This is a genomic window from Weissella halotolerans DSM 20190, assembly GCF_000420365.1.
Lineage (GTDB): Bacteria > Bacillota > Bacilli > Lactobacillales > Lactobacillaceae > Weissella > Weissella halotolerans.
Window position 1 is genome coordinate 1 of record NZ_ATUU01000001.1, and the last position, 115,343, is coordinate 115,343.

115 protein-coding genes, 1 tRNA gene and 1 rRNA gene (1 of these 117 running past the window's edge) are annotated in these 115,343 nt (G+C 43.5%); 105 read left to right on the forward strand and 12 right to left on the reverse strand.

The genetic code is table 11. The features are described from left to right. Positions 1-122: 122 nt before the first annotated feature. The 20 genes from rrf (at position 123) to rpsT (ending at position 16,795) form a co-directional block, all read left to right on the forward strand. Positions 123-239 (forward strand): 5S ribosomal RNA (gene rrf / locus G414_RS0100005). A 5-nt stretch (positions 240-244) separates the two neighbouring features. After that, positions 245-317 (forward strand) — tRNA-Val (locus tag G414_RS0100010). Between the two features lie 169 nt (positions 318-486). Further along, positions 487-1,635 (forward strand): tRNA guanosine(34) transglycosylase Tgt, encoded by a 1,149-nt coding sequence (tgt, locus tag G414_RS0100015; RefSeq protein WP_022790806.1) that lies wholly within the window; start codon positions 487-489, stop codon positions 1,633-1,635. Between the two features lie 46 nt (positions 1,636-1,681). After that, positions 1,682-2,032, forward strand: a complete 351-nt coding sequence (gene yajC / locus G414_RS0100020) for a preprotein translocase subunit YajC (RefSeq protein ID WP_022790807.1) — start codon at positions 1,682-1,684, stop codon at positions 2,030-2,032. Positions 2,033-2,113: 81 nt separating this feature from the next. Next, the gene (gene dinB, locus G414_RS0100025; protein ID WP_169558480.1) at positions 2,114-3,223 is read left to right on the forward strand and encodes a DNA polymerase IV; all 1,110 of its coding nucleotides are present in this window, start codon (positions 2,114-2,116) and stop codon (positions 3,221-3,223) included. Between the two features lie 195 nt (positions 3,224-3,418). Continuing rightward, complete coding sequence (locus G414_RS0100030) at positions 3,419-4,363, forward strand: DHH family phosphoesterase (RefSeq protein WP_022790809.1); 945 nt, start codon at positions 3,419-3,421, stop codon at positions 4,361-4,363. Then, a complete protein-coding gene (locus G414_RS0100035) occupies positions 4,363-5,712 on the forward strand; it encodes a DEAD/DEAH box helicase (protein WP_022790810.1) in 1,350 nt (449 codons plus the stop codon). The genes G414_RS0100030 and G414_RS0100035 overlap by 1 nt, the downstream gene beginning before the upstream one ends. A gap of 26 nt (positions 5,713-5,738) precedes the next feature. After that, entirely contained in the window at positions 5,739-6,293 is a 555-nt protein-coding gene (locus G414_RS06950; RefSeq protein ID WP_022790811.1) for a sugar O-acetyltransferase, read from the forward strand. A 211-nt stretch (positions 6,294-6,504) separates the two neighbouring features. Then, a complete protein-coding gene (locus G414_RS0100045) occupies positions 6,505-7,731 on the forward strand; it encodes an MFS transporter (protein WP_022790812.1) in 1,227 nt (408 codons plus the stop codon). 315 nt (positions 7,732-8,046) lie between these two features. Further along, positions 8,047-10,698: an alanine--tRNA ligase gene (alaS, locus tag G414_RS0100050; protein ID WP_022790813.1), complete on the forward strand. Its 2,652-nt coding sequence runs from the start codon at positions 8,047-8,049 to the stop codon at positions 10,696-10,698. A 24-nt stretch (positions 10,699-10,722) separates the two neighbouring features. Then, positions 10,723-10,974, forward strand: coding sequence for an IreB family regulatory phosphoprotein (locus G414_RS0100055; RefSeq protein WP_022790814.1), 252 nt, complete (start codon positions 10,723-10,725; stop codon positions 10,972-10,974). Continuing rightward, positions 10,974-11,411, forward strand: coding sequence for a Holliday junction resolvase RuvX (gene ruvX, locus G414_RS0100060; protein ID WP_022790815.1), 438 nt, complete (start codon positions 10,974-10,976; stop codon positions 11,409-11,411). Before G414_RS0100055 ends, ruvX begins: the two co-directional genes overlap by 1 nt. Before the next feature lie 12 nt (positions 11,412-11,423). Continuing rightward, positions 11,424-11,717, forward strand: coding sequence for a DUF1292 domain-containing protein (locus G414_RS0100065; RefSeq protein WP_022790816.1), 294 nt, complete (start codon positions 11,424-11,426; stop codon positions 11,715-11,717). A gap of 11 nt (positions 11,718-11,728) precedes the next feature. Next, positions 11,729-12,013 (forward strand): DUF1292 domain-containing protein, encoded by a 285-nt coding sequence (locus tag G414_RS0100070; protein ID WP_022790817.1) that lies wholly within the window; start codon positions 11,729-11,731, stop codon positions 12,011-12,013. A 74-nt stretch (positions 12,014-12,087) separates the two neighbouring features. Beyond that, positions 12,088-12,765 carry a helix-hairpin-helix domain-containing protein gene (locus tag G414_RS0100075; RefSeq protein ID WP_022790818.1) on the forward strand — a complete coding sequence of 226 codons (678 nt, stop codon included), beginning with the start codon at positions 12,088-12,090 and terminating at the stop codon, positions 12,763-12,765. Further along, entirely contained in the window at positions 12,762-14,195 is a 1,434-nt protein-coding gene (locus G414_RS0100080; RefSeq protein WP_022790819.1) for a ComEC/Rec2 family competence protein, read from the forward strand. Before G414_RS0100075 ends, G414_RS0100080 begins: the two co-directional genes overlap by 4 nt. A gap of 75 nt (positions 14,196-14,270) precedes the next feature. Further along, on the forward strand, positions 14,271-14,978 hold the full coding sequence (locus G414_RS0100085) for a ComEC/Rec2 family competence protein (RefSeq protein ID WP_022790820.1): 708 nt from the start codon (positions 14,271-14,273) through the stop codon (positions 14,976-14,978). Between the two features lie 81 nt (positions 14,979-15,059). Next, on the forward strand, positions 15,060-16,085 hold the full coding sequence (gene holA / locus G414_RS0100090) for a DNA polymerase III subunit delta (RefSeq protein ID WP_040761382.1): 1,026 nt from the start codon (positions 15,060-15,062) through the stop codon (positions 16,083-16,085). Between the two features lie 134 nt (positions 16,086-16,219). After that, positions 16,220-16,489, forward strand: a complete 270-nt coding sequence (rpsO, locus tag G414_RS0100095) for a 30S ribosomal protein S15 (RefSeq protein ID WP_022790822.1) — start codon at positions 16,220-16,222, stop codon at positions 16,487-16,489. Positions 16,490-16,537: 48 nt separating this feature from the next. Further along, positions 16,538-16,795, forward strand: a complete 258-nt coding sequence (rpsT, locus tag G414_RS0100100) for a 30S ribosomal protein S20 (protein ID WP_022790823.1) — start codon at positions 16,538-16,540, stop codon at positions 16,793-16,795. 73 nt (positions 16,796-16,868) lie between these two features. Here the strand turns inward: rpsT and G414_RS06955 are convergent, their stop codons facing one another. Next, positions 16,869-18,026 carry a DUF998 domain-containing protein gene (locus G414_RS06955; RefSeq protein ID WP_022790824.1) on the reverse strand — a complete coding sequence of 386 codons (1,158 nt, stop codon included), beginning with the start codon at positions 18,024-18,026 and terminating at the stop codon, positions 16,869-16,871. A gap of 304 nt (positions 18,027-18,330) precedes the next feature. Between G414_RS06955 and G414_RS0100110 the strand changes: the two genes are divergently transcribed. The 38 genes from G414_RS0100110 to G414_RS0100295 all read left to right on the forward strand — a co-directional run bounded on the left by G414_RS0100110 (position 18,331) and on the right by G414_RS0100295 (position 55,692). After that, on the forward strand, positions 18,331-20,163 hold the full coding sequence (locus tag G414_RS0100110) for a ribonuclease J (protein ID WP_022790825.1): 1,833 nt from the start codon (positions 18,331-18,333) through the stop codon (positions 20,161-20,163). Positions 20,164-20,276: 113 nt separating this feature from the next. Continuing rightward, complete coding sequence (locus G414_RS0100115; RefSeq protein ID WP_022790826.1) at positions 20,277-21,191, forward strand: hypothetical protein; 915 nt, start codon at positions 20,277-20,279, stop codon at positions 21,189-21,191. 185 nt (positions 21,192-21,376) lie between these two features. After that, positions 21,377-22,564, forward strand: coding sequence for an elongation factor Tu (gene tuf / locus G414_RS0100120; protein ID WP_022790827.1), 1,188 nt, complete (start codon positions 21,377-21,379; stop codon positions 22,562-22,564). Between the two features lie 104 nt (positions 22,565-22,668). After that, the gene (locus G414_RS0100125) at positions 22,669-23,109 is read left to right on the forward strand and encodes a nucleoside 2-deoxyribosyltransferase (RefSeq protein ID WP_022790828.1); all 441 of its coding nucleotides are present in this window, start codon (positions 22,669-22,671) and stop codon (positions 23,107-23,109) included. 112 nt (positions 23,110-23,221) lie between these two features. After that, the gene (gene tig, locus G414_RS0100130; protein WP_022790829.1) at positions 23,222-24,511 is read left to right on the forward strand and encodes a trigger factor; all 1,290 of its coding nucleotides are present in this window, start codon (positions 23,222-23,224) and stop codon (positions 24,509-24,511) included. A 165-nt stretch (positions 24,512-24,676) separates the two neighbouring features. Beyond that, on the forward strand, positions 24,677-25,924 hold the full coding sequence (clpX, locus tag G414_RS0100135; RefSeq protein ID WP_022790830.1) for an ATP-dependent Clp protease ATP-binding subunit ClpX: 1,248 nt from the start codon (positions 24,677-24,679) through the stop codon (positions 25,922-25,924). Positions 25,925-25,943: 19 nt separating this feature from the next. Then, positions 25,944-26,546, forward strand: coding sequence for a ribosome biogenesis GTP-binding protein YihA/YsxC (yihA, locus tag G414_RS0100140; RefSeq protein ID WP_022790831.1), 603 nt, complete (start codon positions 25,944-25,946; stop codon positions 26,544-26,546). Between the two features lie 57 nt (positions 26,547-26,603). Beyond that, positions 26,604-26,831, forward strand: a complete 228-nt coding sequence (zapA, locus tag G414_RS0100145) for a cell division protein ZapA (protein WP_022790832.1) — start codon at positions 26,604-26,606, stop codon at positions 26,829-26,831. A gap of 7 nt (positions 26,832-26,838) precedes the next feature. Then, a complete protein-coding gene (locus tag G414_RS0100150) occupies positions 26,839-27,384 on the forward strand; it encodes a CvpA family protein (RefSeq protein WP_022790833.1) in 546 nt (181 codons plus the stop codon). Between the two features lie 20 nt (positions 27,385-27,404). Further along, complete coding sequence (locus G414_RS0100155; RefSeq protein WP_022790834.1) at positions 27,405-29,795, forward strand: endonuclease MutS2; 2,391 nt, start codon at positions 27,405-27,407, stop codon at positions 29,793-29,795. Positions 29,796-29,854: 59 nt separating this feature from the next. Then, positions 29,855-30,169 carry a thioredoxin gene (trxA, locus tag G414_RS0100160; protein ID WP_022790835.1) on the forward strand — a complete coding sequence of 105 codons (315 nt, stop codon included), beginning with the start codon at positions 29,855-29,857 and terminating at the stop codon, positions 30,167-30,169. A 193-nt stretch (positions 30,170-30,362) separates the two neighbouring features. Next, positions 30,363-30,986, forward strand: coding sequence for an HAD family hydrolase (locus G414_RS0100165; RefSeq protein ID WP_022790836.1), 624 nt, complete (start codon positions 30,363-30,365; stop codon positions 30,984-30,986). A 15-nt stretch (positions 30,987-31,001) separates the two neighbouring features. Beyond that, the gene (murI, locus tag G414_RS0100170; RefSeq protein WP_022790837.1) at positions 31,002-31,826 is read left to right on the forward strand and encodes a glutamate racemase; all 825 of its coding nucleotides are present in this window, start codon (positions 31,002-31,004) and stop codon (positions 31,824-31,826) included. A gap of 10 nt (positions 31,827-31,836) precedes the next feature. Then, positions 31,837-32,433 carry an XTP/dITP diphosphatase gene (locus G414_RS0100175; protein WP_022790838.1) on the forward strand — a complete coding sequence of 199 codons (597 nt, stop codon included), beginning with the start codon at positions 31,837-31,839 and terminating at the stop codon, positions 32,431-32,433. A gap of 3 nt (positions 32,434-32,436) precedes the next feature. Next, positions 32,437-32,967, forward strand: a complete 531-nt coding sequence (locus G414_RS0100180; protein WP_022790839.1) for a YfcE family phosphodiesterase — start codon at positions 32,437-32,439, stop codon at positions 32,965-32,967. 110 nt (positions 32,968-33,077) lie between these two features. Further along, positions 33,078-33,692 (forward strand): GTP pyrophosphokinase, encoded by a 615-nt coding sequence (locus tag G414_RS0100185; protein WP_022790840.1) that lies wholly within the window; start codon positions 33,078-33,080, stop codon positions 33,690-33,692. A 27-nt stretch (positions 33,693-33,719) separates the two neighbouring features. Beyond that, positions 33,720-34,532 (forward strand): NAD kinase, encoded by an 813-nt coding sequence (locus G414_RS0100190; protein ID WP_022790841.1) that lies wholly within the window; start codon positions 33,720-33,722, stop codon positions 34,530-34,532. Then, complete coding sequence (locus G414_RS0100195; protein ID WP_022790842.1) at positions 34,532-35,431, forward strand: RluA family pseudouridine synthase; 900 nt, start codon at positions 34,532-34,534, stop codon at positions 35,429-35,431. Before G414_RS0100190 ends, G414_RS0100195 begins: the two co-directional genes overlap by 1 nt. Before the next feature lie 26 nt (positions 35,432-35,457). After that, on the forward strand, positions 35,458-36,864 hold the full coding sequence (gene mgtE, locus G414_RS0100200; protein WP_022790843.1) for a magnesium transporter: 1,407 nt from the start codon (positions 35,458-35,460) through the stop codon (positions 36,862-36,864). 180 nt (positions 36,865-37,044) lie between these two features. Further along, positions 37,045-37,737: a ribosome maturation factor RimP gene (locus G414_RS0100205; protein ID WP_022790844.1), complete on the forward strand. Its 693-nt coding sequence runs from the start codon at positions 37,045-37,047 to the stop codon at positions 37,735-37,737. A gap of 14 nt (positions 37,738-37,751) precedes the next feature. Continuing rightward, positions 37,752-38,879 carry a transcription termination factor NusA gene (gene nusA, locus G414_RS06960; protein ID WP_022790845.1) on the forward strand — a complete coding sequence of 376 codons (1,128 nt, stop codon included), beginning with the start codon at positions 37,752-37,754 and terminating at the stop codon, positions 38,877-38,879. 9 nt (positions 38,880-38,888) lie between these two features. Continuing rightward, positions 38,889-39,188: an RNase P modulator RnpM gene (gene rnpM, locus G414_RS0100215; protein WP_022790846.1), complete on the forward strand. Its 300-nt coding sequence runs from the start codon at positions 38,889-38,891 to the stop codon at positions 39,186-39,188. Continuing rightward, positions 39,178-39,501 (forward strand): YlxQ-related RNA-binding protein, encoded by a 324-nt coding sequence (locus G414_RS0100220; protein WP_022790847.1) that lies wholly within the window; start codon positions 39,178-39,180, stop codon positions 39,499-39,501. Before rnpM ends, G414_RS0100220 begins: the two co-directional genes overlap by 11 nt. Beyond that, a complete protein-coding gene (gene infB, locus G414_RS0100225) occupies positions 39,498-41,783 on the forward strand; it encodes a translation initiation factor IF-2 (protein ID WP_022790848.1) in 2,286 nt (761 codons plus the stop codon). The genes G414_RS0100220 and infB overlap by 4 nt, the downstream gene beginning before the upstream one ends. A 38-nt stretch (positions 41,784-41,821) precedes the next feature. Then, positions 41,822-42,181: a 30S ribosome-binding factor RbfA gene (gene rbfA, locus G414_RS0100230; protein WP_022790849.1), complete on the forward strand. Its 360-nt coding sequence runs from the start codon at positions 41,822-41,824 to the stop codon at positions 42,179-42,181. Positions 42,182-42,528: 347 nt separating this feature from the next. Beyond that, positions 42,529-43,440, forward strand: a complete 912-nt coding sequence (gene truB, locus G414_RS0100235; RefSeq protein WP_022790850.1) for a tRNA pseudouridine(55) synthase TruB — start codon at positions 42,529-42,531, stop codon at positions 43,438-43,440. Positions 43,441-43,504: 64 nt separating this feature from the next. Continuing rightward, positions 43,505-44,464, forward strand: coding sequence for a riboflavin biosynthesis protein RibF (ribF, locus tag G414_RS0100240; protein ID WP_022790851.1), 960 nt, complete (start codon positions 43,505-43,507; stop codon positions 44,462-44,464). Further along, positions 44,464-46,176 (forward strand): NFACT family protein, encoded by a 1,713-nt coding sequence (locus G414_RS0100245; RefSeq protein WP_022790852.1) that lies wholly within the window; start codon positions 44,464-44,466, stop codon positions 46,174-46,176. The genes ribF and G414_RS0100245 overlap by 1 nt, the downstream gene beginning before the upstream one ends. A gap of 153 nt (positions 46,177-46,329) precedes the next feature. Continuing rightward, positions 46,330-46,749, forward strand: a complete 420-nt coding sequence (locus tag G414_RS0100250; protein WP_022790853.1) for a MarR family winged helix-turn-helix transcriptional regulator — start codon at positions 46,330-46,332, stop codon at positions 46,747-46,749. A 103-nt stretch (positions 46,750-46,852) separates the two neighbouring features. Further along, complete coding sequence (locus G414_RS0100255) at positions 46,853-47,719, forward strand: DegV family protein (protein ID WP_022790854.1); 867 nt, start codon at positions 46,853-46,855, stop codon at positions 47,717-47,719. Positions 47,720-47,837: 118 nt separating this feature from the next. Beyond that, positions 47,838-48,695, forward strand: coding sequence for a DegV family protein (locus tag G414_RS0100260; RefSeq protein ID WP_022790855.1), 858 nt, complete (start codon positions 47,838-47,840; stop codon positions 48,693-48,695). Between the two features lie 79 nt (positions 48,696-48,774). Then, positions 48,775-48,996: a YozE family protein gene (locus G414_RS0100265; protein ID WP_022790856.1), complete on the forward strand. Its 222-nt coding sequence runs from the start codon at positions 48,775-48,777 to the stop codon at positions 48,994-48,996. Positions 48,997-49,023: 27 nt separating this feature from the next. Continuing rightward, entirely contained in the window at positions 49,024-49,902 is an 879-nt protein-coding gene (gene ylqF, locus G414_RS0100270) for a ribosome biogenesis GTPase YlqF (RefSeq protein WP_022790857.1), read from the forward strand. After that, on the forward strand, positions 49,892-50,650 hold the full coding sequence (locus tag G414_RS0100275; RefSeq protein WP_022790858.1) for a ribonuclease HII: 759 nt from the start codon (positions 49,892-49,894) through the stop codon (positions 50,648-50,650). The genes ylqF and G414_RS0100275 overlap by 11 nt, the downstream gene beginning before the upstream one ends. A 45-nt stretch (positions 50,651-50,695) precedes the next feature. Continuing rightward, complete coding sequence (gene dprA, locus G414_RS0100280; protein WP_022790859.1) at positions 50,696-51,574, forward strand: DNA-processing protein DprA; 879 nt, start codon at positions 50,696-50,698, stop codon at positions 51,572-51,574. Positions 51,575-51,658: 84 nt separating this feature from the next. Further along, positions 51,659-53,743: a type I DNA topoisomerase gene (topA, locus tag G414_RS0100285; protein WP_022790860.1), complete on the forward strand. Its 2,085-nt coding sequence runs from the start codon at positions 51,659-51,661 to the stop codon at positions 53,741-53,743. A 48-nt stretch (positions 53,744-53,791) separates the two neighbouring features. After that, positions 53,792-54,712, forward strand: coding sequence for a tyrosine recombinase XerC (gene xerC, locus G414_RS0100290; protein ID WP_022790861.1), 921 nt, complete (start codon positions 53,792-53,794; stop codon positions 54,710-54,712). A gap of 107 nt (positions 54,713-54,819) precedes the next feature. After that, a complete protein-coding gene (locus G414_RS0100295; RefSeq protein ID WP_022790862.1) occupies positions 54,820-55,692 on the forward strand; it encodes an aldose 1-epimerase family protein in 873 nt (290 codons plus the stop codon). 56 nt (positions 55,693-55,748) lie between these two features. Here the strand turns inward: G414_RS0100295 and plsY are convergent, their stop codons facing one another. Next, positions 55,749-56,378 (reverse strand): glycerol-3-phosphate 1-O-acyltransferase PlsY, encoded by a 630-nt coding sequence (gene plsY, locus G414_RS0100300; protein WP_022790863.1) that lies wholly within the window; start codon positions 56,376-56,378, stop codon positions 55,749-55,751. Between the two features lie 215 nt (positions 56,379-56,593). On the opposite strand from plsY, the gene parE reads away from it, so the two are divergent. The 4 genes from parE to G414_RS0100320 all read left to right on the forward strand — a co-directional run bounded on the left by parE (position 56,594) and on the right by G414_RS0100320 (position 63,188). Next, entirely contained in the window at positions 56,594-58,621 is a 2,028-nt protein-coding gene (gene parE, locus G414_RS0100305; protein ID WP_022790864.1) for a DNA topoisomerase IV subunit B, read from the forward strand. Next, positions 58,611-61,082: a DNA topoisomerase IV subunit A gene (gene parC / locus G414_RS0100310; RefSeq protein ID WP_027694451.1), complete on the forward strand. Its 2,472-nt coding sequence runs from the start codon at positions 58,611-58,613 to the stop codon at positions 61,080-61,082. Before parE ends, parC begins: the two co-directional genes overlap by 11 nt. Before the next feature lie 141 nt (positions 61,083-61,223). Further along, positions 61,224-62,123 carry an ROK family protein gene (locus G414_RS0100315; protein ID WP_022790866.1) on the forward strand — a complete coding sequence of 300 codons (900 nt, stop codon included), beginning with the start codon at positions 61,224-61,226 and terminating at the stop codon, positions 62,121-62,123. 138 nt (positions 62,124-62,261) lie between these two features. Beyond that, complete coding sequence (locus G414_RS0100320) at positions 62,262-63,188, forward strand: manganese-dependent inorganic pyrophosphatase (protein ID WP_022790867.1); 927 nt, start codon at positions 62,262-62,264, stop codon at positions 63,186-63,188. A 57-nt stretch (positions 63,189-63,245) separates the two neighbouring features. On the opposite strand, the gene G414_RS06965 is transcribed toward G414_RS0100320, so the two are convergent. After that, positions 63,246-63,905 carry a GntR family transcriptional regulator gene (locus G414_RS06965; RefSeq protein WP_022790868.1) on the reverse strand — a complete coding sequence of 220 codons (660 nt, stop codon included), beginning with the start codon at positions 63,903-63,905 and terminating at the stop codon, positions 63,246-63,248. 206 nt (positions 63,906-64,111) lie between these two features. On the opposite strand from G414_RS06965, the gene G414_RS0100330 reads away from it, so the two are divergent. From G414_RS0100330 to msrA, 3 genes are all read left to right on the forward strand, one after another. Further along, a complete protein-coding gene (locus G414_RS0100330) occupies positions 64,112-65,314 on the forward strand; it encodes a quaternary amine ABC transporter ATP-binding protein (RefSeq protein ID WP_022790869.1) in 1,203 nt (400 codons plus the stop codon). A gap of 3 nt (positions 65,315-65,317) precedes the next feature. Further along, positions 65,318-67,036, forward strand: coding sequence for an ABC transporter permease/substrate binding protein (locus G414_RS0100335; RefSeq protein ID WP_022790870.1), 1,719 nt, complete (start codon positions 65,318-65,320; stop codon positions 67,034-67,036). Positions 67,037-67,241: 205 nt separating this feature from the next. Beyond that, positions 67,242-67,769 carry a peptide-methionine (S)-S-oxide reductase MsrA gene (gene msrA, locus G414_RS0100340; protein ID WP_022790871.1) on the forward strand — a complete coding sequence of 176 codons (528 nt, stop codon included), beginning with the start codon at positions 67,242-67,244 and terminating at the stop codon, positions 67,767-67,769. A gap of 52 nt (positions 67,770-67,821) precedes the next feature. Here msrA and G414_RS07720 read toward each other — a convergent pair whose 3' ends face one another. Continuing rightward, positions 67,822-67,956: a hypothetical protein gene (locus G414_RS07720; RefSeq protein ID WP_022790872.1), complete on the reverse strand. Its 135-nt coding sequence runs from the start codon at positions 67,954-67,956 to the stop codon at positions 67,822-67,824. Positions 67,957-68,271: 315 nt separating this feature from the next. Beyond that, a complete protein-coding gene (locus tag G414_RS07445; RefSeq protein ID WP_022790873.1) occupies positions 68,272-69,222 on the reverse strand; it encodes a type II toxin-antitoxin system PemK/MazF family toxin in 951 nt (316 codons plus the stop codon). Between the two features lie 234 nt (positions 69,223-69,456). Here G414_RS07445 and G414_RS07605 point away from each other — a divergent pair, with 234 nt between their 5' ends. Both G414_RS07605 and G414_RS0100360 read left to right on the forward strand, forming a co-directional pair. Beyond that, complete coding sequence (locus G414_RS07605) at positions 69,457-69,615, forward strand: hypothetical protein (protein ID WP_022790874.1); 159 nt, start codon at positions 69,457-69,459, stop codon at positions 69,613-69,615. 171 nt (positions 69,616-69,786) lie between these two features. Further along, positions 69,787-70,485: a YjjG family noncanonical pyrimidine nucleotidase gene (locus G414_RS0100360; protein ID WP_022790875.1), complete on the forward strand. Its 699-nt coding sequence runs from the start codon at positions 69,787-69,789 to the stop codon at positions 70,483-70,485. Positions 70,486-70,566: 81 nt separating this feature from the next. Here the strand turns inward: G414_RS0100360 and rnjA are convergent, their stop codons facing one another. Further along, a complete protein-coding gene (gene rnjA / locus G414_RS0100365; protein ID WP_022790876.1) occupies positions 70,567-72,249 on the reverse strand; it encodes a ribonuclease J1 in 1,683 nt (560 codons plus the stop codon). A gap of 3 nt (positions 72,250-72,252) precedes the next feature. Beyond that, positions 72,253-72,465: a DNA-directed RNA polymerase subunit epsilon gene (locus G414_RS0100370; RefSeq protein ID WP_022790877.1), complete on the reverse strand. Its 213-nt coding sequence runs from the start codon at positions 72,463-72,465 to the stop codon at positions 72,253-72,255. Between the two features lie 371 nt (positions 72,466-72,836). Here G414_RS0100370 and G414_RS0100375 point away from each other — a divergent pair, with 371 nt between their 5' ends. The 23 genes from G414_RS0100375 to polA all read left to right on the forward strand — a co-directional run bounded on the left by G414_RS0100375 (position 72,837) and on the right by polA (position 96,305). Beyond that, positions 72,837-73,433 (forward strand): hypothetical protein, encoded by a 597-nt coding sequence (locus G414_RS0100375; RefSeq protein ID WP_022790878.1) that lies wholly within the window; start codon positions 72,837-72,839, stop codon positions 73,431-73,433. A 47-nt stretch (positions 73,434-73,480) separates the two neighbouring features. Continuing rightward, positions 73,481-73,969 (forward strand): hypothetical protein, encoded by a 489-nt coding sequence (locus tag G414_RS0100380; protein WP_022790879.1) that lies wholly within the window; start codon positions 73,481-73,483, stop codon positions 73,967-73,969. A gap of 64 nt (positions 73,970-74,033) precedes the next feature. After that, on the forward strand, positions 74,034-74,609 hold the full coding sequence (gene def / locus G414_RS0100385; protein WP_027694452.1) for a peptide deformylase: 576 nt from the start codon (positions 74,034-74,036) through the stop codon (positions 74,607-74,609). 6 nt (positions 74,610-74,615) lie between these two features. Then, the gene (locus tag G414_RS0100390; protein ID WP_022790881.1) at positions 74,616-74,894 is read left to right on the forward strand and encodes a UPF0223 family protein; all 279 of its coding nucleotides are present in this window, start codon (positions 74,616-74,618) and stop codon (positions 74,892-74,894) included. Positions 74,895-74,898: 4 nt separating this feature from the next. Continuing rightward, complete coding sequence (locus G414_RS0100395) at positions 74,899-75,681, forward strand: inositol monophosphatase family protein (RefSeq protein ID WP_022790882.1); 783 nt, start codon at positions 74,899-74,901, stop codon at positions 75,679-75,681. 147 nt (positions 75,682-75,828) lie between these two features. Next, positions 75,829-77,673, forward strand: a complete 1,845-nt coding sequence (gene typA, locus G414_RS0100400; protein WP_022790883.1) for a translational GTPase TypA — start codon at positions 75,829-75,831, stop codon at positions 77,671-77,673. Between the two features lie 141 nt (positions 77,674-77,814). Then, positions 77,815-79,053 (forward strand): FtsW/RodA/SpoVE family cell cycle protein, encoded by a 1,239-nt coding sequence (locus G414_RS0100405; protein ID WP_022790884.1) that lies wholly within the window; start codon positions 77,815-77,817, stop codon positions 79,051-79,053. Further along, entirely contained in the window at positions 79,043-79,357 is a 315-nt protein-coding gene (locus tag G414_RS0100410) for a YlbG family protein (protein ID WP_022790885.1), read from the forward strand. The genes G414_RS0100405 and G414_RS0100410 overlap by 11 nt, the downstream gene beginning before the upstream one ends. A gap of 1 nt (position 79,358) precedes the next feature. Further along, positions 79,359-79,910: a 16S rRNA (guanine(966)-N(2))-methyltransferase RsmD gene (gene rsmD, locus G414_RS0100415; RefSeq protein WP_022790886.1), complete on the forward strand. Its 552-nt coding sequence runs from the start codon at positions 79,359-79,361 to the stop codon at positions 79,908-79,910. A 5-nt stretch (positions 79,911-79,915) separates the two neighbouring features. After that, positions 79,916-80,410 carry a pantetheine-phosphate adenylyltransferase gene (gene coaD / locus G414_RS0100420; protein WP_022790887.1) on the forward strand — a complete coding sequence of 165 codons (495 nt, stop codon included), beginning with the start codon at positions 79,916-79,918 and terminating at the stop codon, positions 80,408-80,410. Next, complete coding sequence (locus tag G414_RS0100425; protein WP_022790888.1) at positions 80,398-81,465, forward strand: SepM family pheromone-processing serine protease; 1,068 nt, start codon at positions 80,398-80,400, stop codon at positions 81,463-81,465. Before coaD ends, G414_RS0100425 begins: the two co-directional genes overlap by 13 nt. A 157-nt stretch (positions 81,466-81,622) precedes the next feature. After that, positions 81,623-82,975: an MDR family MFS transporter gene (locus tag G414_RS0100430; RefSeq protein ID WP_022790889.1), complete on the forward strand. Its 1,353-nt coding sequence runs from the start codon at positions 81,623-81,625 to the stop codon at positions 82,973-82,975. A 56-nt stretch (positions 82,976-83,031) separates the two neighbouring features. Beyond that, on the forward strand, positions 83,032-84,897 hold the full coding sequence (gene dnaG / locus G414_RS0100435; protein ID WP_022790890.1) for a DNA primase: 1,866 nt from the start codon (positions 83,032-83,034) through the stop codon (positions 84,895-84,897). 22 nt (positions 84,898-84,919) lie between these two features. Then, on the forward strand, positions 84,920-86,056 hold the full coding sequence (gene rpoD / locus G414_RS0100440; RefSeq protein ID WP_022790891.1) for an RNA polymerase sigma factor RpoD: 1,137 nt from the start codon (positions 84,920-84,922) through the stop codon (positions 86,054-86,056). 74 nt (positions 86,057-86,130) lie between these two features. Continuing rightward, positions 86,131-87,366, forward strand: a complete 1,236-nt coding sequence (locus tag G414_RS0100445) for an MFS transporter (RefSeq protein ID WP_022790892.1) — start codon at positions 86,131-86,133, stop codon at positions 87,364-87,366. Positions 87,367-87,442: 76 nt separating this feature from the next. Next, on the forward strand, positions 87,443-88,180 hold the full coding sequence (locus tag G414_RS0100450; RefSeq protein ID WP_022790893.1) for a response regulator transcription factor: 738 nt from the start codon (positions 87,443-87,445) through the stop codon (positions 88,178-88,180). Then, positions 88,167-89,579: a sensor histidine kinase gene (locus G414_RS06975; protein WP_081634541.1), complete on the forward strand. Its 1,413-nt coding sequence runs from the start codon at positions 88,167-88,169 to the stop codon at positions 89,577-89,579. The genes G414_RS0100450 and G414_RS06975 overlap by 14 nt, the downstream gene beginning before the upstream one ends. Positions 89,580-89,586: 7 nt before the next feature. After that, on the forward strand, positions 89,587-90,216 hold the full coding sequence (gene udk, locus G414_RS0100460) for a uridine kinase (protein WP_040761394.1): 630 nt from the start codon (positions 89,587-89,589) through the stop codon (positions 90,214-90,216). Between the two features lie 13 nt (positions 90,217-90,229). Then, entirely contained in the window at positions 90,230-90,880 is a 651-nt protein-coding gene (gene ytpR, locus G414_RS0100465) for a YtpR family tRNA-binding protein (RefSeq protein WP_022790896.1), read from the forward strand. Positions 90,881-90,898: 18 nt separating this feature from the next. Further along, positions 90,899-91,276, forward strand: a complete 378-nt coding sequence (locus G414_RS0100470; RefSeq protein ID WP_022790897.1) for a hypothetical protein — start codon at positions 90,899-90,901, stop codon at positions 91,274-91,276. A 57-nt stretch (positions 91,277-91,333) separates the two neighbouring features. Continuing rightward, entirely contained in the window at positions 91,334-92,674 is a 1,341-nt protein-coding gene (gene murC / locus G414_RS0100475; RefSeq protein ID WP_022790898.1) for a UDP-N-acetylmuramate--L-alanine ligase, read from the forward strand. Positions 92,675-92,765: 91 nt separating this feature from the next. Beyond that, positions 92,766-93,497, forward strand: coding sequence for a Bax inhibitor-1/YccA family protein (locus G414_RS0100480; RefSeq protein ID WP_022790899.1), 732 nt, complete (start codon positions 92,766-92,768; stop codon positions 93,495-93,497). Positions 93,498-93,602: 105 nt separating this feature from the next. Then, entirely contained in the window at positions 93,603-96,305 is a 2,703-nt protein-coding gene (polA, locus tag G414_RS0100485; protein WP_022790900.1) for a DNA polymerase I, read from the forward strand. Between the two features lie 54 nt (positions 96,306-96,359). Here polA and proC read toward each other — a convergent pair whose 3' ends face one another. Then, on the reverse strand, positions 96,360-97,133 hold the full coding sequence (proC, locus tag G414_RS0100490; protein ID WP_022790901.1) for a pyrroline-5-carboxylate reductase: 774 nt from the start codon (positions 97,131-97,133) through the stop codon (positions 96,360-96,362). A gap of 191 nt (positions 97,134-97,324) precedes the next feature. Here proC and G414_RS0100495 point away from each other — a divergent pair, with 191 nt between their 5' ends. The 15 genes from G414_RS0100495 (at position 97,325) to G414_RS0100565 (ending at position 112,369) form a co-directional block, all read left to right on the forward strand. After that, the gene (locus G414_RS0100495; protein ID WP_022790902.1) at positions 97,325-97,552 is read left to right on the forward strand and encodes a hypothetical protein; all 228 of its coding nucleotides are present in this window, start codon (positions 97,325-97,327) and stop codon (positions 97,550-97,552) included. 98 nt (positions 97,553-97,650) lie between these two features. Continuing rightward, positions 97,651-98,112, forward strand: coding sequence for a TspO/MBR family protein (locus G414_RS0100500; RefSeq protein ID WP_022790903.1), 462 nt, complete (start codon positions 97,651-97,653; stop codon positions 98,110-98,112). Between the two features lie 251 nt (positions 98,113-98,363). Beyond that, complete coding sequence (mutM, locus tag G414_RS0100505; RefSeq protein ID WP_022790904.1) at positions 98,364-99,200, forward strand: bifunctional DNA-formamidopyrimidine glycosylase/DNA-(apurinic or apyrimidinic site) lyase; 837 nt, start codon at positions 98,364-98,366, stop codon at positions 99,198-99,200. Next, on the forward strand, positions 99,200-99,793 hold the full coding sequence (coaE, locus tag G414_RS0100510; RefSeq protein ID WP_022790905.1) for a dephospho-CoA kinase: 594 nt from the start codon (positions 99,200-99,202) through the stop codon (positions 99,791-99,793). The genes mutM and coaE overlap by 1 nt, the downstream gene beginning before the upstream one ends. 17 nt (positions 99,794-99,810) lie before the next feature. Continuing rightward, entirely contained in the window at positions 99,811-101,160 is a 1,350-nt protein-coding gene (locus tag G414_RS0100515; RefSeq protein WP_022790906.1) for a DnaD domain protein, read from the forward strand. A gap of 11 nt (positions 101,161-101,171) precedes the next feature. Next, on the forward strand, positions 101,172-102,140 hold the full coding sequence (gene dnaI / locus G414_RS0100520) for a primosomal protein DnaI (protein ID WP_022790907.1): 969 nt from the start codon (positions 101,172-101,174) through the stop codon (positions 102,138-102,140). After that, complete coding sequence (locus tag G414_RS0100525) at positions 102,137-103,252, forward strand: YibE/F family protein (RefSeq protein WP_022790908.1); 1,116 nt, start codon at positions 102,137-102,139, stop codon at positions 103,250-103,252. Before dnaI ends, G414_RS0100525 begins: the two co-directional genes overlap by 4 nt. A gap of 1 nt (position 103,253) precedes the next feature. Next, positions 103,254-104,015 carry a YibE/F family protein gene (locus tag G414_RS0100530; RefSeq protein ID WP_022790909.1) on the forward strand — a complete coding sequence of 254 codons (762 nt, stop codon included), beginning with the start codon at positions 103,254-103,256 and terminating at the stop codon, positions 104,013-104,015. 117 nt (positions 104,016-104,132) lie between these two features. After that, positions 104,133-104,822 (forward strand): response regulator transcription factor, encoded by a 690-nt coding sequence (locus tag G414_RS0100535; RefSeq protein WP_022790910.1) that lies wholly within the window; start codon positions 104,133-104,135, stop codon positions 104,820-104,822. 15 nt (positions 104,823-104,837) lie between these two features. Beyond that, positions 104,838-106,319, forward strand: coding sequence for a sensor histidine kinase (locus G414_RS0100540; protein WP_022790911.1), 1,482 nt, complete (start codon positions 104,838-104,840; stop codon positions 106,317-106,319). A gap of 174 nt (positions 106,320-106,493) precedes the next feature. Beyond that, entirely contained in the window at positions 106,494-107,858 is a 1,365-nt protein-coding gene (locus G414_RS0100545; protein ID WP_027694459.1) for a cytosine permease, read from the forward strand. Between the two features lie 4 nt (positions 107,859-107,862). After that, entirely contained in the window at positions 107,863-109,107 is a 1,245-nt protein-coding gene (codA, locus tag G414_RS0100550; protein ID WP_027694460.1) for a cytosine deaminase, read from the forward strand. 254 nt (positions 109,108-109,361) lie between these two features. Next, positions 109,362-110,849: a glutamate/gamma-aminobutyrate family transporter YjeM gene (gene yjeM, locus G414_RS0100555; protein WP_022790913.1), complete on the forward strand. Its 1,488-nt coding sequence runs from the start codon at positions 109,362-109,364 to the stop codon at positions 110,847-110,849. A 141-nt stretch (positions 110,850-110,990) separates the two neighbouring features. Further along, positions 110,991-111,938 carry a membrane protein insertase YidC gene (gene yidC, locus G414_RS0100560; protein WP_022790914.1) on the forward strand — a complete coding sequence of 316 codons (948 nt, stop codon included), beginning with the start codon at positions 110,991-110,993 and terminating at the stop codon, positions 111,936-111,938. 95 nt (positions 111,939-112,033) lie between these two features. Next, positions 112,034-112,369, forward strand: a complete 336-nt coding sequence (locus G414_RS0100565; RefSeq protein WP_022790915.1) for a thioredoxin family protein — start codon at positions 112,034-112,036, stop codon at positions 112,367-112,369. Between the two features lie 122 nt (positions 112,370-112,491). Here G414_RS0100565 and G414_RS0100570 read toward each other — a convergent pair whose 3' ends face one another. The 4 genes from G414_RS0100570 to G414_RS06980 all read right to left on the reverse strand — a co-directional run. Beyond that, a complete protein-coding gene (locus G414_RS0100570; protein WP_022790916.1) occupies positions 112,492-113,385 on the reverse strand; it encodes a YitT family protein in 894 nt (297 codons plus the stop codon). Positions 113,386-113,438: 53 nt separating this feature from the next. Beyond that, entirely contained in the window at positions 113,439-114,068 is a 630-nt protein-coding gene (locus G414_RS0100575; protein WP_022790917.1) for a TetR/AcrR family transcriptional regulator, read from the reverse strand. A gap of 80 nt (positions 114,069-114,148) precedes the next feature. Further along, positions 114,149-115,201 carry a type 2 isopentenyl-diphosphate Delta-isomerase gene (gene fni, locus G414_RS0100580; protein WP_022790918.1) on the reverse strand — a complete coding sequence of 351 codons (1,053 nt, stop codon included), beginning with the start codon at positions 115,199-115,201 and terminating at the stop codon, positions 114,149-114,151. Further along, positions 115,191-115,343, reverse strand: the 3' end of a protein-coding gene (locus tag G414_RS06980; protein ID WP_022790919.1) for a phosphomevalonate kinase. It continues 948 nt past the right edge of the window; only the last 153 of its 1,101 coding nucleotides appear in the window; its start codon lies beyond the right edge, outside the window — the gene reads right to left on this strand; its stop codon occupies positions 115,191-115,193. Before G414_RS06980 ends, fni begins: the two co-directional genes overlap by 11 nt.

Sequence of the window (115,343 nt, forward strand, 5' to 3'; positions counted from 1 at the left end):
AAGCGGACTAGTACTAATGGTTCGAGGACTTAACCAAGTTGAACAAACGGTGTTAAGGCTCAAGGATAAATGAAGGCAAAAGCAAGCAATAAGATTCAGTTTTGAGAGACGTAAGTCTCACGTGTTGTGATGATGGCATTGAGGTCACACCTGTTCCCATACCGAACACAGAAGTTAAGCTCAATCGCGCCGAAAGTAGTTGGGGGATCGCTCCCTGCGAGGATAGGGCGTCGCAACGCATCTTGGACGTTTAGCTCAGCTGGGAGAGCACCTGCCTTACAAGCAGGGGGTCACAGGTTCGATCCCTGTAACGTCCATCTCAATATGTGCAGTTTTAACTAGGTACTTACTCCCGATAGTCGGTGGAGTAAGTACCTATTTATATATAAGAAAGTTAAATGTGTTACTAGGCCAGCCAAAAGAGATGATAATTTGGTATACTAGTATTTATGAACGGTTTAAAACCTTATGTGAAAGGGGAGCATTATGGCGCAAACGAGCGCAATAAAATACGAACTACTACATGTTGAAAAACACACAGGTGCTCGCTTGGGTAAGATTACGACACCACATGGTGAGGTGATGACCCCCATGTTTATGCCAGTGGGGACACAGGCCAGTGTAAAAAATATTTCGCCACGTGAATTAAAGGAAATTCATTCACAATTTATTTTAGCGAATACGTATCATTTATGGTTACGTCCGGGTGATGATTTGATTGCCCAGGCAGGCGGCTTGCATAAATTCATGGATTGGGATGGCCCAATTTTAACCGACTCAGGTGGCTTTCAAGTGTGGTCATTATCTGACCATAATCAGATTAGTGAAGAAGGGGTAACCTTTAGAAACCACTTAGATGGACGTAAAATGTTTTTGTCGCCAGAAGTGGCGATGCGCATTCAAAATAACCTAGGCTCTGACATTATGATGCAGCTAGATGAAGCCATCCCATATTTTGAAAGTTATGACTATGTAAAAAATTCAGTTGAACGAACAACGCGGTGGGCTGAACGTGCCTTAAAGGCGCACAAGCGTCCAGATGATCAAGCCTTATTTGGGATAGTCCAAGGGGCCGGGTTCAAAGATTTGCGTAAGGCTTCAGCCGATTCCTTAGTCGCACTAGATTTACCGGGTTATGCAGTTGGTGGCCTTTCGGTTGGGGAATCAAAGCCAGAAATGAACCGTGTCCTTGATTTTACAGTTCCTTGGTTACCCGAGGACAAGCCCCGTTACTTGATGGGGGTGGCGGCACCTGATTCTTTGGTTGATGGTGTGATTCGCGGTATTGATATGTTTGATTGCGTTTTGCCAACACGTATTGGGCGTAATGGAACCTTGATGACGAAGCATGGACGAATTGTAATTACTAATGCTAAATATAAAAATGACTTTTCACCTATTGATCCTGACTTAGATGATTATGCTTCAACTCATTTTACAAAAGCCTACTTACACCATCTAATTAAAGCTAATGAACTGCTTGGTCAAAACCTAGCAAGTTTGCATAATTTACGTTATCTCTTAAAGTTAATGGAGGATATGCGGCAAGCCATTGCTGAAGATCGGCTACTTGATTTTAGGGCGGAATTGATGGAAAATTATGGGTACAATAAGCCTAATGCTAGATTATTCTAGGGTTGGGATAATACTTAAGTTAACTAACGGAGGATAGAAACTAACGATGCAACAAATGATTATGATTGTGGCGTTCATCGCCTTGATGTATTTTTTAATGATACGCCCACAGCAAAAGCAACAGCAAAAGCAGCGTAATATGCTAAGTAATTTGAAACCTGGTCAACAAGTAGTTACAATTGGCGGTCTACACGCCACCGTCAGTTCTATTAGTGCTGATCGTAAAACAGTGGCTTTAGATGCAGATGGTATTTTGTTGACCTTTGAAATCGCTGCTATTCGGACAGTGAAGGACGATGTAAAGGTAGATGCGCCTGCAGAGATTGAAAACGTGGGTGCTAAAGAAGAGACTGATTCGACAGATAAAGCTGACAGTGATGTCTCAAGCGAGAAGTAAGGACGATATTGAGTGGGTCTAGGTTTCCATATTCTATAAGGAAACCTAGACTTTTTATTAGGTATCTTGGTGAAGGAGGAAGTGATGGCAGACCTACTGGAATTTCCTACCAAGTTGCACGCTGATCGTAAAATTATTCATGTCGATATGGATGCTTTTTATGCTCAAATTGAAATGCGTGATCATCCAGAGTATCAAAATGTCCCAATCATCTTAGCACGTGATCCCCGTAAGACGGGCGGCCATGGGGTGGTTGCAACGGCGAATTATATGGCGCGTAAACAAGGAGTTCATTCAGCCATGAGTGCTGCCGAGGCGCTAAAACTGGCGCCAGAGGCTACTTTTGTGCCACCCAACTTTTCATTATATCGTGAGGTATCAACGCAGGTTCATCAGGTTTTTCATCAACTTACTGATAAAATAGAACCAATTGCCTTTGACGAGGCCTATTTAGACCTATCTGACTATGAACAAGATCCGGTGATGTTGGCCCATTGGTTACAACAAACGATTTATCAGCAGTTAACCTTAACTAGTTCGGTAGGCATTTCCTTTAATAAGTTTTTAGCGAAGCTGGCTTCTGAGCATAATAAGCCAGCTGGATTGACTGTCGTCAGACCAGAAGATATTCGTGACTTTTTAGATCCATTACCAATTGAAGCTATTCGAGGCGTTGGCCAAAAAACGGCCGTTAAAATGCATGATTTATCAATTAATACGGCCAGGGATTTATATAAGCAAAGTTTAGCCACGCTGGAAGAACATTTTGGTCGCTTAGGATTTACCCTGTTTAAGCGAATTAGAGGTGTTGATGAACGACCAGTTCAATGGCAGCGGCAACGCAAGTCGATTGGTAAGGAGCATACATTCACACACTTTATTGACGGAGATCAAGCAGTCCTAACTGAGTTAAGAAGCCTTGCTCACGAGTTAGTTTTAACGTTGCAAAGAAAAGACCAGCATGGAAAGACCCTTGTTTTGAAAGTGCGTGATGATCGATTTGAAACACGGACCCATCGGCGCACAGGGCCAGACTTTATCCGTAATGATGAACGTATGATTCAACAATTAGCCCAGGATATCTGGGAAGACATGGGTGGCTATGAACGCCCCATTCGACTGCTAGGGCTTACGATGACGAACTTGCAACCAGTGACGTTTACCGAGATGCCCTTAAACCTCTATGAGTGAGATGAAAGGCAGAAAGTTTGGTCAATCAACTAACCATTCAGTTTGCATAAGAACTTATAAACGAAGCAAGTTATATTTATCGGAAGTGAAAAATACAGATTATTTAGGACCAGGACTAAGGGTGTATAATAGTACGATAGTTGAGTACACCTTTATTAAGTAAGAAAAGAAATTAAGTAAGAAAAGAGACAGATTATGACAGCGCAAACACAAATTTTGGCGCAAATAAAAGCCGCAAATACGATCATTATTCATCGCCATCAAAGGCCAGATCCAGATGCAATTGGGTCACAAATGGGCTTAGCCGAATTAATTCGTACGTCCTTTCCAAGTAAACATGTTTATGTAGTTGGTAAACAAGCACCTAGTATGCAATGGATGGGGCAGATGGATGAAATCTCAGATGACCTCTATGATGATGCCCTGGTCATTGTGACTGATACTGCTAATTCTCCACGTATTGATGATCAACGTTACGATTATGGAAAGGTAGTGGTTAAAATTGATCATCATCCAAATGATGAACCATACGGGGATTTCAAGTGGGTGGTCGAAGGCATTTCGTCTTCATCGGAGTTGATTTTTCAGTTTTATCAAGAGTTCTCTGATCAACTGACCCTATCAAACGCAGGAGCTGCTTATCTCTATGCGGGAATCGTTGGCGATACGGGTCGCTTCCTTTATGGAACTGACGCAAAAACGATGGCCGCCGTTTCTGGCTTAATGACCTTTGATTTTGATTGGTTTAAGATTAATCAGCATATGGAAACAATTACGCCTGCAGCAGCTAAAGCCTCAGGCTATGTCTTTGACCATATGACCTTAACGCCGGAAGGGTTTAATTATATTATTCTTGATCAGGAAACTGTTGAAAGTTTCCAATTAGATGATTTTGGGACCGCCTTTATTGTGCCCTTACTAGGCAAAATTGATGTCGCCAAGGCTTGGGCTGTTTTTGAACAACAGGCAGAAGGGTTCTACCGTGTTCGCTTGCGTTCTCGTAATACAGCGATTAATGGCATTGCCAAACGCCATGGCGGCGGTGGACATCCGTTTGCTTCTGGAGCGATCGCCAAAGATCGGACTGAAATAAAAACAATTATTGAAGAAGCAAATCAAGTACTGAAGGAGCAAGCTTAATGGCAAAATTTACAGATTATCATCTGCGAGAAGGAATTTATCGTGCCTTAACTAAGATGCGTTTTACCCAACCGACCCCCGTGCAAGAACGGTTAATTCCAGTTATTTTGCAGGGCAAGTCAGTCGTTGGCCAATCACAAACCGGTTCTGGGAAAACACATACCTTTTTGATTCCTATTTTTGAAAAATTGGACGCTAACCAGCACAAGGTACAAACAATTATTACGACGCCTTCCCGTGAGTTAGCTCAACAGATTTATCAAGCTGCCCAAACCATGACCGCCAGTTTTCCCGAGACTGAGCAACCTAAGATAGGGCTCTTTGTTGGTGGTTCCGATAAGCAACGGCAAATTCATCAATTACAGCATGAACAGCCACAATTAGTTATTGGAACGCCAGGGAGACTACGTGATCTCTATCAATCAGGGGCGTTGGCCTTGCATACGGCACAGACATTGGTTGTTGATGAAGCTGATATGGTATTAGACCTGGGGTTCTTACCTGACGTTGATGCGATAGCGGGGGCCTTACCAGCTGATTTGCAAATGTTAGTATTTTCTGCAACCATTCCACAAAAATTACGGCCTTTTTTGAAAAAGTATATGAATCAACCAGTAATTGAAGAAATTCCAACAGCTACGGTGATTGCCCCTACCATTAAGAATATTCTTCTAGAGACGAAGGGGCGTTCTAAGGATGACCTAATTTATCAACTTTTGACAATGGGGAATCCGTATTTGGCCTTGGTTTTTGCTAATACTAAGGAGCGTGCACGGGAGATTGCCCGAGACCTTCGTGAACGTGGGTTAAAGGTGGCTGAGATTCATGGTGATATTCAGCCACGTGAACGTAAGCGAACGATGCAGCGAATTCAACATTTGGATTATCAATATGTTGTAGCAACGGATTTGGCCTCGCGGGGTATTGATATTCCCGGAGTCTCACTGATTATAAATGATGGTATTCCAAATGATTTAGAATTCTTTGTTCATCGTGTGGGTCGAACTGGCCGGAACGGGATGGAAGGGACAGCAATTACCCTGTATGATCCAGAAGAAGAAAATAAGGTGGCGCAAGTCGAGCAATTAGGCGTTGTCTTTGAACCGATGACGTTATCTAAGGGGGAGTTGAAACCTGGAATTGATCGCCGTCGCCGTAGACAACGTTCTAAAACACAGACAAAGTTAGATCCTACCATGATTGGGATGGTTAAGAAACAAAAGAAGCAGGTTAAGCCCGGGTATAAGCGGCGCATTAAAAAGAATATTGAACGGGATACACAGTTCAAAAAACGAACAGCAAAACGTCAGGCCCAACGAAGTCAGCGTAAGGCCCATAAAAGTAATTAAAGAAAGCGAGCAAAACAAGATCAATCATGGATACGCCAAGTGATAATGCAAAAGATGTGCCTCTTGAAACATTAGCGGTTACAACAGACCGTTTAACGGCACGCAATAAATGTTTTCAGTATAATCAGATGTTACCGGTTCAAGATGAAGCCCGGATGTCCTTACTGGAAGATTTTTTTGGTGCGGTTGGGTCTAAGACACAAATTTTGGCCCCCTTTCAATGTGACTTTGGGTTTAATATCTATATTGGTCATAACTTTTATGCGGGCTATAACCTGGTAATTGCCGATATGGCAAAGGTTACGATTGGCGATAATGTTAAAGTAGGTGCTAATTGTACCTTGCAAACCTCTGTTTATTCGTTAAACCCCAAAGCTCGTGCGCGGGGATTACGCCATGCCAAGCCAATTGTGATTGATGATGATGTTTGGATTCAGGCTAATGCTGTAATTTTGCCGGGGGTGACCATTGGGGCCCGATCAATCGTCCAAGCAGGGACTGTTGTTGCCACTGACATACCAGCCGATACAGTCGTAGCGGGTAATCCGATGCAAGTTTTGCAGCAGGCTGAGAAAAACTAAATCGCATTTTATTCTCTTTAAGAAAATGTCTTCCAACGTGCTTGGAAGGCTTTTTTTGTTAGTCAATGTAAATGGAAAAGCCTGAAGTTTTCTAGGAACCAAGAGTAATTAAATAACGGTCAATTGGGACTTGCCAAAGGCGTTAGCTACCGGTATAGTTAATAACTAATTAACCTGAACCAGTGAGTTCAAAATTAAGGAGATGATGCAAATGCAAAAAACAAGCATAATGACACTAACAAGGCAGCAAAAGTGGGTGGTCGGGTCAACGGCGGCTGGCTTTATGCTAGAAAATATGGATATGATGTTTGTCTCCTTTGCTTTAAGTTCAATGATGATTGATTTGCATTTGACCGGTGGTCAAGCAGGGTTAATCTCGTCCATTACGAATTTAGGGATGTTGATTGGTGGTATCATTTTTGGCCTATTAGCTGATCGGATTGGGCGAATCAAAACCTTCAATTGGACCATTTTTATTTTTGCCTTTGGGACTGCATTGATGTACTTTGTTAAGGATATTCAGCAAGTCTACTGGTTACGGTTTCTAACCGGTCTAGGGGCTGGTGGAGAGTACGGGGTCGCGATGGCCCTGATTGCCGAAAATTTTCCACCAAATAAAGTTGGTCGGATGACCTCTATTGGGGCAATTGGTGGGCAAATGGGTGCCATCTTAGCTGCGTTGTTAGCTGCCTTAGTTTTAGCTCAGGCAAGTTGGCATGTGCTCTTCCTGTTTGGTCTATTACCGGTTGGGCTAACTTTCTTCGTACGACGCCATGTTAAAGAAAGTGCACGATTTGCGCAGCCTAAGGCAGCTTTCAAAACAGCTAATATATCATTAAAACCCTTGTTCAGTACGGCTAAGGTCACTTATCAAACACTAGCCTTGATGCTGATGGCCATTGTACAAATTGCGGGTTATTTTGGCTTAATGAACTGGTTGCCTACGATGATGCAAAAGCGACTTGGCCTGACAGTTGCTGGCTCATCTCTTTGGATGGTCGCGACTATTCTGGGAATGTCACTTGGCATGTTGGTCTTTGGGACTATATTAGACCGCCTTGGGCCTAGGTTGGCTTTTGGAGCTTTTTTGATTGGTTCAGCCTTAATGGTCTTTGCACTCACCTTAGCCGATAATATGGTAACCTTGACGTTAGCTGGGGCAGCCGTTGGTTTCTTTTCCAATGGTATGTTTGGCGGTTACGGAGCAGTCATCTCACGGTTGTATCCCCTTGAAATTCGGGCCACTGCTAATAATGTAATTGTGAATGTAGGCCGGGCTATAGGTGGCTTTTCATCTGTCGTGATTGGTTTACTAATGGCTAAGCATTCTATCTTTTTTGTGATGGCTTGTTTATCTGCTATGTATATGTTGAGCCTGTTTGTTATGCTAACAGTTCCCGGGATACGGGGACTAACACCTGGAAAGATTAAAGATTAGTGACGAAGTTTTGTCAAGCAGGTTACGAAAGCTGTTCTCAGCTAATAGTGTGGTACAATAAATAGCGAGGATGAGGGCTACGACTTGTGAGCTGAAGAGACATCACGGTTGGTGAAAGTGATGCCAGGTGTGGCTTATGCTACCTAAGGTGGAGTGTTTGTGAAAGCAAACCGTTAGTCGGCGTTAACGACACATTAAAGAGGTAATGATTGACAGACAGTCATTGCAAGCAAAGTGGTACCGCGTTTGGGCGTCTTTGTTTATGCAATGGGGGTCTGTTTTTTTGATAAAAAAATAAAGGTGGGAAAGTAGAGAATGAAAGAATTATCTTCAGCTGAAACACGGGCAATGTTTTTACGTTTCTTTGAGAGTAAAGGGCATAGTATTGAACCATCTCAGTCATTGATTCCAAAAGATGATCCTAGTTTACTGTGGATTAACTCAGGAGTTGCTACCCTTAAGAAATATTTTGATGGGAGTGTGACGCCTAAAAATCGACGCATTACAAATGCTCAAAAGGCTATTCGAACAAATGACATTGAAAATGTGGGCCACACGGCCCGTCACCAAACATTGTTTGAAATGTTGGGGAACTTTTCGATTGGAGATTACTTTAAGGCCGAAGTTATCCCGTGGGCTTGGGAATTGTTGACGAGTCCTGATTGGTATGCGATTGACCCAGAAAAGCTCTATGTGACCGTGTATCCTGACGATCAAGAGACAAAGGATATTTGGTTAAATGTTGTTGGCCTTCCTGCTGATCACATATATGAAGAAGTGGATAACTTTTGGGATATTGGTGAGGGACCTTCTGGACCTGACACAGAAATTTTTTATGATCGTGGCGCGCGATTTGACGCAGCTGATCCGAAAGAGAACCATCCCGGCGGCGAAAATGAACGGTATCTAGAAATTTGGAATATCGTTTTTTCTCAATTTAATCATTTACCAGGATTAACGAATAATCAGGATTATCCCGAATTACCTCATAAAAATATTGATACGGGGATGGGGCTAGAGCGGTTAGTATCCGTATTCCAACATACAGATACCAATTTTGAAACTGATCTCTTTTGGCCTATTATTCAACAAGTTGAGACGATTTCAGGTAAACATTATGGTGAAAATGCAGAGCGCGATGTGTCATTCAAAGTGATTGCTGACCATATCCGGGCAGTTACCTTTGCAATTGGCGATGGGGCATTGCCATCTAATGAAGGCCGTGGTTACATTATCCGCCGTCTCTTACGGCGGGCAGTAGTTCATGGTCGTAAATTAGGTATTCAAAAAGAGTTTTTGCAGCAATTAGTGCCTACAGTTGGCAAGATTATGGCATCTTATTATCCAGAGGTGTTAGCCAATGCGGATTATATTGCATCCGTGGTTCAAAGTGAGGAAACACGCTTTAATAAGACCTTATCAGATGGCTTGCATTTATTGGCAGACGTTATGAATGATGCCAAACAGAACCAGGGTGAAATTGCCGGTGATATTGCCTTTAAGTTATATGACACGTATGGTTTTCCTTATGAGTTAACGGTTGAGTCTGCTGCAGAGGCGGGGCTCACAGTAGATCAAGCTGGATTTGATGCTGCCATGAAAGCACAACAAGAGCGTGCTCGAGCTGCCCGTGGTAACAAGGTATCGATGGGAGTTCAGAATGCTTTGTTGACCGACCTTAAGATTCCATCAACGTATGTAGGATGGTCACAGTTGGTGGTTGAGGATACGACATTGTCTGCCCTAATTGTTGATAATCAATTGGTTGACCAGTTTGAGCCTGGCAAGCAAGCCGTCCTTGCCATTTTTGACCAAACACCATTTTATGCCGAAATGGGCGGACAAGTTGCCGATCGGGGTGTAGTGTTAAATCAAGCCGGAGAAGTGGTGGCTAAGGTTGAAGATGTGCAAAAAGCGCCTAACGGTCAACACTTGCACACCCTATCACTTGTAAAACCATTAACAGTAGGCGATCACTACCGATTGGAAGTTGATCAAGCCTATCATGCAGCAGTATCAAAGAATCACACGGCAACACATATGCTTGATCAGGCTATCCGTAATGTTTTGGGTAGTCATTCTACACAGGCTGGTTCTTTGGTCACGGCTGAAGGATTGCGCTATGACTTTAGCTATAATGGTGCTGTACCTGCTGACAAGTTACAGGCAATTGAAGATTTAGTAAATGAAAAAATCATTGCTAATCTGCCTGTTTCATGGGTAGAAACGGATATTGAATCGGCTAAAAAAATGGGTGCCGTGGCTGAGTTTGCCGATAAATATGGCGATCAAGTACGGGTAGTGTCAATTGGTGATTTTAATGCCGAGTTTGATGGCGGTACGCACGCAAAATCTACAGCTGAATTAGGCATGTTCAAGATTGTCAGTGAACAGGGAACCGGAGCCGGTGTACGACGAATCGAGGCTGTTACTGGTCAGGGGGCAATGGACTTGTTTAAGCAACATGATGCCTGGCTACAGGCCGTGGCTCAGACGGTCAAAGCACCACAATTAAGTGATGTACCAACTAAGGTTGCCGGAGTGCAAAAAGCCCTTAAGGATGCCCAGAGTCAGGTGGTTAGTTTGGAACAAAAGCTTGCCCAACAGAGTGCTCAGGCAGCCTTTAACCAGGTAACAACTGCTGGGGATTACCGCTTAATTACAGCAGAGATAGCAGCCACTTCAATGGATGCCTTACGGGCAACTGCTGATCAATGGAAACAAGCAGCTTTGTCGGATGTGTTGGTGGTGGCTGCTAAAGTTAATGATAAGGCTAACTTGCTAGTTGCCGTCAGTCAGCAAGCAGTAAAGAACGGTATCAAGGCGGGCGACCTCATCAAGGCAATCGCGCCAGCTATTGGCGGCGGCGGTGGTGGTCGTCCTGATATGGCACAAGCTGGTGGTAAGAACCCTGCTGGAATTCAAGAAGCCTTTGGCAAGGCGCAAGAATGGTTAAGTGAGCATTAGTCACTACAGTGAAAGGACAGTAATATGACATCATTAGATCATACAACCGTATTTAGTTTAAATCGTAACGAGGATCACGACGTTCGCAAGATGTTAGAGACCGTCTATGCTGCGCTGGAAGAAAAGGGATATAACCCAATCGATCAGATTGTCGGTTACTTGATTTCAAATGACCCAGCCTATATTCCACGGGTTAATGATGCACGTAATTTAATCCGCAAGTTTGAGCGGGACGAAATTATTGAAGCTTTAGTTAAATACTATTTGGGTAAGTGATGGGACGATTAATTGGTTTAGACGTAGGCTCAAAGACGGTTGGGGTGGCTGTATCAGATTTATTGGGGTGGACGGCGCAAGGCGTTGAAATTGTTCCGATTGATGAAGAAACAAAAACCTTTAATCTAGAGCGAATGGCAGAACTAGTGGCTCAGTATCAACCTAGTGGCTTTGTACTAGGCTTGCCTAAAAATATGAATAATACTTCAGGTCCACGCGTTGAGGCAGCTGAACATTATGGGGCACTATTAAAGGAAGCCTTTGATTTGCCTGTAGATTATCAAGATGAGCGTTTGACGACGGTGGAAGCGGAACGGATGCTAGTTGAAGAAGCAGACACCTCACGTAAAAAACGTAAAAAAGTGATTGATAAATTAGCAGCCGCTTTAATTTTACAAAATTATTTAGACCGCCAAGGACCACTCACAAAAGGATAAGGAGGTTCATTAATGAACGACGAACAAGATATTATTACACTTTATGATGAAAATGGTGACGAAGAGTTATTTGAGGTTTTGTTTACCTTTCATAATGATGACTATAATAGAGACTATATCATTGTCTACCCAGCCGGTGCTGACCCTGATGAAGGAACGGTTGATATGTACCCCTTCATTTTTAATGCTCCTAAAGAGGATGATGGGACTGAAGGAACCTTTGATGAAATTGAAGATGATGCAGAATTTGCCATGGTAGAAGCAGCATTGAACCAGTATTTGGACGAAATGGATGCAAAGGACTAGGAGGCCAATCAATGAAGTCAGAATCAACGCCACCAGAAGTCTTCATGCTGACCGACGACCAAGGCCAAGAGCATGCTTTTACAGAACTCTTTTCCTTTAAGGTTGATCAAACAGGAAAATCGTATATCGCATTAGCAGCTGATGACGTAAATGAAGATGGTGAAAGTGACGTACTTGCTTTTATTTATGACCCTGAAAAAGATGATGGTCTCTTGCTACCCATTGAGTCAGATGACGAATATGCAATGGTTGAAGATGTATTAGCCACATTAATGGATGAAGGACAACTGGACTAAGACGATTTGAATTAAAAGTAGAAATAGTAACTCTGAGAACGTCTCTCTTCAATAAAAAGAAGGGGGGCGTTTTTATGTGGTTAGATATGTATCAGCATTTGGGCCAAAAATGGCAGCAAAAAAAGTGGTGGTCTTTGGGAATTCTCGCCGCACTAACGTTGGGATTCATCATAGGCTGGGGGGTTAAACCGATGGCAGTTAAGCAATCATCGACTGGTCCCCAACGGATAATGGCGACCGCTACTAGTCGCTCAATCAATTCACCAAGTAAAGGAAAGCAGCGGTCTGCGCAGGCCGCGTTGATTGTAGATGTCAAAGGGGCGGTTAAACAACCGGGTGTGTATACTTGTCCGCCGGCGAGTCGTCTTCAAAAGGCCCTGCAACAAGCTGGTGGCGCAACCGACCAAGCTGATTTAAGTAAGTTAAATCTTGCCCAACCGCTTAAAGATGGTCTCTTGGTATATGTGCCAATGAAAGGTGAACAGGTGGTAACGTCCGCCAGTCCGCCCACCGATCAAAGTACAAGTGATCGGTTACCGTTAAGAGAGGGTGACAACGAGAAAATTAATCTAAATACGGCTGATGAACACATGCTCCAACAGATAGCTGGAATTGGGCAAAAAAGAGCAGAAGAAATTGTTACCTATCGACAAGAACATGGTCCTTTCACTGATATTATGCAGTTAAAGGCAATTAGTGGAATTGGAGAAAAAACAGTGGCTAAACTAGTGGACAAGGTAGTAGTGGAGTGAGCGGCTATGGTTTTTGGCTAGGTGTGTGGTTAGCCAGCCTGAACATAGCCCTAGTAGGCCATGAGTGGTGGGTATTGGTGATATTCGTCTATGTTGGCGGTATTATCTGGTTTAATTATCAATCTCATTGGTGGTTGACCATCCTGCTGGCTGGTGGGTGCTTTCTTTACTGGCAAAACCGGGAAATACAGCTACATACCGCTGAATTAGCCTGGCAGTCGCAAGCGCAACGTCATGTTCAACTGATTACCTATCAAACCGATTGTCATGTTGAACAAGGCCAAGTCTATGGGGTAGGCAAGTTAGCTTCTGGAGAAAAGGTATGCTTTCGTTATCGAGGTCAGCATGGAGACAGCCTAAGGAAATCCTCAGTTGAAAAGATGATGCTAACAGGATTAGCAAAGGCATCACCACTGGAAAAACGGTGTAACCTTTATGGTTTCAATCAACAGCAGTACTGGCTTTCCAAAGGTGTGGTGGTGCAATTGACTTTAAATGCAGTTAGTACGGAGTTTGCTGCAATGTCAGATGATGGGTTTGCACTGATCAAACGATTACAACGCCTAAGTATAGACTGGTTTACACAATTTCCTGAAGGAATTCGTGATTTTGGGACTGCGCTCTTATTGGGACAAGTGAGGGAGCATTTTTACCAGGACTACGAGGGTCTAATTCCTTTAGGCCTGATTCACCTTTTTAGCATTTCAGGGTTTCAAGTGGTGTTTTATTGGCGTTTATGGCAATGGGTTGGACGTTGCCTGGGCCTTTATCAGGAGGTAACCTGGCTGAGTTGGGTGTTTGGTTTAGGCTTTATTTGGGTATTTGCTAATCAGGTAGCAAGCTTATTACGCCCAATTTTAGCTAGCCTGGCTGAGGTATGGCAAAGGATTGGTTGGTCTCGTTGGTCTCCCTTAGACCGCTATGGTTATGTGTTGATAGTAAGTTTAGGCTGCCTACCGGGGGTGTTATTGACAATTGCTGGTCAACTATCCTTTTTGTTAGCCCTAGGGCTAATGCTTTTAAAAAGCAGCCCTGCTATTTGGCAAACCCTCTTTTTAAATTTACTCATTGCGCCTTTATTGGTGTGGCATACCTATGGTTGGCATCCGGGGGCAATCTTGGTGAACCTGTTGGCAATTCCTTTTTTTAGTGCTGTGTTAATTCCGGGACTTCTAGGTGCACTTATAACCTGGCCGCTTGGAATCACCGTCGTGGCCAATGGCATGAATAGCGTGATTAAAGGCATCCAATATGGGACCAATATGCTAGCTCAGTTACCGGGAGAGCTAGTATTTGGGCGTCCCCCTAAGGTCATCATTATTGGACTTACCATGTTCATGTTAGCTGCCTGTCTTGTCCAAAAACTACGCTGGCTCTGGGCGTTACCGATAGTAGGATTGGCACTCATGCTAGCCAGACCAATTTGGTAGACGCCTTTTTTAGCTTTTTTAGATGTTGGTCAAGGGGATGCAATTGTTTGGCGTGAACCATCGGGAAAGGTTTATATGAACGATGTGGGCGGACAGATATGGACTGGTGATCGTCAGGTCCACCAGGACACAGCTAAAATGAAAACAGTTTGGCAATTTTGTAGGGGCAAAGGAATTACTGAACTTGAGTGGCTTATTTTGTCTCATCGTGATTGGGACCATATTGGTAACTTTAAAGCAGTTAGTCTTCAGCTGCGAATTAAGCATTTAGGGTTACCAGCAGGAATGGAAAAAACGGCCACATATCGACGTTGGCTAAAACCACATTTAAAAGACACGCAAGTACATCCGCTTAAGGCAGGCGACCGCCTAACAGCAAATTGCCAGGTTCTGCATCCTTTTGTTGAAGGTAAGGGGGAGAATAAAGACTCAGTCGCTTTGTATCTATATCATCAGGGGGTAGGCATCATGTTAACTGGTGATTTAGATCAGGAGGGTGAAAAAACAATTATCAAAGCAATGCGATTACCACAGGTAGATATTTTGAAATTTGGTCATCATGGCTCAAAAACAAGTACTAGTTCACAGTTATTGGAAACAGTACGTCCAAGCTATGGTATTGTTAGTGCCGGAAGAGATAACCGGTTTGGGCATCCGCACCCACAAGTACTAGCTAAAGCAGCGCATAACAAGATCCAGGTGCTAAGTACAGCCCAGGAAGGCCTTTTACTTTTAAAGGGAACGAAACCGGTTCGATGGCAAACAGAGTGTGGTTTTGATTAGTCACTTGTTTTTCTAGTTGTGTTAGGGGGTTGATTGTGGCAACATTAATCTAGACATGTGCAAGGAAAGGACTATGAGATTATGCCACTATCAGTCGCCCAACTTGAAGAACAACTCCAGCAACATCAGTTGGCACCCGTGTATCTAATTCAGGGGCAAGATCATTATTTATTGAAGCAGGTGCGGCAGGCGTTTTTGAGTTTGATTGATCCAGCGGATCGGACCTTGAATTTTGCACAGTACGACATGCGCGAGGCACCTTTAGCAACTGCATTGGATGATGCACGCAATGTCCCTTTTTTTGGCACTTATCGCCTAGTGATGATTGATGATGCCTATTTTTTGACAGGAGAGACGCAACATAGTAAGCCTAACCATGATCTATCTCAATTATTAGAGTATCTTAGTCATCCTGAGCCTCAAACTCTTTTGGTTTTATTTGCCCCTTATGAGAAGTTGGATAGTCGTAAGAAGGTGACCAAACAATTAAAAGAACGGGCAGTTTATGTACCTTTTGGTAAACTAACTGAACGGGATTTGCGTCAATTTGTGCAGGCACGATTGGATAAGCAAGGGTATAACATGAGTATGGAGGCGCAGACTGCGCTGTTAAATTTAACAAACTTTTCCCTCACGCAAATTATGGCTGAATTAACCAAACTTATGCTTTATGCAGAGCAGTCACATACTATTGACCTGCAGACAGTTAGGGACTTAGTTACAAAAACCCTGAGTCAAAACGTGTTTGATTTGATTGATCAGCTCTTAAAACAGCATTTGCGGCAGGCTGTTGAACTTTACCATGAGTTACTTATCAACGGTGAGGAGCCCTTACGCATCCAAGCAGCAATTTTGTCTCAATTCAGATTATTAGTACAAGTAAAGGCTTCTACCTTAAGTGAACAGGGATTGGCCAAGGCGTTAAAGGTGCATCCTTATCGGATTAAGTTAGCAAAACAAACGGTTCGTCGTTATCGGTATGCAACTTTGGGACGAGCTTACTTAGGCCTAATTCGGCTTGAGGAGCAACTTAAATCAACCCAACGTGACCCGGAATTGTTATTTGAATTATTTATTTTGCGTTACCAAGCGACAGTGAGAGAATAAAGCCTTGCAATCTAAGGGTGACTTGTGTATGATAATTAGGTGCACATGCATACGACCTTTTACGATGTTTAACGGTTCACCGTCGTTTTACGTTGTCTGGGGCGACTATTTTATATGAAAGGTGGAAGTCCAAAATGGCTATTTCTGCAGAACGCAAGAATGAAATCATCAAGGAATTCGCACGTCACGAAGGTGATACTGGTTCAGTTGAGGTTCAAGTGGCAGTTTTAACAGCTGACATTAATGAATTGAATGCTCACATGGCAGAACACAAGCATGATTATCATTCACAACGTGGTTTAATGAAGAAGATCGGTCACCGTCGTAACTTGTTACGTTACTTGCGTGAGAACGATGTTCAACGTTATCGTGAATTGATCCAAAAGCTTGGATTGCGTCGTTAATTTAATTAATGTCGTACGTTTTGACAATTATCATCGGAGGAGAAAGCGATGCCAATTATTGAGTCATCAATCCAACGTGCCCGTTTGAATAAGGTACAACGCGAGCGAAACGTTCACCAATTAAGTACTTACCGTACTAGTGTGAAAAAGTTCCGTAAGGCTGTTGCTACTGGTGCTGACAACTTGGATGAGTTGTTTGCTGCAGCAACTTCAGCTATTGATCGCGCTGCCTCAAAGGGTTTGATTTCTAAAAACAAGGCTGCTCGTGACAAGTCACGTTTGGCTGCTTTGTTGAATGATAAGTAATCAAAGTGCGTTGATAAATAAAAAACACGTTTCCTATTAGGAAGCGTGTTTTTTATTTACCATTTTTTTATAATCAGTCGATGATTTCGGTTTTAAAAGTTGTATCTGGCAGGACAATGTGGCGCAAATGAATGAGTAAAAGAATCAGCCAAAGTAAGACCAGTCCGCAGGCGACAATTTCCCAACCAGTCAAAGATAGATAATGCCAGCGTTGAAAGGAAATATCCGCAAAAATTAGCAGACCACCAATCAGATAGGACATAATGACAAAGTCGTGACTGGCTTTGGGTAGTAACCATTTAATGGAAATAATCATAATTAATACCCAGGTAACCAGCAGTTGAGCAATATGATCGTGGACAATATGGGTCCAACCAGGATTATTAGGGAACAAGCCAACGCCAGCCAAGGTGATAGCTAAGAGTGAAAATAAAATACGTAAGAAAAACAAGGGGCGGTTATGATGGAAATCGGCCTGTAAAGCTGTAAAAAGATAGTCAACTAAGGTCAGCATAATCAGTCCGGAAAAAATCAACGTAAAATTAAAGTAGATTGCATTTTTAACATGGTCGGTGCCTAAATAACTAAAGTTGTATTGCCACCAGTTGGGGTGACCGTTGGTTACCATTGAAAAAAGGATACCGCCAAATAAGGTAGCAATTAGAACAAAGGTAATCGTTGAGAAATTAATATTATTAGCGGCGGCCACCAAACTGTAGGTTGTTAGTCCCACAATGAAACCAATTAAACCGGCGGTCGTATATAAGTCTAGTCGTAAGCCAATGAATGCAGTGGAGAAAAATTTAAAGAAAAGGGCTAAGAGGGCAAAGGTCATTAAGCCATAAGAGATGGTTAGTGTGATAATATTACGCCAATGTAGATGACTTGCGCCATGTAATTTGAGTCGAACCGCAACGGTAAAAAAGGATATAATACCAAAGAAAAGGCTTAGGTAGATGGCAAGTTGGGTCATGGAATTAGCCCCCGTTAAAGCTACCGTCGGCGTATCCTGAACGAAAAAATTGATGAGTGCAATGACTGCACTGAGTAGGGCAGCGAATAAGAAATAGCGAATACCATCAACTTCATAAGTGTTTTGTTCTGCGGGTCGAATAGTTAAGTTGCCTGCATTATGGGTGATAGTCAGAGGCAGACCAGGCGCAAACTCTCCTTTAGCGATGTCTTTTGGAATCGCAATAAAATGGTAATCTGACTTTTTAAATTCAGTCATGTTGAATACTCCTCACAAGTTGTTTAAAGAATAACGTAAACGACGCCTTCGTTAGCAAACAAATTTTTTATGTCACCTATAAAAGGCAGATAACCTTTATTGTACTGCATATAAATGGTCAAGGGCAATGCTGACTAGGCAGGTTGAACAGAAGATTAAGGTGGGCCTATTGGTTGCCATGGCAATCTGTGCTATATTAATAGGTAACAATGTTGAAGTTGGGCGCTAAGCCCGTGAAATGCAAAATCACCCTCGTAAACAAAGGTGGTTGCCTTGAATAAATTTAATAAGTAAGGAATGAACTATGAACAAAACAGTAAGTATTATGCCACTAGGTGGCATGCGTGAAAACGGCAAAAATATGTATACGGTCACCGTTGGTGAGGATATCTACGTTTTAGATGCTGGTTTGAAGTATCCAGAGTCGGATATGCTAGGTGTTGACGTTGTGATTCCAGACTTCTCCTATTTAATTGATCATGCTGACCATGTGCGGGGCATCTTTTTAACCCATGGGCATGCAGATGCTATTGGAGCCCTACCTTATTTGCTGAGTCAGTTGAATGCACCAGTATTTGGGTCAGAATTAACGATTGAATTGGCTAAGTTAGCCATTCAAGATGATCCAACAAGCAAGGATTTTGATGATTACCACGTGATTAACGCTAATAGCTCGGTTGATATGGGGGATGTTGCGGTTTCATTCTTTAAAACAACCCATAGCATTCCCGAATCACTAGGAATTGTGTTAGAAACGCCAAGTGGACAGATTGTTTACACCGGTGATTTCAAGTTTGATACGACGGCCTTACCCTATTACCGGACTGATTTAGCCCGGCTCACGGAAATTGGCAGTCAAAAGGTGCTGGCTCTGTTAGCTGATGCGGCAGGTACAGCCAATGTGGCTCCAAATGACCATGAGCAAGATTTGTCAGCTTACATTCTAGAGAATTTTCGCGCACATAAGGCAGAACGTATCGTGGTGGCTGCTACGGCTTCGAATATTCAGCGAATTCAACAAGTTATTAATGCAGCTTATCAAACGGGACGAAAAGTTGTGCTGTCTGGTAATGACTTAGAAAAGATTGTACGTACAGCTTTGCGCCTAAAAAAGTTGCATTTACCCCTGCCTGAAAATGAATTGTTTGTATCACTTAAAAATATGAGCAAATTGGCGCCGGAGGAGACCGTTCTCCTTGAAACTGGTAAAATGGGTGAACCAATTCGTCATTTGCGCCGCATGGCTAATGGTGATGAACGGCATATCAAATTGGGAACAGGGGACTTTGTCCTAATTGCTACGACGCCGGCGGTGGCCATGGATGGTTTTGTTGCACGAACACGTGACATTCTAGCCCGTTCGGGCGCCACAGTTGCACAGATTTCAACTGATAAGCGATCATCTGGGCATGCAAGCCAGGATGATTTCCAGTTACTATTGAATTTAATCAAACCCGATAACGTGATTCCTGTGCAAGGAGAGTATCGAGTGCTAACGACGGCGGCTCAAGCGGCCTATGCGGTTGGTTATGATCATGAACATGTCTTTATTTTAAAGAACGGCGATCGCTTAAATGATGATGGTCAGCAGTTGACCTTAGGTAACTCACTACAAGTAACTTCAACGATGATTGACGGTTCAGGTATCGGTGATATTGGGTCAATTGTGTTAAATGATCGACGCATTTTGTCTGAGGATGGCGTCTTTATTACAGTAGTGACGATTGATCGTAAGAAGAAAAAGGTTATTGCTAAGCCAAAGTTGGATTCCCGTGGGTTTGTTTATGTCAAAGCGTCTCGTGATTTGATGCAGGAGGCTAGTGCCTTGGTTGAAAAGACGGTCACTGATGGCATTCAAAATACTAAGGAATTTGATTGGTCTAAGTTAAAGAACGCGGTCCGTGATGCTCTCGGAAAGTTCTTGTACGAGCAAACACAACGGAAGCCCGTTATTTTACCCGTTATTATGGAGGCGAACCAAAATGGTCGCCGTCGTCGAACGAATGGGAATAAAGGGAACCATGAGGGACAACACAAGGCAGCTGCGAAAGTAGGGCAGGCAAAGAAACGCTCCCGTCGCTGCAAAAACCCTAATAAGCAGGCTAAGCAAACAGAGGCGGTAAAGCCAAAGGCATAATGGGGCAAAGAGGTTGGTTATTGGCAAGGGCTAATAGCGACCTCTTTTTTTGAATACTAGGCGGGAACCTCTTACTTAAACATGCCCTATTTGATGATAGAAAGGACGAAACGATGAAGGATGACCTGGCAAAGCTATTAACAAGCGGGGAGTTGAACCAACAAGCAGGCGACCTACGTGCAGCAATTGAAGACTACAAAGCGGCCTATGCTTTAGAACAAACGCTGACAATCAACCATCAACTAGTCGCCGCGTTAACGTTGGACCAGCAGTATCAACAAGCCTATCGTTACTTGCAAGAGGCATTACCATCCTACCTAGACCAAACGCAATGGTGGGCCTTAGTGTTAGAGGTGATGTTGAAGACTCATCATTTTATTGATGCTCGTCTGTTTATCAAGCACTTACCTATGACAGTTAATGCGCAGTATCGCCAACAAATTGAGCGGGCAGAGACTGAGGCTATCAAGACAGAAGAAAAGCAGATTCAAAGCTTAACTAAAACGGTTTATCACCTAAGTGATGTTAGCCTCCCAGAACAAAAAAAAATATTGGCTCAGGCCCAGACTTTACCCTACGCATCCTATCTTTTTGTGAGTAAGTATATTTTGGTAGATCCCTTTGCCTTACCTATTACGCGGGTTACTGTTTTAGATGAATTGCGCCAGTTAGGCGTAGAAGAAGTAGTGCCCTTTCAAACCGTGTTAGGCACACAGATTATGGTTCAGCCCAGTGAATTGTTAGCGTTAAGTCAGGAACGCAATTACCAAGCGGTGCAAGGCTTGCTAACAGAAAGTGAACAAAATCTAGATCCAGGATTAGCGACTTTACTGCGGGGACAAGTTAATTTGATGCTGGTCTTGCTGTATCCTTGCCTAACAGAAGCAATTCAAGATCCTAAAAGTTGGGTTCAACAAGTCCAGGCGTTTTTATTGACCGGTCACGAATTAGATCTTCCTGAATCAAAAGAGCAAATTAAGTGGCGAAAAGCAGCGTTAAACGCATTACAAGAACTACAAGACCAGTAAATACCTACCTAAAGCTATTTACAAAACCCGGATGGTTGTATATAATAGTCACAGTTTCTCATGGGGCTTGTAACACAAATTATTCATGGTTTGTGGTTTTCATCCTGTGCAGAATGTTGTATAATAATAAGCAAGCAAATAAAGTCAGTGCTAAAACTGACTTGCGAAATTAGGAGGATAAGCTTTTGGCTAAGGAAACTTATGAGCGCACTAAGCCGCACGTAAATATTGGAACAATTGGTCACGTTGACCATGGTAAGACTACTTTGACTGCCGCTATCTCAAAGGTATTGGCTGATAAGGGATTGGCAAAGCAAGAAGACTTTGCCTCAATCGATGCTGCCCCTGAAGAGCGTGAGCGTGGTATCACGATCAACACTGCTCACATCGAGTATGAGACGGAAAACCGTCACTATGCCCACATCGATGCCCCAGGACACGCGGACTACGTTAAGAACATGATCACTGGTGCTGCCCAAATGGATGGTGCTATCTTGGTTGTTGCCGCAACTGATGGTCCTATGCCACAAACACGTGAGCACATCTTGTTGGCTCGCCAAGTTGGTGTTGAGCACTTGGTTGTCTTCTTGAACAAGACTGATCTTGTTGATGATGACGAGTTGGTTGACTTGGTTGAGATGGAAGTTCGTGAATTGTTGTCAGAGTACGATTTCCCTGGTGATGATATTCCTGTTATTCGCGGTTCAGCCTTGAAGGCTTTGGAAGGTGATCCAGAGCAAGTTAAGGTTATCGAAGAATTGATGGATACAGTAGATAGCTACATCCCAACTCCAGAGCGTGACACTGACAAGCCATTCTTGATGCCTGTCGAAGATGTCTTCACTATCACTGGTCGTGGTACTGTTGCATCTGGTCGTGTTGACCGTGGAACAATCAACTTGAACGACGATGTTGAAATCGTTGGTTTGAAGGATGATGTTAAGAAGACCGTTGTTACTGGTATTGAAATGTTCCACAAGTCAATGGAACAAGGTCAAGCTGGTGATAACATCGGTGCTTTGCTACGTGGTGTTGACCGTTCAGAAATCGAGCGTGGTCAAGTTTTGGCTAAGCCAGGTTCAATCAAGACGCACAAGAAGTTCTTGGGTGAAGTTTATGTCTTGACCAAGGAAGAAGGAGGCCGTCACACGCCATTCTTCACAAACTACCGTCCACAATTCTACTTCCACACTACTGATGTTACTGGTGTCGTAGAATTGCCAGAAGGTGTTGAAATGGTTATGCCTGGTGATAACGTTACCTTTGACGTTGAATTGATTGCACCAGTTGCCCTTGAAAAGGGATTGAAGTTTACTGTTCGTGAAGGTGGCCGTACTGTCGGTGCCGGAACTGTTTCAGAAGTCTTGGACTAAACTGAATAGCAGTAAAGTGCATAACAAATGACTACAAAAACGACGTTGCGTAAGTGACGTCGTTTTTTGTTTAATAACGATGTTAATTAGCATAAGGAATGGTAATGATGAAAATTTATTTAGCAGCTCCATTTTTTAGTCCTGAGCAAATTGATCGACTTGAACGCGTTGAAGAAGCGTTGGCAAAAAATCCAACTGTAACGCAAGTTTATTCACCGCGTCAGCATCAAGAAAGCCAAGCAGAACAATTTACACCTGCCTGGGCCGCTGAAATTTTTAAACGCGACGTCGGACAGGTATTGGATGCAGATGCATTAGTTGTCGTTGCTGACTTTCATGATAATGATGCCGATTCCGGGACAGCTTTTGAGCAGGGTTTAGCGTGGGCAACAAAAAAGCCAATCGTCTTGTTTGAAGAGACGGATTATCCAACTAACTTAATGTTGACTGAGTCGCTAACTGCCTTTATGAAGACAAGTGATGCCTTGATGAACTATGATTTTAGTCAGTGTCCGGCTTTGCCTTACGATGGGAAGATCATGTAGGTTAATTAAGTTGGATGACTTTGAAATGTTAGTTAGGTCTGGTATACTAAACGGGTATGTACTAGTGTAGGTACACCGTGAGAGATATAGAATATGATGTGGAGGAACAATCATGACAAATGCAGTATTCACTAAGGGTGAAGGCAACCAAGGAACGTTAACTTTTGACGTTCCAGTTGCAGTTTACCAAAAAGGGATTGATCAAGCTTTTGATGAGGTAAAGAAAGACGTTACCGCACCAGGTTTCCGTAAGGGTAAGATGCCTAAGCAAATCTTTATGCAGATGTATGGTGAAGAATCACTTTACAATGATGGTTTAAACAAGGTTTTGCCAGAAGTCTTTGATGATGCCTTGGCTCAAACTGGTGTTCAAATGGTTGGTCAACCAAATATTTCCGTTGTATCAATGGAAAAGGGTAAGGATTGGAAGTTATCAGCTGAAATTGAAATTGCGCCTGAAATTGAATTAGGTCAATACAAGGGCATTGAAGTTCCAGCTGCTGATACAACAGTTACTGATGAAGAAGTCGATGCTGAATTGGCCCGCTTACAAAAAGAGCAAGCCGAATTGGTCTTAGTTGATCGCCCTGCTGAAGATGGTGATACGGTAGTGATTGACTTTGACGGTTCAGTCGATGGTGATCACTTTGATGGTGGTAAGGCTGAGAATTATAGCCTAGAATTAGGATCAGGTTCATTTATTCCTGGCTTTGAAGAGCAATTAATTGGGGCTAAGGCTGATGACCAGGTTGACGTTAAAGTTACCTTCCCAGAAAATTATCAGGCTAAGGATTTAGCTGGTAAGGAAGCCTTGTTTGAAGTAACGGTCCATGAAGTAAAGGCTAAGGAAGTCCCTGCACTTGACGATGAATTTGCTAAGGACGTTGATGAAAACGTTGATTCATTAACCGAATTAAAGACTAAGTTGCGTGACCAAATGCAGGATAAGAAGGATGAAGAGGCTAAGGCCGCCAAGGAAGACAACGCCGTTAATGGGGCTGTAGATAATGCGAAGATTGTTGGTGATAAGCTTCCTGAAGCCATGATTAAAGAAGACGTTGATCGTCAATTGAATCAATTCTTTGCTTCTATTCAACAACAGGGTATTACACCTGATTTGTACTTCCAAATCACAGGTCAAAATGCTGAAGGATTGCGTCAACAATATGCTGAAGGTGCTGACCGACGGGTTAAGACTGGTTTAGTTTTGGACGCTATTGCTAAGGCTGAAGACATTCAACCAAGTGAGCAAGAGATTGCTAAGGAAGTTAAGGCATTGGCTGAGCAATACAACATGGAAGAAGATGCGGTACGTAATGCATTGACTGACGACATGTTGGCCCATGACATTGCAGTTAAGCAAGTGGTTGACTTAATTGTTGATTCCGCCATTGTTAAATAAGTTCAGTTATAACTAGACTAACAAGTCTGGTGGTTAACCCCGAAAGTTTATAAACTTTCGGGGTTTTCTTATGTACCTTGACTTGCATTTTAATTCTTAGCAGAGGTCTGCTATAATAGGTGTTATTATTATTTAGCGTTATCTATAAAAACAGGAGGTGGAAGCGTGTTTAATTCTACCGATAATACGGAAGGAAAGGCTTATTGCTCATTTTGTGGTAAGTCCTCAGACGAAGTTAAAAAGTTAATTGCCGGACCGGGTGTGTATATTTGTAATGAATGTGTTGCCCTGGCCCAGGATATTATCAATGAAGATTTAGAACAAGACGCTCTTGATCGGACTTTACAGTTAAAGACGCCACAAGAAATTGTGGATACACTGAATCAGTATGTCATTGGTCAAGATGAGGCAGAACGGACATTAGCGGTAGCCGTCTATAATCACTATAAACGGGTTAATGCAATGTTAACGCATACGGTGGAGACGGATGGGGTCGAGTTACAAAAGTCCAATATTGCGATGATTGGTCCTACTGGCTCTGGTAAGACCTATATTGCCCAAAGCTTAGCAAAGATTTTGAACGTACCCTTTGCAATTGCTGATGCCACGACCCTGACAGAAGCAGGCTACGTGGGAGAAGATGTGGAGAACATCTTGCTGAAACTCTTGCAGGCTGCTGATTATGATGTTGAACGGGCCCAGATGGGGATTATTTATATCGACGAAATCGATAAAATCGCTAAAAAGGCTGAGAACGTGTCTATTACCCGTGATGTGTCGGGTGAAGGTGTTCAGCAGGCCTTGTTGAAGATGTTGGAAGGAACGATTGCAAATGTACCGCCTCAAGGAGGCCGTAAGCACCCAAATCAACAGTTTATTCAAGTTGATACGACGAATATTTTGTTTATTGTTGGTGGTGCTTTTGCGGGGATTGAGTCCATTGTTAAGGAACGGCTAGGGGCTAAGGTGATTGGTTTTGGCACTGATTCTAAGCGGGATACGCAACATTTAAGTGATCAGTCCATTATGAAACATGTTCTGCCAGAAGATTTAATGAGTTTTGGTCTGATACCAGAATTTATCGGCCGCTTGCCTATTTTAACGGCACTTGACCAGCTTACCGAAGCTGATTTAGTTCGAATTTTGACTGAACCTAAAAACGCCTTAGTTAAACAGTACCAAGAGTTATTAAAACTCGATGGGGTTGATTTGACCTTCACGCCAGCTGCCTTACAAGCAATGGCTCATTTGGCAATTGAACGAGAAACCGGCGCACGGGGACTTCGTTCAATTATTGAAGAAGTCATGCGGGATATTATGTTTGACCTGCCTTCACAGTCAGATGTTAAAAAAGTGATCATCAATGCTGAGACAGTAAACGAACATGCTGAACCAGAGTTGATTCGCGCTTAATTTAAAGGGGGATAACCGAATGGATGTCCATAATGTAGCCTTAACTATTTCCGCTGTGCGGCCAGCTCAATATCCTAGTGATGCCTTACCCGAAATTGCACTGGTGGGGCGCTCTAATGTGGGTAAATCGTCGTTGACTAATACCTTAATTCAGCGTAAGGCTTATGCTAGAACGTCAGCCCAGCCAGGAAAGACACAGACGTTAAACTTTTATAAAGTAGAGGATGCTTTGTACTTTGTTGATGTTCCTGGGTATGGCTATGCTAAGGTTTCACAACGAGAACGTGAAAAATGGGGACAGATGATTGAAACTTATCTCACCCAGCGAGAAACCTTACGGGGAGTTATTCAATTGGTTGATGCACGTCATGCGCCTTCTGAAGATGATATAACCATGTACAATTGGTTACAGTACTTTGATATTCCGGTCTTAGTGGTGGCCACCAAAGCAGATAAGATTGCGCGTGGTAAGTGGAACCAAGCAGAAGCGCTAATTAAGCGTGAGCTTGAATTTAATCCAGGTAGTTCAAGCTTTTCAATGTTTTCATCAATGACCAAGGCTGGCAAGGACCAGGTTTGGCAGTGGATAGAAGCACACATTGGTGCAAAAACGGAACAATAGAACGGTTGAGCACCTAAGAATTTTTCTTGGGTGCTTTTATTGAAAGGGACGCATAAAATGAAAAAAAATAGATTTCAAGGGACGTTGCTTGGCCAATCTGTCGTTGTGACGTCAACGAAAGATCAGGCCCATATGGAAGCAGTTTTTGACTTAGCTAATCAACAAGTAGCAGACTTACAAAAGCTAGATCCTCATTTAACTGATCAACAATGTCTAATGTTGCTGGCAATTAACGCTTTGTCAGACCAACTAACAATGCAAATCAAACAGGATAAAGGAGTTTAAAAGCTAGATGAATAGCTTATCAGTGATTATTGTAGGGTGTTTGCTGGCGGCCTTATACCATGGCTATCAGATTGGTTTCGTGCGGAGCCTAATTCGGCTAGTTGGACGGTTGGCTGTTTTTATGTTAGCGACTGTCTTTGCTCGGCCCTTGGGTGTTTGGCTTGCGCAACATGTTATCGGTGAGGTGACAACCAAGTGGGTTCCCTCAGGGACATCGACCTGGTTAGATGGTCACTGGGGCCAGTTTTTTGCGACTGGGATTGTCTTTTCAGTAGTAGTCGCCTTAGGTCTGGCCATTGTGCGTTCACTTGAACGTTCCATGCGCTTTATCAACCGTATTCCCCTCTTAGGGCTCGTTAATCGCTTAGCTGGGGTCTTCGTTTACGGGCTTTTAGTTTATATCGAACTCTTTTTAGTTTTGTTTATTACTCAGGCTTTGCCGATCCCCTGGTATCATCAGGCATTAGTTTCATCTAATTTGGCGCAATGGATGCTTGATCAAACCCCCTATTTATCACAGCAACTTTATCAGTACTGGCTCTTACAACATTAAGAGAAAGGTAATGAGAAACGATGAATCAAAAAATATTAACGACGCTTGAGTATCAAGCAGTTAAGGATCAACTTAGGCCGTATTTAACAACGGCGGCTGGTCAATATGAATTAAAACAATTGGAACCGACGACCAACGCACAAACTATGCAGGATTGGTTAGCCGAAACTGCTGACGCCAGCAAGATTTTACGCTGGGAGGGTGGCTTGACGATTCCTAAACTGGCGGATATTCGTCCTCATATGCAGCGAATTAAGATTGAGGCAGCTCTAAGTGGAACCGAACTGGCCCAGGTTGGGCGGGTTTTATTTTCGACCGGACAAATTCGGTCATTTTTAGAAAATATGATTATCGATCGCGGCGATCCTCTGGTAGCCCTGCAGCCTTATGTGCAACGATTGGTTTTGTTACCAGAATTGACCAAAAAATTGCAACGGGCACTGGATGGGGATGGACGACTAACAGATGAGGCCTCTCCTGCTTTGCACCGGATTCGTCAGGCAATCGATAGTACAGAAAATGCAATTCGTCAAAGAATGCAAGACTATACACGGGGTAAATATGGTAAATATTTATCTGACCCGATTGTTACCATGCGAAATGAACGCTATGTATTACCGGTTAAGGCTGGCGAACGAAGTAAGTTCGGCGGGGTAGTACATGACCAGTCACAAACTGGACAAACCCTCTACATTGAACCAGCTGATGTCGTGGCGATGAATAATCGACTACGTGAACATTATTTAAAAGCGCGGGATGAAGAGGTTCGTATCCTGCAGGAACTTTCTGCTCAACTGACACCGGTTGCTGATGATATTTTAGAAAATGCTACTATCTTAGGCCATTTAGACTTTGTTAATGCCAAGGCACGTTACGCAGTCGACTTAAAAGCGACTGAACCCAGTTATAGTGATCAAAACCAGATTCGCCTGCGCCAGGCACGACATCCCCTTTTAAATCAAGAAAAGGTTGTTGCAAATGATATTATTTTGGGTGAAGACTATCAGTCTATTATTATTACCGGTCCTAATACTGGAGGAAAGACGCTGACGTTAAAGACCCTGGGCTTGTTACAGTTGATGGCTCAGTCAGGACTCTTTTTGCCTGCAGCCGAACATAGTACGGTCGGGGTCTTTACCGAAATTTTTGCTGACATCGGAGATGAGCAATCGATTGAGCAATCATTATCGACTTTCAGTTCCCATATGGTGAACATTGTAGAGATCTTAAAACACTTGAATCAGCAAACCTTAGTTTTATTTGATGAATTAGGGGCCGGAACAGATCCACAAGAAGGAGCTGCCTTGGCAATGGCTATTTTAGATGCGGTTGGACAAACCGGGGCCTATTCGGTAGCTACCACACATTATCCAGAGCTGAAAGTTTATGGCTTTAACCGGGCCGATACAATCAATGCATCGATGGAATTTGATATTGAAACCCTGCGGCCAACCTATAAGTTGTTATTGGGTGTCCCAGGTCGTTCTAATGCGCTTGATATTTCCAAGCGGCTTGGCTTGCCACAGCCCATTATTGATGCGGCAGCAAGCATGGCAGATGACGATTCTCAAGCCTTAAATGATATGATTCAGGATTTGGTTAGCCGACGTAACGCTGTTTTGGATCAACAGGTAGCCTTATCTCAGCAAATAATTGAAAACCGCCAATTAAAGTCTGATTATGAAGCACGCTTGGATAAGCTTAAAGATCAGCAGAGCAAGGCGTTAGCCAAGGCGCAACAAGAGGCCAACCACTTAGTAGCAGATGCAAAGCAAAAGGCGGACCGTATTATTGCTGATCTGCGAAAAATGCAACGTAATGGGGCACAAATTAAGGAAAATGAACTTATCGATGCTAAAGGTCAGTTAAACCATTTAGTAAAGACGCCAACGGCAGCCAACAATCGCGTCTTAAGGCGTGCTAAAGCCAAAAAGCGTGAGGCGATTGCAGTCAATGATACGGTCTTGGTGAAAGAATATGGTCAACAAGGGGTTGTTTTGCGGAAACTAAAGGATGACCAATATGAAATCCAAATGGGCATTTTAAAAATGGTCGTTAGCGATGATGAAATTGAAAAACAGACGCCTAAGCCGGCTAGCAAGCCCAGAAAGACGCGGTCTAACAATAAGGGACATCAAGGGCAAGTTAGTACTAATCAAGCCCGCAATCGGGCGACTGCGGCAGCCACGCTAGATTTACGGGGACACCGCTATGACGCAGCTATGCATGAACTTGATCGGTTCATTGACCAAGCAATGTTAAATAATTTATCTTCAGTCGAAATTATTCACGGTAAAGGAACTGGTGCTATTCGGCAGGGAGTAACGGAGTATTTGCGGTCTAACCGTGGCATTTTAGAATTTCACTTTACTGGCCCAGACCAGGGTGCGACTTATGCCAAGCTAGCATAGGCGGCCAAGCAAACCTGTGTTATACTAAATAAAAGTAAGAAAAACGGAGGGTACATGAGATGGCAGTTAAAGAAATTACTGATCAAGATTTCGCTAATGAGACCGCTACAGGTGTTACATTGACTGATTTTTGGGCGCCTTGGTGTGGTCCATGTCGGATGCAGTCACCAGTCGTTGAACAATTAGCAAGTGAGCGGACAGATGTCACCTTTTTGAAGATGGATGTGGACCAAAATCCAGCTACTGCGCAAGAGTTGAAAATTATGGCGATTCCTACGCTTTTAATTAAGAAGGATGGCCAGGTCGTTGAACGGCTAACAGGCTACACGCCAGCAGCAGAATTAAATAAACTATTAGATACATTTACGGCCTAGGATGAGCTAAGTAAGAACTAAGTTGCTACTTACTTATCACGGCATGATAAAAAGATTGGTAAGTGGATGTAAGTCCTTACCGGTCTTTTTTTGTGTGGTGGCTGAATGAGAAGCTTAATTATTAGGTTAAGCTAAAAAAAGGGTGAGTGAGCATGGTATAATGGGCACATTGATGTCGACAGGGGAGTTAAATATGCAGGCAATTTTATTTGATGTGGATGGAACCTTATTGGATACGGAACACATGTACATGTTAGCTTTGCAGGCCGTGTTAGCGGATGCTGGTTATCAGGTTAGTTATGAGCAGGTTTATGCCACTTTTGGGTTACCTTCAGTTGAAGCCTTAGCTTATCTAGGGTTTACTAAGCGGCCAGACCTAGTACAGGCCTGGCAGGAACGATGCCAAAACTATCAAGCAAGGGTGCAACCTTTTCCAGGGATTCGAACGATGTTGACAACGCTAGGGCAACATTATCAATTAGGATTAGTCACCTCAAATCAAGCGGCCGAATTCTTGGAACATGATCGTCCCTTTAATTTGAGCACCTTCTTTCCAGTACAGGTTTTTGCCGGGCAAACTAAGCGTAGGAAGCCTGCTCCTGATCCGATTAATCTAGCCTTAAAACAGTTAGCTTGTCCACCGGGACAAGCCCTCTATATCGGTGATTCACTGCATGATATGCAAGCGGCACATGCTGCCCAGGCTAACTTTGGTTTAGCCGGTTGGGGGACAACGGTGCGCCAACCATTTCTTGGCCAAGCCGATGCTATTTTTGAGGAGCCAGCTGCGGTAAGTGAGCAAGTGGGACGTCTATAGAAGGAGGATGCATAAATGGATAACCGTCCGATTGGTTATATGGATTCAGGAATTGGTGGCTTAACAGTGGTAAAACAAGCCCTTTATGAATTACCAAACGAGGCGATTCGTTATTTAGGGGATACTGCCCGGATGCCGTATGGACCGCGACCGGCAAGTGAAGTCGTCCAGTTTGCAAAAGAGGTAGCCACCTTTCTTTATCATGAAGATATCAAACTATTAGTAGTTGCATGTAATACTGCCACCGCTCAAGCATTGCCACAACTACAAGCAGCCTTACCAATTCCCGTGGTTGGTGTTATTCAGCCGGGTGTACAAGCAGCTTTACGTGAAACGACGACCAATCATATTGGGGTGATTGCCACTGAAGGAACGGTTAAGGCGAATGCTTACTATGATAGTCTATTGGCGTTGAATCCACTGGCCCAGGTCGTTCAATTAGCGACCCAACCCTTAGTGGAAGTGGCGGAACATGAAAATCCAGGTTCTGCTAAGGTTCAGCACATCGTCAATGAACAGCTAGCTCCGTTACGTAAAGAGCCGATTGATACGCTGGTTTTAGGTTGCACACATTTCCCCTTGTTAGCACAAGCCATTCAAAATGCAGTTGGACCAGATGTGACTTTAGTAAATGCTGGAGCTGAAGCAGTTGCCACAGTTAGTGCCATTTTAAAAAAGCAGGATGCCTTACATGGCTTAATGCCTATGGTGGACCACCAGGATGATGACTACTACACTACCGGCAATCCAGAGATTTTTAGTGGGATTGCCAGTCGTTGGTTGGGCGTCCCTGTGGAGGCTAAGCATCTCCAAATTGGGAAACAGGGCCTGCAAAAATAGGAGAAAAACTATGCAAGAAATATTATTTGCCTCCAGGAATGAGGGAAAAATTAAGGAATTTCAACGCTTTTTAGCACCGTTTGGAATCAAGGTCAGGGCGCTTCCTGAGTTGAAGGATGTTCCATCAATTCAAGAAGATGGGGCTACCTTTTTAGAAAATGCACGCATTAAAGCGCAGACGATTATGGACTATTACCACTTACCCGTCGTTGCCGAAGATGGTGGTCTAATGGTTAAAGCCTTGGCTGGAGCCCCTGGGGTGCACTCAGCGCGTTATGCAGGTGATCATGATGATGTAGCGAACAATGCTAAACTATTGAGCGCCTTGTCGGGACTGCCAACGAGTGAGCGCACAGCAGCTTTCTATGCAGTGATTGTGGCTTTGAAGCCCAATGGCGATGAATTAATTGCAGATGGCCAGGTAGATGGTCGAATCTTAACTCAACCACAGGGAGAAGATGGATTTGGATATGATCCTTTATTTTTCTACCCACCCTTTGATAAGACGATGGCTGAAATGACCTTGGATGAAAAAAACGCCATTTCGCATCGCGGACGGGCGCTAACAAACTTTATGCAACAGTTGCCAACCTGGCTGGAGGATTAGGTGATGACTCAGTATGTGGTGGTTTCAGATGCGCATGGGGATGCGGCCATTCTTAATCGTATTAGGCAAGCCTATCAGGGACGGGTAGATCAACTATTTTATCTGGGGGATGCCGAATTAAAGAGCACTGATCCTAGTTTACAGGCCTACCAAGTTGTAGCTGGTAATATGGACACTGATCCCGCTTTTCCTAAGGAACGTGTATATCAAGATCCCACTGCCCGTTTGTATTTAAGCCATGGCCACCTGTATCATAGCCAACGGGACCCACTAGCATTATTACTAGCTGGAAAAGAGCAGCATGCCGATATCATTTTAACTGGGCATACACATCGGTTGGGGGTAGAGCTGGTTGATTGTTGTTTAATGCTTAATCCGGGCTCTATTGCCTTACCTCGAGGACCATATGCTAATATTGGGGGTATCTACGCTATCTTAACCGTGACGGCAAATACGTTTGGGGTGGCCTTTTATAATCGTCAGCTAGAGAAAGTACCCACTTTAAGTGTACAGATTGCGCGGCCAAAGAACTGATTTAGGGGCGGATTGTGTAAACAATCCGCTTTTTGTCTGTCTTGAGCCGACATAAAGTAGGGCTTTCTGATACAATAGGAAAGTAAATGCTTTGTTCGAGAGGAAGAAAGATGACAGACGAAGAATGGCTAGTTCGTTTGCAGCCTTACCAGCAAACGGTAGATGAATTAAAGGTTAAATTTCGTGGCATGCGGCGAGAATTCGCTTTGGCGGGGATTCAAACGCCAGTTGAATTTGTAACGGGCCGGGTTAAAACGGTGGCGGCAATTAAGGAAAAGTTAGTGCGCCGGCATATTACCATGGAACGGTTAGAGCAAGATATGGAAGACCTAGCCGGGGTAAGAATCATGACCCAGTTTACAGATGATATATATAAGGTGGTTGATTTGATTCGGCAACGCAAGGACATGGTGATTTTAGAGGAACGTGATTACGTAACAAATGCTAAACCATCAGGGTATCGGTCTTATCATATTGTCATGGAATATCCCTTACAAGCCATTTCAGGAGAACGCAAGGTTTTGGCCGAAATTCAAATTAGAACTATGCAAATGAATGTTTGGGCTACAATTGAGCATGCCATTAATTATAAATATCAAGGTGCTTATCCAGCTGACATGGCTGATAAACTTAAGCAAGCAGCGGAAGTATCCAATCAGTTAGATGGTTTATTTGCGACCATGCATCATGATTTAGAACAAGCACAAGCACAGCAACACGAGTAAGCGCACATGTAGAGATGGAGACTGACAATGAAAGTGGCAATTTATAACAACAATGTTTCCCGCTCAGTGGCAGTGGCTAAACAGATTCGTAGCCTTTTAAAACAGAAATCAGCTGGCCAGATTACTTTTGATGCTGATTATCCAGATATTGTCTTATCCATTGGGGGTGATGGAACCCTATTATCTGCATTCCATCATTATCGTAAGCAGTTAGCATCCATTCGCTTCATTGGGATTCATACGGGCCACTTAGGATTTTATGCTGACTGGCAACATACTGAAATTCCTGCGCTGGTGGATAGTCTACTGGCTGATAATGGCGAAGAAGTGGATTATCCTTTATTAGCTGGGCGAATTCATTTTCGTGATGGGCGTGAAAAACGAGTTTTAGCCTTAAATGAAGCCGTCATTAAGCGTCAACTAGGAACCTTATCGGCAGCGGTCTATATCAATGGTCAATTATTTGAGCGCTTTCGTGGTGATGGTCTGGTTGTCTCTACGCCAACTGGTTCTACGGCCTACAATAAGTCTGTGGGTGGTGCCGTCGTGCACCCGACCTTAGAAACCATGCAGATGGCCGAGATTGCGTCCATCAATAATCGTGTCTTTCGTACCTTAGGGTCACCGATTGTGTTGAGTAAGGATGATACGGTACGCGTAGTGAACGATTCCAGAGCACGTGATGTGAGTTTTCATTACGATAATTTGAATATTCTATCGCATGATATTGCTTGGATGGAATTTAAGGTGGCCCCACAAAAGATTCAATTTGCCCAGTATCGGCATATGAATTTTTGGAAACGTATTGAGATGAGTTTTATAGGTCCGGAGGGAAATTAATGGCGAGCTTTAGTTGGATTAATGAGGGAGAAGAGGCGGTTAAGATTAAGACCTTTCTGGCCCAAAAGGGAGTGTCACACCGGATGTTTGCTATTATTAAACGGGGCGGCGGACAAGTTCTTTTGGCAAAAAAGCCAGTTTTAACACTGGATACTGTTCAACCCGGACAAGAAGTGACAATTACGTTACCTCCAGAAAAGGGCAACGATGTGGTTGCCACCTCATTTTTACCCTTACCAATTTTATTTGAGGATGACAATTGGTTAATTGTGGATAAACCAGCAGGGTTAACCTCGGTGCCCGGCAAGGCTGATCAAGAGACAACGATGGTTAATCGCGTTAAAGGTTACTTGGTAGAGAGTGGCGCCACTGACTTGGTGCCACATGTTGTTACCCGCTTAGATCGCTTTACCTCTGGGGTAGCCCTCTTGGCCAAGCATCGTTTTGCCCACGGCCTGTTAGACAAGCAGTTGCAAACACATAGTGTTGACAAGCGTTACTATGCTTTAGTTGATGGCCAATTGGAGCAGGACCATGGGCTCATTGATGCACCGATTGGTCGTTTAGAGGGGGATTTTATTCGGCGCACAGTACGCCCAGATGGACGCCCCTCTAAAACGGAATATTGGGTCAAGGAGCGCTATGCTAATCAGACCTTGGTCCAGGTCCAATTACATACAGGGCGGACCCACCAAATCCGTGTTCATTTCGCCCATATAGGCCATCCTTTGGTTGGTGATGACCTATATGGGGGACCCATGGATCGAGGCATTGACCGCCAGGCCTTGCATGCTTTTTCAATAGCCTTTTATGACCCCTTTTTACAAAGTACAAGGCAGGTACATAGTCCCATCCCTGATGATTTAAAAGCTGTTTTGGCGAACACACCAGGCAAGTAGTCTGTCAAAAGAAAGGAGGAACTTGTATGACAGAAGAAATGCATCATTCACATGATTCAGATGAAGTAGTTGAAGAATTGCGGGATGAATTATCGCAACAGGCCAAGAAATTAGTTTCAGATTTGGAACATGGTCATGCTGACGCTTTTCGACAAGGCTTTGCAGAGCTGCACGGCTTTGATCAAGGCCAATTTTATATCCATCTACCTAGTCAGCTTAGGCGCCAGGTGATTGATTGGTTAACACCTAATGAAATGGCCGATGTCTTTGATGAGTTAGAACCTGATGAGGTCGATATGGCAGCCCTCTTGGAGGAGATGTCGCCTAAGTATGCGGCAGCTATGATTGATGACATGTATTCTGATAATTCAGTTGACCTGTTGTCCTCCTTAAAAGATTCACATCAACTGTCTATGTACCTAGCCTTGATGCCTAAGCAAGATGCAGTAGGTATTCAAAAGTTATTGAAATATGAGGCTAAGACGGCCGGTTCGCTAATGGGTCATGATTACGTTGCAGTGCAAGACACGTTGACGATTCAAGAGGCGATGTTGGCTGTTAAACGCGCTGCGGAAGAGGCGGAACAAATCACTTATATTTACGTAGTTAACCAAGCTAACAAATTAGTGGGGGTAGTATCCTTACGAACGTTGATGTTAAAACCTGATACGGCACGGTTGGTTGACGTTATGGATACCAACCTCATTACGGTGGCCCCAGATACTGATCAAGAAGAAGTTGCTCATATCATGGCCGATTATAACTTTTCGTCCTTGCCAGTGGTATTAGATGATGAGTTATTAGGGATTATCATGGTGGATGATATCGTGGATGTTATCGATGAAGAAGCAGCTGAAGATTATTCACACTTAGCCGGTGTTGATGTCGCCAAATTAGACGAACGGCCACTAACGGCAGCTGGTAAACGGTTGCCTTGGTTAATTGGTCTAATCTTTTTGGGTATGGGAACAGCTTCCGTTATTGATGGCTTTAACAGCATGGTTAAAGTTGCACCAATTTTAGCCGTCTTTATTTCGCTAATTACAGGCACCGCTGGAAATGCGGGGACCCAATCATTAGCGGTCGCTGTGCGGCGGTTAGCGTTAAATGAGTCATCGACCTTTGTCCGGATGCTCTTTACTGAAATTTTTATTGGCTTATTGATTGGTGTGGTAGCTGGCTTAACTATCTTTGGGGTGGTTTGGTTTTGGAAAAGTGATTTATTGTTGGGTGTGGCAGTTGGATTAGCCATGATGATGGCCATTTTGGTGGCCAATGTGGCGGGGGCCTTTATTCCCCTGTTAATGGACCTGATTGGCGTCGATCCAGCTGTCGCTTCGGGCCCTTTTATCTCAACATTGTCTGATTTAACCTCAGTGTTGATTTATTTTAATATTGCCGGTTGGTTTATTAAAATCTTTGGGGTAGTTTAGGTTTTGACATCCCCAGGGGGCAGAGCCTTGTCAGGAAAATGTTTTCGTGGTAATATGGGTTTGTTGATGAATAGACTCTTAATTGAGTGGCCGAGTAGTAGCTCGGCCGCTCATTTTTTTCGAACAGATGTACCTAAAAAAGAATTTTTATATAAGCCAGACGAAAGGAGGTTGTGATAAATGGAAAATAACGTAATACAACAGGTTAGGCAGGCTTTGGCTGACCCCCTCCAGGAAAAAGGGTTTGATTTATGGGCAGTCCACTATCAGCCTCAGGATGATGAGATGGTGCTTCAGATTTTGGTTGACCGCTTAGACGGTGATATTACAATGGATGATTTGGTCATGCTAACTGAAGAGATTGGTGATTTGGTTGATCAGATTCAGCCTGACCCGTTCCCAGAAGCGTACGTGATGGATATCTCATCACCAGGGGCCCAACGACCCTTAGAAAATGAGCACGATTATCAGTGGGCATTAGGAAGGGTTATCAATGTAACCTTGCATGCTGATCCGGATACAATCCTGACTGGCGTGTTAGAAGCAAGTGAACCAGGATACTTGGTGCTTTCCGTACCGGGAAAGGGACACCGTGTCACCAAGGAGCTTCCCTTGGCTGAGCTTGACCAAGTTCAGCTAGCCTTAAATCAGGATCGGGTACTAAAGACCGCTGAAGATTTTGCCTGGGCCTTACACAAATATGTGCAAGTGTCGACCTACCAAAAATTGGATGGCGTCAAGTTATTTGCTGGTGAACTTGTGGCGGCTGACCAGGATCGCTTAGTTATCGGAACCGATGCGGATGACCCAGCCATGGTAGTGACGATACCAAGAAATATGGTGGCCAGTGCTAAGCAAACAAATATGTTTTAAGTTGGAGAGTGAAAATGAGTAAGGATTTAATCAAAGCGTTTGATGCACTAGAAGCAGAAAAGGGCATTAAAGCCGATGTATTAGTAGCAGCCGTTGAAGAAGCCCTTAAGAAGGCCTATGAGAAAAATTATAATAAGGCTGAAAACGTAGAAGTTGATTTTAACCAAAAGACAGGCAATATCAAGGTATTTGCTGTTAAAACAGTGGTTGAAGAAGTTGAGAATCCCTATGAAGAAATGTCATTGGCTGATGCAAAAGAACGGCATCGCGGCTATGATTTAGGGGACCAAATTAAGATTGAAGTGACCCCTTCAAACTTTGGTCGTTTAGCGGCTCAAGCTGCTCGCGGCATTATCATGCAAAAGATTCGTGAGGCTGAACGCCAAGTCGTCTACGATAACTTCAGTCAATATGAAGGTGAAGTGTTAACAGGCGAGGTTGAACGGGAAGATTCTCGTTACCTTTATATTATCTTACCTGGTGATCAAGAAGCAGCCATGGCGCAAAGTGACCGGATGCCTAATGAGCACTACGTCTTGGGTGACAAGATTAAGGTAGTGGTTTCTGAAGTTAAAAGTGAAGCTAAAGGGCCTCAAATTTTTGTATCGCGGACACGACCAGAATTGGTTAAACGCTTGTTTGAAGCAGAAGTACCTGAAGTTTATGATGGAACGGTTGAAATCAAATCAGTTGCGCGTGAAGCTGGTGATCGTTCAAAGATAGCCGTCTATTCGCATAATGAAAACTTAGATGCTGTGGGGACAATGGTAGGTCAGCGTGGTAGTCGTGTTCAGGCCGTGGTAAATGAATTAGCCGGTGAGAACATGGACATCGTAGAATGGGAAGAGGATCCAGCCGCTTTTATTAAGAATGCCCTGAACCCGGCTGAAGTTGTTGAAGTGCTTTTTGATCCGCGTGACGAGCGAGCTGTGACAGTATTGGTACCGGATTATCAATTGTCGTTGGCAATTGGTAAGCGGGGACAAAATGCTCGTTTAGCAGCCCGATTGACGCAATTTAAAATTGATATTAAACCAGAAAGTGAACGGGATAGCGTGTTAGCTTCATTCAAAGAACCGTTAGTAGCTAAGACGAATCAGCCAGAGACATCAGTTGACGAGTTGGAGATTGATGAGAACTAGGAGGTTAGGATGAAACCACGTAAAGTACCAATGCGTAAAGATATTGTAACGGGTCAGATGGTGGCCAAAAAAGATCTTATTCGGGTTGTTCGTACACCAGCAGGACAAGTTGAGTTAGATCCAACTGGTCGTGCGAATGGACGTGGTGCCTATATTTCAATCGATGTCGCCATTGCTGAACAAGCTAAGGCTAAGCGGACCTTTGACCACGTCTTTGGAACAGCCTTATCAGCAGAGTTTTATGACGAATTGATTGCCTATGTTGACCATCAAGCTGCTCGTAAGGAGTTATTTGGTGATGCACGATAATCGGCAAAAAGTGCTTAACTTACTCGGATTAGCACGACGAGCCAATAAGTTAGTGACTGGTCAAGACCTTGTGCTAGCAGCCATTCGGAAACAGAAAGTGGCCTTAGTTTTTTTGGCACACGATGGTGGTGCCAGTAGTCAAAAAAAATTTACTGATAAAGCCCACTTTTATCAGATTCCACTGGTGACTGATTTTACAAGGGATGAGTTAACGAATGCAACGGGGATGGCCCGCTCAGTCATTGGGGTTAACGACCAAGGCTTTGCCAAACAAATGAAAGCATATTTAAGAAAACAGGAGGATGACACATGACCAAGCGAATCTATGAATTAGCAAAGGAATTGAATGTTTCATCAAAGGAATTAGTGGCGGCCGCCAAACATGATGGTATTGATGTAAAAAACCATATGTCAACGGTTAATGAACAAGAGGAAAAGGCGTTGAGTCAAAAGGTGAAAGCGGGTAATAAGCGTCAGGCCCAAGCCCCCGTTAAAAAGGTAACGAAGCCTAAGACCACTAAGCATGAGGAAACGCGATCGGCAAAGCCTACTGCTAAAGCTGCTCAGCCTAAGCCTAACCAATCGGCCGTAAAAGCTGGCAACAACAGCCATCAGTCAGTGCAAAAAACGGCTAAGACGGCAACGCCAACGGCTGGCAATCAAAACGGGCACCATGCAAACACCAATCACAGTGCCAACCGTAACCGGCCGACAACAGGTTGGAATGGTAACCGGAATCGCAATAATAATCATGGTGGTAAGCGGGGACGGCGTAATAACCGCAACCAACATCGGAATGAATCGCATGCCGTATTGCCACAGCGTAAAGAGCAGCCATTACCAACGGTCCTAAATTACTCGGTTGGAATGAATGTGCAAGATATTGCCAAGTTAATTCATCGTGATGCTACTGAGATTATTAAGAAGTTATTTATGCTTGGGGTTATGGTTAACCAAAACCAAAGCTTGGATGCCGATACGATTGAGGTTTTGGCTGCCGATTACGGTATGGATGCTAAGGAAAAGGTTGAAGTCGATCATGCGGACATTGACCGTATTTTTGAGGCTGAACAACAAAATGATGAAAAGCAAGTACCAAGAGCTCCAGTTGTCACCATCATGGGACACGTTGACCATGGTAAGACGACCTTGTTGGATTACTTGCGGAATACGCATGTGACGGCTGGTGAAGCCGGGGGAATTACGCAACATATTGGTGCCTACCAGGCTAAATTAGATGGGCGTGAGATTACCTTCTTAGACACACCTGGACACGCAGCCTTTACGGAAATGCGTGCGCGTGGAGCCAACATCACTGACATTACCATTTTGGTAGTTGCCGCTGATGATGGCGTGATGCCACAAACTGTCGAAGCAATTAACCATGCTAAAGCGGCTGAAACGCCAATTATTGTGGCTGTCAATAAGATTGATAAGCCTGGAGCCAACCCAGAAAATGTCATTAACCAGTTAATGCAATATGGATTAGTGCCTGAAGAATATGGTGGTGACACCATCTTTGTTGAAATCTCGGCCAAGTTCGGTAAAAATATTGATGAATTGCTAGAGATGATTTTGTTGACGGCGGATATCCTTGATTTGAAGGCTAACCCTGATCAGCGTGGTGTCGGTTCAGTTATTGAAGCTCGTCTAGATAAGGGCCGGGGTCCAGTGGCAACGGTGCTAGTTCAACAAGGGACCGTGCATGTTGGTGATCCAATTGTGGTTGGTAATACTTACGGTCGTGTGCGGACGATGACTAATGATCGTGGTCGGCGCGTTAAGGAAGCCCTTCCAGCCATGCCGGTTGAAATTACGGGGCTAAATGATGTGCCGAATGCTGGTGATCGATTTGCTATTTTCCCAGATGAAAAAGCAGCCCGAGCAGCTGGTGAAGAACGAGCTAAGCGCGCACTCCTAGCTGATCGTAACCGGAATAACGTTGTTTCCGTTTCAGATCTCTTCGATAAGATGGCTGAAAAGGAGATGAAGTCAGTACCTGTCATTATTAAGGCTGACGTTCAAGGGTCGGTTGAAGCTTTGGCTGGGTCATTGCAAAAAATTGATGTTGATGGCGTTAAGGTAGATATCATTCATACTGCAGTTGGGGCCATTAATGAATCTGATGTAACCCTAGCTGAAGCATCAGGTGCGATTATTGTCGGCTTTAATGTGCGGCCAACGCCACAAGCAAAGCAACAAGCGGAAACTGATAAAGTTGATATCCGTCTTCACAATGTGATTTACAATGTGATTGATGAGATTGAGGCTGCCATGAAGGGCCAGTTGGATCCTGAATACAAGGAAGTCGTAGTCGGAACCGCTGATGTGCGTGACCTCTTTAAGGTATCCAAGGTTGGTACAATTGTTGGTGGTATGGTAACGTCTGGAAAGATTACCGCTAACGCATCCGTTCGCTTGATTCGTGAAGGAATTGTCATTTATGATGGTAAGATTAACTCCTTGCGTCGTTATAAGGATGACGTTAAGGAAGTTAAAAATGGCTTTGACTTTGGTTTGACAATTGAAAATTATAACGACGAGAAGGTTGGCGATGTCATCGAAGCTTATGAAATGGTCGAAATTAAGCGTTAAGAATTTTCAAAATGGTCTTTTATGAAAGGAGCATGCAGATGGCTCAAAAAAACTTCCGGGTTGGACGGTTAGAACAAGAGATTCAGCGTGAAGTTAATGACATCTTGTTAAAGCGGATTCGTGATCCACGTGTAGCAGGCATTACCGTAACAGGCGTTGAAGTTACTGGTGACCTGCAACAAGCGACAATTTATTACAGTGTCTTTTCTAAAGAAGCAAATGCTGACGAACAAGTAGCGGCTGGCTTGGAGGCCGCTAGTGGTCTGATTAGGAAAGAACTTGGCAGTCGTTTGACAATTTATAAGACACCAGAATTGAAGTTTGTTAAGGATGATTCTGTGGAGTATGGTAATCACATTGATGATTTAATTCGCAAACTCAACCAACCTGATAAATAGGATTGAATGCATGAAAAAGTTCGGCTAAGGGATGCCTCAAAAAGTATAACTAACTTTTTGAACAGCATGGACCTAGGCCGAACTTTTTCTTTATCGGACTGATATTAGGACCTAACCGAGCTGCTAACATCAATCCGAAAAAGCGCAGTTTGCAGCCAGAAAAGGGAGGCATTAGTAAAATCATCAATTGCCAATGGGCAAGCTTCCACCTATAATGAAATGAATGTTAACTTTAGTTGTATTTTGTCTAGAGTAGGCCTTGATTGGGCTAACCTTATTTAGAAAATACTAAACTGAAAAATAAAAATAGCCTGATTGATAGGATTAAGATTGAAGGAGCTGAACAAATGGATGGTATTTTGCCAGTATATAAACCGCAGGGGATGACCTCACATGACGTGGTTAATCAGCTGAGAAAAATATTGCATACAAAAAAGATTGGGCATGCAGGTACCCTAGATCCAAATGTTGATGGGGTCTTGCCCCTCGCCATTGGCAAGGGGACAAAGGTTATTGAATTCTTGCATGCAGCAGGTAAAACCTATGTTGGTGCGGTAACAATGGGCTTTTCGACAACAACAGAAGATTTAGATGGTGATGTTGTGGCCTATCAGCCGATGACCGCCCCTTTGAAATTAGGGAAAGTAGAGGCGGCGATGAAGACCTTAGAAGGTGAAATTATTCAAATTCCGCCCATGTATTCAGCAGTTAAAGTTAATGGACGTCGCTTGTATGACTATGCCCGGGCAGGTGAGTATGTAGAACGACCTAAACGTCAAGCAACCATTTATGAGTTTAAGCGCACTAGTCCTTTGACCTATGATCGGCAGTTTGGCCTGATGACCTTTACCTTTCGTGCTAAGGTATCTAAGGGAACCTATATTCGAACTTTAGCGGTCGACGTGGGGAAACGGCTTGGCTATCCGGCGGTAATGAGTCGCTTGACCCGGCAGACAGCGGGGGGCTATTCATTGCAAGAAACGCATACGATTGCGGATATTAAGCAGCGGTTTGACAGGCAAGGTACATTAGGTGAATGGTTATTGCCAATTGATTCAGCCCTGCAGAACTATCCTGCCATTTCTTTGTCAGATGCACAATGGGCAACTGTGAAAGATGGCGTGGGCTTCAGTGAAACACTATATCCAGCACACGTGGCGCGCTTACGAGTTTATCATCAGGGACAGTTGAAATCGATTCACACCTGGTCTGATGAAAAACAACGTTATCGGCCTTATCGGACGTTTTCAATTGAGTAATGAAACAAAGCGAAGCGGTTTTTTGAGTGATAAAAGGCATTGAGAAGAGAGGTAGTGAGGACTTATGGAAGTGATTAGATTACACCATCCATACGATCAGTCGATTTTGGACGGGCAAGCGGTTGTGTTAGCCATGGGCTTTTTTGATGGTCTGCACCGCGGACATCGTGCAGTTATTAAGGCGGCTAAAATAGAGGCAGAACGTCGTCAGCTTCCTTTAGCAGTCCTAACGTATAATCATCATCCATCAATCGTCTTTGAAGCACATGCAGCCCCTTTACAGTATTTAACCCCGCTGCCCCGTAAATTAGCTTTGCTAGCTGAATTGGGTGTTGAAAGGACGTACGTGGTCGACTTTACTGCCGCCTATGCGCAGCAGGACCCACAAACTTTCGTGGATAACTATATTATTGGCTTACATGCGCAGGCTGCGGTGGCAGGCTTTGATCATACCTATGGCAAACATGATGGTCAAGCTGACATGAAGCATTTAGCCCAGTATGCGCGGGGCCAGTTTACGGTGATTGAAGTACCTAAGGTAACAGTTAATGGTGTTGAGTCGGCCTCGCGTTATGCAAGGCAATTGGTTGACCAGGGACGGATGGATGAAGCGACCTCCTTTTTAACCATGCCTTATCAGACAACGGGCGTCATTGTGCACGGGCAAGCCCGCGGCCGACAAATGGGTTATCCGACGGCTAATATTGAAACGCCATTAGATGAACGATTGCCAGGAATCGGTGTTTATGTGGTTGCTATGCAGGTGGCCAAGCGCTGGTATTATGGAATGGCCTCAATCGGGTACAATATCACCTTTGGTGAAGGTCGTCCTAAGACGGTTGAAATCCATTTATTTGATTTTTCCGGGAACCTATATGGTGAGACTGTTACGGTTAAGTGGTTGCATTACCTACGGGGTGAAGAAAAGTTTGCTGGCATGGCTGAGTTAAAGGCTAAGCTAGCCATTGATGAGGAGGTCAGTCGCACTTATCTAGCGCAGATAGAAAACCAGGAGGTACATTAATGTCATTTGATGGTTTATTTACCCATGCAATGGCGCATGAATTGGATCAGACCTTAGCTGGTGGGCGGATTATGAAGATTCACCAGCCCTATGCTAATGAAGTCTTTTTAGTTATTCGTCATGAACGAACAAATTACCCACTTCTTTTGAGTGCTCACCCAGCGATGGCCAGGGCCCAAATCTCAAGGGTGAAGTATAAGAATCCGCAAACGGCACCTAATTTTGTCATGATGTTGCGTAAGCATTTAGAAGGAGCTAAATTATTACGCGTCGAACAAGTTGAAAACGACCGTATTTTACGGTTTGTTGTGGCTGCCCGTAATGAATTAGGGGATACGGAAAAGGTTGCCTTGATTTTAGAAATGATGGGCCGCCATTCAAATCTTTTTTTGGTTGATGAACAAACAGGCAAAATTCTTGACTTGATCAAGCATGTACCAGCTGATCAAAATCGGGTTCGGACATTAATGCCTGGTGGTCGCTATATCTTGCCACCAAAGCAAAACGTCACAAATCCATATCAGTCCTTGCAGGGACTGGCTAATTTAATTTTGGACTATCCTGACCAGGTAACCTTAGCGCATGAAATTCAAGGACGCTTTCAGGGGTTCGCCCGTGATTCAGCCCGTGAATTAGCAGCGGTTGTTCATCAACCAGGGGATGCCTTGGCTTTAGCCGAGGCTTGGTTGAGCCATTTTGACCGTCCTCAGCCCAGTTTAGTATCGACCAGTAAAGGGTTAGCTGCCCTACCGTTCCCTTGGTTAACCATTGAGGGACAAGCAATTGCCTATGATACGTTAAGTGAATTGTTAGATGCCTATTATGCAGGTAAATCCGAACGTGATCGGGTTCAACAACAGGCGGCGCATGTATTACGAGTGGTCCGTAATGAGTTGAAAAAGAATCGGACTAAAATTAAAAAGCAACAAGCTGAGTTGGCTGCTGCTGATCAGGCGGATGAATTTAAAATCAAGGGTGAGTTACTGACGACTTACATGCAACAAATTAAGCGGGGGAGTGATAAGATTACCCTTCCTAATTATTATGATAATAATCGGCCGCTTGACATTCCCTTGTCAAATAAATTAGGTCCCTCACAAAATGCGCAACGCTACTTTACCCGTTATAACAAGCTAAAAGCTTCAGTTAAATACCTTAAGGAACAAATTGCCTTGGCCCAGGCAGAATTAGCTTATTTTGAGGGGCTACAGTCACAAATTGAATTAGCTAGCCCAAGTGATATTGATGAAATTCAGCAAGAATTAATTAATGAAGGGTATATACGGCCACAGCAACACAAAAAGCAAAAGGTGCGGATAAGTCAGCCGGAAACTTTTTTGCTCGATGATGGAACTAAAATTGAAGTTGGGAAAAACAACTTACAAAATGAACGATTGTCAATGAAATCAGCCAGGCGTGATTGGATGTGGTTACACACTAAGGATATTCCTGGTTCCCATGTAGTGATTCATTCAGCAGAACCTAGTGAGGAAACGCTACTAATAGCAGCCCGCCTAGCAGCCTATTTTTCTAAGGCCCGTGATTCTGCTAATGTTCCAGTAGATTATTTACCGGTTGGTCGTTTACGTAAACCAAATGGAGCCAAACCTGGTTTTGTGATTTTTACTGGTCAAACGACGGTTTCAGTAACTCCTGATGCTGCAGAAGTAGCGCGGTTAAGAGCCCAAAGTAAAAAGGTAAAGGGCAAGTAACGGATAGCTTGCGATCATTAGTAAAACACCCTCGGCACTAGCTGGGGGTGTTTAATATTTTGTAAGGGTCACTAGCCAAGACTCGCCATAGGATAGGCAACGTGCTAACCTTACTTTAGATAGGGCCTATTTTGCCAAAGGGGAGTTAGCTAAATGAAATCAATTTTAGAAGCCTTATGGGATACTGAAAAAACATACAAGCACCAAATGATAAAATTGACTAAGGCAGCCGGGATCACAATTGCCGAATGGCACTTACTACAGCATTTAGTCGCTGGATTTGATACCCAAGATAAGTTAGCCAGTGAGATGGGGTTAGATAACTCGACATTATCTAGGCAGCTAAAGGCATTAACTAAGAAAGAATTAGTATCGATGGTTGCGGTAGGTTATGATCGTCGGCAACTGATTTATGAATTAACGCCAGCTGGTCAAGCAGCCTTACAAAAAGTGGACCAAGCCCATCAGGAGTTTAGTGAATTAGCTTTTCAGGTCTGGTCACCAGAAGAAAAAAGTATGATGCAGATTTTATTGAACCGTTTAGATAAATCACTGCGACGGTCTTTGGACTAGCAACCAGGATGACTTATGGTATGATAGTAAGAGCGTTTTACTAACTTTCATGTAACCTAACCGGTTAGCATAATAAAACAAAGGTAGAGCAAAGGAGGGCACTATGGCCTTAGCGATTGTGACGGATTCCACGGCTTATTTAAGCCCAGAAGAAATAGAAAAATATAATATCCATGTGGTATCACTGCCCGTGATTATTGATGGTCAAACCTTTCGTGAAGGCATTGACTTAACAAAAGATGAGTTTTACGAGCGTCTAGCCCAAGCCGATGGGTTTCCTACGACTTCACAACCAGCAGTTGGGGAGTGGGTCCGTAAATTTGAAGAGCTTAAAGCGGCCGGTTATGATGAGGCCCTGGTTATTAATTTATCATCCACTATCTCTGGGGCTGTTGAGACCGTGGCGGGGCTCAGTGATGTGGTTGATGATTTTAAGGTCTATAGTTATGACTCTAAGCTGACGGTCTATATAATGGGCCTATTGGTGATTAAGGCGGCTAAAATGGCAGCTGAGGGTAAGACGGTGGATCAAATCATCTCTGTTTTGGATCAATTAACCGCAACCATCGGCGTTTACTTTGTGGTTGATGATTTGCAAAATCTAGCGCGTGGTGGTCGGCTGTCGAACGCATCTGCCTTATTAGGATCGATGCTAAAGGTTAAGCCTATTCTTACCTTCGATGATAAGACCAACTACATTGTGCCCTTTGAAAAGGTACGTTCAATGAAAAAGGCCTTAGCCCGTGTAGAAAAACTGTTTGCCAATGACAAGGCTGCCCAAACGTATCCTTTACATGCGGTAGTTGTCTATTCAACTAACCAAGAATTAGCGGTTGAATGGCGAGCCAATTTACAAAAGCAATATCCAGATGTGCCCTTTGACCTGTCTTATTTTGGTCCGGTGATTGGGACGCATTTAGGCGCTGGGGCGATTGGTTTGGCCTGGATGCGTGAGCCGGACACGCTATAAAATGGAGCGCAGATAGTTTATAATGATGTTACCCGGATAAATGTGAATGCCAACCAAGTGAAGCTTATTTACATAGTAAGTTCAGCACACATGTTGGGGTTAGTGAGGAGAATAAGGTATGACTAAAATTAAAATTGTCACAGATTCAGCAGCCTTGATTCAGCCCGAAGAGGCGGCCAAGTATGATATTACAGTGGTTCCTTTAACAGTAATGATTGATGGTACCATGTATCAGGACGGGGTAACGATTACACGGGAAGAATTTGCTTTACGGGCACAAGAGGCCAAGGGCTTACCAACTACGTCGCAACCACCTTTGGGGGCCTTCACTGAAGTTTATGAGCGCCTAACCCAAGCTGATGATGATGTTATGATTATTTCTATTCACTTGACCAAGGCACTCTCTGGTACCTATAATGCAGCACAACAGGCTGCCCGAATGGTGAATGCGGATGTGACGGTTATTGATTCGGATTTTATTGACCGCGCAGAAGCCTTTCAAGTGTTGACTGCAGCTAAGTTAGCTCAAGATGGTGCCAGTAAAGAAGCAATTTTAAAGGCGATTGATGGGGTCCGTGAGCGGACAGAATTGTATTTAACGGTCTCAGAATTAGACAATCTAGTTGCGGGCGGTCGCTTGTCCAAGACAGCTGGTTTCGTAGCTGGCTTGATGAATATCCATGTCGGGGCGCATGTCCAGTCAGGTAGCATTAATGTTGAGGCTAAGGGACGTGGACCTAAGGCCACTAAGCGGTATTTGGCACAGGCGATTGATAAAATTGCTGAAAATCCAGCTGGCGTTAAACGAGTAGACATTGCCCATACGTCCATTCCTAAAAAAGCGCACCAACTGGCGGCTGTCTTAAAGGAACGTTTCCCAGGGGTAGCAGTACGGGTCTTACAGACCTCCCCAACCGTGACCACGCATACTGGCCCAGGAGCCTTTGGTGTTAGCTTTGAATTTAATGCTGAATAACTCGGTTGTAACTCACCAGGGGTGGGTTACTTTTTTATAAGTTCCTAATTGCTAAAAGCAGATGGAAGGGAGAGCCTAAATGCGACAACCTTTTTTTACTTGGTTGATGACCCAGCGAAATCCGGTAGCTATGACGGACATTCAAAATTTCGCGAATGCTGCCTTTTATGATCAGTCCTTTCCAAAACAAAGTGATGATTTTGATGCTATTTCGCGCTATTTAGAGGAAAATGCGCCTTATCTGCATAGTCTCACTATTTTTGATGAGGCATGGCAAGACTACCTAAGTAGTAATCGTTAAGCTACCTTTTAGAAAGGAAGGATGATAATGGCCCAAATTATTCAATGGTACCCCGGTCATATGGCTAAAGCATTGCGCTTGATGCGGGAAAACTTAAAGCATGTGGATATTGTGTTTGAACTAGTGGATGCAAGAATTCCTATTTCATCACGTAATCCAGCTTTAGATGACCTGGTAGCTGATAAGCCACGGTTATTAATTATGACGAAAAGTGACTTGGCGGATCCAAAACGAACGGCAGCCTGGTTAGAGTATTATCAAAAAGCGCAATTACCCGTCATTGCCTTAGATACGCGAGGACACCAGGCAACAAAAATAGTCACTAAGGCAGCCAAGGAAGTGTTGTCAGAACGGCTGACTACCCTGGCTGAAAAAGGGGTTAAAGAAAAGCCCATTCGTGCCTTAGTGGCGGGGATTCCAAATGTTGGAAAATCGACGTTGTTAAATCACTTAGTGCAAAAAAACGTGGCCATTACGGGTGACCGACCAGGCGTAACCAAAAAGTTGCAGTGGTTAAAGACACCGACTAATTTAGAGTTGTTGGATACGCCTGGTGTTCTTTGGCCTAAGTTTGAAGATCAACGGGTTGGCCAACATTTAGCTATGACAGGAGCAATCAAGGAAACCTTAATCCAACGTGATGATATTGTCCTGGCCTTACTTGGTTTTATGCGTAACTATCATCCAGCAGCTATCATTGAGCGTTACCATTTACCAAGCGACGTCTTTGAACGCCTAAATAATGTGGATCTTTTACTTTTAATTACACAAAAGTTAGGCTTTAAAGATGACTATGATCGGGCAGCCGAGCGAATCTTAGTTGATTTACGACATGGTAAGCTAGGGCGCTATACGTTGGAGCTACCGACGGATCATATTGGTGAGGTAGTGGTGGATGCAGATTGATACTGTAAAGACCATTAAGGAAGCACTGAAGGGACGTCCTAGTTCAGCACAGTTAACCCAGTGGCGACAGGATTCACGTAAAGGGGTTCAGCTGGCCTTGCGTGCCTATGATCGAAAGCAAACTAAATTAAAGCAAGCGCGAATGCAATTTGAACAGCGATTAAGCCTAGAACGTCCGGTTTGGCAAGCCGGTGGTCAGGCAGCTGGAGTGGATGAAGTTGGTCGAGGACCCTTGGCTGGACCGGTAGTCGCTTGTGCGGTCGTTATTGATGAACACTTTGATTTAGTGGCGGTCCACGATTCTAAACAGTTGTCAGCTAAGCGACGTTTGGCATTGGATGCGGCGATTAAGCAGGAGGCCGTGGCCTATGCTTTTGGTCAGGTATCAGCCCAACTAATTGATCAAATCAATATATACGAGGCTAGCCGTCAAGCAATGAAGCTGGCCATTGAACAGCTGCCACTGGTTCCAACTATGCTTTTAATTGATGCAATGTCAGTCGACCTACCAATTCCCCAACAACGGTTAATTAAAGGTGACGATCGTAGTATTAGTATTGGGGCGGCCTCAATTTTAGCTAAAAATTATCGGGATGCGCTGATGGCAGACTATGATCAGGTCTATCCAGGTTACGGCTTTGCGTATCATGCAGGCTATGGTACGGAAGAACATTTAGCTGCCTTGGCTAAACTTGGTCCTAGTCCCATTCATCGGTTGACGTTTGCCCCCGTAAAAAAATATCGCTAAACAAAAAATCACGTGACCGGCGTTTTTCTTACAGAGGTAAGTGAAATGACAACACGTGATTTTTTAATTTGGTTATTATTAGTCCCTCAGTTAGGTTTAAAAGGTCGCTGGCAGTTAGTTAGTTTTGTACTGGCTCATCATCAAGGTGAAGAACTAGTGCCAGATAAAACCGTCTTGAGCATGCTGACTAGGCCGGCTGACGCCCAGGCCTTTAAAAAGTGGTATTACCGGCAGGAATGGCTGCCAAGTTGGCGCAAACTCAAGTCCTATCCTTGTGTTACGATCCTAGATGCCGGTTATCCCAAGTTACTAAAGGAGATTAGTCAACCTCCCTTGGTTTTATTTTATCAAGGTGACTTAACGCTAATACGGGAGCCAACACTGGCGATTGTTGGTAGTCGGCAGTTAACAAGGACAAGTGAAGTCATCCTCAAAACATGGGTGCCAGAATTTGTACAGGCAGGTTTGACAATCGTATCAGGTAATGCACGTGGTGCTGATGCCTGCGCTCATCAGGTGACGCTAGCGCAGGGTGGGAAGACAATTGCAGTTTTAGGAACGGGGGTAGATCAAGTATACCCTAAAATCCACACCCGCTTGCAAGCACAAATTAGTCAGCAAGGACTGGTATTATCAGAGTTCTTACCATGGGTAGGACCCAAAGCCTGGCATTTTCCACTGCGTAATCGCATTATCGTTGGGTTAACCCTGCAAGTATTAATTGTGCAAGCCAGCTTAAAATCTGGTTCGCTGGTGTCTGCAGCAATAGCGCTAGATGAGAATCGTGACCTGTGGTCGATCCCAGGACCAATTAACCAGGTATATTATCAAGGAAGTAATCAACTCTTGGCGCAAGGAGCTGGTATTGCTTTATGTGCCAATGACGTGATTGCGAATCGACCGTTAGCATGGGATAGCCTTTAACGGCTTAAGATTTGGCAATTCATTAGTAAATAGTGTATAGTCTACACTGCCAGGGAAATTTAAAGTGAAAAGAGGTGCACGCCGATGGCAGATGTAGCCACAAAAGCAACAACAAAGAAAAAGCGTGTAGCAAAAAAGAAAAAAACCAAAGCTAAAAAGAACTTAGTGATTGTTGAATCACCATCAAAAGCAAAAACCATTGAAAAGTACTTAGGAAGTACGTATAAGGTTGTGGCCAGTATTGGTCACATACGTGATTTACCTAAGTCGCGAATGGGTGTTGACATAGAGGATGACTATCAGCCAGAATACATTAATATTCGTGGTAAAGGGCCAATTATTAAAAGCCTAAAACAAGATGCCAAGTCCGCTAAACATGTCTATCTCGCCTCTGACCCGGATCGAGAGGGTGAGGCCATCGCCTGGCACCTGTCTCATGTTTTGGGGCTTGACCAGGGGGCTAGTGATAATCGGGTGGTATTTAATGAAATCACCAAAGATACAGTTAAGGATGCTTTTAAACACCCACGAAAAATTGATATGAATTTAGTTGATGCCCAGCAGGCACGGCGGGTGTTGGATCGTTTGGTAGGCTATTCCATTTCTCCTATTTTATGGAAGAAAGTGAAAAAGGGTCTTTCTGCCGGCCGGGTTCAAACGGTGGCCTTAGGACTGGTAATTGACCGTGAACGTGAAATTCAGGCGTTTCAGCCTGAAGAGTACTGGACGATGGATGCTCAGTTTAAAAAAGGACGAACGACTTTTGCTGCTGCCTTTTGGGGTGTTGATGGTAAAAAGAAAGCGTTACCTGATCAAGCCAGTATGCAAAGCGTTTTGCAACAGCTTGATCAAAAAGCTGGTTTCAAGGTAACTAAGGTGGAGAGTAAGGAACGTAAGCGTAATCCACAACCAGCCTTTACTACCTCGACGCTTCAGCAAACCGCCAATACTCAACTTAATTTCAAGACGCGTAAGACCATGATGACGGCCCAACAGCTCTACGAGGGGATTAACCTTGGTGGTAAAGAAGGCAGTGTTGGACTGATTACTTATATGCGAACCGATTCAACACGTTTATCCACTACTGCTAAAAATGCGGCGGCCCAGTTTATTCATGAAGAATATGGGGCAGACTATGCAGCTAGTAAACCGGTGCAAGGTAAGTTGCAAGAGGGCGCACAAGATGCCCACGAGGCGATTCGACCTACATCAGTCTTTAGAACGCCGGCTTCAATTAAGGATAAGTTGACCCGTGACCAGTACCGTCTTTATCAGTTAATTTGGTCCCGTTTTGTGGCATCACAAATGACAGCTGAGGTGAGTGATACAATGGCGGTAACCATTGAGCAAGGGGGCGTGCTGTTTAGAGCCACAGGATCAAAGGTGAAGTTTGCCGGATTTACTAAGGCGAATCCAGCTGCTAAAAAGAAGAATAATCAGTTGCCAGCGCTTACTGTGGGGGATGATTTAACTTTGGCCCAATTAGATCCAGCACAGCATTTTACGCAGCCACCGGCACGGTTTACAGAAGCAGCCCTGGTTAAGGCCTTAGAAGAAAACGGAGTCGGTCGACCTTCTACTTATGCGGCGACGATTGATACTCTCCAAAAGCGAGCTTATGTTCGGATGGATGCTAAAAAATTTGTACCCACTGAGATTGGTGAGCTAGTTCAAGATACGATGGACCTTTATTTCCCGGAAATTACCGACGTTAAGTTTACAGCCGATATTGAGCAGGAACTAGATGAGGTCGAAGCAGCCAAGGAAGAATGGGTGCAAGTGGTTGACCAATTCTATCAGCCTTTCTCTAAGGAATTAGCGACTGCAGAAGATGAGATGGAAAAGGTCGTCATCAAGGATGAATTAGCTGGTGAGAATTGCTCAATTTGTGGTGCGCCCATGTTGATTAAATTGGGTCGTTACGGCAAGTTTAAAGCTTGCGCTCGCTTCCCTGATTGTCGACACACTGAAACGATTGTTGAAGAGATAGGCTTGCCTTGTCCTAAGTGTCATCAAGGGCAGGTTGTTGAACGGAAAACCAAGCGAGGACGAACCTTCTATGGTTGCTCACGCTATCCAGACTGTGATTTTGTTGCTTGGGATAAGCCAACTGCCCAGACCTTGCCCGATGGGACGACCCCTAAGCCAGATACCGAGTCAACAAAGTAGTGGGTAACTACAAGAGATAGTAATTGAAAGAAGGATCAGGGGAACATAATGACAAGCCAACAGTTAGTACAACTCTTTATGGATTATTTACGAGTTGAACGGCAGTATGCAGAGGATACGCAGACGGCCTATTTGGCGGATATTAAAGACTTTATGGCGTTTTTGATTAGCACTGATGAAGCTAAGCAAGTTAAGTTAACCAGTGTTGATGACTTGACAGTTCGTGTTTACCTGTCAGCACTTTATGATCGGGGGATTAGTCAAAAGACGATTGCCCGCAAAGTTAGTGCGTTACGCTCCTTTTATCAGTTTATGGAAGCAAATCAATTGGTGACCCACAATCCTTTTAATGGGATTCATCTTAAAAAGGCCGGTCGGCACTTACCTCGTTTCTTTTATCATGAAGAGTTGCAGGCCTTGTTTAAGGCAGCCTATGAGGATCAGTCAGTTTTAGGTCTAAGAAATCAGGTATTACTTGAATTTTTGTATGGTACCGGGGCCCGGGTGTCAGAAATGGCCGAGTTGATTTTAGCTGAAGTCGATCAAGCGGCACGAATTGTACATATTACTGGAAAAGGGGATAAAACACGTATTGTGCCCTTTGGACAGTTTGCTGCTGCAGCCTTACAACAGTACTTAGAGCTAAGTCGTCCTCAGTTAGCCAAAAAGCAAGCCCAACCAGGCTTGACCTTGCTACTTAATCAACGAGGCCAAGCGATGACAGCAAGTGGTATTGAGTATGTATTGAAAAAGCTTGGTGAGAAAGCTGGCCTCACCCAGCATATATCAGCGCATATGTTTCGTCATACTTTTGCCAGCGACATGCTGAATAATGGGGCTGATTTGCGAACCGTTCAGCAATTGCTGGGACATAGCAGTTTGAGCACGACTCAAATTTATACGCATGTTACAACAGATAAGTTGCAACAAAGCTACCGTCAATTTTTTCCACGGGCGAGTGAACGCTAATATCACTTGTCGAATTGGTCTAATAATGGTCTAGTTTTATTGTGAAATTCTTGGTAGAATAAAGGCATAGTTAGTGATAGTTAGCACATATAAATGGGGCAAGCAAAATGGCAGTGAAATTGGATAATGGGAGTATTGTAGTTGAGATATCAGAACATGGCGCTGAATTAACTAGTGTCCGTAATAAACAAACTGGAATGGAATATATGTGGGAAGGTGACCCTGCGGTTTGGGCCCGTCATGCCCCTAATCTATTTCCAATTGTAGGCCGCCTCAAGGGGGACCGATATAAGTTCAGGAATAAGACTTTTTTTATGACTCAGCATGGGTTTGCCCGGGACAGTGAATTTGATTTGGTTGAAAAAACTAAAGATACAGCCCGCTTTCGGTTGACGGATTCTGAAGAGTCGTTTGCGATTTACCCCTTTCATTTTCAATTTGACGTCGTCTTTAGGTTAACTAACCAAGATACATTGGGTATTTTGTATGTTGTCACGAATGTTGATAATCATGATATTTACTTTTCAGTTGGTGGACATCCAGCTTTTAAGGTACCGTTGTCCCAGTTCAATGATTACTATTTAAATATTGATCCAAGGAGAAAGTATACTCGCGCTCAGTTGGTAGGGCCAAACTTGGATAATAATTTAGAGGGTGAGTTTGATGCCCATATTCCCCTCCGGCTACGCCGAGAGGATTATAAAGATGATGCGATTATTTTACGGCTTGATGGAAATCCAACTACGGTAGTCTTATCGCAACGTAATGAGTCACATGGGGTAACCGTGCATATTCAGGATGCTCGTTACGTTGGGTTTTGGACTCCTTACGCAAAAGACGCACCGTTCATTTGTATTGAGCCTTGGTGGGGAATTGCAGATACCGTTGATGCTGATGGAAATATCAAACATAAGTATGCAATTAACCGGTTAGCACCGGCCCAGACCTTTACGGGTTCTTATTCCATTACCTTTTTCTAACTGAAATAAAAAGGTTGCATTAAAAAAGCTTAGCTGTCAGCAGCTAAGCTTTTTTGTTAGGATTGATGACGCCAATAGTTTAAACCAAAGGGAATTAAACGTTCATGTCCTGTTTTAAGACGATGAATATTTTCACGGTGACGATAAAAAACAAAGAGCGTTAAGCTAAAAGCAATTAAAGTTAAAAACCAGTCTTGAATAAGGGCTGAAGCAAGCGTGATCAGGGTGAAGCCGACCATGGAGGCAACAGAAACCATACTCGTGATGAAGAGTGTACTACCAAAAATGGCGAAAGCTAAACAGAACATTAGCGGGTTATAGATAAGGAGCACGCCCACAGAAGTTGCGACGGCCTTGCCCCCCCGAAAGCCAATCCAAAAAGAATAGGTGTGGCCTAAAATAGCACCTAAGCCAACGGCAAAGTATAGCCAGTGTTGGCTAACGGTTAGGGGCCCCCATAAGCAGGCCATTAAAGCACCTAAAGACCCCTTTAAAATATCAAGACACATGACGACTAAACCAATACGCCAACCCAAAACCCGAGCAGTGTTGGTGGTACCAATGTTCCCAGAACCTAAGATAAGGAGGTTTTTGTGGAAAAACAAACGGCCAACCACATAGCCAAAGGGAATGGACCCGACCAGATAGGCCAAAAGAAAACTAATGAGATAATGAGACAGACTCATAAAAACACTCCTTTTATGAATAAAACTAAAAAATAAGGGCAAGCCTAATGAAAGGCATACTCTCCATTTTAGCATGTCTTATCAAATGGCTGGCATTTTATAGACTTTTTATAAAAATTTAAAGGTCGCTTGTCAGTTCTTGTTAAGGTAGGCTAAGATGGTGAATGGTATGCTGAACTTTTTCAGCACTGAAACAGAGTGGAGAGGACATATCCATGACAAAGAAAAGCACTTATTCAGATGACTCAATTACAGTCTTAGAGGGGTTGGAAGCAGTTCGTAAGCGCCCTGGGATGTATATTGGGTCGACTGATACGAAAGGTTTACACCACCTAGTTTATGAGATTTTTGATAATGCCGTTGATGAGGCATTAGCAGGTTTTGGTGATCAAATTGACGTAGTGATTCATGCTGATAATAGTATTACCGTAGTAGATCATGGACGAGGGATGCCAGTAGGTATGCATGCTTCAGGTAAGCCAACCCCAGAAGTTATTCTCACCGTGTTACACGCTGGTGGTAAATTTGGCCAGGCCGGAGGTTATAAAACATCTGGAGGCTTGCATGGAGTGGGATCATCAGTTGTTAATGCGCTCTCGCAGAGCTTGACGGTCACCATTGTACGGGATGGTCAAAAGTTCCAGGAACACTTCATCGATGGTGGAAAGCCAGATGGCACCTTAGTTGCCTTAGGGAAAACGAAAGCTGGTAATGGAACTACCATTACCTTCAAACCTGATCCAGCCATTTTTTCTACAACGGTATATAATTTTGACACCATTGCTGAACGCCTGCGTGAATCAGCTTTTTTACTTAGTGATGTTAAAATTACATTAACTGACGAACGGCCTGGTCAGGAACAAACGCAAAGTTATCACTACCCAGATGGTTTAAAAGCCTTCGTAGCTTACTTAAATGAAGATAAAGATACCTTGGGCGACACCATGTATTTTGATGGAAGTGAGCATGGGGTTGAGGTAGAGGTGGCTGCCCAATATAATGATGGTTATTCTGAAACGATGATGTCCTTTGTTAATAATGTCCGTACTCCAGGTGGGGGAACCCACGAAGCAGGATTACGGGCTGCATGGACGAAGGCCTTCAATGAGTATGCGCGCAAGGTGGGCTTACTTAAAGAAAAGGATAAAAATCTTGAGGGATCAGATGTTCGGGAGGGCTTAACGGTTGTAATTGCCTTACGCGTGCCGGAAGAGCTCTTACAGTTTGAGGGACAAACCAAGGATAAATTGGGAACTTCCGAGGCTCGGTCAATCGTCGATACGATTATTACTGAACAATTAGGTTACTACTTGATGGAGAATGGGGAATTCTCTCAGAGCTTAATCCGCAAGGCCATCCGGGCCCGCGAAGCCAGAATGGCTGCTCGCAAAGCCCGTGAAGCTTCCCGAAGTGGTCGTAAAAAGGGTAAACAAGAACAAATCCTATCTGGTAAATTAACACCGGCACAGTCAAAAGATGCGTCTAAGAATGAATTGTTTTTGGTCGAGGGTGATTCGGCCGGTGGTTCTGCTAAACAGGGCCGTGACCGAAAATTCCAGGCTATTCTGCCCTTACGTGGAAAGGTCTTAAATACAGAAAAGGCTAAGTTGCCTGATATTATGAAGAATGAAGAGATTGCTACCATTATCTATACGATTGGAGCCGGTGTAGGGGCCGACTTTAATTTAAAAGATGCTAGTTATGACAAGATTATCATCATGACAGATGCGGATGATGATGGGGCCCACATTCAAATTCTATTACTAACCTTTTTTTATAAATACATGCGTCCTTTAATTGAAGACGGGCGAGTCTACATAGCGTTACCTCCTTTGTACATGTTAAGGCAAAAGGGTAAGGCGAAGCGGCCTAAAATTGCCTATGCTTGGACAGATAGTGAACTAGCAGCAGTCGAAGAAAAATTTGAGGCTACATTTAATTTGCAACGGTTTAAAGGGCTTGGTGAAATGAATGCTGATCAGCTTTGGGCCACCACGATGGATCCTCAAAACCGAACGCTGATTCGCGTCACCATCGATGATGCCTTAGTAGCAGAAAAACGGGTCACTACCTTAATGGGTGATAAAGTTGAGCCACGTAGAAAGTGGATTGAAGCTAATGTCGCCTTTACGCTAGGTGATGAAACAGAGACCTTGCTGGATGAGGCAAAGGATGAGCAGGCAATATTAGAGGATGACTTAACACCGGTTAGTGAGCATGATAAGGAGGAAGATGATGACTGATACAGGACATGTCCAAGAGCTCAGTCTTGAAACGGTGATGGGGGACCGTTTTGGTCGCTATTCGAAATCCATTATCCAAGATCGGGCCTTACCTGATATTCGAGATGGGTTAAAGCCTGTTCAACGGCGAATCTTATTTGCCATGTTTAAAGACGGTAACACGTCAGATAAGCAATTTCGTAAGTCAGCCAAATCAGTAGGAAATGTAATGGGTAACCTACATCCACATGGGGACTCATCAATCTATGAAGCGTTAGTTCGTATGTCACAGGATTGGAAGTTGCGAGTTCCTTTGATTGAAATGCATGGTAACAATGGATCTATCGACAATGATCCGCCGGCTGCTATGCGTTATACGGAAGCACGTTTAGCTAAGATAGCGGATGAATTACTACGTGATTTGGATAAAGACACTGTTGATATGGTCTTAAACTTTGATGATACTGAGTATGAGCCAACTGTGCTACCAGCTCATTTTCCAAACCTGCTTGTTAACGGTGCGACTGGTATTTCAGCTGGTTACGCCACGGATATTCCACCGCACAATCTGGGTGAGGTGATTGATGCCCTGGTCTACTTATTGGCCCACCCTAAAGCCAGCCTGGATGACCTAATGACCTTTGTGAAGGGCCCTGATTTCCCAACCGGTGGGATTGTTCAAGGCCTTGAGGGGATTCGTTCAGCCTTTAAAACGGGGCATGGTCGGGTAGTGGTCCGCTCAAAAACGGCGATTAGTCCCTTAAAAGGAGGGAAGGCTAAGATTGAAATTAGCGAAATTCCCTATGAAGTTAATAAGGCGGCTTTGGTCAAAAAGATTGATGAAATGCATTTGAACAAGGACATTGCAGGTATTAGCGAAGTCCGTGATGAATCTGACCGTGATGGTTTATCCATTGTCATTGAGTTAGCCAAGGATGCCAATGCGCAGGGAATCTTAAATTATCTCTTTAAAAAGACAGACTTACAGGTAACCTATAGCTATAATATGGTTGCCATCCATAATCAACGGCCAGAACGAGTTGGCTTGAAAGTTGCTTTGGAAGCCTTTTTAGAGCACCAAGTGGACGTGTTAACAAAACGTACACAATTTGATTTACAAAAAGCTAAGCGTCGTCAACATATTGTACTTGGCCTAATCAAGGCGATGTCTATTTTAGATCAAGTTATTGCGACCATTCGGGCCTCAAAGGACCGGAAGGATGCCAAACAGAATTTGGTGGCACAGTATGACTTTTCTAATGAACAAGCAGAAGCCATTGTGACGATGCAACTTTATCGCTTAACGAATACTGATGTGACGCAACTAGAAAATGAATCAGCTGAGTTGAAGGATAAAATAGCTGAGTATGAGTTGATTTTAGCCGAACCAAAGGAACTAAGAAAAGTCCTCCGAGGTGAGTTAAAGGCCATTAAAAAGACTTATGCAACCCCTCGTCGTTCACAGATTGAAGACCAAATTCAAGAATTGAAAATTGATGAGACGGTGACAGTGGTTGATGAAGACGTCATGTTGTTAGTTTCTAAAAATGGTTATGTAAAGCGGTCGTCCTTACGTTCTTACGGGGCTTCAGGTAGTGACAATGGGCTAAGAGAGGATGATGAAGTCGTCTTCATGGATGAAGTAAATACGCTAGAGCATGTCTTTATGTTTACCGATCATGGACAAGTGATTTATCGTCCAGTTCATGAAGTGGCTGAAACGCGTTGGAAGGAGCCCGGTGAGCATTTATCACAAACTATTACCGGTTTGACTTCGGATGAGCAGATTATTGCCGTGAAGGTCGTTAAAGACTATCAAGCGCTTAATGGAGAATGGATTGCGGCAACCTCAGACGGGCATATAAAACGCTTTGCCTTTGCCGATTTGACGCCGCGGAGTAATTATCGTAAAAAATCAACGCCATACATGAAGCTAAAGCAAGATGATGCCTATGTGGTAAATGTTCTACCCTTCTCAAGTTCGGATGTAGGACATTATACGGTCCTATTGACTTCTTACCAAGCTAACGGGTTACGGTATGCTTTAGATGAGGTGCCAACCCACGGTTTGAGAACGACCGGCGTTAAAGCCATGTCGCTGGCAGAGCAGGATGATTCCTTGACCAGTTTATCTTTGGTAGATGACCGACAATCCTTGGCATTAGCTTTAATCTCTAATCGTGGCGCCTTTAAGTGGATGCCCGTTGATGAGGTGCCAGTGACAAGCCGGGCAAGGAAGGGAGTGGCTGTGATGCGTGAGTTGAAACGTGATCCCCATCGCATTATGGCGGCTGCCTTGGTTAATCAAAAGCAACCAACGCCGTTACGCATTTTGACCTTGGGTGACCGTGTATTTGATATTTTGCCAGCCGACCACCCACTGAGCCAACGTTATAGTAATGGTAGTTTTGTGATAGATACTGAAAATGTTGGAGAACCAGTAGCCATGTATCCATTGGTTCAAGTACCCCTGTTAAATTAAATATATTTTTCATAGACTTAGTGGGAATTCGGCCCCTAAGTCTTTTTTTAAAATAGTTCTGAAAGCGTTTGCAAATGAAACCGGTTTCGTATATAATAAAGACATAGTTAAGAGATAAGAACACAGAGAAGGGGAAGAATTATGTCATTATTAGGTGCAATTGAAGCTGGTGGAACAAAGTTTGTTGTGGCAGTCGCAGATGAGACTGACCCAGATACGGTCATCAAGCGGGAAAGTTTTCCAACAGAGGATGGTCCAAAGACAATCAAGAAAGTTCAAGCCTTTTTTGATCAATATGATGATATTGCTGCAATTGGGATTGCTGCCTTTGGTCCAATTGATGTTGCACCTGATAGCAAGACCTACGGCTATGTATTGGATACGCCAAAGCGTGGTTGGTCTGGTTATAACTTCTTAGGCGCAATGAAAGCTTGGCGTGACATTCCTTATTTTTGGACGACCGACGTTAATGGTGCTGGTTGGGCCGAATTTGTTTCAGGAGCAGCTAAGAATGATGATAACTTGGTTTACTTGACTGTGGGAACGGGAATTGGTGCTGGTATTATTCAAAATGGTAAGCTTTTGCAGGGGATTTCGCACCCAGAGGCTGGGCACATTATGATGAAAAAGCACCCAGAGGACACGTATAAGGGACATTGCCCCTTCCATGAGGATCGTTGTTTAGAAGGTTTGGCAGCTGGCCCAGCTATCGAAGAACGCTGGGGTCGGTCAGCTAAGGAAATACCAGATGACGATTTGGCTTGGGAGATTGAAGCTTATTACTTAGCACAGGCAGCTGTGACCTATACCGCCATCCTTCGTCCAGATCGGATTGTCTTTGGTGGTGGTGTTCCTCATCGGGAGAACCTATTGCCACTTGTTCGAAAGTCTTTTGCCGAGCAGATGGCTGACTACTTAGCTGTCCCCCCTTTGGATGAGTATATTGTCCATGTGGAAAATGGGGATGATGCAGGAATCTTGGGTTGCTTCTACTTGGCTAAATCTTTAGTTGATCAAAGCCAAGCTCAAGCAATTGATTAACACTATATGACAAAAAACGCGGGTTCAGTTCTACTTAGCCCGTGTTTTTTGCCTTATAAAAATAAACAGCTTTATACAATTTTAAAGGGACTTAGGGTATACTAGAGAAAAGAGTTAAGAAGGGGAGATAATTCATTTATGGCTGATTTACTTGTTTTTGGGCATAAGAGTCCAGATACAGATACCATTGCCTCAGCTATGGCAACGGCATATTTATTGAACAATGCTTACAATCTAAATTCAGAGGCGGTTGCCTTGGGGGAGCCTAATGCTGAAACGGCCTTTGCTTTGAAGCATTTTGATTTAGCGGCACCGCGGGTGATTCAAAAGGCAGATACACCGGAAGTCTTTTTGGTCGACCATAATGAAGCCAGTCAATCAGTAGATAATATTGCCGATGTGACGGTTGCAGGTGTCTATGACCACCATAAAATTAATTTTCAATCAGCAGCGCCATTGTGGTTTATTAACAAGCCACTGGGCTCTGTGGCGACTATTTTGTACGGTGAATTCCAACAAGCTGGTTTAGATATTCCAGCTAACTTGGCTGGGATGCTAGCTTCAGCGATTATCTCAGATACCTTACTGTTGAAGAGTCCAACCACGACGCCAATGGATCAGCCGGCTTTGGCGGCCTTGGCAAAGTTAGCTGGAATTGAGGATTACGAGGCATATGGTTTGGAGCTGCTTAAGGCGGGAACAGACTTGTCGAGTCGTACCGCGCAAGATTTGATTGACGGTGATGCTAAAACCTTTGAATTGAATGGTCAAAAGGTACGGATTGGTCAGGTTAACACGGTAGATGTAGATGATGTCTTTGCCCGGCGCGCCGAATTGGAGGCTGCCATGCAGACTGAGTTATCTGCCGATGGCTATGATACCTTTATTTTGGTTGTTACCAATATTTTAGATTCTGATTCTGATCTTCTAGTGGTAGGTGATAATCAGGACAAAGTGGCGGCTGCCTTTGGTGTTGAATTAACCGAAGGAAGGGCTTCGTTGCCAGGTGTTGTGTCACGAAAGAAGCAAGTCGTGCCTCCATTAACAGCAGCCTTTGAAGCTTAAATTAAATAATAAAAAAAGGTTAGTTAACCCACGATATGGGTAACTAACCTTTTTTATTTAGTGACCTGCAATAGCAGAATAGGGATGGGACGTCGATTCTTGGTCAAAGAAGAACGAACGGACGGTAGCAACCGCCATATCATCTCCAACAAAGTATAAGGTGTCATACTGGTTAATAATTGTATAAGGTCCTGGGGAAATCGTTAGTTCGCCCTCGTGTAAAACGCCGACCATGGTGGTACCCGTAGCATACCAAAAATTCAATTCTGATAAATTTTTACCATATTTATTTGAAGGTTGATTTAAAACCAGTTCAAAGGGCATCAGTGGATTGTTCTGCTGATAAGACTGCGATTGGTCGACAAAGGCCTGCATTAGATGCGTAATGTCATTAAAGTTTTTTTGTTGGTCCTGAATGGCTTTCGTTAAGTCACCTTTTAAGGAACGTAAATTTGCGGTTTCTTGGTCCGCATGGATAAAATCTTCAGCCTTTTTTTGAGAGATGATTTTAGCACCACTTCCATGGTGGGATTGGGCAATGCCCATATCAACGAGCACTCGAATTGCTCGACGAGCAGTTTCTGATGAAACATCATATTCCTTGGCCACAGTAGACCGCGCCTGTAATTTGTCGCCGACCGCTAATTGACCATGGGTAATCTTTTGCGCTAAACTCAATGCAATTTGACGATAACGCGGTTGTTTAATGATTTTCATGACGTAATCTCTATCCCCCTTATAGTCTAGCTTGATTATAGTGGGCTTGGCTTAAAAATTCAATAGTTTAAGTTGGCACTTTAATGAACAAAGGCCTAATGAAAAGTTTACCAGCACTGGCATAAAGGCATTACAGATTTGACAACGTGACAACTTTATGATTAAATTATGGTTGTCAGTTAATGAAGTGAGTATAGGAGGAGTGTATGGCAAAAGTGAAAATTGAGCACCTTACTAAAATCTTTGGTAAGCGTGTCAAGCCAGCTTTAGACTTGGTTGAAAAGCATGTTTCTAAAACTGATATTTTAGAACAAACTGGCGCCACAGTTGGTGTCTATGATGCTAACCTTGAAGTCCAAGAAGGCGAAATCTTTGTGATTATGGGCCTTTCTGGTTCAGGGAAATCAACCTTGATTCGACTATTAAACCGGTTAATTGAACCAACGTCAGGTTCAATCTATCTTGACGGTGACGATATTTCTAAAATGAATAAAGAAGAATTATTGGATGTTCGTCGTAAGAAAATGAGCATGGTCTTCCAAGGATTTGGTCTCTTTCCACAGCGCACGGTCTTAGAAAATACTGAGTACGGGTTGGAAGTGCAAGGTATGCCCAAGGAAGAGCGGACGAAGTTAGCAGAACAAGCCTTAGAGAATGCTAATCTCTTACCATTCAAGGACCAATTCCCTAGTCAATTGTCTGGTGGGATGCAACAACGAGTCGGGTTAGCCCGCGCCTTAGCGAATAATCCTGAAATTCTATTGATGGATGAAGCCTTTTCGGCCCTAGATCCGCTTATTCGTCGTGAAATGCAAGATGAATTAATTGAGTTACAAGCTAAACAAAAAAAGACGATTATTTTCATTTCGCATGATTTGAATGAAGCCTTACGAATTGGTGATCGTATCGCCATCATGAAGGATGGTGAAGTTGTCCAAATCGGTACAGGTGAGGATATTTTGACTAATCCAGCTAATGATTATGTACGGGCCTTTACTGAAAATGTTGATCGGTCAAAGGTTTTGACGGCAGAGCGCATTATGGAGCAACCAGTTACAGCAAATATTGATGTGGATGGTCCTAATGTGGCCCTTAAGAAGATGGTGACAGAAGAAGTCGGTGGCCTAGTAGCGGTTAACCGTAGTCGCGAGGTGCAAGGCTTCTTGAGTGGCGAAGCTGCCCTAAAGGCACGTAAGGAAGGCTTAGCCTTAAAGGATGTCTTAGTTGACATGCCAACCATTCAAAAAGATATGTTAGTGTCAGATATTGTGCCAATTATTTATGATGCACATACACCATTAGGGGTGGTAAACGATGAAGGTCGCCTAGTTGGAATTGTGATTCGTGGTCGTGTCTTAGAGGCTTTGGCGGATAAAGAACTAGACAATCAGGAAACGGAGGTGAAGTAACCGATGCTGAACTTACTAGTTGCGAAGATGCCTATTGCAAGTTGGACGGAGAAGATTGTTGATTGGATGACGGCCAACTGGGCTGGTTTCTTTGATGCCATCCAGCATGGTGGACAGGGGACCATGGACTTGGCTAATGCCATGTTAGGTGCTGTGCCACCATTAATGATGATTGTGATTATGACTATTTTTGCCGTATTGGTGAGTCATAAAAAATGGGGCTTTCCCCTCTTTGTCTTCTTGGGCTTGCTCTTGGTATGGAACCAAGGCCTATGGGCAGACTTAGTACAAACGACAACCTTGGTTATTCTATCGAGTTTGCTAGCCATTGTGATTGGGATTCCACTGGGTATCTGGATGGCTAAGTCCGACAATGTGGCTAAAGTGTTACAACCACTGCTTGACTTTATGCAAACAATGCCTGGATTTGTCTATTTGATTCCTGCTGTGGCCTTCTTTGGAATTGGAGCAGTCCCAGGTGTCTTTGCCTCTTTGATCTTTTCATTGCCACCAACGGTTCGGTTTACAAACCTAGGAATTCGTCAGGTGCCAGTAGAAATGGAAGAAGCGGCTGACTCCTTTGGATCGACACCAAAACAAAAATTGTTTAAAGTTGAATTGCCATTGGCTAAATCAACGATTATGGCCGGGGTTAACCAAACCATCATGTTGGCCTTATCAATGGTGGTCTTGGCTTCAATGGTTGGTGCGCCAGGTCTTGGACAAGGTATTTTGTCCGCCGTTCAACACGCCGCAGTTGGGGCAGGTTTTGTTAATGGAATCGCCTTGGTAATTCTAGCCATTACAATTGATCGCTTTACACAACGCTTAAACGTCGATGCTGTGGAAGCTCAACAACAAAAGAGTAAGTGGCGTAAGTGGGTCGGCTGGCTAACGGCGTTGGTCTTAGCTGGTTCTATGGTTGGTGGTCTGTTTGCACAACAGGCCGCTGCTAAAAAGTCTGTTAGCTTGGTTTACGTTCAATGGGACTCAGAGATTGCCTCAACGAATGTCTTAGCACAAGCCTTTAAAGAAAAAGGCTATCAAGTTAAAATGACGCCTTTAGATAATGCAGTTATGTGGCAGACAGTGGCTAATGGGCAGGCTGATGGGTCTGTATCGGCTTGGCTACCAAATACACATCAAGCTCAATATAAGAAGTACCATAAGAACTTAGATATGCTTGGTGCTAATATGCGTGGAGCTAAGGTTGGCTTGGTTGTACCGGACTATATGAATGTTGACAGTATTGCTGACTTACAAAGTCAGGCTGATAAAACAATCACGGGGATTGAACCTGGTGCCGGAGTGATGGCGGCAGCTGATAAGGCCCTTAAGGCTTACCCAAACCTTAGTGATTGGAAGCTACAAGGTTCATCAACTGGTTCGATGGCGGTCGCCCTAGACAAGGCGATTAAAAGCCATGACGACATTGTTGTAACTGGTTGGTCACCTCATTGGATGTGGAAGAAGTACCAGTTAAAGTACTTAGCAGATCCAAAGAATACTATGGGACAGGCCGAAACCATCAATACAATGGCGCGTAAGGGGTTGAAGGCCGATAAGCCAGAAGTTTATCGTGCTTTGGATAACTTCCACTGGCAAAAGGGTGACATGGAGAGTGTTATGTTAGACATTCAAAATGGTATGTCACCGGAAAAGGCAGCGCAAAAGTGGGTTGATGCCCATCCTAAGCAGGTTAATGCTTGGTTTGAGAAGTGATAAACAAAAAAGTCGAGGCACAGAGGCCTTGGCTTTTTTTGTGGTCTGAATAAAGTGGTAAGGAAGCAGGAGTAATCAAGTGCATGGATTAAAGTTACAAAAAGTTAGCAAATAGGGTGAAGCATGGTACAATAAGGCCAAGGTGAGTGGGTAAAGTGATTTAGTGGTAGGTCAGTTAATCATAAGAAAGAGAGGAAGTAAAAATATGGCAGAGGAAACAGCAATTTTTGCTGGCGGATGTTTTTGGTGTATGGTAAAGCCCTTTGACACATTACCAGGGGTAAAAGCGGTGCGTTCAGGTTATACAGGGGGCTGGAAGGACCATCCAACCTATGCAGAGGTGGCTAGCCATCAGACTGGACATACTGAAGCCGTCAAAATTACCTTTGATCCAACTCTTATTTCCTACCAGGAATTAGTGGAGCTTTATTGGCAAACGGCAGATCCGACTGATGCCATGGGTCAGTTTCAGGATCGAGGCGACTCTTACCGGCCAGTTATTTTTGTGAATTCAGCCCAGCAAAGGGCGGTGGCCGAAGCCTCTAAAGCCGCTTTACAAGCCTCTGGACGTTTTGGGGACCGACCAATTGTGACAAAAATTGAGCCTGCCGGACCTTTCTGGGAAGCAGAAGAGGAACATCAGGATTTCTATAAAAAGAATCCATTACGAGATGCAATTGAAGAAGCACCACGAAAGGCCTTTTTGCAAGCACATTGGCAAGATAATAAGTAACCAAAAAAGGCGCTCCCCAGTTTTGCTGGGGAGCGCCTTTTGTTTGCATCGTTTAATGCCGCTTATTTCCTGTTCGAACCCGTTTGATAATATCCCAAATAACGGGCAGAGTCGTCATCCAAAAACCAAAGGTCAAATAAAAGGGACGCTCTTGATTATTTTTGGTTTGTTTAACTTTTTTTGCCATTTTACGTATCTCCTGACTTAAGTAACTGAACGGACTACTACTCCTTAAGTATAGCGATTTACGGACGGAAAAACTAGTGGCCAGGGAGCAAAAAATTAAGTGTGTTAAGGGGTAGAAGGCACTACTAGCAGTAAAGGATAGGCACTGACAGTCGCGAATGGGATAACCCAAGCAGATCCGCTAAAAAAAGATACCGCACAAAAAGGCGGTATCTTCTGATCAAATTGGTTGGCGCAAAGGCCGCAAGCTGATTATTCAGGTGTGTGTGGGAACACCCGATAAGTCAAATATACTGTCAAAAAGACTGACTGTCAATTATTTAAAGAACAATTTGGCTAAGCCTTCATCAATGGTGTCCAAGGTTTTAGAGGAGACTTTAATTTTACCGATTGGATCGTGCCGATTAATCTTTCGAATCCGTCGTTTACTAATGGTGGTTATATCTTCCAAGCGGGCATATGTTTGCCGATTATAACGATTATACTTTGAAACAACGTATAAAAAGTTATCAAAGTCAGCGTTCATTTGCTTGCTAGCGCGTCCTTGAATATAGTAGTTGAGTTTGTCCGTTGAGACATCATCCTCGTTGATTCCCTCAGCCCTTGCAATATAGGCGCGCAAATAACGTTGGGCATCGCGCTTATGCTTAATGGTATGTTCCATATGCGTAATGACCTGGTCGCACAAATCACGTAGTCCGGCTGCTTTAAATTCCGTATGGAGACTTTTAATAAAGGTTGGCCGAAGGGTTTGTTTCACCTGGTCAATTAGGACTTTATCCGTTTCGCCTGGGCCTTGTTTAGGTTCAGCTTGCTCAAGTGCACTTAAAAAGCGGACTGCGTAAGTGGACTCTAAAAATTCAGCAAAGGAGTCACCTAGGAAGTTTAAACTGCTTTCTGAAATCGTGTCAGAAAGTGGAACAGTGTGTTTATGGCGTTTAGAGGTGAGAGGCACAACGGTCAGTTTTTCGTTTTTAGGGTTGTCTTCTTTATTAAGGACCACGGCAAAATGTGGACCACTAAATTCCTTGCCAATATTAATGCCAAAGTCAATATAAATGATGCAGGCCCGTTGGTATACTTTTTGATTAGGGGTCCCTTTCGTATCTGCTTCGGCTAACAATAGCTTACTTTTGGTATAGGTCCACTGGGGAAGGTAACGGTACTTAGGCAGGTGTTTACTGTAAAGTGTTTTAAAATTTTCAAAGGCAGTTGTAAACAACTGATCGGCACTGGTGTGCTTTGAGTTTGAATTATCATGCGTCATAGTTAGCATCCTTAAAATCATAATAGATTAAAACTTAAGTTAAGTGTAATACGAATAAGAACAAACAACCAGTAAAGTGACTAAGTTTTATCAGTTTAGTAAGCATAAGCCATTTTTCTTGTTGACCAAGCTAGGTAAAAGACCCATTGCCGCCTCTTTTCATTATTAGGCACATGTATTATAATGTGGGGGTAAGTAAAAAACTGATTGATTAGTTACCTACAGGAGGAAGTAATGATGGCATTAACTGGAACAAAAGCATGGGCAAAGCAACGTTTGCAAGAAAATGGTGTTCGCCAGATTTTGGTAAACAAGCGTCCACGCCGGCTACAGAACGTTAAGACACAGGACTTGTATCGTCAATTGCAGCTGATGGGTTTGCTGGAAAAGTAATCCTTCATGCCTGAAGACGACTTACACCTGATAAGGTAGTCTCTTTTGCGGGACTTCATTTGGCAACCGGGACGTTGCGGTTCTGGGGGCTAAAAATAATAAAAGAATGATTTAAAACGTCCATCTTAGTGGTTGGACGTTTTTTAGTAGCAACCACTTAGGGGGATATTGATGTATCAGTTCTTAATTTTTGATCTTGACGATACCTTACTCGACTTTAAACAGGGTGAACTTGAAGGGTTGCGTAAAGTGTTAACCCAAGCAGGAATAGCAGATGTTGATTTGCCAGTAGCACTAGCGACGTATGAAAAGATTAATCGCCGTCTTTGGCAGGCCTATGAAGAGCAAACAATTGATAAGGCAACGATTCATGCCACCCGTTTTAATGAATTATTTAAGGCCCTGGGTCAACCTGATTATGACGGTCAGGCGATTGAAAAACGCTTTCGCCAGGCGTTAAACCAGAATAATTATCTTGTACCTTATGCTAAAGAGCTGCTTGCGGACTTGCAAAGGCAAGGCTACACTCTGATTGCAGGAACCAATGGAGAGACGCAAACACAGGAATTACGATTATCCAACACAGGTCTTGGTGTATATTTTGACCAAGTCTTTATTTCTGATCAGCTGGGAGCGGCGAAACCCGCACCATCTTTTTTCGATGCCATTTTTAAGGCTAATCCGTCAATGACGAAAAAGAATACGGTGATGATTGGTGATGGACTTGCCTCAGATATACGAGGGGCCCAGCAATATGACTTAGATGCTATTTGGGTCAACTTAAATGGCCACCTGCAACGACCAGCTAATTTGGCAGTGAAGGCGCAAGTCAATGACTTGCCTAGTTTAGCTAGCTTGCTTGCTAAGTAGTTCATTTAACAGATGTTAAAAAAGACTCCCCGCTGATGCATATACATCAGCGGGGAGTCTTTTTGTTTTTTCTGGTCACACCTAGATCATAATAAACATAGGTAAAATCAAGGGGTGACGATGCGTCTTTTCGAATAGGAAGCGTTGCAATCGTGATACAACGGCATTGCGAATGCTATGTTCATTCGCATTTGGCTCGCGCATTGCTGCAATCATTGCATGGAAGATTTCACGACGTCCTTCATTAATGAGCTCTTCTGATTCACGCATGTAGATAAAGCCACGTGAAAGAATGTCAGGGCCGGCGGTAATTTCTTGATTGGCAAGGTCGATGGTAGCGACCACAACAACCAAGCCATCCTCAGACAACATTTTACGGTCCCGTAAGACTGCTGTGCCCACATCACCAATTCCGTTACCATCAACGTAGGTGTCTTCCGCTGAGAAATGACCAGCTACTCGGGCAGAGTCATGGGTTAGGGCAAGGACATCACCGTTATCAAGTAAGAAAATATTATCCGGATTAACACCAACGGCGGTAGCTAATCCTTCATGAACCTTTAACATGCTATACTCACCGTGAATGGGCATGAAGAACTTAGGCTTCATTAAGGAAAGCATGAGTTTTTGTTCTTGTTGACCACCGTGCCCAGATGTATGGATATTGTTTATCTTACCATGAATAACATTGGCACCAGCTTCTTCGAGTTCGTTGATAACCCGGTTAACTGAACTAGCATTACCAGGAATTGGCGAGCTTGAGAAAATGACCGTATCATCAGGCTGAATCTTAATTTGACGGTGGGTACCATTAGCAATGCGGGCTAGTGCTGCCATTGGTTCTCCCTGGGAACCGGTTGATAAAATCAAGACTTTTTCGGGAGGAAGCTTGTTAATGGTACGTGCATCAACAAATTGATCCTCAGGCACGTCGATGTAGCCCAAAGTCAAACCATTTTTTACAGCATTTTCCATAGAACGACCAAAGACGGCAATCTTACGTCCGTGAGCGATAGCTGCTTCACAGGCCATTTGCACTCGCGACATATTTGAAGCAAAAGTTGCAAATATAATTCGACCTGTAATTTCATCAAATAAGCGATCAATGGTCTTACCAACCCAACGTTCTGACTTGGTAAATTCAGGTCGCTCAGCATTGGTTGAATCAGACATTAAGAGGAGCACGCCTTCTTCTCCTAAGCGGGCCATCTTTTGTAGGTTAGGTGGCTGATGTGTGGTTGGCGTGAAGTCAAACTTAAAGTCTCCAGTTTCAACGACGATTCCTTGAGGCGTATGAACAGCCACGCCAAAGGTGTCAGGAATTGAATGTGTTGTTCGGAAAAATTCAACACTCAAATTCTCATAGGTTAAAACGGTATCTTCATTAATCTCATGTAAGTCCGCATCCTTTAGTAGATGATGTTCTTCAAGTTTATTTTTAATTAAGGCCATTGCTAAGGGACCAGCATAAACAGGCACGTTAACAGCTTGTAAGAAAAAATGAATAGCGCCAATATGGTCTTCGTGACCATGGGTAATGACAAGGGCCTTAATCTTATCGCGGTTTTCTTTTAGAAAAGTGTAATCAGGAATGACATAGTCAATCCCCAGTAGTTCATCTTCTGGGAATTTAACACCGGCATCGACTACAATGATTTCATCTTTATATTGAATACCATAGGTGTTTTTACCGATTTCACCAAGGCCACCGAGCGCGTATACCGTTACTTCATCTGGGCGGATTTTTAGTTCAGCATCGCTCATAGGCTAGAACTCCGTCAATTTGAAGTCAGGGCTTTGCTGTTCATAGGCCAAGGCTTTTTCTGAAAGTTGTTCAATGTGTTCAACATTGAAAGGGGTGTTTTCCTCTACGGCTGCGCGTGCGGTTGGGTAATCAACTGCATCTAGGTAGAGGGCGTGGGTGTTTTCACGCTTTGGGTTTTGTTTTTTGCTTTCTTGATAGTAAACTTTAAAAATCATGTTTGCTAAATCTCCTTTTTAGTTTCTTGTTCCGAACAATCTTATTTTTAAGTTTAGCAGAAATAGGGGATAAATACTAGGCGTTGTCAGGACAAGACAGTCAGAGTCAGGCCAGGTAAGGGACGACCTTTGAAAAGATGGTATACTAAGACCGATTAGCGTGACAGGAATAGTAAGCTGAGAAATACGCTTTACTAGCTGAAGACCTAACTTAATTATAGTAAACAACCAAGCTGTCGGATCAATGAAGGATGTTTTTTCGAATCTTATGCGACCAGCGCCTAAAGCTAGTAATAGGATTGACGACTTGGTCATCACTACTTAGGGCTTTGGGTTGGACAATGATAATAAAAGTGGAAGGAAGAGATACTATGAGAAAAAATTGGTGGCACTATTTAGGACAACACCTAGCAGGCTTTAAGCGAGGGATGATGCGCCGGTTTAGACGGACTTATATTCCAATGACCACGCCAGAAGAGGTGGCAGTGGCTAATCAATTAAGCCGCCATTTACCCAGCGACCTAGCCCTATACTTATACGTAGCTGCTCAGGCAAACACCGCGGCCCTTGTCTATAGTGAACTCTTACTTGAACACGAGATGCCCGCGCAACAGCTGGCACAAGTGGAGCGGACGATAGAAAATCAAGAAGTCGGTGAATTAATGGCTATTAAGGCAGGTCTAGCTTTATGTCCAAGGGATGTAAGGCCCCTTGCGTCTGTTACTGTCATTACGGAAAATGCACGGTTAGCGCGTGCATTTTCTGATTTTTCCTTGGCAAAAGCTCAACTTAACCCTAATCAGCAACCGATAACAAGGGAAGAACAAGTAGCTTTTGAAGTACTGACACTTTTGGATGACTACCGGCAGGTCTTCTTTACTCAGGCAATGCAGATGGATGAAGCTAAACTGGCACTGTTGAAGCAAAAAAATAAGCGGATTCTAGAGGCGGTGAGCCAATCTTCGTAACGGGTGCTTGGATAACATAACTGGGGTCTCTAGGAAAGGGGTTCATTATGAACATAGTCATAATTGGCGCTATAATTTTGATTTTAATCTTATTGACGGTGATTCGGCGGATTGGCCGGCGACTAACAGAACAGCAAATTATTCAGTCACAACATGTCGTTAACCAGGCCTTGAATGCGGTTTTACCTGCATTGGCGAGTCAGTTAGCAGTTAAAGAGCCAGCTAAGGCGATTCGCACGACCCTGGTAGCTAATATTTGGGGACATGAAGTGATGGCCTTTGAATGCCAACTACCGATCTCAAGACAATTCCCGCTTGGACAGGTCAAAGACACCCTAAGTAGGGCCCTTGAGGAGTACGATGCAAAAGAAAAGCTGCCCCGATTTGATGAACAGCCCTATGCACTGGTGCTAACTGATGTTTGGTATCAAGAGCAGACAAGTGGGTGTTACTTGCATTTAGACATTGCACATATCATTAATGCGGAAACAGCAGCCTACCTACGCGATTTAGCCAAGTTGAATCAACCACTTTAGCTTATCAGTGAAAGTAGTGTATACTAATAGGGATAAATTTTTAAGAAACGGAGCAAGCTTAATAATGTATAAAATGGATGAGATTGTACGGGACGGAGACCCCGTCTTACGCCAGCGCGCTCAAAAAGTAACTTTCCCATTATCTGAAGAAGACCAATCCATTGTGAATGCTATGATGGAATATTTGGTTGTTAGTCAGGATGAAGAACGCAATAAGGCCTATGGACTACGACCCGGTGTAGGTTTAGCCGGGCCACAGGTAGGGGTTTCAAAACAGTATGCAGCCATATTAATCCCTAACTTGGATGTTGATGGAACCGATGAAGAGGACGGCTTTTTCTTTAAGGGGGTCATCTTTAATCCGGTCATTACAAGACAGTCAGTTAAACAGACTGCGCTTCAAATGGGGGAAGGCTGCCTTTCAGTGGATGAGGACGTTCCTGGCCTAGTAGAACGGGCAGATCGGATTACAGTTCATTATCAGGATGAACAGGGGCGGAAGCAAGAATTGCGTTTGCAGGGCTATCCAGCCATTGTTTTTCAACATGAAATTGAGCACCTACAAGGTACCTTGTACTATGATCATATTAACCAGACCGACCCTTGGTTAGAGCATGAACATACACATTACGTTGGGTAGGCACTGATGCAACAGAATTTTAATTATCCGCTTTTAGCAGGCTGGACAACTACAGATATTGTGAAAGTTAGCCACTTGTATAGCCAAGTTGCACAAGCTTATGAAGGTGGCGTTAACCGAGAAACGTTATTAGCTGCTTATCAAGCCTTTAAAGAGGTGGTGCCAGCCAAGAGCGAAGAAAAACAACTGAGTCGTCAGTTTGAACAACTTTCAGGTTATTCTATTTATCGGGCCGTTCAATTGGCAAAACAAAGCCAAAAGAAGGTAATCAAAATGGAGGGTTAGTCCAGTGAATGTGACACAACAGCGGGCCCTTGATCGCCAAGTGATGGGGTGGTTAGATGAGGCCCATACACGGATTTTAAAACGGCTTGATCAGCATTTTCATGTATCCACCAAAGATGGTGCTCGTGATTTAGTAACAGATGTTGACCGTGAAACGGAACAATTTTATGTTGGCAAAATTCATGAATATAATCCCCATGCTAATATTCTAAGTGAGGAAGGTTATGGGGATGCAGTATCATCTTTAGCTGGTCAGGTATGGTTTGTTGATCCAATTGATGGCACCATGAATTTTGTTACTGAACATGCCGAATTTGCAACGATGTTGGCAGTTTTTGAGGATGGGAAACCCCTGTTAGCTTGGATTATGGATGTGGTTAATCATGAGGTGATTCATGGTGGGCCAGAGTTGGGGATCTGGCAAAACGAACAGGTTCTAGCAACTCCTTTGAATCGGGACTTAAATGAGGGCTTAATGATTTTATCGGGGTATCGGTTATTGCGTGGCGAAATGGCGCTCCCTGAAATTGCCCGCCAAGCGTTAGGATTTCGTATTTATGGATCAGCCGGGATTTCTTTTATGCATGTCTTAAGAGGACAGGCCGTAGGTTATTTATCCGCTATGCGGCCGTGGGATTATGCGGCTGGTATTGTGTTGGCCCAGAGTCTCCAGTTGCGGGTTGGAAGAGTTGACGGTCAACCAATCGATGTGCTACAATCAGGGTCAGTCGTAGTGGCAACACCAAGTACATATGCAAGCATCATGACAATTGAGCAGTCTAATTAAGCGTCTGAGTCATCGGGCGCTTGACTTTTTATGTCACGCAATTGTTTTAGGTGCTTGTAGCAAGTAAGTGCCCAATTTTTTTAATGAGTAGTGTAGTTAGTACAAAGACTGGAATTTAGCTGACAGAAAGTCAAGGAGAATAGAAATTTGGCAAAACGTGAAAATCTTCGTAATATTGCAATCATCGCCCACGTTGACCATGGTAAGACAACCTTAGTTAACGAAATGTTGAAGCAATCTGATACTTTGGATATGCGAACAGAACTTGGTGATCGGGCTTTGGACACCAATGACATCGAAAAAGAACGTGGTATCACGATTTTAGCCAAGAATACCGCCGTTCATGTCGGTGATAAGCAAATCAACATCCTAGACACCCCTGGTCACGCCGACTTTGGTGGTGAAGTTGAACGAATCATGGGCATGGTTGACGGTGTACTTTTGGTGGTTGACGCCTTTGAAGGAACTATGCCTCAAACACGTTTCGTGCTTAAGAAGGCTTTCGAACAAAACTTGACGCCCATCGTGGTTGTTAACAAGGTCGATCGTCCAGGTGCCCGACCAGAAGAAGTGGTTGATGAAGTTTTGGATTTGTTCATTGAATTGGGAGCCGATGAGGATCAACTGGACTTCCCAGTGATTTATGCTTCAGCCATGAATGGAACGTCTTCATATGATCCTGATATTCAAACGCAAGAGCATACGATGACACCAATCTTTGACACTGTCTTTAAGACTATTCCTGCTCCTGAAGATACTTCAGACAAGCCTCTTCAATTCCAAGTGGCCTTACTTGACTATAATGACTTCGTTGGTCGAATTGGAATTGGGCGTGTCTTTAATGGTAAAATCAAGATTGGTGATCAAGTTTCGGTTATGAAACTTGATGGCTCACAACATAATTTCCGAGTAACAAAGTTATTTGGTTACTTGGGCTTGGACCGGGTTGATATTCAAGAAGCTGAAGCTGGTGATTTGATTGCTGTTTCTGGTATGGATGAAATTTCAGTGGGTGAAACCGTTGTTTCACCTGACCATCCAGAGGCTTTGCCTATCTTACGCATCGATGAACCAACCTTGCAGATGACTTTCCGGACAAACGATTCACCCTTTGCTGGTCGTGAAGGTAAGTTTGTTACGGCCCGCCAATTAGAAGACCGTTTGATGCGTGAATTGCATACTGATGTTTCTTTGCGGGTTGAATCAACGGATGAGGCCGGCGCTTGGCTAGTATCTGGTCGTGGTGAGTTGCATTTGTCAATTTTGATTGAAAACTTGCGCCGTGAAGGATTTGAGTTGCAAGTATCACGTCCAGAAGTTATTTTCCGGAATATTGATGGTGTTGATTCAGAGCCTTTCGAAGCTGTGCAAATTGATACCCCAGATGAGTATACTGGTTCAGTTATTGATTCATTGGCTCAACGTAAGGGTGAGATGCAAAACATGGAGTCAACGGGTAATGGTACTACCCGTTTAGAGTTCTTAGTGCCATCACGGGGCTTGATCGGATATGCAACTGAATTCCTTTCATTAACGCGTGGTTATGGTATTTACAACCATACCTTCGAAAAGTACGCGCCTGTTGTCAAGAACTGGGAGCCTGGCCGTCGTAATGGTGCTTTGGTTTCCATTAATCAAGGTGCTACTACCACCTACGCCATTATGGGTGTTGAAGATCGTGGTACGATGTTTGTACATCCTGGTACCGAGGTTTATGAAGGAATGGTTGTTGGTATGAATAGCCGTGACAATGACATTTCAGTCAACGTTACCAAGGCTAAGAATATGACTAACGTGCGTTCTTCAAATAAAGACCAAACTGCTTCAATTAAGACACCACGGGATATGACTCTTGAAGAGTCATTAGAGTTCTTAAATGAAGATGAGTATGCGGAAGTAACACCAGAGAATGTGCGTATTCGTAAGCAAATTTTGAATACAAGTGAACGTGAAAAGGCTGCTAAGCGGCGTAAGGCATCACGTCAAGGATAAAGATTAGACTAAGGGAAAACAGGTTCTTACTTTTAAAAGTAAGAGCCTGTTTTTTAAATAGGCAAGGGAACTTGCTTGCGCCCGTTAGCGATAAACTGTGCTAAAATAGAAAAGATTATTAATGATAAAGGAGCACTTTGCATGTATACGGAACAAACGCACCGGTTCAAAAACCTGTGGCACCGTTGGCACCAGTTCTTGAGACGAAAATTTCGTTACCTCGACTTATGGACGATATCGATTGTGATTGGACTCATGGTGTTTGGCTGTGTCATGGTTTACACGGCCAGCACTAATATGGCATCTGGAAGTGCAGGTAGTTTCTTAAGAAAGCAAGCCTTTTTTGCGGTGTTTGCTAGTATAGTGATGCTTATTATCTTCATGCTTAAGATAAAATGGCAGAGCCGGGCCTATCGGCAGTTTGTTGTCTGCATTGTTTTGCTCCTCATTGGTTTATTGGCCATTACGCGACTTTTTGGCCCGGTTACCAGTGGAGCACATGGCTGGCTCTATTTGGGTGGCTTTGGATTTCAACCAGTTGAATATTTCAAGACGGCTTTAATCTTATGGTTTGCCATGCGGTTTGCCAAGCTTTATACCCATCCTTGGTATGGTAAGGCAAGTAGCTTTTTTTCGCAGGTTATTCGCATGAATATTTGGGGTCTACCCTTGATTGGGTTTGCATTTACCTTGTCGATGCCGGATATGGGAGGGGCTCTCATCTTAATGACGATTGGGACGGTCATGGCCTTAGTAGCTGGTATTTCTCCATTGTTTGTTGTCATAACGATTATAGCCGTGGCTGTATTAATTTTGGGCTTAGCTAGCTTAGTGCCTTTTTTTGTTTCGTTGCACTTATTGCAACCTTATCAGGCCCTGCGTTTTGAATCATTTTTGGACCCTTGGCAAGCTGGAGATGCCGGTCATCAATTAATCAATTCATACTATGCGCTTAGCAATGGTGGCTGGTTTGGTCGTGGCCTGGGAAACAGTATCCAAAAGTTAGGCTTGTTGCCGGAACCAAATACTGACTTTATTATGGCGATTGTGGGCGAAGAATTAGGGGTCGTGACGATTTGGGTGATATTAGGCCTCTTTGCCGTTCTCATTATTCGCCTGGTCCTCTTTGGCATTTCGACTAAAAACATCCAGTATCGGTTAATTTTACTGGGAACAGCCAGTTATATTACCGTTCAAATATTAGTGAATTTAGGTGGTGTTACGGGATTACTGCCCATTACTGGGGTGACATTCCCACTTATCTCCTATGGTGGTTCCTCCTTGTTGTCTTGGGGATTGACCTTTGGGTTAGTGTTAAATGTGATTGGCTGTATTCGGCGTGAACAAGATGGAATAGAAAGGAGTCAACATGGTTTTTGAGCAGACTAAACGGCGTGCTTTAATTGTGTATTTGAAAAATCCTCGTCAGGCTAAGCAGTTACGGCGTTTTGGAATTGTTAATTATGTATCTACAAAGATGAAGTATGCCTCAATTTATATGAATGAGGCTGATATTACAACAAAAAAAACGGTGATTGAACGCTTAAGTTTCGTTGATCATGTCATTGAATCACAATGGCCAGACGTTGATACAACCGTGGGCTCAGATAGTCAAGATGCAACGGCCTTTACGGTGGATGATCATGAATTAGGTAATGTACCGGCGACAGAAGAGGAATTATAAAATGAGGATTGTAAGCGGAGAATTCAGGGGGCGACCGCTTAAGGCCGTACCAGGTACTGCAACGCGACCAACGACTGATAAGGTTAAAGAGGCCATTTTTAATATGATTGGTCCCTATTTTACTGGTGGTCGGTCGCTAGACTTATATGCCGGATCAGGTGGCCTATCTATTGAGGGGGTCTCGCGGGGCATTGATGAGGCTGTTTTGGTGGATCGCCAGTATGCAGCGATTAAAACAATCCAAGCAAATATTGACCTGACTAAGGCTACAGAACGTTTTAAAGTGATAAAAAGCAGTGCCCAAGCTGCCATTCAACGTTTAAAGGGTCAACCCCCCTTTGATGTTTTATACTTTGATCCACCTTATGCCAAGCAGACAATCACTGCTGATTTAGAAGCCCTCGTTGCTGCACAGTTAGTGGCGTCTGGGGCGTTGATTGTTGCAGAAACTGACCAAGAGGCCAATCTTCCAGAACAGTTTGGTCAATTTAAACTGCTTAAGCGGCGTGACTATGGTATTACAGTAGTGACAATTTATCAGTTTATGGGGTAAAAAAGATGAAACGAGCAGTTTATGCGGGAAGTTTTGACCCATTTACAAATGGGCATTTGGCGATTGTTAAACGTGCGGTAGAGCTGTTTGACGAATTGATTATTGGAGTTGGTCAAAATCAGAGTAAAACGACGTTGTTTTCGCCAAGTGAGCGGGTTACTTTAATTCAAGCGAGTGTACCTGCTAGTAACAAGGTGCAAGTGCAGGTATTGACAGGACTAACGGCAGATTTTGCCCGCCAAATGGGGGCTCGCTATTTGATTCGAGGGCTGAGAACGGCTGGTGATTTTGAATACGAACAAAAGATTGCAGAAATGAATTATCAATTAGCAGGCTTAGAAACGGTCTACTTGCAGGCTAGGCCCTCAGATCAAATGCTGGCAAGTAGCATGCTAAAGGAAGTTGCTATGGCTGGTGGAAATGTTAGTCCCTATGTTCCTTCTGTGGTCAAGGATGCACTAGAAGAAAAGATGGAGGAAAGAGGCTCGTGCGCAAAGTGATAGGAAAGATGGCCAGGTATAAAAGGCGTTTAACCACAATTTTGGTAATGGTTATCGCAATTCTCTTAGTGATGCCCTTACCTTTTTATGCGGAACAGGTCGGGACAGCAGAGAATTTAACTAATTATATAAAGGTTGATCATCGCAAGCCAAAACTTGATGGTCAATTTATGCTAACCTCGGTAAGTATCGCGCAACTAAACGGGCTGGCCTTGTTAACGAGCCTAGCAGATCCCACAACTGACGTGATGACTGCGCGTGAAGCGACGGGTGGTTCTGGGAATATGAGTGAAGATCAAGCATTAAATCGGGTTTATATGCAATCTTCGATTAACGAGGCTAAAGCGAATGCATATCGGGCGGCCCATGTGCCTTATGAGCGCTTATTCAAAGGTATTTACGTGATGGGAATTCAAGATAACTCACACTTTAAAAAGTCCTTGTCGATAGGTGATACAGTAACTGCGATAGATAAGCAACACTTTGACAGTGCACAAGCCTTTCAAAAATATATTCGGCGGCAGCCCATTGGCACGGACTTAACCATTTCGTATTTGCATGATAAAGCAAAAAAGGAAGCTAGTGGCAAGACAGTTCCACTAGCCGGAACTAAAAAAACCTCTGGCATTGGGATTGCCTTGACGGATGACGTTACGGTGAAAGCGCCAACGCGGCCAATTACAGCTGATTTGGGTGAGATTGGCGGTCCGTCAGGTGGGTTGATGTTTGCCCTTGAGATGTACGATGCTCTATCAAAGACCAATCTAGCACAGGGACGTAAAATTGCGGGGACTGGAACGATTGATCAAGACGGGCAGATTGGTGAAATTGGAGGCATCGATAAAAAGGTGTTAGCGGCTAAACAAGCCGGCGTTAAAATCTTTTTAGCTCCTTATATTAAACCAAGTAAAACCGTCTTACAGTATGAACCTGATGGAAAGACAAACTACCAGTTAGCTAAGGAAACGGCACGCAAATATGCCCCTGATATGAAAATTGTACCCATCAAAACGTTCCAAGAAGCAATTACCTATCTAGAACGCTCAGCTCATTAATTGACAGGCTATTTTAATTTTTGCTAGAATGAGAAGTATACGTTAAACGTTTTAATAAGTTGACGAAAAGTAACGAGGCAATTCATCCAGGCGGTGGGGTGCTTCGTTTTTTTAACGTCAAATCAAATCAGGAATGTCCAGTTGAAAGGAGGAAATGATGAAAACGAAAGAATGGCAGGTGTTAGGCGCAGTCATTGCAACTGGGATGATGGGATTTAGCGGTGTTTTAATTGAAACGTCCATGAACGTTACATTTCCGCACTTAATGCAAGAATTTCATACCAATGCCAGTGGTGTCCAGTGGGTTACAACTGGATATTTGTTAGCCATTGCGGTGGTTGTACCGGTAACGGCATATTTAATTCGTCGTTTTTCAGTCCGGCAGTTATTTACTTGGTCCAATGGTGTTTTTATCCTGGGCTTGATGCTAGATAGTTTCTCGCCGACCTTAGCTATACTCTTATTGGGTAGGCTAGCGCAGGGGATTGGTACGGGAATTGCGTTACCCCTAATGTTTCATATTATTTTAACCAAGTCACCATTAGCTAAACGGGGTGTTATGATGGGGATTGGTACGATGACTACCTCTATTGCGCCAGCGATTGGACCAACTTATGGCGGCCTTTTATTATCTACCTTAGGTTGGCGTAGTATTTTTTGGTTCTTACTGCTCATCTTAGGGTTTTCACTTGTTTTAGGGCTGCGTAGTATTCCCGCTGAGCAAACTCACCCAAAGGAGACGTTAAATTGGGGGGCCTTTCTGAGCTTGGCTTTGGGGTTGACAGCGCTTTTGTTGGCTATTGATGGCCAGTCAGTCTGGCTGGCATTGGTTAGCCTACTGCCTTTTACCTGTTTTATCTTGATGAATCGCCGGCATCCGTTATTAAATTTGCGTATTTTTAAGCTGGCCGGCTTTGCGGGAATGGTATATGCCTTCTTAGTTTTTCAGGCTGTTTTGTTAGGACTGTCTTTCGTGCTCCCAAATTATTTGCAGCTGGCCTTACATGTCAGTGCAACGACTGCAGGTCTCTTTATGTTCCCAGGCGCCGTAATGGGGGCCATTTTAGCCCCAGTTTCCGGCCGTCTGCTGGACCGTTATGGCTATGCTAAACCAATTGGTTTTGGATTAGTAACTGCTACACTCGCTTTAATGGTGATGACCTGGTTCTTTCCGCGGTTATCATTTGGCGGTCTCTTACTGGGACATGTCGTGTTGATGACCGGAGTCGGGTTTGCTTATAGCAATCTAATGACAACGGCGTTAGGATTGCTACCTATAGAGGACCATGCTGATGGGAATAGCGTTTTAAATACACTCCAACAGTTTATTGGTGCGAGCGCAACAGCTGTGATGGCACAATTTTTGGCTCAAGCTGTTGCAAAACACCCAGTAACCGGAGTCGTACAAGGATCACAAAATGGGTTAATGTGTCTCACAATGCTCATCTTGATTGCCGTAATTGTCTTTGGTGCTAACTTAATCTATCTTAAGCACAAGGCTAGCGTTTAGTTGCCAAAAACGGGGTAAAAAGCGTATAATGGTGGGAATTGAGACTGACCCCAGTTATGAAAAGGGAGGTGACCGTCACGCCTACACGCATACCAGAAGAAGTTGTTGCTGACGTGCGAGAACATGTTAACATTGTCGATGTTATTTCACCTTATGTACAGTTGAAAAAACAAGGGCGTAATCTCTTTGGCGTCTGTCCCTTTCATGAAGAGCGGACCCCTTCATTTTCAGTTAATGAGGAGAAACAAATTTTTCATTGTTTTTCCTGTGGTCGGGGAGGAAATGCCTTTACCTTTTTAATGGACTTAAAAGGGCTGTCGTTTCCTCAGGCTGTGGTGCAAGTTGCTCAGGAGGCCGGCATTGACTTGCCAGATCAATATCAGGCGACTACGGTTGCCCCAAAAGTTGACCAGCAAACACAAGCTTTACGTGACCTTTATGCAGATGCTGCTAAGTTATATCATCATTTATTAGTCAATACGACTAGTGGTGAACCCGCCTTAAGCTACTTGCAGCAAAGAGGGCTTGATGACCAGACAATTGATGCTTTTATGTTAGGTTATGCACCGAGTCAAGATGTACTCTTAGCCTACTTTACGAATAAAGCGGTTGATTACCAGTTATTAAGGGCATCAAAGCTTTTTGTCGAATGGGATGATGGTAGCTTACATGACCGTTTTACTGATCGGGTACTTTTTACAATCCGTGATCAAAATGGACATCCCATTGCCTTTTCTGGACGGCGACTGACTGATGATAGTGACCAGCCCAAGTATATTAATAGTCCGGAAAGTCAGTTGTTTGATAAGTCCCAAGAAGTCTTCAACCTGGACTTAGCCAAAGCAAGTATCAAGCAGAGCAAAGAGGTTGTTTTATTTGAAGGTTATATGGATGTCCTGGCCGCTTTTCAGGCGGGTGTAACCAATGGGGTTGCTTCCATGGGGACTTCATTGACCCCACAGCAGGTTCAGCAGTTGGCCCATCTGGCCGATCGGATTAAAATTAGTTATGATGCCGACCAGGCAGGTCAAAAGGCAACGGCCCGCGCGCTGTCACTAATTAAGGGCTCATCCTTAAAGCCAGTAATTGTGCATATTCCTGACCAACAGGATCCCGATGAATATTTAAGGTCACATGATGCGGCGAGTTTAGTGCAGGTCCTCCAAGAGCATCTTGAAGACCCCATTACCTTCCAACTACGTTATTTAAAAGCAAATCGGAATATGGGTCAGCAACAGGACCGTTTAGCTTATTTAGATGATGCACTAAAAGTGATTGCAGAGGTGAAAGAACCTGTAGCGCGTGAAACTTATCTACAGCGGTTAGCTGATGATTATTCTGTTAGTATGGCGGCCTTAAAGGATCAGTTGCGCCCCCTACTAATGGCAAAACGGGCTCATCAGGCACAAGGGCCTAGTGAATATGATACGGTACCGACTGCAAGTCCAGTCGTAGGGTCTCCTCATCAACGGCCATCTCGTTTGGAGCAGGCTGAACAGGCGCTGCTTGCCTGGATGTTACGTGATGAACAGATCTGGTTAACCGTTACTAATCTGGCTGGCTTTCAATTTGCTGATGTTAATTATGAGACACTCTTGCTCTTGGCAAGTGCTTACCGTGATGAGCAGTCAGTTAAGGCGCCCCTTGACTTGAATGGTTTCATGGATTTCGTGAAAAAACCTGAGTTAACCAGGATCTTAGTCGATCTTGAGGCAATCCCGGATGAGCTATTTGCTCGTCCAAATCTAGTGGATGACTATATTAATGTGATTATGCGTGAAGAACCCCTCGTTGAGCGAATTCAAAGTTTGAAACGACAGTTGACTGAGGCCCAACAAATGCAGGACATGGGTCGGGTTGCACAACTAAGTATCGAACTCATACAAGCCTTGAAGGAAAAACAAGTCGGCAACGAGCATTAAAGGATAAACAAGGAGATTCAGGATGGTAGAAAAGAAAACGACTTCTGCACAAAATCAGTTATCAAATGAAGAACTTGATAAAGCAATTCGTAAAATTATTAAGGCCCATAAAACGGATAAGTCAATTCAAGAAGTACAGCTCCAGGCAGATTTAATTAAACCCTTAAAACTTGATGCTGACCAAATTGACGATGCTTATGACCAGATTGAATCGTCTGGTATTTCGATTGTAGATGAACATGGTGAACCTACCGAACGAGCATTAAAGAATCGGAAGACAGCTTTAACCGCCAAAGAACTGAAGCAAGCTGCCGATGCGCCAAAAGGGATGAAGATTAATGACCCTGTGCGTATGTATTTGAAGGAAATTGGTCGTGTTTCACTCTTGACTGGAGATCAAGAGGTGACCTTAGCTGAGCGGATCGAACAAGGCGATGAAACTGCCAAGCAGGAGTTAGCTGAGGCTAATTTACGGTTAGTTGTTTCAATTGCTAAGCGTTATGTTGGTCGTGGAATGCAATTTTTAGATTTAATTCAAGAAGGAAACATGGGCTTGATGAAGGCTGTTGAAAAGTTTGACTACCGTAAGGGTTTCAAGTTTTCCACCTATGCGACCTGGTGGATTCGCCAGGCGATTACTCGAGCAATTGCTGATCAAGCACGAACCATTCGAATTCCAGTCCACATGGTTGAAACCATTAATAAGTTGATTCGGATTCAGCGTAACCTCTTACAAGACTTAGGACGGGAACCAACACCTGAAGAAATTGGCTTTGAAATGGTTATTCCAACGGAAAAGGTACGTGACATTTTGAAAATTGCACAAGAGCCCGTTTCATTAGAGACACCAATTGGTGAAGAAGATGATTCTCACTTAGGTGATTTCATTGAAGATCACGAAGCTATTTCCCCAGCAGATTCAGCAGCCTATGAGATGTTGAAGGTGCAATTAGAGACTGTTTTGGATACCTTAACGCCACGTGAGGAACAGGTTTTACGCTTGCGCTTTGGCCTTGATGATGGTCGGACACGGACCCTAGAAGAGGTGGGTAAAGAATTTGGCGTAACCCGTGAACGGATTCGGCAAATTGAAGCCAAGGCTTTGCGCAAGCTGCGGCACCCTTCTCGTTCTAAGCAATTACGGGATTTCTTAGACTAAGCATGACGACTTAAGGCCGAGATGAATTCGTTCATCTCGGTTTTCTTAATATAGTAATGGAGGCAGTATTTGGGATGATGAATCAAGATACAGGTGAGCAACGGCAGCAACGGTTAGCTAATTTTAGCTTTCCCGCGCTTGCATCCAACTTTTTTTCTGTTTTTGGCGAAGGGGTCTATCGCTTTGGCTTAAATTGGTTTTTGGTTTCAACCTACGGGGATGCTCGCCTTTTAGGATGGTTAACTGCCTTTGGCTTTTTAGTCTATTTGGCAAATGATATCTATGTGGGGGCGGTGCTAGACCGATTTAATCGAAAACATGTTCTTGTATTAGCGGATTTATTTGGGGCAGCAGGACTTATTATCCTATCGATTTTTTTGAATCCTACAGACCCACAGGTTTGGCTCTTATTTATGCTAACGTTTATTATGAATATCGATATTTCCTATGCATATCCGGCCGGACGAGCTATTTTGACTGATGTTATTAAAAAGAAGGCATTAGCTAAATTTAATGCCTGGATAAGTGCGGCCTTTTCAGCTGGGCAAGCTTTAGGTCCCCTCGTGGGCGGATTGTTGTTGCAGATGAAATGGATTGATTTGCGAACGTTCATGTTGATCTATGGGGGAATGGTCTTAATGACCGCCTTGATTAATATGGCAATTAAGGCCTTTCCAGAAGAAGTGACCACAGAACCTGAACCCTTTATTCAAAGTTTAAAGAGTGGTTTTCGGTATGTTTATAATCAGCCGGTGTTATTTGAATCTGTGCTGTTAACAGTTTGGTCAAATGCCTGTTTTGAAGGGTTTATTGTGGCTATGCCCTTCTTAATTCAAGAAAGTTTTCATGGATCAGCGGGCGTCTATTCAACCGCACTAACCTTAGCAGCCACGGCTGGGATATTAGCTGGAATCGTCCTGGCACATTTTCCACAGGTCAATAACTTAAAAACCTTGTATTGGGACTTTTATGCCTTAGGGCTTGTGCTAGTTGGGGCCGCCTTTGTGAACCAATTATGGGCTTTGATTGCGGCAATTATTTTGAATGGCTATATTCGGGCGGCCTTTGTGGTTAAGATCAATACGGTTCGTCAACAAGAGAGTGCGCCAGCTTACTTAGGACGTGTTTTTGGCGTTTCCTTTTTTGCAACCGATGCCTGTGTCCCCATTGTGACTGTGCTGCTAGGGTATCTTGTTTCTCAGTTAGGGGTCACGTTGTTACTCTGGTTAGGACTAGGCATGCTGATAGGAACCTTGCTGATTAAATACTGGTGCGCTAAGCGGCGCCAGGCAATGGACATGCATTTTTAATATTTATATAGCAGCACTAAATTTATTCGTGGTACACTAATAGCAGATAATAACAGGTGATAACTGGGAGTTTGCGATGGCAAGAATATTAGTGGTGGATGATGAACCAGCATTAGTTAAACTATTAACTTATAACTTAGAACGAGCAGGTTTTGAAGTGCTTACTGCCAGTGATGGACAGGGCCTGGTGGAACGCTTGCAAACTGGTAAGGAACGGATTGACCTCGTCTTATTGGATATCATGTTACCTAAAGAGAGTGGAATTGATATCACCCAAAAATTACGGGCTCAGAATAGCTTCATTCCCATTATTATGATTACGGCCTTAGACGAAGAAGTCGATAAGGTGGTGGGGCTTGAGATGGGGGCGGATGATTATATCACGAAACCTTTTAGTCCGCGAGAAGTGGTAGCGCGGGTAAAAGCAGTTTTACGGCGCTTTGAACATGCTCAGGCTGCTAGCCAACAAGACCAGCGCGTCGCCTCAGTGAAAGACTATGGTATTTTATCTGTCGATACGGACCGAGTGCTGGTAAAAGTTGCTAATCAGCGGATTAAACTGACGCCAAAAGAATATGAATTACTAGTGTATTTAACTGAACGTGAGGGACGGGTGCTCGATCGTGAAACCATTTTGCATGGCGTTTGGGGATTTGCATATGCTGGCGTGGATACGCGGATGGTTGATATGCATGTTTCGCATTTGCGAGATAAAATTGAAATTGATCCAAAACATCCTCAGATGTTAAAAACCGTTCGTGGAATGGGGTATCGGTTTGTTCGCCAACTAGCAGTGGAGGATGAAGATGATTAAGTTGGCCTTGAGCTTTTTTAAAAGAGCCTGCCTGCTTGTAGTGCTTTTTTTTATTTTTCTATTTCTTTTGCTTATGTTCGGGGCTAAACTGTTTCCATTTTGGGACCAGCAAATAGTAAATTTGGGGCTTATTGCCTTTCTTGCCTTGTCATTAGGTTTGGGGCTCGCGCTGGTACAAGAGTGGCAGGCGCGTCGTTATCAGCGTCAGATAGCGTTGTTCATTGCTAAATTAAAACGCATTCAAGCAGAAGATAACATGGGTGGGCATATTTTATTAGCGCCTAGTGATCCAATGGCACCACTAGCAGCAGCCTTAAATGAAACCCAACATGTTAGCCGATTACGGTTGAAGCAATTACAACAGCAGGCCAGTACCCTGGCCGCTTTAGTTGATAATATGCCCTTGGGGGTGATGAGAATAAAGCCTGATCATACGCTAGTGGAAATGAATGCTCAGGCTAGTCAATTGTTAAATATTACCCAGCCTAAACCAGGAGAATCTTATGACAATGTCTTAAAAAATCATGCCCTGGTAGCAATGTTAAATCGGGCGTTAACGGAACAAAAAAATAGTCGGAAAACGGTCCAAGTAGATCGCGTAAAATTAGACGTGTCGGTTGTTTATTATCAGTTACGGCCTAGACACTATGAAGCTCTGGTCCTTTTGTATGATATGACTGAAATTAGCCAGCTTCAGGCCATGCAGGCTGATTTTGTTACCAATGCTTCTCATGAGTTGCGGACGCCATTGACGGCTATTGCTGGCTTTACAGAGACTCTGTTGTCAGGTGCCCAGGAGGATTCTGCTTTACGAGCAGAGTTTTTACATATTATTCAAGATGAAAGCCAACGTTTATTGGCCCTGACCCAAGATATTTTAACCTTGGCTAAATCGCCTATGCAAGAACGCCATCTTGCTCCAGTAGCGATAAAACCTTTGGTAGATGAGGTGCTAACTAGTCACAAGGATATGTTAGCTGAACAAAAGATAAGTGTTGATATCCAAGTGCCATCTGATTTAGCTCTTGTACAGGACAAAAGCGATTTAAAACGACTTTTGATTAATTTAATTGGCAATGCCATTAAATACAACCGGCTAGGCGGCCGGGTTACAATTAAGGCTGACCATACGGAAAAGGTTGATACCTTGATTATTGAAGATACAGGTCGAGGCATCCCTAGCGATGAACAAGGACGCATCTTTGAACGGTTTTATCGGATCGATAAATCACGTAATCAACGCATTCCAGGTACTGGATTAGGGTTAGCTATTGTTCATGATTTAGTTAAGGAATTGGGTGGTCAGGTTTTATTGGATAGTCAAGTTGGTGTAGGTACCAAAGTGACGATTCAGTTGCCGACAACTGTGATTAAAGATATAAGAAATGGAGAAGATTAAGCGTATTATGAGTATGAAACGTCCCGTGGTAATTGGTGTAACTGGTGGTTCAGGGTCAGGGAAGACAACCATTAGTAACAAGATTTATAGTCGGTTAGCTGGGGAATCGGTTGTGATGATTCCTCAAGATGCCTATTATAACGACCAGTCAGAGTTAACCATGGCTCAACGCCAGGCAGTTAATTATGATCATCCTGATTCTTTTGATACCGATTTATTAATCCGGCAATTAGAAACGTTGGTAGCTGGACAAAGCATCGAGCAGCCTGTTTATGACTATACCGATTATAATCGTTCACAAGAAACAGTGCGTGTCGCGCCTGCTGATGTCATCATTGTAGAAGGGGTATTATTATTTGTAGAGCCTCGTTTACGTCAGTTATTGGATATTAAAGTTTATGTTGATACTGACGATGATTTACGATTTATTCGACGCATGCAGCGAGACGTTGTTGAACGTGGTCGAACAGTGGATTCAGTCGTTCAGCAGTACCTGGCAACGGTAAAGCCAATGTACCATCAGTTTGTAGAACCTACTAAGCGCTACGCAGATATTATTATCCCTGAAGGTGGGAAAAATATGGTGGGAATTGGTATGTTAGAAGCACAAATTCGCGCAATTTTAAACCAAAAATAAGGAGAATATCAGCATGATAATTGCAAGTTATAATCAACCCGCATTGGGAGATGTTTTGATGATTCTGACCGCCCCACAAAAAGGCGCTAGTCACTACCAACAAACGGGGGATTTGGTGCGAATTAGTGATGATCACAACCAGTTACTGGGTTACAATCTCATGCATGCCAGTCACTATCTGCCGGAACTAACAACGTATCAAGGCCAAGTGTTTCTTACGGATGGTATGTTGGCTGTGCTGAATAAGCTTATTCAGACAGCAGATTTTAGTGATGTCTTAACGGATGACCATGCCCCTCGGTTTGTGGTTGGCTACGTGCAGACAGCAGAACCACATCCTGATTCAGACCACCTACAGGTCACGCAGACTCAAATTGGTGCTAACCCAGATCAAACGGTCCAAATTGTATCTGGCTCACCCAATATGCAAGCGGGAATCAAAGTGGTCGTGGCTAAGGTGGGAGCCATGATGCCGTCAGGGCAAATTATTTGGCCAGGGGCCTTACGTGGTGTCGAATCAGATGGCATGATTGTGTCAGGTCGCGAATTAGCATTACCTAATGCTCCGCAACGACCAGGGGCCTTGATTCTGCCCGCTGACTTTGCTCCAGTGGGGACGCCTTTTGATCGTCTTGCACCAGCGGCACAAGCACTGTTTAAGTAAGAAAGGCAAGGCGGATAAATGGTTGAAAAACGGCCAATTATTTATTATCAAAATTTGATGCATCATTATGACCATGAAGTGGCGGCTCTTATGCAGGCTAAACAAGCGTATATTCTTTTGAGTGATGCCAGTGAACTTAGGGAGCAGGCTAAGGTTGACGAACAAAATATGTTAGCAAGAAGTCAGCAGGATCAAAAGTCGGTGGAGGTATCTATCCTAGAGCCACAAAAGCCGGTCAAGGTCAAGCATGATCGGACGCTTCATACAGGTAAAGGTCACCACCAGTCTGCTGATAAGGCCCCAGCAATTTCTGGCTTAGGACTTAATCTTGATCAAATTTTTGGTGAAGAAGAGGCAGTTGCCAACCGTGATGCATCACAGTATTTTAAAGATTAACTGGAGGGTACCTGTCAAAGGACAAGGCTCATCAAGGTTAATGAGGGAGAAGAAGCGATGGATAAAGATAGAATATATTACTTCATTGGAATTAAAGGGTCAGGGATGAGTTCGTTGGCTCGTATATTGAATGATCAAGGTTACCAGGTGATGGGTTCAGATATTGATGATTATACGTTCACCCAGGGCCCCTTGGAGCAAGCAGGGATTGAAATGAAGTCCTTTGCAGCTGAGAATATCAAACCTGGCATGGTAGTGGTTCGAGGAAACGCCTTTGATGATGATCAAGTGGAAGTGGCTGCTGCCTTGGCTTTGGGTGATGCAGTGGACGTGGTTACGTATCCGCAACTTGTTGAATCCTTAATTCAACAGTGTACATCAATTGGCGTAGCCGGGGCCCACGGTAAGACATCGACCACGGGGCTACTGGCACATGTCTTGTCAGGAATTGCACCAACCTCCTACTTGATTGGTGATGGTAGCGGACGCGGAGTGCCTGATGCACGCTTTTTCGTGTTTGAAGCTGATGAGTACCGACGTCATTTTGATGCATACTATCCTGACTATGCTATTATGACCAACATCGATTTTGATCATCCTGATTATTTCACAGGAGTAGACGATGTTCGTGCAGCCTTTCAAGAATTTGGTCAGCATGTCAAAAAAGGTATTTTTGCCTGGGGCGACGATCCACAATTGCGGCAACTAGAGGTGGATGTGCCGATTTATTATTATGGGACTAATCCTGAAACAGATGATTTTTATGCGACGAACATCCGACGGTCAACCCGTGGCTCATCCTTTGATGCCTATTTTCATGATACGTATTTAGGTAATTATGCAGTGCCATTATATGGTCAACACGGTGTGCTAAATTCACTGGCAGTCGTTGCAGTGGCTCATTTTGAAAAAGTAGATAAGGCCTTAGTGAAAGCTGAACTACGCTCCTTTCAGGGGGTGAAGCGGCGGTTTACGGAAAAGCATATTGGTCCAGTAACCATGATTGACGATTATGCTCACCATCCCTCAGAAATTAAAGCAACCCTTGATGCTGCTCGGCAAAAGTATCCAGACCGGCAAATTATTGCAGTTTTTCAACCCCATACCTTTAGTCGAACCATTGCGTATCAGAGCGAGTTTGCTGCTACATTAGATTTAGCAGATGCAGTTTATCTAACGGAAATCTTTGCCTCGGCTCGGGAACAACAAGGGGCCATTGATGCAAAGACCTTAGGGAGTCAAATTAAGAAATTCCGCGGAATTGTGGGTCCTAAAAATGTGGCGCCCTTGCTTGACCATGAGGATGGTGTCTTTGTCTTTATGGGTGCTGGTGATCTGCAGAATACAGAGTTTGCTTTTGAGAAATTACTAGCTAACACCCAAACAAACTTACAATAGTTTTAGCTTAGTCTAAGCCACTTTTGTTAAGCTACCAATAGCAAAGAGTTATGAACTTATGAAGAATTAACAGCAAGTAGAGGAGAGCTAAATGAATAATTTTGGACAAGAGAATCCACGCATTGTTAACCCTGATGCGGCTGGAATGAACAGCTTCTTTCGGAAGATTTATACCTATGTAGCCATGGCCATGTTAGTGTCAGCTGCCACAGCCTATGTTGGGGTGACTTTCTTTGCCCCTCAAATTGCAGCCATTTTTTCTAGCACCTTGGGTACCCTATTGCTATTTGGTTTAATGCTAGCCTTTGTTGCGTTGATGAGTCGTAAAGCCTTTACTAATCCTGGAGCGGCTTTTGGAATGCTAATGGGCTATGCCGTAATGAATGGTGCGTTCTTTTCAGTTATTGGTTTGACTGTTAATGCAGGCATTATTGGAATGGCCTTTATTTCGACCGCCTTTTTGTACGTTGGGATGGCGGCTTATGGCTGGTTAACGAAGAAGTCAATGGCTTCGATGGGAACCTTCTTAATGGGGGCCTTGATTGCCTTGATTGTCGCTAGTCTGATTAATATGTTTTTCTTTAACAGTATTGTTTATCTGTTAACATCAGTAGTGGGTATTATTGTCTTTGCCCTCTTGACCGCCTATGATGTTAATACCATTAAGCAGCAATACGAGCAGTACTTAGCGGTAGGGCAAGGCGACATGCGAATCGAACAAGGGTTAGCCATCTCGGGTGCGCTCAACCTATATCTTGATTTTATTAATATGTTCATGTACTTTATCCAACTATTTACTGCCTTTGGCGGGGATAATCGTTAAGGTCAACCAAAGATGGATGAGCACGCCTTGATAATGAGGCGTGCTTTTCTGTTATGATGGACATGTTCACTTCTGTCAGAATTCAACGTAAGGAGTATCAAAGTAATGGCAAAACCTATCTTATTATTAGTCGATGGTAATTCGCTTGCCTTTCGTGCCTATTTTGCCCTGATTAGTCAGGTCAACCGCTTTGTTAGTCATGAAGGTTTGCACACGAATGCCTTGGTGGGTTTCAATAATTTGTTGGATGGTATAGTTGAACCCGTAAAGCCGGATTTGGCTTTAGTGGCCTGGGATAAGGGGAAAACCACTTTTCGAACGGGTAAACTAGCAAGTTATAAGGGGAATCGGGATAAAACGCCCGTAGAATTATCAGAGCAGTTTCCTTATCTAAGACAGTTAGTTGAGCTTCATGGGATTAAAAGTTATGAATTAGAGAATTATGAAGCAGATGATATTATTGGGACTACAGCCCGGATGGGGGCAGAAGCTGGGTACCAAGTCATTATTGTCACTGGTGATCGTGATCTAACCCAACTGGCGAGTGATGATTGCACGGTTTGGGTAACTAAAAAAGGCATTACCGAAATAGATCATTACGATCCAGCCTTTGTCGCTGAGAAGTTTGATGGTCTCTTACCAAAGCAAATTATTGAATTAAAAGGGTTACAAGGCGATAATTCGGATAATTATCCTGGTGTAGCTGGAGTGGGCCCTAAGACAGCCTTGAAGTTGATTAAACAATTTCATTCAATTCCAGAACTTTATACACGAATCGACGAGCTTAAGCCGTCTAAACAAAAGGAAAAGCTAATTGCCGGTCAAGCAGACGCAATGATGTCGCGTAATTTAGCAACTATTCGGACAGATATTCCGGTAGAATATGACCTTAAGGACTTAACCTATCGGGGACCGGACTATCAGGCCTTGATCCCCTTTTACCAGCGGCTTGATTTTAAGCAGCAGCTTGTAAAATTAGCTAATCAAGGGCATCTAGCGGAAACAGCAGGTGAAGCTGCTGATGAGGCCCTGGAAATTGCCCGTGAGGAGCCTGTTGAGATGCATGCATTGTCACCAGATCATTTTTCTGATTTAAAGGCCCTAAAGGATAGTCTTAGTGTGTATATTGAATTAGATGATGAAGATTATCATACGGCTGCCCCGGTAGCTATCGTTATAGGAAATGAGCATCAGGGGTATTTTGTAACCCGTGATGTAGAAGAACTGATGGCCAATGAGACATTTCAAGGCTTGATGACAGATCCTACAATTACGAAGAATGTGTTTGATGCTAAAAAAACAGGGATTGCCTTGTCGCGGTTTGGAATTCAAGTACAAGCTTTGCACTATGATATTCTCTTAATGTCCTACCTCTTAGATGTCAATGATAATAGCAATGATCTAGGGGCACTTGCCCAAGAACACGGCTATATGGCTGTTCAAACGGATGAGGCCGTCTATGGACGCGGCGCCAAATTTGCAATTCCAGCAGATGACTCCGTATTGTTTAAGCATTTAGCGAATAAGGCACGGGCTATTAATCGACTAGCCAACCAGATGATTGATGATCTTAAAGAACGGCAGCAATTAGAATTATATTGGGATATTGAGTTACCTTTGGCTACCGTTTTGGCGCAAATGGAAATGACCGGTATTAAGGTTGATAGCCAACGTCTTTTGGCAATGGATCAGGATATTAGCCAACAGTTGAAGGACTTAGAAGCTAAGATTTATGCCGAGGCCGGACACAGCTTTAATATTAATTCTACTCAACAGCTTGGTACGGTCTTATTTGAAGAAATGGGTTATAAACCACTTAAGAAGACCAAGACAGGTTATTCAACGAGTGTTGAAGTGCTCGAACAAATGGCAGATATTCCAATTGTTGAGTCAATTTTAGACTACCGTCAGTTGGCTAAAATCAAGTCAACGTATATTACTGGTCTCTTAAAGGTAATTCATGGCAGTGATTCTAAGGTGCATACCCATTATCCACAAACGCTTACGCAAACAGGACGCTTGTCCTCTAAAGATCCTAATCTGCAAAATATTCCGGCTCGGTTGGAAGAGGGACGTCGAATTCGGCAGGCCTTTGTGCCAAGTTTTCCTGATTGGTCAATCTTAAGCGCTGATTATTCCCAAATTGAATTACGGGTCTTAGCCCACATGACTGGTGACAAAAATATGCAGGCGGCCTTCCAGTCGGGAGAAGACATTCATGCTGACACGGCGCGTCGAATCTTTGATTTGGCACCAGATGCAACAGTAGACCCTAATATGCGGCGGCAAGCTAAGGCGGTTAATTTTGGAATCGTTTATGGCATTTCGGACTTTGGACTTGCTAAAAATCTAGGCATTAGTCGGGCTGCCGCTAAAGACATGATTGAACGTTATTTTAACCAGTATCCAGGTGTTAAGCAGTGGTTAGATGACATTGTTCTTTTTGCTCGTGAGCATGGCTATGTTGAAACCATGGCTCATCGGCGGCGCTATCTTCCTGATATTAAGGCTAAAAATTTTCACTTGCGTAGCTTTGCTGAACGAACAGCGATGAATACACCGATTCAGGGAAGTGCGGCTGATATTATCAAGATTGCCATGTTGCGTGTACAAAAAGCACTGGCAAGAGAACACTTACAAACGCGAATGTTGTTACAGGTTCATGATGAATTAATTTTTGAAGCCCCTAATACCGAATTAGAGCTATTGCACCAGTTAATCCCTGAAATTATGGATTCAGCTATGTCCTTGGATGTGCCATTAAAAGTGGCCTCACATGAGGGTGCTACTTGGTATGATGCAAAGTAATAAGTAAAAACACACTGCTCAATTGAGCAGTGTGTTTTTTAATAGGCGTTAGGATTAGTTATGATTAGCTGCGTCAATAGCATCTGTGACTGCTCGGCGGAAAGGCTGTGCTTCTAGCGCAAGCACTCCCTTAATAGTGGTGCCACCAGGTGACGTAACCGTATTCTTAAGTTCGGCAGGTGTTTGCCCAGTTGCCATCTGTAAGGAGGCAGTTCCCTTTAGCATGCTTGAAATTACCTGGTAGGAAAGTTGACGGTTTAGACCGTTTGCCACGGCAGCATCACTCAATGCTTCCATGAAAATATCAACGAAAGCTGGTCCACACCCGGCGACAGTTCCAAAAATACCAAAGTCCGTTTCGCTAATTTCAAAGGTGTCACCCAAGACATTTAGCAGGTTTAAGATGGCCTCTTTAGCTGATGCATTATCTGCCAAGATGGTTGTACCAATTGTACCGGCATTAATTGCAACCGGGGTGTTTGGCATAAAGATAGCCAGGTTATGCTGGTTTGTAAAGGCGTCTTTCATGTCTGCTAACCGAATGCCAGCTGCTGCTGATAAAATTGTTGTCTTTGCTGGCAGCTTAGCTAGGGTTTGCATAATATTAAGGGTAACTTTAGCAGGTGTAGTGAAGATAAGATAATCAAAGTCCAATGCTAAAAGTTCTGTATTATCATGGACGATTGTAAAAGCCCGCTGATTCACCCAAGGTTGTAATGTTGGATTTTCTGGGGTGCTAATGATGATATCACTGGCATCAACTTGGTCGAGAAGACCATCAATAATGGCCCGACCCATGTTGCCTGCACCGACGATTGCAATTTTCATATGTTTTCCTCCATTTAATCTCATGATTGCCCTTATTTTAACAGATAAAAGGGGGATGTGTCCTGACATATTTATTGCAAAAGCAACAAATGGTATAATAAGACTTTCCTAGTTGCGATTGAAGGACCTTTCTTAAGTGCCTTTAGCTAGGAACGGTAAGCGGTAATAGAATAGGTAGAGAGAAGGAACCAATGAAGAAGTATGGGGAATATATCATTCCAGCCCTAATGGTGCTAGCCGTTGTAATGAATATTATTGGCGATTATGATTGGTTATACCTGATTGTTTTTGGCCTTGCATTTATCTGGGCTAATCGACGGTATCAACAAACTTATCGGTCACTTTATCGTTATACGGCGATTGGTAGTGTCGTCGTTATTGTGATGCAGGTGGTCTTGATGCTCTTAGGATGGCATTAGTTAACGGATTGATTGTGATTAATAAGACTAAGCCAGCGATGGTGAAAGAGGATGGTTAAACACCGTGTGTGATCACAGGATATAGTGAGGAGAATAAAATGGAACGTCATATTCAATGGAAGCAGTTTTTACTATATTTTCTAGCAATTTTAGGCTTAGGGAGCCTGTCGGCCATTTCTGTTGAGTGGTTATCAGGTCTATCAGTGGCTCAAATCTATCAACAACTGACCTTGCCACCGTTATCACCTGCCGGATCTGTTTTTGGACCAGCTTGGGGCGTGCTCTATATTTTGTTAGCCTTATATGCATCAACCTTATGGCATCAACCTGTTCTTAAGTGGTTGAATGGGCTACAACTCGTGTTGAATATAGTGTGGACGCCAATTTTCTTTGGTTTGGGAAATGTTTGGCTGGCCTTATTCGTGATTTTAGTCATGGATGGTTTGACCTTAGCCTTAATCCTAAAGGACCATGCGAAGATTCGCTATGTTCTATATCCATATTTAGCTTGGCTGATCTTTGCTACCTACTTGACGGTGGGTGTGTTAGTACTGAATTAAAGATTAGTCGTGGTGGGGATGTTAGGAGCCTACTATTTGTTTTAATGTATTTGGGCACAAAAGACCGGGTAGCGAACCTTATCAGGAAACTACCTGGTCTTTTGTTTTGTTATGTCTATGTAAATGGCTTATAATAACTTACAGTTGGTAAGACCTTAAGAATTAAAGAAATGATAATCTGCATAAAAAGTCAGCGTTAAAGTCAGCGTCGAGTAACCAAAACGTTGATAGATAGGGGGGTAGAGCACATTATGCCAGAACTACCAGAAGTAGAAACGGTTAGACGTGGTCTAAACCGATTAGTTAAACAATATACCATTCAGGGTGTCGAAGTCAGATGGCCAAAAGTGGTCACTAATATGACCCCTGCCGCTTTTAACCAGGCCTTGACTGGTCGGACAATTAAGGGTGTTGACCGGCGAGGTAAGTATCTGCTTTTTAGACTAACCGGAGAGCTGACCCTAGTGTCGCATTTGCGAATGGAAGGATCTTATTATACTGCGCCCGCCAAGACCACACCGGGCAAGCATGATTTAGTTACCTTTCATTTGGACCAGGATACAGATTTGTTTTATCGCGATACCCGCAAGTTTGGACGCATGACCTTGGTGCACAATGCAAAGGTCATGCAGGTAGCAGGATTAGCTACGATTGGTCCTGAACCAACTGAGCAGGACCTGTCATTTGCCTATATGAAAAAAATATTAAACAAATCAAGGTCGCATATCAAACCCTTTTTATTGAATCAAGATCATATCGCAGGAATTGGGAATATTTACGCAGATGAATGTTTATGGCAGAGCAAGATTCACCCGTTAACGGCGGCTAATCAGTTAAGTGATGCGCAAATTGAGCAGTTAAGACAAGCCATTATTCATGAAATGGAACGTTCAATTGCCCATCATGGAACGACGGTACATAGTTTTACGACCGCTTATGGTGAAGCTGGTAGTTTTCAAAACGAGTTGGATGTATATGGACGTGTTGGTAAACCCTGTCGTCGTTGTGGCACGCCCTTAGAAAAAATAAAGGTTGCACAGCGGGGGACAACTTTTTGTCCTGTCTGTCAGAAAGTGAGTGAAAAATAATGTATGTTTTAGGACTAACCGGGGGTATTGCATCGGGGAAGTCAACGGTGGCAAATTATTTGCAGGCCCAACACATTCCGGTACTGGACGCGGATGTAATTGCTCATGAAATAACCGTGCGCGGTCAAAAAGCGCTAGCTGAAATTGAAAACGTATTTGGCGAGCAGGTTTTCTTTGCTGATGGTAGTTTAAATCGGCCAGCCTTGGCCGAACGTGTGTTTAATGATTCAACAGCCTTGGCTAAATTGAATGCCATTACGCATCCAAAGGTATTTGAACGAATGCAGACGCAACTTGATTTGTTGGCCCGTCAAAAAACACCCTTGGCAGTGTTAGATATTCCACTGTTATTTGAAAACCCAGGCAAAATGACCTTTGATGCTACAGTGGTTGTGACGGTGGACCCGCAGGTACAGTTGGAGCGATTAATGAATCGCAATCAACTAACAGCAGACCAGGCACAAGCACGCATAGCGGCGCAAATGCCCTTGGCTGATAAAGCCAACCGGGCCGATTTTGTCATTGATAATGGTGGGACCTTACAAGCGACCTATCGGCAGGTTGATCATATGCTAGCAACACTGGCAATTTAATTATAGAGGGAGGTATCATGACTGAGTTTAGCTTACAGCAAAAATATCGGATTATTCGTGATAATCCACTCACCATGACCGATGTACAGGCCTTGACCAAGGTTTATCTGCCTATTATTGGTCAGACAGCGTTTACCCTCTATTTATATTGGATGGTAGAAAGTCCTGGTCAAAAAGAAAGTGAGTTGCTAAGTCATACCACACTTTTAGATGAAACTGGCTTAGATCACAAGACCTTTTTAACTGCGCGCCAAACCTTAGAGAGTTTAGGTCTAATGAAGACCTATCGCCAAGATTTACATGCAGGCACGCAATGGGCTTATGAATTACATCTTCCTATGTCGATGGCGGCCTTCTTAGCTGATAAAACGTTAACCAGTTTGCTTACCCACTTTCTTGGAGAACCAGCTGTTGCTAATTTGGTTGAGCTGGTTCGGATGAAACGTCCACAGATTAACGGGGAAAATGTATCCCAATCTTTTTTTGATTTTATCGGAGCTAATCAATTTCAACAAATAGACCGTGCGCCCTTATCACAGGTTGAGCAAAAGCGCGGCCCAGTGTTTAAGCTTACAGACGACAATCAACGACTTGATATGACCTTGATTAGTCAGATGTTAGCCTCCTATCAGGTACCACTAATCAATATTAAAGAACACGAAGAAGAGTTGGTGGTTGAAAAGTCACTCTACGGACTCAGTGATTTGGATTTAGTACGTTTAATTCAACAACATCTCCTGCCAAATAAGCAGCTAGATATGAAGGGAATTCGTCGGTCTTTGCAAGCAGGCATGATGAAACAACAACGTAAGACAAAGGGTGCCATCAGCTCCACAGATACAACAAGTAAAGAGAAAAAGGTTCAGTCAAAAAGCACACCGCAACAGTCCAAAGGTCAAGCATTAGTACAGTTGATGCAAACACTTAGCCCGGTTGCTTTTTTGCAAGCGATTCGGCAAGCAACTGGTGGCTTTATTACGGATGCAGAGCTGAAAGTGCTGGAAGATACAGCACAGTTGAACCGACTGCCAGTTCCTGTTATCAATGTTGCTCTTTATGAGCTTACGGTCGTAGAAAAAAGAAGTACAATTAGCAAAGCCTTGATGCAAACTGTCGTGAATGATTGGGCCCAAGCTAATATCATAACGGTTAAAGGGGCTCTGGCCTACCTGAAAAAGCGCCAGCAAAATAAACAATCGACAGGGCGTACTTATCGGTCACGTGGCGGGCGACAGGCAATTAAAGAAACACGTCCGGATTGGGAACATCAAAAAGGTGCGACAGTATCAGCAGCAGAGCGCCAACGGGCTGCTGATAAAATGAAACAAATTCGAGAACGGCGCGCTCAGAAAAAAGATGAGCACTAAGGAGGAAGGGCATGGATCAAGCAAATAAAAACCGGACGCAACCGACGGATACGCTTAATTTAGGTCAGACTATGGCAGAAGCCATGCAGCGTAACCAATTAACAGAGCGTTATGCGAAACTGAAAAAAACGGTCTTGGCAGATGCGGACATCCAACATTTTCTAGCAGATCATCAAAGTCAACTAAACAAAGATGTCATTGAACGTGACTTTGCTAATCTATATGAATTTTATAGTCAAAAAAAGCTTGCAACACAGGGAGGAGACCCGGTCCATCGTGGCTATGACCCTGTCCTAGCCTTAATTGATCAGCGAATTACGGTTCTGTACCAGCCTAGTAAAGCGACACTGCAAGCACAAAAGATGAAGGAACAAGCCAATTTAGTTGCGACAATTCATATGCCTAACTTAGTGAAAAGGGCAGAGTTGGATGATTTTTCGATGGACGATACCGACCGAATCAAAGCCTATACTGCGGTGATTGACTTCATTAGTGCATATTTAGCTGATCCAAAGCAATTTCATAAAGGGGTCTATATTCATGGTCCCTATGGCGTTGGTAAAACCCACCTTATGGGAGCTCTGGCTAATGAGTTGGCTTTAGAACAAGTTCCGGTCACCTTAGTTCATTTCCCAAGTTTGGCAGTTGACATGCGTAGTTCCATAGGTGATAAATCGGTTAATATTCAGGATAAAATTACCGCCATTAAAGCAGTGCCAATTTTAGTACTAGATGACTTGGGGGCAGAATCGCTAACACCTTGGATTCGAGACGATATTTTAGGGGTCATTTTAGAGTTTCGCATGCAAAACGATTTGCCAGTCTTCTTTACATCTAATTTTTCAATGGAGCAACTAGAAAAAGAACATTTGCCCAACACCAAGGATGGTTATGAACCAATGAAGGCCGAACGGATTATGCAGCGTATACGGTACCTTTCGACAGAGGTTGGGATGTATGGGGAAAATAAACGCTTATGAGGACGTCGACTACCAAAAATCTGATTTATGTTATTTTAATTCTAGTCATTACGGGCTTAACTGCCCTTTTTTTTCAGGTAAATAGTAACCTTTATAAACAACCCATTGGCCGAGTTACACAGGTAACTACCCAGGCAACAGGGAGTCAAGTGGACCAGTTTAAAAACCGGGTTAAGACTTATCAGCAAACGGTAACCCTTCGTTTATTAAATCGACAGCAGCCGACAAGGCTAAAAGTGACGAACTACTATGATGCAGCACAAGGGATGAATCAACCGGTTAAGGAAGGCCAGCAGGTATTTTTAAATCAAAGTCAACATGGTCATTGGCAAATTGATACGATTAAGCGAGATGGTATCTGGGTACCATTCTTAGTTTTAATTGCTGGTATTTTAATTCTAGTCTTAGGCCCTAGGGCTAAACGAACGCTGTGTTCTTTAGGGGTCAATATTGGCCTATTTATCCTTTTTTTATGGTTGAGCGGTCTTTTTCCAAACGTTAATCTTTTTTACCTGTTTTGTTTCTTCAGTGCCCTAGCTACGATTGTGACGCTGGGACTAGTGCTTGGCTTTAAACAGGAGCGGACCTGGACAATTGTTGCGGCTGTTTTAACGACGACCCTATTAACCTTGGCCTTGGCCGCCCTAGTTTTTAACCTGTTAAATAATCGGGGCATCTATTTTGAACATATGGAATATACCAGTCAAGATCCATACCAACTCCTGATGGCGATGACGGTGATTGGTGTTTTAGGGGCGGTGATGGACGAAGCAACCGATATCACTACTACCCTTTATTCAGTTCGACAGGAAAACCCGGACTTAAACCGAAAACAACTTGCGGTGATTGGACGTCAAGTAGGACAGGAAATTTTTGGTGCCTTGAATAACGTTTTATTTTTGATTTTTATTGCAGAGCAAATTCCAATGACTGTTTTATACTTTCAAAATGGTAATAGCTGGCCTTTTACCTATACTGCTAATTTATCAATTGGGATGATTCAAACCTTAATCAGTGCAATTGGTATTGTTCTAACAGTGCCGGTATCAATCGGTTGGTTTTTAGTGCTGGACCATGGCCACTTGAAGTGGTTACAACAAAAGGAGAACTAGGATGGGGGTTACAGCAGCATTAACGATTATTTTGTTTAGTTTGATGGCGCTCATTGGCGGTCTTAAAGGAATCGGGGCCTTTATCAGTCTTTGGTTGAATGTGGCCGTGCTCTTCATCATGATCACGTTGATTAGCTTGTCTTTTAATGTGTACGCTGTCTTGCTCATTGGCGCCAGTATTCTTTTGACGATTACGGTTGTTAGTACTGGTGGGGATGAGGACACAACATCTTTAGCTTTATTGACGAGTTTTGTGGTCATGCTGTGTCTCTTAGTTTTAATTGTGCCAATGGGGAAAGAGGCGATGGCATTTGGTTTTGCTGTCGAAAGCTCAGAGGCACTTGAGGGCTTGTCACTTGGGATTAGAATTCCTTTTTTACAATTAGGAAATGCTGCTGCGTTGTTAGCAACCTTGGGTGCAGTAGCTGAGGCAGCCGTTGCGATGGCGACTGGCCTAATGGCCTTGCATCGGCATGGACAAACCCTGACTAACCAAGGACTCATTGCTGCCGCCCTGGATTTAGGAAGACAAATTATTGGTACGGCAGTCAACACAGTCCTTTTTGGCTTTTTAGCTGACTTTTTAGCCTTGGGCATCCTCTTTATGAAATTACACTATTCCTTGGCAGATATTATCAACGCTAAGTTATTTACCAGTACCGTTTTATCCTTGCTCTATGCTATTTTGGGGGTTGTTTTAGTATTGCCAGTCACTGTTTTAGGGTATAAGTTTCGTGAGCGCTCATCTAAGTCAACTAAATAGTTTCTTTTACTAAGTTAAGCTGCTAGTTAGCCAAATATGAAGTTAATTGTGCTAAAATGAGAGTGATATGACAGTCCATAACTGGATAAAACTTTTGGAAAGTAATAGGTAAGATACATGAGCAATGTACTTGTTATTGAAGATGAAGAAAATTTGGCTCGTTTTGTTGAGCTTGAGTTACAACATGAGGGGTATCAAGCCCATGTAGAAGATAATGGACGCAGCGGCCTTGATGAGGCTTTGGCGAATGATTATGACTTGATTCTTTTAGATTTAATGTTACCTGAGTTAAGTGGATTAGAAGTCGCCCGACGCTTACGTGAGGAAAAGAATACGCCCATTATTATGATGACTGCCCGGGACTCTGTCATTGATCGGGTATCAGGCTTGGATTATGGGGCCGATGATTATGTGGTTAAGCCATTTGCAATCGAAGAATTATTGGCTCGGGTTCGTGCCTTGCTACGTCGGATTGATATTGAAACAGAAGAACACAGTTCCCATCAAAGTGTTGTTCGCTATCGGGATTTAACGGTCGAAAAGGAAAATCGCATTGCCCGTCGGGGAAATGAAATCATCAATTTGACTAAGCGCGAATATGAGTTGCTTTTGATATTGATGGAAAATATCAACGTAGTTCAGTCGCGTGAGGAGTTATTAAAGAAGGTCTGGGGTTACGAGGCCGATATTGAAACCAATGTCGTTGACGTTTATATTCGTTACTTACGTAATAAAATTGACCAGCCAGATTCACGGGCTTCTTACATTCAAACGGTTCGTGGCACAGGTTACGTGATGCGCCAGTAAGTTTGGAGGCAGGATATGGGAAATGAGCAGGAACCAGATGGACTGATTACCGCGCGTGGTCGACCAATCTCCTTAAAATGGAAGTGGACGATTGGCGCTTGTTTCGGTGCCTTTTTAGTGTTCATTGTCTTCGCCTGGTTTATCGTAACGGCTTTTTCAAATCAGATGTTAAAGACTGAACGGGAAAGTTTACGAACCTCACTGCAGACAGTGACCAATCGGTTTAAACCCTTGGATGAAACTTCTTTACATTCTGATGAGATTAATGCAATCTTGCGACCGGACACGCGCAATTTTAATGCCTTTGTTGATGATCCTGTGGTCAAAGAGATTGCAAAAGATGACTACGCAGTTCGTATTTTTAATCGGCAGGGTGAGCAAGTTTACCCTAAAGTTGCCAACGGCGCTCCCTTTAAGTCTGTTGATCAGCCGACAATTCAGCTGGAAAATGTACGTCACAATGACTGGTTAGTGGGACGCGCGCCAATTTTTAATCAGCGACACCGCCTACTGGGCTACGTTTTGGTAGAAAATCATCTAACTGATTTTCATAAAACCTTTACTCGGGTTTACCTAATTATTTTAGTCTCAATGATATTAGGTATTATGGCCTTAGGGCTGTGGGCTTACTGGTTAGCAGACTTTCTCTTACGGCCCGTAAAGGCTATGGCTCAGGTAGCTAACCATCTTCATGAGAATCCAAGTTCACCGGACCGCGTTAAAATAGTGGCCAGTCATCCAGATGAATTGAGTGATCTAGCACGTCTTTTGAATACGATGCTGGACCGCATGCAGCGCTTTATCCAACAGCAGCAACAGTTTGTTGAGGATGTGTCGCATGAACTAAGAACTCCTGTTGCTATTGTCAAGGGCCATATGGAGCTATTGGACCGCTGGGGTAAGGATGATCCCAAAATCTTAAACGAATCAATCAGTGCCTCTTTAAAAGAAATGCAAAGAATGCAAGGCTTAATCCAAGAAATGCTCGATTTGACACGGGCTGATCAGGTAGAGCTAACCTTTAAGGATGGCAACACAGATGTCAAAGAATTAGTCAATGCGATATTTAACAATTATCGGCTCATTTACCCTGACTTTACCTTTGTCATCGATGATGATTTGAAGGGACCAACTTGGGTCAATATGAGCCGGGATCATTTGGAACAGATTCTCATTATTTTGTCGGATAATGCCATTAAGTATAGTCAAGAGCGTAAAGAAATTCACTTTGCCAGTTCTAGGAGCGGGCAAAAGGTTGAAATTGCTATTCAAGATTTTGGTGAAGGCATTAGCCCAGAAGATGCTACTAGAGTATTTGACCGCTTCTATCGCGTGGATAAGGCGCGATCACGTAAGCAGGGTGGTAATGGTCTAGGTTTGAGTATCGCGCAAAAATTAATTGAGGGCTATGGTGGTCAAATCACACTAGAATCAGTGCTGGGTCAGGGATCAATTTTTAGAATAACCTTACCGATAAAAGAGCCATCGACGCATTAACCATTTCCAAAAAAAAGACTTGCCCTTCATGAAGGGCAAGTCTTTTTATTTTGCTTGATGTTATCGAGTTGACCTAGGGCTGACAAAATTTGACGCCAAACCTTGACTTGACAGAAACTAATTAACTGATAAAATTAGTAAGATTTTAAATAATATTCGGTTTTTGGAGGGGACATGCAAAACGTGAAAGCTTTTGTTACGGCCATTGGGCGTGATAAACGAAATATGAATGCCTGGGATATGTTTGCAACCTGGTTCGGGGCAAATGCTAATAATGGAACCTGGTTCATTGGTGGTATTATTGCTGCATGTGGCTTGATTGGAGGTCTTTGGGCCCTAGTCATTGCCTCGGTAATTTCCTATGTCTTTTTAGGATTGGTAGGCTACATGGGCTATAAAACTGGTTTGTCAACGACCACGTTGACCCGAGCAACCTTTGGTATTCGTGGCAGTATTGTACCATCCTTGGTGAACTTTATAATGTTTATGGGATGGACAGCAGTTAATACCTTTATTGCGGCGACCTCCCTGTCTTATATATTTAACTCCCTGTTTGCTTGGCCAATTTATGGAACACCAGGTGGGAATAAGGGCCTGATAGTGGGCATTCTAGTAATGAGTATTTTGCATTTATTAAGTATTGTTACTGGGCAGGGGTCGATTCGCCTAATTGAGCGCCTGGGAATCGGACTAGTCATGGTTTTTGTCGTGTGGGAGACTGTGGTGGTCTTCCAACATGTCTCTTTTGCAGCCTTAGCAAAATGGGTAGTCCCACTTAAAGATCGCATGCCATTTGGGCTGGCCATTGACAGCTTAGCTGCCTTTAACCTGGCTTGGGTAACCAGTGCGGCCGATTTTTCGCGTTTTGCTAAGACAAAAACTGGCGCGACGACAGCATCCTTTTTAGGGGCCTTAACAGGGGTACTCAGCTTTGCAGCCATTGGACTATGTACCACCATTAGTGTGGCTTTAACCACGGGAATCTATAATCCAAATAATTCTGATCCTAGTACCGTAGCAAACGAACTGGGTTTAGGAATGGTTGCGATGATTGTCATTGTGCTAACTAGTATGACCGCTAATGCAGTTAATCTACAGGCAGCTGGATCAGCACTTAATAATATGCTCCCTAAGATGAGCTTGCGGCGGTCGCTTGTCATTGTCACCATAATTTCGATGGTCTTTACCTTTATTCCCTTAATAAATGGTAGTTTTTTGGCTGTCTTTACTCAATTCTTGGACTACATTGGCATGTTTTTAGGGCCGATTATTGCGATTATCTTAGTTGATTATTTCTTAGTAGCTAGGGGGGATTATCCAACGAGTGCCTTTTCAAGGGTTAATGGTCCGTTTTGGTATTATAAAGGAGTTAATTGGCCGGTATTTGTACTTTGGTTACTAGGAATAGGGTTATACTTAGGGTTAGCACGAATACCCCAGATTCAAGCTACCACAGGAGCAACCTTCATTGTGATGGTGATTACTGGATGTTTGTATATGGTTATGACAAGGGTGCTCAAGAAAGGATCGGTTGACTAAAACAATGTTAATTAAACAGGTATATATTGAAAATGACCAAGAGCAAAAGGATATCCGCATTCAGGATGGCACCATTACACAAATTGACCAAGGGTTGGAACCAAAACCAGGTGAAGAGGTCTTAGAGTTGACCGGTAAGTTGGTGATTCCACCCTTCGTTGATTCACATGTACACCTTGATTCGACTTTAACAGCCGGTCAACCAGAATGGAATGAGTCGGGGACTTTATTTGACGGGATTAGAATTTGGTCTGATCGTAAGCAAACACTATCGACAGCAGATGTAAAAACGCGCGCAATTCAAACTTTAAAAAAGCAAGCCCAGCACGGTATTCAATATGTCAGAAGTCATGTTGATACGACTGATCCAAGTTTTACGGCTTTGCAAGCCTTATTAGAGGTACGTGATGAGGTGGCAGATTTCATTGACCTTCAATTGGTAGCCTTTCCGCAAGAGGGAATTTTGTCCTTTCCAAAGGGGAAAGAGCTTATGGAAGAGGCAGCTAAGATGGGCGTCGATGCAATTGGTGGGATTCCACATTATGAATTTAACCGTTTTTATGGTCGGGACTCGCTAATTTTCTTAATGGACTTAGCACAACGATACGACAAATTAGTGGACGTGCACTGCGATGAAATTGATGATCCCAATGCACGTAATTTAGAAGTTTTAGCAACCCTTGCATATGAATCGGGGCTTAAAGAACGGGTTACTGCTAGCCATACGGTATCCTTGGCCGCAGTCAGTGATGCTTATGCCTATAACTTGATGCGACTATTAGAAATGGCAAAAATTAATATGGTTGCCAACCCCTTAGTTAATATGCACTTAGGTGGCCGCTTTGATACCTATCCAAAGCGACGTGGTCTCACGCGGGTTAAAGAATTACTTGAACATCATATTAATGTCTCCTTTGGAGAAGACGATGTAAAAGATCCTTGGTACCCCATGGGTGATGGTAATATGCTAGACGTACTTTATGTTGGGCTCTTGGCGACTGGAATGATGGGGTATCATGATATTCTTGAATCTTATCAGCTCATTGGTCGAAACGGAGCTAAAACCTTACATGTGGCTGACGAGTATGGAATTGAAGTTGGTAAGCCAGCCAGTTTCTTGGTTTACGATGCTCAGAATTTTTATGACGTCCTGAATGAACGGGCCACGCTGCTCTACTCAATTAGAAAGGGCCATATTTTGGTTAAAAATCGCCCGGCCAAAGGTGAGACTTTCTTAACCCTTCGATAGAACTTGACTGGGCTACCAAACGCAATGAGGCCAGAGTCTGGCATTTAGTTTAGGTAAGCTTGACCCAAACGCCGCTAAGTGAGAATTTGCTGTGAAACATGAAAAAAACCTGGCAAAAGTATTAATTAAGTATAGAAAATTCCTGATTTAATTGAGAGGACCCTTTCTGACGTGTATACTTACAACTGGATATTTATTAGTAAAATCGCATTTTTATAAGATGCACCAGTTTTTATACCTACAAGGAGTATACGATGAATCAGAAAAAGATTGGCCTGGGTGCCCTGGTCATGATGATGTTTACCACAATCTTTGGTTTTGCCAATGGACCAGTTGCCTTTATGCAAATGGGGTATGCAGCCATTATTTGGTATATTTTAGGTGCGTTTTTCTTCTTTCTTCCAACATCCATGATGTATGCTGAGTTTGGTTCTTCTTTTAATGAAGCCAAAGGAGGCATATATTCTTGGATGGAACGGTCGTTGGGGAAAAAGACAGCCTTTATTGCAACCTTTATCGGTCTTGCTGCTTGGGTTGTTTGGATGATTTCCATTTCACAAAAGGTGTGGATTCCCTTTTCTACAGTTTTTGCCGGTCATGACACGACGCAATCCTGGTCATTTTTAGGGTTGACTAGTACCCAGACTGTTGGACTATTAGCCGCGCTCTTTGTGCTTGTGGTTGCTTTATTTGTCACCAAGGGTGTTGACTCCATCTCAAAGATTTCCTCGCTGGGTGGAATGTTTGTTATGGCCCTAAATGTTATTTTATTGGTCGTATCAGTAGTGGTTGTGATTGCTAATCACGGGCAGTTTGCTGAACCCATACACGCTAAGTCCTTCATTGTGCCACAAAATCCAGCTTTTCAATCCCCAATGCAGATGATTTCCTTTGCCCTCTATGCTGTCTTTGCTTATGCTGGCTTGGAACAGATGGGTGGCTTGATGACCGATATTAAGGATCCTGAAAAGACGTATCCTAAGGCAGCTCTGATTGCAACCACGGTCATTGGAATTGGCTATGCAGCATCCATATTACTTTGGGGGGCAACAACCAATTGGTTAAAACTTGCCAACATGCCAGCTGCCAATTTAGGTAATATTACGTATGTACTAATGCATAATCTTGGCTTTTCACTAGGCCATACCTTAGGATTGTCGGCCACATCGGCTACTATCTTAGGACAGTGGTTTGCGCGGTTTGCGGGCTTAGGCATGTTTATGGCCTATGTTGGCTCTTTCTTTGTCTTAACGTATTCACCATTAAAGTCCTTCATTTTAGGATCGCCTAAAGAAATCTGGCCTAGTTCAGTACGCCGTTTAAACAAGGCAGGGGTACCCACAGTTGCCGTTTGGCTACAAGCACTGCTGGTGGTAACCTTTGTCTTAGCAATTTCATTTGGTGGTCAAAACGCTAAACAGCTTTATTTGATTTTAACTAATATGGGTAATGTTTCGTCAACTTTGCCTTATGTCTTCTTAGTGGCTGCCTTTCCCATCTTTAAAAAATTAACAGATGTTAAGCGTCCCTTTGTTTTCTTTAAAACAATGAGGGCTACTTGGTTGGTGTCGGCAATTGTTGAGCTATTGATTGTGACGTCAATGGTAATGACCGTGTTGCCATTAATTATCAATGGTGATTATTTCAATGCCTTTTGGACGATTATTGGCCCTGTTTTCTTTGCTCTACTAGCCTGGGCCTTATATGCGCATGCGGAGCATAAGCATGGAAAGTTACAGTGATTATCCAGGGTTTTTATATGGTTTTAAGCTATAAGATGTAAAATAATTAAGTCCGTGGGGTTCTTTTCCGTTTTTGGAAAGCACTTTGCGGACTATGTTATAATAAAGGATAAATTTAAAGGTAGGTAAGGAATAGAACTTATGAAAATTAAAGGCTTAACGCCACTCTTATTAGTAATTCTTTTGGTGATGGTATTTACGGGGAACTTAAATATTTTGCAAGGTCCCTTAACCGACTTTATGACCTGGTCTGAAGAGGTCATTGGCGGGCAAAACGCCGTCGGTTGGTCAATTATCATTTTGACCTTGGGCGTGCGTTTAATTCTAATGCCCATGATGGTCCAACAACAGCATGCAGCAACGGTTCAGCAAGAGAAGATGCGCCTGTTACAACCACAATTAAAAAAGGTGCAAGAAGCCCAAAAGCAGGCTAAAACGCAAGAAGAGCAAATGCGTGCATCACAAGCAATGATGGCCATTTATCGTGAAAATGGTGTATCAATGTTAGGTGGGATGAATTTTTCGACCATTATTATTCAATGGCCAATATTTATTGGTCTTTACGATGCTATTCGGGCGTCAAAGGACCTAGCTAGTGCTACCTTCTTTGGGATTTCCTTAGCTGATAAGAGTATGATTTTAGCTTTGGGGACCGCGCTGGCCTACGGCGTTCAGGCTTACTTATCCATGATTGGTATTCCTGAAGAACAAAAGAAATCTATGAGCATGATGATGTATGTTATGCCAGTCATGATGTTCTTTATGACGATGGTTACCAATGGGGGAATTGCCTTATACTTCTTTGCAGGGGCCATCGTGATGATTTTGCAACAGGTCATTATTACCTTGTGGCGGCCAAGCATCCGGCGGCGTGTCTTTGAAACCTTCGAGGTGAAAGATGTAGTTGATGATGCCCTGGCGGGTAATTTGACAACGGCCCAGACAGGCGCTATTGCCAATGCCCTAAAAAGTGCGCAAAAGCAACAGCCTGGTGCTGATCGTAAGGATGTGACACCTAGTTCAAGTGCCTTGGATGAACAGGCTTTGCGAGAACGGAATCGTAAGCAGAATGCAGGTAAACAAGGGTAACCTTACCAAAAGCCTGTAGAACACTTGTAAAAAGTTAGTGCCAATGTTAGAGTTAATGCATTCAGAACTGTATCTGACCAAGAAGGAGAAGAGAAATGGAATTTTATCAACCAAGTAAGCATACTGATGCCCAGTTGCAAGCAGCTATTCAGGACCATCCTAAGGTGATTGTCTTTTTACAGGCCGATTGGTGTGGTGATTGTAAGGCAATTAAACCATTTGTTAAAGAACTTCGCCAATTAGCGGAACAAAAGGGTGCTTTTTGGATTGATGCTGATCGTGATGCAAATATTGAATTTGCTAAGGAACAGGGTTTGCGTGGTATTCCAGCCTTTATTCTTTTTGACCAAGGACAGCAAAAGGCACACATTGGTAATGGTGAGCGTTTAGCACCTCAAGCTGTTCAAGCCTGGTTAGCACAAGAACTATAAGTAGTTTATGACTTATCATATAAGTGTATAGTTAAACCCCCAACGTGGTTTTTGGCCACATTGGGGGTTTTTTAATAAGGTCAAACTAGCATCATCGCAGGGGACAATGATTCATTTGTAAATTAAAATAGGGTCGGTCGTTTAGCCTTAGCATAACTAAACCCTTCTCCTAGGGTTTGCGTTGTGTCTAGGACGGTAACAAAGGCTTGAGCGTCTATACGATGAATAATCGCTTGTAGGGTGTTCATTTCAGAGGGATCAACTACGACATAGATTAAGGTTTTAGGTGTATGGGTATAGCCGCCTTCGCCTTGTAGTAATGTGGTTCCCCGTTCTAATTCTAAGAGAATAGCTTGCGAAATTTGTTCGCTATGTTCAGAAAGAATTAAAAAGGCGCGCGCACTGTAACCTCCCTTTTGGGTATAATTAACCATTTGTGAAAAAACAAAGGCTGCAATGACGGTATACATCATTTGATTTAGGTCGATATAGACTAAGGAAGCAATCAACACAAGTAAATCTAGCATGAAGAGAGTTCGTCCCATAGGGATAGCGAAGCGTTGTTCAACAATTCGTGCGATAATGTCGCTACCGCCTGTTGTACCCCCATAACGATAGATAATACCGGAACCTAGTCCTCCGAAAAAGCCGGCCAACAAGGCTGAAATTAGCATGTCATGATGTAGGTCAAGGTGCATGGGATATAACTGCCATAACCATAGCCAAAAGGATAGGGCAAGGGTACCAAAGATAGTATAAATAAGTGCGCGCCGACCAAGAATGCGTAACCCCAGCGCAAAAAGGGGAAGGTTTAGAATCAAGGTAGAGTAGGCGGGATTGAACTGGAAAAGTGCTCGTAGAATCAGGGTGATTCCTGACATCCCACCTTCAGCTAGATTGTTAGGGATATTAATGTTGACGATTGCCCAGCCATAAATGGCAGTCCCAAGGCAAAAAATAAGAAGATGTGACCACTGAATGGTTTCAGTTTGGCCAGCTGCTCGTGGCTCAGACATGCTTGAACCTCCTTTACCTTATAAAGCAGTTGAGGCCAGCTAAGTCTCTTCGTTTAGAGACTAGCATGTTGTGCATCCGTCATCTCACTAGCGATAGCGGTCATGTCGTCAATTGATTCATGAAGACCGGTTGCAATCCAACGAATGGCTAATGCCAACATTCCTGATGCAGTAAAGTCAGCAACGTAATCAATGGATGGACCGGCTGAATTTTGGCGTGCCTGGCTAAAGAGCTGGACATAAAGATCGTGTAAGATATCGCGTAGAGGTGGATAAAATTGTTCACGTAGGCCTGCATTAAGCAAAACAGCAATAGCGGTTCCATTTACCTGAATAAAACCAAAGAAAGCACGGGCAATGGCCGCACTATCTAGGGGTAAAGCTTTAGCTTCAGCTTGAAAGTCCTGCGTTAATTGGGCGACAATGGCATTGATAACCGCTTCTTTTGTACCAAAATGGCGATAAAAAGCCATCCGTGACACGCCTGCCAAGCGAGTAATTTCTGTTACTGCTAGTTGGTCATAAGATTGGCTTTGTAACAAAGTTAGCGTGGCATCAATAATTTGATCATCCGTCTGTTGGCGGATGCTTTCAGTTAACATATTTTTCATAACATGACTATCATAATATGGCTTAGGGATAGAACGAACCTGGTAAGGTAAATTAAAAGACAGATTTATCATCCTTTACCTTTCATTTACCTTTGCCATAAAAATTTAAAGGATGTCCAGGTCATTTCCATGACTAAGACATCCTTTAACTATTAGTTAGACCTGCGCCGCTGCTGGGCATAAGATAGTAATTGTGCATTTAAAATATAGGGGACGGTAGGTAAATCTGCTTGCGTATTAGCGCCAACTAAGGTATACAACTTAGCCAAGTCGGCCTGCCAGGACTGAATTTCAGCAGTTAAACTAGCCGGTCCATCTTGCATTAGGGTATGCAGGAAGTGACCAGCAACACCTACAGCTTGGGCTCCCATCACCTGTGCTTTCAAGATATCAAGTGGGGTTTGGATGCCACCAGTCGCTATAATATGGCGCTTTGCATCAGGCTTGACGGCTTTTGCTTCAATGAGGCTTTCGGCCGTCGTCTGTCCCCAATCAAACATATAGTCTAGTGGAAAAGGATGGTCGCGGTTACGCCGGGCTTCAATTTCAGCAAAATTAGTTCCTGAACGGCCACCAAGATTAATGTAATGGACACCTAGGTCAGTTAGCGTTTGAATACTATCCTGGTCCATGCCAAAACCAACTTCTTTAACGATTACTGGTACGGACACCGCAGCTAAAATCGCTTGGATATTTTGTAGCCACATAAATTGGCGATCACCTTCAGCCATTACTAATTCCTGGGCAACATTAACATGGATTTCTAAGGCGTCAGCCGCCAACATATCAATAGCCATCTGAGCCGCTTTAGGACCATGACCAGCGCCAAGATTAGCAATGATAAAGCCATCCGGATTTTCTTTGCGCACATTGGTGAAGTACTGTCTGGTACTGGCGTCTTTTAAGGCGATACTTTGTGAGCCCACAGCCATGGCTAATTGGGTTTCTTTGGCTACCTGTGCTAATTGGGTATTTAACTTTCCAGTTCGTGGACTGCCACCAGTCATCGCTTCGATGTAAAAGGGATAAGGCCAAGTGAAATCTGGTGTTTTAAAAGTCAGGTCAACTTGGTCTAGTCGGCTTTCAGGTAAGGGGCGATGAATGATACGCATACCATTTAAGGAAGACTGAGGGCGAGCATGTCGGTAGTGGGCTTCAGCTAGCGCTAAATGTTCATCTTTACGATGCATATGTTCACTCGTCATAAGAAGCCTCCTTTGTTTGTAGGGGTGCAATCTCTAAGGATAAAGGGATAATGCCTTGCTTTTGCCAAGCAATAGCAATGGCTGAAGCTGTTTTAGGGTCTGGCGTAATGGCAATCCCATTATCACCACCACCAGCTCCTGA

What these genes read in the sequence shown, in the direction of transcription:
- yjeM (WP_022790913.1), top strand. Translation starts at nt 109,362, where the DNA reads ATGAATCAGAAAAAGATTGGCCTGGGTGCCCTGGTCATGATGATGTTT.
- G414_RS0100495 (WP_022790902.1), top strand. Translation starts at nt 97,325, where the DNA reads ATGAAGAAGTATGGGGAATATATCATTCCAGCCCTAATGGTGCTAGCC.
- holA (WP_040761382.1), top strand. Translation starts at nt 15,060, where the DNA reads ATGCCACTATCAGTCGCCCAACTTGAAGAACAACTCCAGCAACATCAG.
- G414_RS0100445 (WP_022790892.1), top strand. Translation starts at nt 86,131, where the DNA reads ATGATGAATCAAGATACAGGTGAGCAACGGCAGCAACGGTTAGCTAAT.
- yidC (WP_022790914.1), top strand. Translation starts at nt 110,991, where the DNA reads ATGAAAATTAAAGGCTTAACGCCACTCTTATTAGTAATTCTTTTGGTG.
- G414_RS0100150 (WP_022790833.1), top strand. Translation starts at nt 26,839, where the DNA reads ATGAATAGCTTATCAGTGATTATTGTAGGGTGTTTGCTGGCGGCCTTA.
- ytpR (WP_022790896.1), top strand. Translation starts at nt 90,230, where the DNA reads ATGATAATTGCAAGTTATAATCAACCCGCATTGGGAGATGTTTTGATG.
- G414_RS0100390 (WP_022790881.1), top strand. Translation starts at nt 74,616, where the DNA reads ATGCAACAGAATTTTAATTATCCGCTTTTAGCAGGCTGGACAACTACA.
- zapA (WP_022790832.1), top strand. Translation starts at nt 26,604, where the DNA reads ATGAAAAAAAATAGATTTCAAGGGACGTTGCTTGGCCAATCTGTCGTT.
- trxA (WP_022790835.1), top strand. Translation starts at nt 29,855, where the DNA reads ATGGCAGTTAAAGAAATTACTGATCAAGATTTCGCTAATGAGACCGCT.
- G414_RS0100185 (WP_022790840.1), top strand. Translation starts at nt 33,078, where the DNA reads ATGACAGACGAAGAATGGCTAGTTCGTTTGCAGCCTTACCAGCAAACG.
- G414_RS0100570 (WP_022790916.1), bottom strand. Translation starts at nt 113,385, where the DNA reads ATGTCTGAGCCACGAGCAGCTGGCCAAACTGAAACCATTCAGTGGTCA.
- yajC (WP_022790807.1), top strand. Translation starts at nt 1,682, where the DNA reads ATGCAACAAATGATTATGATTGTGGCGTTCATCGCCTTGATGTATTTT.
- G414_RS06965 (WP_022790868.1), bottom strand. Translation starts at nt 63,905, where the DNA reads ATGAAAATCATTAAACAACCGCGTTATCGTCAAATTGCATTGAGTTTA.
- G414_RS0100275 (WP_022790858.1), top strand. Translation starts at nt 49,892, where the DNA reads ATGCAGATTGATACTGTAAAGACCATTAAGGAAGCACTGAAGGGACGT.
- polA (WP_022790900.1), top strand. Translation starts at nt 93,603, where the DNA reads ATGGCAAAACCTATCTTATTATTAGTCGATGGTAATTCGCTTGCCTTT.
- G414_RS0100055 (WP_022790814.1), top strand. Translation starts at nt 10,723, where the DNA reads ATGACATCATTAGATCATACAACCGTATTTAGTTTAAATCGTAACGAG.
- G414_RS0100360 (WP_022790875.1), top strand. Translation starts at nt 69,787, where the DNA reads ATGTATCAGTTCTTAATTTTTGATCTTGACGATACCTTACTCGACTTT.
- G414_RS0100250 (WP_022790853.1), top strand. Translation starts at nt 46,330, where the DNA reads ATGAAATCAATTTTAGAAGCCTTATGGGATACTGAAAAAACATACAAG.
- G414_RS0100335 (WP_022790870.1), top strand. Translation starts at nt 65,318, where the DNA reads ATGCTGAACTTACTAGTTGCGAAGATGCCTATTGCAAGTTGGACGGAG.
- G414_RS06950 (WP_022790811.1), top strand. Translation starts at nt 5,739, where the DNA reads ATGGATACGCCAAGTGATAATGCAAAAGATGTGCCTCTTGAAACATTA.
- G414_RS0100180 (WP_022790839.1), top strand. Translation starts at nt 32,437, where the DNA reads ATGACTCAGTATGTGGTGGTTTCAGATGCGCATGGGGATGCGGCCATT.
- G414_RS0100220 (WP_022790847.1), top strand. Translation starts at nt 39,178, where the DNA reads ATGCACGATAATCGGCAAAAAGTGCTTAACTTACTCGGATTAGCACGA.
- G414_RS06955 (WP_022790824.1), bottom strand. Translation starts at nt 18,026, where the DNA reads ATGACTGAATTTAAAAAGTCAGATTACCATTTTATTGCGATTCCAAAA.
- G414_RS0100065 (WP_022790816.1), top strand. Translation starts at nt 11,424, where the DNA reads ATGAACGACGAACAAGATATTATTACACTTTATGATGAAAATGGTGAC.
- G414_RS0100535 (WP_022790910.1), top strand. Translation starts at nt 104,133, where the DNA reads ATGAGCAATGTACTTGTTATTGAAGATGAAGAAAATTTGGCTCGTTTT.
- G414_RS0100330 (WP_022790869.1), top strand. Translation starts at nt 64,112, where the DNA reads ATGGCAAAAGTGAAAATTGAGCACCTTACTAAAATCTTTGGTAAGCGT.
- G414_RS0100525 (WP_022790908.1), top strand. Translation starts at nt 102,137, where the DNA reads ATGAGGACGTCGACTACCAAAAATCTGATTTATGTTATTTTAATTCTA.
- mgtE (WP_022790843.1), top strand. Translation starts at nt 35,458, where the DNA reads ATGACAGAAGAAATGCATCATTCACATGATTCAGATGAAGTAGTTGAA.
- G414_RS07605 (WP_022790874.1), top strand. Translation starts at nt 69,457, where the DNA reads ATGATGGCATTAACTGGAACAAAAGCATGGGCAAAGCAACGTTTGCAA.
- rsmD (WP_022790886.1), top strand. Translation starts at nt 79,359, where the DNA reads ATGAGGATTGTAAGCGGAGAATTCAGGGGGCGACCGCTTAAGGCCGTA.
- G414_RS0100245 (WP_022790852.1), top strand. Translation starts at nt 44,464, where the DNA reads ATGTCATTTGATGGTTTATTTACCCATGCAATGGCGCATGAATTGGAT.
- G414_RS0100540 (WP_022790911.1), top strand. Translation starts at nt 104,838, where the DNA reads ATGGGAAATGAGCAGGAACCAGATGGACTGATTACCGCGCGTGGTCGA.
- dnaI (WP_022790907.1), top strand. Translation starts at nt 101,172, where the DNA reads ATGGATCAAGCAAATAAAAACCGGACGCAACCGACGGATACGCTTAAT.
- G414_RS0100030 (WP_022790809.1), top strand. Translation starts at nt 3,419, where the DNA reads ATGACAGCGCAAACACAAATTTTGGCGCAAATAAAAGCCGCAAATACG.
- nusA (WP_022790845.1), top strand. Translation starts at nt 37,752, where the DNA reads ATGAGTAAGGATTTAATCAAAGCGTTTGATGCACTAGAAGCAGAAAAG.
- G414_RS0100265 (WP_022790856.1), top strand. Translation starts at nt 48,775, where the DNA reads ATGCGACAACCTTTTTTTACTTGGTTGATGACCCAGCGAAATCCGGTA.
- G414_RS0100545 (WP_027694459.1), top strand. Translation starts at nt 106,494, where the DNA reads ATGCAAAACGTGAAAGCTTTTGTTACGGCCATTGGGCGTGATAAACGA.
- coaD (WP_022790887.1), top strand. Translation starts at nt 79,916, where the DNA reads ATGAAACGAGCAGTTTATGCGGGAAGTTTTGACCCATTTACAAATGGG.
- truB (WP_022790850.1), top strand. Translation starts at nt 42,529, where the DNA reads ATGGATGGTATTTTGCCAGTATATAAACCGCAGGGGATGACCTCACAT.
- G414_RS0100125 (WP_022790828.1), top strand. Translation starts at nt 22,669, where the DNA reads ATGATGAAAATTTATTTAGCAGCTCCATTTTTTAGTCCTGAGCAAATT.
- rnpM (WP_022790846.1), top strand. Translation starts at nt 38,889, where the DNA reads ATGAAACCACGTAAAGTACCAATGCGTAAAGATATTGTAACGGGTCAG.
- yihA (WP_022790831.1), top strand. Translation starts at nt 25,944, where the DNA reads ATGGATGTCCATAATGTAGCCTTAACTATTTCCGCTGTGCGGCCAGCT.
- G414_RS0100480 (WP_022790899.1), top strand. Translation starts at nt 92,766, where the DNA reads ATGAATAATTTTGGACAAGAGAATCCACGCATTGTTAACCCTGATGCG.
- G414_RS0100370 (WP_022790877.1), bottom strand. Translation starts at nt 72,465, where the DNA reads ATGATTTTTAAAGTTTACTATCAAGAAAGCAAAAAACAAAACCCAAAG.
- G414_RS0100155 (WP_022790834.1), top strand. Translation starts at nt 27,405, where the DNA reads ATGAATCAAAAAATATTAACGACGCTTGAGTATCAAGCAGTTAAGGAT.
- tig (WP_022790829.1), top strand. Translation starts at nt 23,222, where the DNA reads ATGACAAATGCAGTATTCACTAAGGGTGAAGGCAACCAAGGAACGTTA.
- tgt (WP_022790806.1), top strand. Translation starts at nt 487, where the DNA reads ATGGCGCAAACGAGCGCAATAAAATACGAACTACTACATGTTGAAAAA.
- xerC (WP_022790861.1), top strand. Translation starts at nt 53,792, where the DNA reads ATGACAAGCCAACAGTTAGTACAACTCTTTATGGATTATTTACGAGTT.
- murI (WP_022790837.1), top strand. Translation starts at nt 31,002, where the DNA reads ATGGATAACCGTCCGATTGGTTATATGGATTCAGGAATTGGTGGCTTA.
- G414_RS0100380 (WP_022790879.1), top strand. Translation starts at nt 73,481, where the DNA reads ATGAACATAGTCATAATTGGCGCTATAATTTTGATTTTAATCTTATTG.
- parE (WP_022790864.1), top strand. Translation starts at nt 56,594, where the DNA reads ATGACAAAGAAAAGCACTTATTCAGATGACTCAATTACAGTCTTAGAG.
- G414_RS0100075 (WP_022790818.1), top strand. Translation starts at nt 12,088, where the DNA reads ATGTGGTTAGATATGTATCAGCATTTGGGCCAAAAATGGCAGCAAAAA.
- ribF (WP_022790851.1), top strand. Translation starts at nt 43,505, where the DNA reads ATGGAAGTGATTAGATTACACCATCCATACGATCAGTCGATTTTGGAC.
- G414_RS07720 (WP_022790872.1), bottom strand. Translation starts at nt 67,956, where the DNA reads ATGGCAAAAAAAGTTAAACAAACCAAAAATAATCAAGAGCGTCCCTTT.
- alaS (WP_022790813.1), top strand. Translation starts at nt 8,047, where the DNA reads ATGAAAGAATTATCTTCAGCTGAAACACGGGCAATGTTTTTACGTTTC.
- G414_RS0100260 (WP_022790855.1), top strand. Translation starts at nt 47,838, where the DNA reads ATGACTAAAATTAAAATTGTCACAGATTCAGCAGCCTTGATTCAGCCC.
- G414_RS0100405 (WP_022790884.1), top strand. Translation starts at nt 77,815, where the DNA reads ATGTATACGGAACAAACGCACCGGTTCAAAAACCTGTGGCACCGTTGG.
- rbfA (WP_022790849.1), top strand. Translation starts at nt 41,822, where the DNA reads ATGGCTCAAAAAAACTTCCGGGTTGGACGGTTAGAACAAGAGATTCAG.
- infB (WP_022790848.1), top strand. Translation starts at nt 39,498, where the DNA reads ATGACCAAGCGAATCTATGAATTAGCAAAGGAATTGAATGTTTCATCA.
- codA (WP_027694460.1), top strand. Translation starts at nt 107,863, where the DNA reads ATGTTAATTAAACAGGTATATATTGAAAATGACCAAGAGCAAAAGGAT.
- proC (WP_022790901.1), bottom strand. Translation starts at nt 97,133, where the DNA reads ATGAAAATTGCAATCGTCGGTGCAGGCAACATGGGTCGGGCCATTATT.
- G414_RS0100110 (WP_022790825.1), top strand. Translation starts at nt 18,331, where the DNA reads ATGAACAAAACAGTAAGTATTATGCCACTAGGTGGCATGCGTGAAAAC.
- G414_RS07445 (WP_022790873.1), bottom strand. Translation starts at nt 69,222, where the DNA reads ATGACGCATGATAATTCAAACTCAAAGCACACCAGTGCCGATCAGTTG.
- rpsO (WP_022790822.1), top strand. Translation starts at nt 16,220, where the DNA reads ATGGCTATTTCTGCAGAACGCAAGAATGAAATCATCAAGGAATTCGCA.
- G414_RS0100165 (WP_022790836.1), top strand. Translation starts at nt 30,363, where the DNA reads ATGCAGGCAATTTTATTTGATGTGGATGGAACCTTATTGGATACGGAA.
- plsY (WP_022790863.1), bottom strand. Translation starts at nt 56,378, where the DNA reads ATGAGTCTGTCTCATTATCTCATTAGTTTTCTTTTGGCCTATCTGGTC.
- G414_RS0100410 (WP_022790885.1), top strand. Translation starts at nt 79,043, where the DNA reads ATGGTTTTTGAGCAGACTAAACGGCGTGCTTTAATTGTGTATTTGAAA.
- G414_RS0100575 (WP_022790917.1), bottom strand. Translation starts at nt 114,068, where the DNA reads ATGATAAATCTGTCTTTTAATTTACCTTACCAGGTTCGTTCTATCCCT.
- ruvX (WP_022790815.1), top strand. Translation starts at nt 10,974, where the DNA reads ATGGGACGATTAATTGGTTTAGACGTAGGCTCAAAGACGGTTGGGGTG.
- rpoD (WP_022790891.1), top strand. Translation starts at nt 84,920, where the DNA reads ATGGTAGAAAAGAAAACGACTTCTGCACAAAATCAGTTATCAAATGAA.
- udk (WP_040761394.1), top strand. Translation starts at nt 89,587, where the DNA reads ATGAGTATGAAACGTCCCGTGGTAATTGGTGTAACTGGTGGTTCAGGG.
- G414_RS0100565 (WP_022790915.1), top strand. Translation starts at nt 112,034, where the DNA reads ATGGAATTTTATCAACCAAGTAAGCATACTGATGCCCAGTTGCAAGCA.
- G414_RS0100295 (WP_022790862.1), top strand. Translation starts at nt 54,820, where the DNA reads ATGGCAGTGAAATTGGATAATGGGAGTATTGTAGTTGAGATATCAGAA.
- G414_RS0100375 (WP_022790878.1), top strand. Translation starts at nt 72,837, where the DNA reads ATGAGAAAAAATTGGTGGCACTATTTAGGACAACACCTAGCAGGCTTT.
- rpsT (WP_022790823.1), top strand. Translation starts at nt 16,538, where the DNA reads ATGCCAATTATTGAGTCATCAATCCAACGTGCCCGTTTGAATAAGGTA.
- dprA (WP_022790859.1), top strand. Translation starts at nt 50,696, where the DNA reads ATGACAACACGTGATTTTTTAATTTGGTTATTATTAGTCCCTCAGTTA.
- rnjA (WP_022790876.1), bottom strand. Translation starts at nt 72,249, where the DNA reads ATGAGCGATGCTGAACTAAAAATCCGCCCAGATGAAGTAACGGTATAC.
- parC (WP_027694451.1), top strand. Translation starts at nt 58,611, where the DNA reads ATGATGACTGATACAGGACATGTCCAAGAGCTCAGTCTTGAAACGGTG.
- topA (WP_022790860.1), top strand. Translation starts at nt 51,659, where the DNA reads ATGGCAGATGTAGCCACAAAAGCAACAACAAAGAAAAAGCGTGTAGCA.
- G414_RS0100035 (WP_022790810.1), top strand. Translation starts at nt 4,363, where the DNA reads ATGGCAAAATTTACAGATTATCATCTGCGAGAAGGAATTTATCGTGCC.
- G414_RS0100315 (WP_022790866.1), top strand. Translation starts at nt 61,224, where the DNA reads ATGTCATTATTAGGTGCAATTGAAGCTGGTGGAACAAAGTTTGTTGTG.
- G414_RS06975 (WP_081634541.1), top strand. Translation starts at nt 88,167, where the DNA reads ATGAAGATGATTAAGTTGGCCTTGAGCTTTTTTAAAAGAGCCTGCCTG.
- G414_RS0100450 (WP_022790893.1), top strand. Translation starts at nt 87,443, where the DNA reads ATGGCAAGAATATTAGTGGTGGATGATGAACCAGCATTAGTTAAACTA.
- G414_RS0100530 (WP_022790909.1), top strand. Translation starts at nt 103,254, where the DNA reads ATGGGGGTTACAGCAGCATTAACGATTATTTTGTTTAGTTTGATGGCG.
- G414_RS0100195 (WP_022790842.1), top strand. Translation starts at nt 34,532, where the DNA reads ATGGCGAGCTTTAGTTGGATTAATGAGGGAGAAGAGGCGGTTAAGATT.
- ylqF (WP_022790857.1), top strand. Translation starts at nt 49,024, where the DNA reads ATGGCCCAAATTATTCAATGGTACCCCGGTCATATGGCTAAAGCATTG.
- G414_RS0100205 (WP_022790844.1), top strand. Translation starts at nt 37,045, where the DNA reads ATGGAAAATAACGTAATACAACAGGTTAGGCAGGCTTTGGCTGACCCC.
- coaE (WP_022790905.1), top strand. Translation starts at nt 99,200, where the DNA reads ATGTATGTTTTAGGACTAACCGGGGGTATTGCATCGGGGAAGTCAACG.
- G414_RS0100500 (WP_022790903.1), top strand. Translation starts at nt 97,651, where the DNA reads ATGGAACGTCATATTCAATGGAAGCAGTTTTTACTATATTTTCTAGCA.
- murC (WP_022790898.1), top strand. Translation starts at nt 91,334, where the DNA reads ATGGATAAAGATAGAATATATTACTTCATTGGAATTAAAGGGTCAGGG.
- dnaG (WP_022790890.1), top strand. Translation starts at nt 83,032, where the DNA reads ATGAAAAGGGAGGTGACCGTCACGCCTACACGCATACCAGAAGAAGTT.
- G414_RS0100070 (WP_022790817.1), top strand. Translation starts at nt 11,729, where the DNA reads ATGAAGTCAGAATCAACGCCACCAGAAGTCTTCATGCTGACCGACGAC.
- G414_RS0100115 (WP_022790826.1), top strand. Translation starts at nt 20,277, where the DNA reads ATGAAGGATGACCTGGCAAAGCTATTAACAAGCGGGGAGTTGAACCAA.
- G414_RS0100190 (WP_022790841.1), top strand. Translation starts at nt 33,720, where the DNA reads ATGAAAGTGGCAATTTATAACAACAATGTTTCCCGCTCAGTGGCAGTG.
- mutM (WP_022790904.1), top strand. Translation starts at nt 98,364, where the DNA reads ATGCCAGAACTACCAGAAGTAGAAACGGTTAGACGTGGTCTAAACCGA.
- G414_RS0100320 (WP_022790867.1), top strand. Translation starts at nt 62,262, where the DNA reads ATGGCTGATTTACTTGTTTTTGGGCATAAGAGTCCAGATACAGATACC.
- G414_RS0100515 (WP_022790906.1), top strand. Translation starts at nt 99,811, where the DNA reads ATGACTGAGTTTAGCTTACAGCAAAAATATCGGATTATTCGTGATAAT.
- fni (WP_022790918.1), bottom strand. Translation starts at nt 115,201, where the DNA reads ATGACGAGTGAACATATGCATCGTAAAGATGAACATTTAGCGCTAGCT.
- G414_RS0100175 (WP_022790838.1), top strand. Translation starts at nt 31,837, where the DNA reads ATGCAAGAAATATTATTTGCCTCCAGGAATGAGGGAAAAATTAAGGAA.
- G414_RS0100470 (WP_022790897.1), top strand. Translation starts at nt 90,899, where the DNA reads ATGGTTGAAAAACGGCCAATTATTTATTATCAAAATTTGATGCATCAT.
- G414_RS0100085 (WP_022790820.1), top strand. Translation starts at nt 14,271, where the DNA reads ATGAACGATGTGGGCGGACAGATATGGACTGGTGATCGTCAGGTCCAC.
- msrA (WP_022790871.1), top strand. Translation starts at nt 67,242, where the DNA reads ATGGCAGAGGAAACAGCAATTTTTGCTGGCGGATGTTTTTGGTGTATG.
- G414_RS0100430 (WP_022790889.1), top strand. Translation starts at nt 81,623, where the DNA reads ATGAAAACGAAAGAATGGCAGGTGTTAGGCGCAGTCATTGCAACTGGG.
- G414_RS0100045 (WP_022790812.1), top strand. Translation starts at nt 6,505, where the DNA reads ATGCAAAAAACAAGCATAATGACACTAACAAGGCAGCAAAAGTGGGTG.
- G414_RS0100255 (WP_022790854.1), top strand. Translation starts at nt 46,853, where the DNA reads ATGGCCTTAGCGATTGTGACGGATTCCACGGCTTATTTAAGCCCAGAA.
- def (WP_027694452.1), top strand. Translation starts at nt 74,034, where the DNA reads ATGTATAAAATGGATGAGATTGTACGGGACGGAGACCCCGTCTTACGC.